Here is a 106,243-nt window from a genome sequence, read left to right as displayed (position 1 = left end):
CCGGCCGATGGCGAGACGCCACGCATGCCAGAGGGCTTCCGGGTCGAACTCGACAAGGATGGCTGGCGGCACTGAGGGCACAAGACGCTGAGTCGCCATTCCGGGCTTCCACGACTATCTTCAAGGCCGTCGGCAAGCGTGGAGTTTTGAGTATGCCCGGAGCTTGACGCCTTCGATCGTGCCCGGCGACGGCTTGGCTTCGTTACTCCATGGCCCGATGGTGCGTGCCGGGTCGCTTCGGTGATCAAGAGCCGATTGAGCTGGCCGAGCGCCTTCGGGGCGTCTCTTCGCTAGCGGAACGGCGATGAATTTGCCGAGTTTTCCTGATTGGTCCATGTTTGTGATGCGTGGGCTAGAAGGTGACTTCTGCCCCGGCTCACCTGTCCTACAGGAGCCTTCTGGCGGCCACCTGAACAGCAGTGATTGCATGGAGCGCCGCGATGTCGAGGGCCATGGATTAATTGTCGCTGGCTACGTGAAGGTGCGGGATCGGTGCGCTCTGACGGAGTTGCTGGCTCATCGCCGTGAGATGCTCGCTCAATTGCAAGCCGTTTCGGGCGTCACCACAGAGAAAGCGGTAATAGCAATCCAAGAAGAAGTGGCGCTGATCGAAGCTGGCCTCGAAGAGCTTGCGCCCCCGCGCGGATCACTGCCGGATGACGAGTGGAATACACGTGGTGAGGGGGATTAGTCATTGTCGAACGGTCGGCAAGGCCGCCTGGTGGCGGCGAACGCTCTCGGCATCACCGTGCCGCCTTTGCTGCCGTGCATGAGGCCGGAGATAGCCCGTGGCTGATTTTCCCCCTTGGCCGCGCAGGGTCCGCTTCCTAGGCTGAGCGGAAAGCCATCAGGGAGACGCCGAGGGCAGCTTTTGACCCTTAGCACACTACGCCTTGGCAGGCGATGGACGAAGCCTGACGTATCGGCCTGCAGCTCAGTGTCCTGATCTTCCCGGCATCATCAAAGTCCAAGACGGCCTGCACGACGTTTTCCCCGCTGACGTACGAGATTGTTGCGCCCCCCTCCGAGGGCTGAAGATTGTCCAGCTCGGCAGCTTGGTGTTCCTGCAGATGGATAGCCCAGTAGCCACGCAGGTTTTGTCTCCCGGAGATCGCCAACTGGTCACAATCGCAGTAGACCACGGCATCTTCGGCGTACATTTCGAGTAGTGTTTCGATATCGCCGGCGCGGTAGGCATCAAGCCAGTCGACGGCGGCGGCCATCGGGTCAAAAGACATACAAGCACCTCCCGCGCCAGACACAGAGATTTGGCTAGGTACCCAGCTAAATCTCTTCGCCAATCGACTCGCGAAGTGTTTGATCTTCACTCGGCCAAGCCTATATGCCGAATGCCTTAGGGCGGATACTTATCCGCTGGTGATGGCCATTCGAATCTGAAAATGCGTGTTCGAGATCGGGGTCTAAAAGTACACTGTACGCCGGGAAACGGTGGCAAGAAGCTTGGACCGACTGCGATTCAAAACCAACCAAGGATCAATGACGACTACGACCCCATTGACGCGAGAAGCATATCTTAAACGTTGCAAGGAAAACGCGTTCGCGCTTCTGAGCGTTGGCCGAATACGAGAGGCGGTTTCTTCGATGATGGTGGACATGCGCGAGAGCCCGAGCGGCGGACTACCTCGTGAAATCCACGCATTCGGCATCGCCGCCGCGGCGGCTGGCGATACAAGGGCCGTGCGAGCATAAGCTTTATTTGATAGCCGTTCGGCGTCCCGCTCTATGTCCGTCTTGGCCCCAAGCAGCAGTATGGTCAGCTATTCCGTCGTTGTAGGGCGTAACGACGCGCCGATCCGCGGTAGCGTTTGTAAGTCATGCCTAGGGTCGAGTCATAGGTGCAACCCGATAATAAACCGGATGGCAAAGAAGGAGCCTGCGGCGACTATAGCGGTCGCACTAATCGCGACAGCGATTCTCCAAGTCTCGTCCAATTCAGCCTCCCCGTGGTTGGCCCCAGCATCCGGCCGGGGGGCATGATGATGCTGGGGCCTCCGGACAGGCTCGTGCCTCGTGGGACCGAGACCGTAGCCGCGAACACAAGCAAATCTCGGGTCCTGGGTTCCTTGGATTCTCCATATTCCTTGAAGTGTGTCCAAATCGACCCACGCCGAGTGGCGAAGAGAAAGCTTGGGGCTGTGACCAAGGCCGCCAGCGTGCACATCAGTTGGCGCTCAAGGTTCCTAGCACTAGCGCCGCAGCAAGCCCGAGGCTGTGGTCCGCCCCTCCTCTCCGACGGACAGCACCCGCGACGCGCTCGCGCAAAGCAGCAGAAACAGCGCGCGCTCCGCCTTGTACCTGGCGGCAGCGCGGCTGCACTCCGTGCCGGACATCACGACGTCGCCTCCAGCTGCGCAGACGGCCCACTTCCATCGGCCGCGCCCGCGTCGCTTCAACACGACATCGAAGCCCGCGTAGTTCTCTTCGCCGGTTCGAGTGTTCATGCCGCGATCCGTCCCGGCAAGCCGCCCTGGAGCTGGTCCAGAAGCCGCTGCTCGCGTTCGATCCGGCTCAGGTAGAGTTCGCGCTCCTTCTCAGTCTTCGCACTCGCAAGCAGCAGCCGATAGTGGGCGATGACCTTTTCGCTGCCGCGGATCAGCAGGTCCCTGACGTCGGTCATGACGCCGCCCCCGCGCTCGCAGGCGAGCACTGCCTCTGGAGCTGGGTGAATGCGATGGGGAAGGTTTCGGTCGTCAACGCCTCCAGCGCCGAACTCTCCTCGGAGAGGCGCCGTTCAATGAACTGGCGCTCGAGATCTGAGAGTCGAGTCTTCAGAAGTCTCCGATAGCGGTGGATGTTGTTGCGGTGCGCGCGAATGCGGGCAAAATCTTCATCGATCATCATCGCCACTCCTGACGGTCTCTAAGGTCCTTTTTGCGGTTCGAAAAACGGGAAATCGAACTCCCGCCGAAAAAATATTCGGCGCGAAATCGCTGTCAAGATTGTAGTGGTGCAGTGCGTCAAACTTGAGCGGTGGCGTGTTAACCAATCCGCGAGCTCAAAAAATTTCGGCGTCCCCCTTGAATCGCCCTTGGGTTTTTCTAAGTGATTTTTCACCGCGAGAGCGGTGTGCCGGGCGCCGTCATGGGCCCGGCGCGGGCGCCGGCCGGGTACCAGACCCGCTCTGACCCTGCCTTGCGCTCCTTGTATCCAACTTGCTCTTTGGAGGACTTGGACATGAGGACCACCTTCGACTTCGCGCCCCTGTGGCGCTCCACCATCGGCTTCGACCACTTGGCCGACCTTGTCGACAGCACGCTGCGCCAGCCGAGCGAAGACCACTATCCCCCGTACAACATCGAGCGCACCAGCGACGACCACTACCGGATCTCGCTGGCCGTCGCCGGGTTTGGCGCCGACGACATCGCCGTGACTGCCGAACAGAACGCGCTGACCATCGAGGGCAGGAAGCCCGAGAAGGCGGCCGGCGAGTACCTGTACCAGGGTATCGCTGCGCGACCGTTCCGGCGCGTGTTCAACCTAGCCGATTACGTCCAGGTGAAGGATGCCTACTTCCGCGACGGACTACTGATCATCGATCTCGTCCGCGAGGTGCCGGAAGCCATGAAGCCGCGCCGGATCCAGATCGGAAGTGGCGCCTCTCCTGCCTCACACATCGAACAGAAGGCGGCCTGAGGCCGGCCAAGGTTCAACGGCGGAGCGCGGCGCGCGCAAGCCCGGCCGCGCTCCCTGGCTCATGCAACGAGGGAGAAAAACCATGGCAGTTCGTGATCTCATTCCCTGGTCCAGAAACCAGGAGGTCGCACCGGCGCGCGGCACCCGCGATCCGTTCATGACGCTTCACCGCGAAATGAACCGGCTCTTCGACGACGTCTTCCGCGGCTTCGGGGGCGAAGGCCTCTCGCCGCTCATGGAGGGGCAATTCAGTTGGCCCAAGATCGAGCTCAGCGAGACCGACAAGGGGCTGACGATCTCTGCCGAGCTCCCGGGCATGACGGAGAAGGACGTCCAGATCGAAATCGCGAACGGGATGCTGACCATCCGCGGCGAGAAGAAGGGCGGGCGCAAGGAGGAAGGCAGATACTTCACCGAGCGTTACTACGGCTCGTTCGAGCGGCAGATAGTCCTCGAGGACGTCGAGGAAGACAAGGCCGAGGCCTTGTTCAAGGACGGCGTCCTGACGATCTCGATACCAAAGTCCGAGCATCCGCGCGCGGGCGTCAAGCGCATCGCGATCAAGTCGCAGTAAAGACCCGGGCGGCGGTCGACGCCGCCCGAACTCACCGAAGACCCTCCGAGGAAGGAGCGTAAAGGGAGGCATCGATGACAAAAGCTGGCACGAACGCAGGCAATCTCAATCCCCTCTTCCATCCGGCGGCGCACTATGCGTCTCCGGAAGATGTCCTGAACGATTCGGAGCTCTCCGCGCCGGAGAAGCGGATCATCCTGTCGTCCTGGGCGTCCGATATGTTCGCCGTCGAGTCCTTTCCCGCCTTGCGCGAGGTACCCGGCATGAGCCACGCCATCCGGCTCGCCGACATTCTCGCCGCGCTGCGGCGGCTCGACGGCGAAGACGACGACCCGCCGCCTGGCGGGTTGCCGATGCGGCGGCGGCCTTGGACCGCCGCATTACGGAGGTCGGCATGATATTCACGCAGGCCGTCATGACGATGGTTCTGATCGGACACGCTTCGGCGATATGGGCCGTTCCGTTCGTCGCAGTATACCAATAGGCACGCATTATCCTGAGCCCGACCGTTTTCCTCTGACAACCCTCAAGGTGGCGCCCTCCCAAACTAGCGGATTCCAGATCTATGAGCGGCGATCTGATCTAAACTGCAGTAGCTTAGGCAATGATCGAGACGTCGACGGCCGCTCCCGCGCATTCGACAGACAAAGATCTTTCTTTCGGTGACCCTGAAGTTGCCGCTCGATGTCGATTGCTTGATCTGCATTACGTGCTCGCTTGAGCAAGGCGTTACGTTCGTCGCCCGGAGGCTTTCCGTCCGCGCGCTCACGCATATCCTGGGCAAATTGCTCAAGCCGCGTCTCGAGAGACTCTGTCTGCTTGAATCGCCTGCGCTTCAATCCCATCGCACGCTCCTTCTGACGAATTGCTTGTACGTCAGCGTGCAGATGATCGCAGAAACATAAGTTTATTTCCGGCTTAGACCTTTGAATGAGCTAGCGCGGAGCAGTCCTTCGGAAGTTATGTCGCGATACTCGATTTCGGCAACAAACTTCGGCTCGACCCAAGTCGCCTTGTGCTTCTTGAGTTGCTTACTCAATCTACTCTTGGGGCTAACTACACTATCGAGTGCATCCCTGATCTTGCGCGAGGTGGTCCGGCCCCATCCCGTGCCGACCTTGCCCATATAAACTAGCTCCCCGCCTTCCTGTTTGCCGAGGTAGAGAGCGGCAACACCTGACGGGTCTTTGATAAAACCGACAACGGGGAATTTGCCCTTCTGGACAACCTTGATCTTCTGCCACGCTTCAACCCGCTCCGATCGGTAAGGAGCATCCACTCGTTTGGAGATGATGCTCTCGTACTTCAGCCTGCTGGCTGCCTCGAACAGCGCCTGCCCGTCACCTTCATGGTGTTCGCTGTAGAGGGTAGGCTCCTTGATGTTATTGCTCTCGATTAGCTCCTTGAGCAGCTCCTTACGGGCAAGCTGGGAAAGCTTCCGAAGGTCTTGGCCATCAAGCCACAAGAGATCGAAGGCGAAGTAAACTAAGCGATCCTGATTCCCTCTCGCGAGGTCGGCCTGCAGCTCGGAGAAATTGGGTCGCTCCTCATGGACGACGACGACCTCACCGTCAACGATCGCCTGACCTCGGACGTCGAAGGCGCCGGCGATGACGGAGAATTTGTGGACCCAGTTGTGGCCGTTTCGCGTGTAGGCGCGACGATCATCTCCGTCGATGCGAAGCTGAATGCGGTAGCCGTCGTATTTGACTTCGTGAATCCACTGAGCCCCCGAGGGCACCTTCATCTTGAGGGTCGCGAGCTGGGGCGCAATAAACCCCGGCATCTGAGGAGCCGCCGGCTTTTGTGCCGGTGTCTTGGTACGCTTTGCCACTCACGCAACTCACAAAAAGCCCGCCGTCGGATTTGGGCCAACAGCGGGCAGTCTACCTACCTCAATCAATGAGTCACGAACGCAAAATCGCGGCCGGAGTTCCAGCGCGTTCTCGGATACAACCGCAATCGCGTTTTCCGGTTGTATTTCCAAGGTCAACGAGAACGCCAGCCGAACGGCAAGAGAACGCGATGTGAGAAAGTGTCTCGAATTCTTGGATGTTCACGCAAGGCGACCTAGATGCGGTAATGGGCCCTGATCCGAGCAAGTGGTCATCATGGTGGCTGTCCCCCGATAGATGGTGAAACGGGGTCACGACGCGAGTCGGCCCCAAGCATCTGGAGACGGAGGACAGCCGTGGAGAATTATGCCGGAATTGACGTGTCGTTGGAACTGTCGAGCGTCCGCGTTGTGGATGCCCAGGGTAAAATCTTGAGGGAGGCGAAGGTCGCGAGCGAACCCGACGCTTTAGCTGAGTATTTTGAGGCGCTTGGCTTTGCAGTGAAGCGGATCGAGTTGGAGGCCGGACCGCTGTCGCAATGGTTGCATGCGGGGCTGAGAAAAGCAGGATTCGAAACCGTTCTGCTGGAAACGCGGCATGTGAAGGCCGCATTATCGGCGATGACGGTGAAGACTGATCGCAAGGATGCGCGCGGGATCGCCCAGTTGATCCGGATGGGATGGTTTCGGCCGGTACACGCAAAGTCGGTCGATGCGCAGGAGATCCGGGCCCTCCTGATCGCACGCAAACAGCTTCTCGGGCGGCTCATCGATGTAGAATTAAGTATCCGAGGAATTTTGCGCGGCTTCGGGCTGAAGGTTGGCCCGGTGACGCGGAGGAATTTCGAAGCGCGGATCCGAGAGTTGGTTGCGGGTCAGGCGACGTTGGAGCGCGTTGACAGTGCGATGCTTTCGGCAAGATCGGCCTTGAAGGCAGAGTATGGAAAGCTGCACAAGGCTGTGCTGGCAATTGTGCGTGACGACGTAGTCTGCCGCCGGCTTATGACAGTGCCAGGCGTTGGTCCCTTGGTGGCCATTACTTACAAATCGGCGATTGATGACCCTCATCGCATCGCGAAATCAAAGGCAGCAGGTGCGCTGTTCGGGCTTACGCCAAAGAAATACCAATCGGGAGAAAAGGACGTCACAGGCGGGATCACGTTGGCCGGCGACGAGACGGTGCGCACGGTGTTGTATGAAGCCGCCAACGTTTTGCTATCGCGCATCACGCGGTTCTCAAAACTGAAGCGCTGGGGAATGGACATCGCCAAGCGGCGTGGCTCGAAGCGCGCAAAAGTCGCCCTGGCACGCAAGCTCGCAGTGATCCTGCATCGGATCTGGGTCGACGGCACAACTTATCGATGGACTGACGTCGGCTCGATCGCAGCATAGAAGACGTGGAGGAGATCAAGAACGCAACCGGGATAATCTGAATCCCGGTGCCCGAAGTCCCGTCGCCGGGACGGTGGATCCGGTGAAGCCGTTACACGGCCAGTGGTCGTCATCTGACGAACCACGCGCATCTAGATAGGCTCACCGCTCCCTCTGACAGCATGATGTGGCGGCCAGGCGTTGACCACGGACAGAAGCATGAGCTCGGCGGCGTGACGTTCACTCGGGAGGCTTGACATCATCGGGCCCATTACAGAAGGCCGTCTACTCCTAATTCCAGACGAGTCTGTTCCCCTTCTAGAAACAGACATCACGACGTCGAGGACCGACGACCGCTAAGGGCCACTTGCGGACTCATGCATCGCAGCAAATGGCTTCGTCATTCGATAACTTCGTCGGCGCGAGCAACCAGTTTCGCCGGGATATCGAGGCGAAGGGCCTTCGCCGTCCTAAGATTGACGATCAGTTCGAATTTCACCTGTTGTAGAACGGGGACATCTCCGGGCTTAGCTCCTTTAAGTATCTTGTCAATCATGTTGGCCAACTGCCGCCCAGTTTCTCCAAGATCAACCGAATAGGCCAAGAGTCCACCGGCATCCGTGAACTCCCTAAACGGGTATATGGCGGCGATCCGGTGTTCGGCGGCAAGTCCCACTATCTGTGCACGATTGGAAATGTGCTCAGCTTCAGTGGATACGACGATTGCATCGACCTGCTCTTGCGCCATCGATCCGAATACGTCCCGATATGCTGCCGGGCCTATAGGACTTGCCAGCAATGCGCCTTCAAGCGAAATCCTCAACTGTTTGGCGGCCTCGCGGACGGCTGGCCCTTCCACCCTGTCCCAACTTCGCCGTGACGCAAGGAAGCGGGCGTTGGTTAGTCGTGGTCGAGCCTCGCTAAGAACTTCGAGACGCTTTCCCCAGATTTGTAGTCCTGCATCCACGCTAACGCCAGTGATGTTTCCTCCCGGTCGGGCGATGCTAGGCACAAGCCCGACGAAAACCGGATCGGCCGAAGTGGTAACGATTGGGATTGTTGCCGTTGCTGCTTTGAATGGCTCAGTTAGCTGACCTCCGATGGAAAGTATAACGTCGGGCTGGGTTTTGACGACATCACGAGCTAACTCAGCGTAGTGATCAGATACTCCTTGGCCAGAATACCGCTCCACCAGGAGGTTCCGGCCTTCGACATATCCTAGCGCCGCGAGTTGCTCGAAAATACCTCTGAAAAAGCGCCGACCGGCTAGGGTCATGTTTCCAACGTTTTCGGTTGGATGAACCATCGCAACGCGCTTCAATTTTGTTCGCTGCTGCGCGTGCACACCGAGAGCCCACATTGCAGTGGTGGCGAGCCCTGCAACAAAGCCGCGCCTTCGCATACGCCCCTCACGCTGTCAGGACATACTTTTCGCACCGCACCTTAGCACACCGTATCGAGACAGGGGCATGTCCCAGTTGGGTCAAAAGCAGTAAAGTTCAACCGAGCAGATGCTTTCCGCCTGGCCATCAACAGCTGACATCGCCTTTATGAGTACACCCCCTGACACCCATCTGATTCTCTCGATTGCGGCCTGTGAAGATGCTATGAACGCCGCCCAGTGTTGCGAAATGAGCTCGTTCCATGCGCCGACTAATAACGCGCCGGGCTTGGCTGACTAGCGGCCTCGCATTTCTCTCGGCGACCATCGCGACCGCTGAAGAAAGGCGCCGCTGGCGCGTGGGATACCTCGATTCCGGGAGAGCCACCGTTGGCGCGAGTACTTTGAGAGGCGCGCTTCGCAGGAGCTCAAGGACTCGTTGAAGCGGCGCGGCTATCGCTGGAACGACGGCAGCGACGGCAGGCCGAAGTCCTGGTTCAAAGATGTCGAAGAGACCGCTCTCGAGGACGAGATCGCGTTCCTGCGGACCCAGATCTACATGCAGGACGTCGAGCCCGGCGTGCAGAGGCTGACCGCCTTCACCCGGTTCTCCGGCCGAATTTGAGCGGTCTTGCCGGCCTAGCGACCAAGGCGCTTCTCGACGCGCTTGCGGGAATTTCCGACCTTCTTGACGGCCTTTTTCACGGCCGACGCCGAGCGGCCGGTCTTCTTCGCTTCGTACCGGACTTCGTAGTCCTGTCCCTTGGCAACCCGGGCCCGGTCCTGTTTGCGTCCACGCGCGGTTTTCTTCTTCGCTGCCGCCATCGGCTCCTCCATTTGGAAAACTGTGGCGATGCAACGCCGCAAGGAATCGCCGGTTCCGGAAACGAATCCGGCCCGTCCGGATTGAGTCCGCCAGTTGTTGCGTTGGAGTTCGTGCGTGGCGTTTCAGCGGCGTAAACCGGCGGCGATCGGCTTCAAGGCGCCGTTTCCCGGCTTCGTAGGACCGGCTCTGGCGTCCTCGATCGTGCGAGTGCCGTCCGGCGCGAGATGGATTCACGAGATCAAGTTCGATGGCTATCGTGTCCAGGTCCATTTGGCCAACGAAGCCGTCAAAGTCTTCACCCGTCGCGGCCACGACTGGACCAACCGCTTCAAGAAGGTCGCCGACGACGCCTGGCACATCAAGGCCGGCTCGGCGATCGTGGACGGCGAGGTCGTGGTCCCGGCCGCCGACGGCACGACGGACTTCTCGGTCCTGCAGAACGAGTTGAAGGGCAAGTCCACCAGCATCGTCCTGGTCGCCTTCGACCTGCTGTACCTGAACGGGCGCGACTTGCGGAAGCTTCCGCTAATCCAACGAAAGGCAGAACTCAAGAAGATCATCGCCGGCACCGAGATCCAGTTCAGTGAAAGCTTCGAGATCGAGGCGCCGACATGTTCGCCCATGCCTGCAAGATCGGCCTGGAGGGCGTGGTCTCCAAGGTCCGCGACAGCGTATACCCAGCGGGCGGGGCAATAACTGGTGAAGAAGACCTGCGCGCAGCGCGAGACGCTGGCGATCGCCGGCTTCGCACTCGACGAGGGGAAATGGGACGGGATCTATCTCGGTCGACGGAAGGGCGACGATCTGGTCTATGCCGGCAAGGTCGATCACGGCTTCGACAAGGTCTCCGCCGCCGAGCTTCAGAAGCGACTAAAACCGCTGATCCGGAAGACTCAGCCCTACGCAAAGCGGATTGCGCACAAGGGCATCTGGGTCGAACCGAAGTTGCTTGCGGAGATCGAGTATCGCGCCAAGTCGGCTGAGGGCAAGGTACGACATCCCTTCTTCAAAGGGATTCGCGAAGACCTTTGATTTCGAGCCAGGACACGCTGCAGTGCCGGGAAGAACGGTCGATCTTTGACCGCCGGCCCTACAGCCGCGAGCATCCATTCGGATAGCATCGTGGGCAAGGCAACCTGGAGTTGCAGGTCGAGTTTCGTCGTGACGAAGAGTTCGTCGCGGGCGATTCCGCTGGCGCGCAGCCCTTCGCCGACGCCGCGCTCGTTGGCGTAGGCCTGGGCCGTGTCGATATGGCGGTAGCCGATCGCTATCGCCTGCTGAACGAGGCCGGCGACATCGCCGTCATCGATCATCCAAGTGCCGCATACCACTTTGGGAATTCGCACGCCGTTGCCAAGGGTGAAAGTTTCCTGAGCAATCATTGGTTCTCTCTCAACGTTGGGGATCTGCGCCCGTCGGCGTCAGGCAGCGCATGTTCGCCGAAAGTACCGAATGGAAGATTCCGTGGCTGCCAGGGGTCCTTCCCAACATCGTTGCCATCGCAGCGGCGCACGCGGAACGAACCCTCTTTACCCGCTTCATCCCGGCCAAGACGCCCGGCGAGGCCAGCGGCATGTGGCGCCGCTACTACGAACGCTGGAGTTCGATGAAGCTGGAGCGGCTCGGCCCGGAGATGATCGATCTCGTCCCGGATCTCGCCCGCTTCGTGTCGCCCGCGCGCACCTTCGAAAAAGCAAGTCTACTCGCCGTGGACAGGGACAGACCTGCACACGCAACTTCGCTGCGCCGGTGTCGACACTCTCATCATCTCGGGCGGCGAGACCGATGTCTGCGTGCTCGCGACCGTGCTGGGCGCGATGGACTGGGGCTTCCGGGTCGTTCTCGCGACCGATGTGCTCTGCAGCTCCGCCGACGAGACGCACGATTCCCTGATGAACGTCTACACGAACAGGTTCGGCCAGCAGGTGGAGTGCGTCACGACCGAAACCCTTCTCGCCGCCTGGCCAGGCTCGGCACGGCGATGGTCATGAGTTCCTATCTCGTCCAGATCCTGCTGCCCAAGGAGACCGGCGAGGGCGAACCGGTCTCGCAGGAATGGTTCGAGCAATTCCTTTATGAGCTGACCGAGAAGTTCGGCGGCGCCACCAGCTTCGTCCGGGCACCGGGTCAGGGCCTGTGGCGCAGCGGCGGCGAAACCGAACGGGACACCGTCGCCGTCGTCGAAGTCATGTCGGAACAACTCCAGCGGGACTACTGGCGCTCGCTGCGGGCACGACTCGAGAAGGAGCTTGTCCAGGAGGAGATCGTCATCCGGGCGCAGGAAATCACCCCGTTGTGACGGCGCAAGGAACGGTCGCCGGCGCCGGTCGTTGCAGTCCAAACCCAACCCGGAGGAAGCCATGGGATTCTTCACAAAAGACATCAAGACGCTGAACGACCTCTTCGTGCACACGCTGCAGGACATCTACTACGCCGAGCAGCAGATCGCGAAGAACCTGCCGGATATGATCGAGAAGGCGACCGACCAGACGCTAAAGAACGGCTTCGAGACGCATCTCTCGGAGACCAAGGACCAGATCACGCGGCTCGAGAAGGTGTTCCAGATGCACGGCGTCGAGGCGAAGGGCGTCGACTGCCCGGCGATCGACGGCATCCTGAAGGAGGCCAGCGATGTCGCCGGCGACGTCGACGACAAGCAAGTCCTAGACGCCGCTCTCATTGCCGCGGCGCAAGCCGTGGAGCACTACGAAATCACGCGCTACGGCACGTTGATCGCCTGGGCGAAGAAGCTCGGCCGGGACGACTGCGCTTCCGTCCTGCAGCAGAACCTCGACGAGGAGAAGGCGACGGACCAGAAGCTCAACAAGCTCGCTCTGAGCGACGTGAACCAGAAGGCGGCCTGATAGGCTCTCGACCTCGCCCCCTTACCTCTTGGATCGAACGGCCTCGCGCATCCGCGGGGCCGTTTTTGCTCCGGCGGAGAGGCGCAAATTATCCCAAGTCTATCGCGGAACTGCCTCAAGTTTGGGCTGTTTCGAGATTCACAACATTGTCCGTTTCTTAGGTGTTTCCGGTGCGTATTCTCGTCGTCGAAGACGATCCCCTCATCCGCGAGTTCGTCGTCGAAGTTCTCCGAGAAGAAGGCTTCGACGTGATCCACGCCGCCGACGGCGAGCAGGCTCTCGCATGGTGCGGCCGCCAACCCGCCGACGTGCTTGTCACGGACGTCAAGCTGCCGGGCGGAATCGACGGCTGGGAGATAGCAGAGCGCTGCCGCGAGCAGCATCCCGATCTTCCCGTGATATATGCGACGGGCTTTTCCCCGGTCGCCCCGCGCCCCGTGCCGGGTAGCTTGATGCTGCAGAAACCCTATCACCCGGAGCGGATCGTCGAGGCCATCCGGGAGGTGACGAACGGCCGGGCGTCGCCGCCGGTCTAGCTCCTGCCGTTGCTTCGATTGGTGAAGCGTGCATTGCCCAGCCCGGTGCCGATGGTCAAAACGCCCCAACGCTTCACTTCCTGCATGAACGGCATCTCGGAAAGGCCCTGAACCACACCGTCGTTGTGCATGACGATGGCGGCATCGTGCGCGCCGATCTGCGGGATCGCGTCGACGAGACTGGCGGGCAGGTTGAACTTGCTGCTCTCCCAATTGCCCGGCAGGTTCTGCGCACCCTTCTCGATTGAGCCGTCGCTCTTGATGACGCCCGGACACGCAATCCCGATGAAGGGCGCCAGCTTCAATCCTTCCTTGTCAGCCTTCGCGATGAGGTCCTTGAGCATTTTGACCAGGCGCTTCACGGCCTGTTCGCGGCTCGGCTCATCGTCGGCATGGCGCCACAGTTCGGACTTCCAGACGCACGCCTTCGCGAGGTCGGGCGATTTCTTGCGGCGGGTCTCGACCACCCCGCAGCGGATGTTGGTGCCGCCTATGTCGACGGCGAGGATGGAGTCGTGGCTTTCGAAGATCCAGGAAGGCGCGAGGTGAAGGGCACCGATCAGACCCGCGTCGTCGGGGTGGTTGCGGATCGGGAGCATTTCGATCTTGAAGTCTTCGGCCTTCAGAATGATCTCGGTGCGGGCGATGGCCAGTTCGCCAAGCCGGCTGTCGCGGAAGCCGCCGCCTACCACAATGCGCTCCGTCTTCTCCCAAGCCTTGGACTTGAGGAAGCAGCGTGTGACGTGGGCCAACTCCTGGGCGAACTCCTCGATCGCGCTGTGAACGACCGCCGAAGCCTCCGTATCGTCGCCGACAAGGATCCCATCGAGCACTTTCTTGCTGATGTTTTCCGACGGCTCCTTCCCGAACGGATCCTCGCCTGACTTGCGCAGAGGCTTGCGCCATTTCTCGAGGATGTCCCGGAAGGCGCCCTTGCTGGCGCGGTCTCCGATGAATCCTTCGTCGTCCTTCAGCTCGATGTTGAAACTGTCGATTTCCACGGACGGAAGGCGCGAAGCGCCATGGGCCGCTATTCCCGTGGTCGTGACGACTTCGTCGGACAATTCCACCCCTCCGCAACTCACCTACGGGTCGTCAACCTCAGGCGCGCAGCGCGGTTCCTAGCTCGGCTTCGCCGGATGCAGCATGCGCGGATGCCGGTCGTGCAGCAAGCGAGCGAGCTCCTCGCGGTCGCCTACCCGGCCTTTCACCGCCGTCTCGAACAGCGCTTCCTGTATCTCGCGCGGCATGTCACCCCACACGTCTAGGGCGGCCCGCCCCAGCAGCGCGGCGAATATCTCCGTCTTATCGTTCATCCGCTCTCTCTGTAGTTGGAAACGGGAACCGCCGAACGCCGTCGGCGTTCCTCTGCCATCATTGCGAAAGGAGAAATCGGTCATGGGCTTCTTCACAAAGGACATCAAAACCATGGATGACCTGCTCATCCACGGCCTTGAAGACATCTACTACGCCGAGCAACAGATACTGAAGGCACTGCCAAAGATGATCGACAAGGCCACCAACCGAGACCTCGTCACCGGCCTAAAGAACCATTTCGAGGAAACGAACAAACAGGTTGAGCGGCTCGAGAAGGCGTTCGCGAAGCTCGGCAAGGATCCGAGCGGCACCAAGTGCCCCGCCATCGACGGCATCATCAAGGAGGCCGACGAGACGGCCGGCGAGATCGAGGACAAGGCCGTTCTGGACGCGGCCATCGTCGCGAACGCGCAGGCCGTCGAGCACTATGAAATGTGCCGCTACGGGACGCTGATCGCCTGGGCTGAAGAGCTGGGCCACGACGAGATCGTGCGCTTCCTGACCACCAATCTGAACGAGGAAAAGGCGGCCAACACCAAGCTCAACACGGTCGCTCTGCGCAAGGGCGTCAACGCGAAGGCCTCGACCGCGGCCTGACGGCAAGTGGAGCATCAGAAGGGCCGGCTTCGCGGCATGGTGGGCCGGCCCTTCTCGCGAACGGCCGTCCGTCGGCTCGATCTCGTCTTGCGTCGCCCATACCAGGCCGCGACCGAGACCGCCAACCAGGCCAGCGACGCGCCGACGAACGCGCCGGCGATACTCCGTTCGACAAGGAGCCAGAACACGACTGCGAAAGCGAACATGCCCGCGGACCCCAGCGCGGCGCCGGCGGAGTCGAGCGCGGCCGCCATCTGACCCCGTCGCTCCCCGGAAAAGCCCGCCTCGCGCTTGCGGCGGATTTCGTGCTTTTCGATCAAGGTGGCGCTGGCGCAGAAGATTGCGGGCAGCGCGAGGAAGAGACCGCCGATCGAAGCGCCGTATCGGCCGCTGATGAGGCCCGTGAAAACCGTCGCAGCGCCGCCGAGCGCGAAACGGATGACGTACTCATACCAGCGCCCCTCCCGCAGCGAGGATGGCAAGACGCGAATGGGCGACATCATGCCTGACCTCCGGCGACGGCCCACAGGCCGAACGCCGCGGCGAGCCAGACCACGATCGACATCAGGGTCGCGGGCAGAGCCCTCACCCGCGCCCGAACGAGAAGCCGGCAGACGAAGAGGCTGTAGACGGCAAGCGCGGCGGCGCCGGCCATCATCGATCCCGTCTGGACGGCGGCGTAGTCGGCGCCGTGCTGGTGGATCGCCATGCCTAGCGTGGCGAGCGCGACGGAAGGTGCGGCCCCGAACAAGCCGGCGAAGCTCTTCGGCCTCAGGAGGTCGCCGAGCATCGCGAAGGCCGATACCACCGCGCCGCCCACCAGAAAGCGGATCACGTATTCGCTCATTTCGGCTTCTTCCAAAGCTTCGCGAGCGGCCCGGCGGCACCGTAAACCGGGTCCTTGCGCGGGACCGCCACCTTCGGAATCGTCTTGAGCGCTCGCGGACGATCCTCGACCGCCGTGCATTCGTCGTAGGTGCCGGTTGCCGGATAGGCTCCCACGACGAGGAAGTCGTCGTCCGCCGACAGGCACTGGTGACCGGTCCCGGCGGGCAGAACCGCGACGTCGCCGGCCTTCAGCGTGTACGTTCGTCCCTTGTTGCCGCCGAAGCGGACCCGCCCCTTGCCTCGCGCGATGCCGAGCACCTCGTGGATCCGGGAGTGATAGTGCACGTAGTCGTAGATGCCGTCGCGCCAGCTACCGCCCCATCCGTTGGCTTCGAACAGGTCTTCCATCACCGCGGCGGGATCGTGTTTCCCGGCGAGGTCGATCGCCTTGCGATAGATGATCAACGGCCATCGGGGGTGATTGGGGACCAGACCGTCGTCCTTGAAGCGAACGGTCGCAGGCTTCCGCTCCCGCACAAGATCCGGCGCTCCTTTCTTACCGGGGCGCCGTAGGCCAGTTGCGCGCTCCGCATACTCCTTCAGGTCCTCAATTATCGGCATTGCGGTTCTCCATCGATCCGTCGGCGGCATATCCGGTCCACAGGCGAAGGATTCACTCCAGCAAGGCGCCGAGCGCGAACCCCGCTACGACGTCGCTCGCCCAGTGCGCCAGAACGGCTACGCGCGTGAGCGAGAGACCGATCGCGAGCGCGCGGATCGCCCGGCGTGGACCAGGCGGCAGCGGTCCGACAGCGGACGCCAGCGCACCCATGTGCAGCGCATGCCCGGAAGGAAAGGCATCCTCGCGCTTCCCGGAGAACGAGATGCCGTGGACGTGCCCGAGCACGGTCCTGCGATCGGGGCGGGTCTGGTCGAACAGAGACTTCATGCCGTGGGGCAGAAGCGAGGCGGCAACGGCGACCAGCAAAGCGTGATTGCCCACCCGGCGCAGCGCCTCGCCCTGCGTTCGGGTCGCGAGCCAGCCTGCCGCTGCGAGAGGCCACGAGAATCTTCTCGTCGGCTCCCCACGTAAGCCCACGCGCGACGATCTCTGCTCGATGATCGGTGTTGCGAGCGACCGTCCGCGCGATCCGCACATCTGCTTTCGTGGCCTGACAGTGACAAGAGCCATTGCTTCGTCCGGTAGGATAAGTCGAGTCCATTTAACGCCGGAGACAGTTCCCGGTTCGCTTCGGCGCGGAGGAACCATGCATTCAAGCCCTTGTTGAAAAAGCGAATTGGAGGTCCGATGAAGAAAAGGATGGCGCGGAAATCCTTGCTGACCTTGGCCGCGATCGTGGCCCTAGTTGCGGCCGCTGGGCTATTCCTGATGAGAGGCCGCGATTCCGGGGCGGTACATGCGGATTTCGGCGTCACGACGGACAGCGCCGCGGCGGCGGCCGGCGCCAGGGTCCAGCCGACCGATCCTCCTCTCAAGGTCGAACCCAAGTAGTCCAAGCCCTTGTCCTCGTTCGCTCCCTAAATCGGCGGGATCGCCGCGCTCCTCGCCTCGCTCTCCTACCTGCCGCAGGTCCGGAAGGCCTGGCCCCGCGGGTCCACCGGCGACCTCTCGCTCGGCATGCTGTCGGCGCTCACGCTGGGTCTCGGGCTATGGGTCATCTATGGCGCTATCCAGGGCGACTGGGTGATCGTGCTGGCCAACGTCGCCGGCGCTACGCTTGCCGGCATCGTCCTCGGCTGCAAGATTCGCGATCTGATGGAGGCCGCATAGCCTCTATGGCGACCCGATAATCCGCCGACTCAGTCACATTGGACACGGCACAGGTCTCTTAGGTCAGATTCGCCTTTGTCGGGAGGCCGCATGCGGCGGACCTCGTCGGCGAAAACGGGCCGCCCAGCGGGAGGGCGGGTCGGGGCCTTCCCTTTGTCGCCCTTGTCGTCGGCACGACTTTTGCCACCCTTGCGCCCACGGCAAGCCCGCTCCTGCTGCTGTCCGATCGAAAGGGCGTATGTGGGCTCCGCGGCCGCATCAGACGGCCGGGCGCCCTGCGAAGCTGACCGCGTCTCGGGACGCAGGAACCGGCCTATGCCTTCGGCGTCCGGAGGCATTCATGAAGGAAGCTCGAAAAGCGGTCGGCTGGAATCTCGCCGCGACCCTCGGACTGCTGGCCGTGGCCTTCGTGTGGGATCGGATCGCGCCGATCGAGACGACGGCCCGGCCCAGCGAAGACGAAGCGTTTCCCGCGAAAGAGGCGGCCGACCGGCATGCCACGCCCGCCGACCTGGCGACCGAGGGCGGCGATCGCGGACGGCATGCGACCTCGCCGTCGGAAATTCCCGCCAGAGGATGGAAGGACATCCTTTGGCGGATCTACGGCAACATCGGCGAGCACCGCATTCTCGCGCTCGCCGCCGGCATCACCTACTACAGCCTTCTGGCGATCTTTCCGGCCATCGCGGCGCTGGTCGCGATCTACGGGTTCTTTTCCGACCCCGGCAGCATCGCGAAGCATCTCGACGACGTCTCGGGTTTCATTCCCGGCGGGGCCGTGGATGTGGCGCGCGATCAATTGACCCGCGTCGCGGCCAAGGGCGACCGGACCCTCGGCTTCACCTTCGTTATTGGTCTCGCCATTTCGCTCTGGAGCGCCAACGCCGCCATGAAGTCTCTGTTCGACACCTTGAACATCGTCTATGGGGAGGAGGAGAAGCGCGGTTTCGTGAAGCTGAATGCGATCTCGCTCGGCTTCACCGTCGGCGGAATTGTATTCGTGTTGGCCTCTTTGGGCGCCGTCGTCATCATCCCCCTGGTGCTACAGTACGTCGGGCTGTCGAGTGCGGCGGACCTCCTTGTCCGGATCGGTCGCTGGCCCGCCCTCTTCGTCGCCCTGGCCTTCGCGCTGTCCTGCATCTACCGGTTCGGACCGAGCCGCGAGGCGCCCCGGTGGACCTGGATCACCTGGGGCAGCGCCGCCGCCACGGTCCTGTGGCTTGCAGCTTCCGCGCTGTTTTCCTTCTACGCGGCCAACTTCGGCACCTTCAACGCCACCTACGGGTCCTTGGGCGCGGTGATAGGCTTCATGACGTGGCTCTGGATCTCGGCCATCGTGATCCTGCTCGGCGCCGAGCTCAACGCGGAGATGGAGCACCAGACCGCGGGCGACACCACCACCGGACGACCGAAGCCGCTTGGAGCCCGCGGCGCCAAGATGGCCGACCCGGTCGGCGTAGCGCGGGAGGCTGCCTGAAGGCCGCACAGGTGCCGAAAGCTCCAGGAGCCGCGTTTCCGCCGACGTGGACTACAGGGCCGCAGACCGCTCGGCTCCTAGGTTGCGGGCCTGTTCTCAGAATCGCCGGGCAAACCAAATCCCTGAGACGAAGGCTCCGAGCAGCGACCCCAGCGGTGCCTCCATCGTCACCGAAGACGCTGAGCCAATTCCTCCGCCGACTTCTGGAGGTCCGCGTGTTCTCCTCTCTCTTTTTTGCCCCGGGACGGACTGTGGGCTTCGGTCCCGAGCCTGGAGGCTTCGGTCATCGCCGCGATTTCCGTCGCATGCAACTCTACTCGGTTTGCGTCATAGCAAGCGTCGCCGGCGCTCTTCAGTTCCTCGGAGAGATGCGACAGAAGGTCGTCAGTCGCCGCCGACGTTCAAGACAGGAACCAAGCCCCAATCGCTCCGTTGGAAATGGCCTTTTTGGATGGCCCGATGTCAAAGAACGATGATCTTCGCTACTCGCCCAGCGAAAACGCGGTCCATACCGCGATCGACTTGAAGATCATCATCACTGGCGCCGTCAGCGCGGACACGACGATCTCTGCGATAACTCCGGCCGAGGTTCGCAATGCCCCGCCGAATTGGCGTCGCTCCGAGACTCGTATCCACACGAGGAGCAGGCGACGCGAGTGGGTCGGCTGCGATCGAGTCGAGGACACCGCGTGATCACTCACGCAAGACCTCAGCGCGGCGACACAGCCGCCGGAGAAGGGGAGATCGCCTACTTGCCGCTGAGAGACAGGCTCATGTGGGTGACGACGTCGTCCCAAGCGTGCTCTTCTTCGGCGGGATAGTTGATCAGCACGCAATGAACCAGCCACTCCGAGAAATTGCACCGGTCGTACCAAACCTTGTCGCCCTTGTAGCTGGAAACCGCGAAGAAGCGCGGTGTCACCCGCTTGTACTGGATGCGGGAAGGCGGGTGCTTCTTCGCGAGAAAGGCGGCGGGTGAATCGTTCGCGAGGTTGGGCGCGGCCTGGATCGTGAGATCGGCGCGGCCGTCTGCGGTGCGGAATCGTTGCCCATACCCGTCGGGTCGGCCGGCTTCTTCCGTGAAGATCGAGGAAGGGAAATCCACCGAGGTGCCGGTCTGCGGAATGGTGTACCTCGTCCATCTCGCCGAGACCGTCGATGTCGAGGCAGCGAGTGCCAAGGCAAGAGCCACCATCATTGCTTTCATCGCATGTCCCTCCGGATCTCGTTCCACTGAACCGGCGGAGCCCGGTCCGTGACCCTTCCTTCAACGCCGACTTGACCTCACGTACCGGCCAGCTTTCGCCGTCCGCTATCACGCGGACCTTTGTGTCTCGGCCGACCAGCACGTGAGAACTCAGATCATCGTCAGTTGGCATGACGACGATTTCCGTCTCGGGCTTCCAGTTCAGCGTCAGATCGAGATCGCCAGGGAAGATCTGCCAGCGCGAGCCACTCTCAAGCTCGACGATGTGGCTCTCGGAATGCGATCTGATCTTCATCGCGCGTGGCCGCGCTACTTCTGTCCCGATGGAGCTTGGGCGTTCGAATTGTTCGGGTTCTGCTTGTTCGCTTCGTGATGTCCGACCGCGCATCCCGCCGCAGCGCCCAGCTTGCCATGGCCCGCCATGTGGCCGGCGACGCCGCCGACGATGGCGCCCTTGATGCATCCTTTGGCTTGCGCCGGCGACGCCAGGGCGAGTACGGACAGGCAAGTGATGGTCAAGATCGTTTTCATGATCGTTCTCCGAGTTGAGACACTTCGGAGAATCAAGTCGCACGGAGGATCGCCGTTCCGTTCGGGCAGCCGATGGTCGCGGAATGCCCGGTTCGCCGGACCGGAACTTCCCATTCATCCGCCGACCGCACGTGGCGCGCCTGCTCACCCTGGTCCGCCGTGCCAGATCGCTCTCGATAGCCGGCCGCTCTTTCTTGATGCGCCCGCCTCGCTCGATCGAAGGCCTCCTCCGCCTTTGCGATCGCCAGCCAGAGGTGCGCTCGACGCAAGGCGCGCGATGGAACGGCCAAAACCTTCGGCCGTTCGCAGACTGATGTGAGTCTTAGGTTTCGAGGAGCCGCCGGTGCAAATACTCGTCGTGGAGGACGACCCCCTTCATCGGCGAGCTCGTGGTGGAGGCCTGCGCGAGGAGGGCTACGAAGTGGTCCATGCGGCCAATGGCGAGGAAGCGCTGGCATGGTGCGGGAGATGAGTCGCCGACGTGCTCGTCACCGACATCAGGCTGCCCGGGCGCGTCGACGGCTGGCAGATCGCCGAGCGCTGCCGCGAGCAGGATCCCGAGCTCGCCTTGATATACGCGACCGGCTTCTCGCCCGTCGTGCCGCGCCCTGTATCGGGCAGTCTGCTCAAGCCCTATGATCCGGCGGAAATCGTGAAGACCGTGAAGACAATTAGCAGGCGAGCTTCGCCGAATTGACAGCAGATGCTCGCTTTCGTCACGGGTGGCTTGGCGCACGCTGATCGTGCTCATTTCGCCGGCGGACGCAACGGCCCTCCGCCTATTTGCGGGCCGTCGGGTCGTGCAGCGGCTCGTCGTCGCAATTAGTGCAGACGTACCGCAGTCGCCCCGCCAGAAGCTTCGTCGCGCAAAGCCTTCATCAGGCTGCCGCACGCCGGCACGCCTTTCGGACCGGATAGAGCACTGCCATCTGATTTCCCCCGCGCTGGCAAGTCTACGTCCGTCCCCGTTGCGATCTCAAGTCGGCAGCGGAAAGTTGCATGATCACAAGCGTTGCTTGACTCCGCGACCGTAGGGTACTCAACTTCCGGCAGTGACGTTGTGGGGGTGAGCCATGGAGCAGGAGTTCTACCTAGGTCTCGCGCAGCGGGTCCGGGTCATAGCCGAGAGGGCCGATCCGTTCACCCGCCGTCGGTTGCTGGATCTCGCCAAGCGCTACGATGCGAAAGGCCGGCCGGCCTCGCGATCCGGGGCGACCGAGCGGCCGTTGCCGACCCCGCGCACCACGCCGCCGGCTTCCATCTTCTCCGGACCTGGCGAGGCCTGACGCCCGGCAACGACAGCCATCCTTTGGAACGAATGACGTCTGCAGTCGCCGAACTTCGAATGGCCTTCTTAAATATCCGAGCGCGTTGGGAAGTTCATTAAGCGCTCAACGGATGCTCCATGAAGAAGCGCAACATTTCCCTCGTCGCATCCGGTCCGCGCGGGTCGGTGTAGGAGCCCGCAGGGCTGCCGCCCGACCAGGCATGCCCGGCACCGTGGACACTCCAGTGCTCGGAGATGTCTCGTCCCTGCGCAGTCGTCAGGATCGTTCGCGTATACGAATGCCCGTCCGGCACTCGCCCGCGAACCACCTTGGCTTTCCGGCTCTCAGCTTCGCCGAGGCCATCGACAACCCGGTCGCCGTTGTCGGGATGCACGGTGGTGTCGCGGTCGCCATGAAACACGATGGTCGGCACCGCAGAGCAAGCCTTCACGGTAGCTACGGGCGCACCGCCCTGCCGCATCGCGGTCAACGCAGAGGAAAGATCGCTGGCCGCCCCGCACGCCAGGCCCGAATGGACGCCGACCGCAGCGTATAGATCCGGATAGGTCGCCCCCATGATGGCGGCCGCGGCCCCGCCGGCTGAAAGGCCCGCAACGTAAACTCGCTTTGGATCGATGCCGTGATCGCGCATTATCTGGCGGGTGATGCCCGCGATCAGCGAAGGTTCGCCGTCGCCCCGCTGCTGGTCTCCGGCCCGAAACCAGTTCCAGCATTTCGCCTGGTTGGCTCCGTGCGGCTGCTCCGGATAGACCACGAAGCAGTTCTGCTCTTCCGCCAAAAAGTTCATCCGGGTGCCCGCCGCGAAGTCGTCGGGCGACTGAGTGCAGCCGTGAAGCATGACGATCAGAGGACGTGGCGGCGCGGGCGCGCGGCTCGGGATGAACAGCTTGTAGGTCCGGCTTCCCGCAGCGTTGCCGAAGGTACCTTCGATGAAGCTTGCACCATCGGGCACGATGTCCGACGTGGACGGCGGAGCGCGCCTGCTCAGGCCGCGCAGTCCGAGCCCCGCAAAGTCTTTCACGCCCGTGAGCGGCGCGGGACGTCTGTGTCCGGGGATGGACGCATGCTCCGTGGGCCGTCCGCCTTTCCTCTCCTCGACGACGTGGGCCTTCACGTCGAGGGTCGGCGGCTCGAGCCTCGCAGGCCCGACTCGGACTGCGCGGCCCATCGTTCCCGAGGACGCGCCTTCTCCGCGGAGCATGCGTTGCAGGAGCGCGGCCGCCTTGACCAATCGACCCGCCCGCGTGAGGCGAGTGGCCTCATTAACTATGCTCTGATCCAACATCGCATCACCTCGTTCTGTCGGCGAGAGCGGCCTTGACCGCGGGAGTGGCATGCAGGGCTCCAAGCACCGAGACGGAAGCAATGGTGGCGCGGGCTAAATCAGGCGTGACGTCATGGTCGATGGTCGCCAGGCCGAGAACGTTGATGTGCAGCATCTCGCCAGCTCGCTGGGCCGCTTCGAGATCCTGGCGCGTGTAGTTTCGCAGCCCTAGGTCCAGACTCTTCCGGGCCGTGGACTGCTTGACGACGTCCCCATGCCGTTCGAGCTGGTTGCGGATGGCCGTCCGGATGAAGTCGGTCCTGTTGGAATAGAACCCCTCCTGCACCATCAGATCGACATGACCGAGATCGACGTAACCGATGTTGATCGTGATCTTCTCGGTGTCCGGGGGCTTCGGCCGGAGTTCGCGGACATTGTCAGCCATGAGTGAGTTCCAATTTAATGTACCATCCCTTTGGATGTTTTACGGATGGTATATGGAGGTGCGATGGAGTTATTCAAGAGGCAAAGCCATCAGCAGGCCGGCGCCTCATCCTTGTCAGCCTGGTCTCGATCCGAAGGCTGTTCAGCTTCGCGGTCCGGTGCCGAAACCTGGTGCCACGCATTAGGACCAACTTGAACCGGCCCGCAATCAGCATCTGCAGGATCAGCGACAGAGCGTCCCAAGGGATCCCGATGTTGCCCTGGATGCCGACCGGACCAACAGTGAGCGAACCGAGCGCGATGCAACGCCCGCAAGGATTCGTCGGTTCCGGAAACGAATCCCGCCATAACGGCTTTGAGTCCAGCGGTTGTAGCATTGGAGTTCGTTGCGTGGCGTTTGAGCGACGTAAACCGGCCGCGGTTGGCGTGAAGGCGCCGTTCCCAGGCTTCGTAGAACCGGCCTTGGCATTATCGATCGAAAAGGTGCCGTCCGGAGCGCGATGGATTCACGAAATCAAATTCGACGGCTACCGCGTCCAAGTCCATCTGGCGAACGAAGCCGTGAAGGTCTTCACCCGCCGTGGTCACGACTGGACTAACCGCTTCAAGAAGGTCGCCGACGCGGCTTGGCACATCAAGGCGGGGTCGGCGATCGTGGACGGCGAAGTCGTAGTTCCCGCCGCGGACGGCACGACGGGAACGAACTGAAAGGCAGGTCGACCAGCATCGTACTGGTCACCTTCGACCTGCTGTACCTGAACGGCCGCGACCTCCGGAAGCTGCCACTCTTGCAGCGCAAGACCGAACTCAAGAAGATCATCAACGGCACCGAGATCCAGTTCAGCGAAAGCTTTGAGATTGAAGGCCGCGAGGTGTTCGAGCACGCCTGCAAGATCGGATTGGAGGGCGTTGTCCCGGAAGACACAGCCGTACGCGAAGCGGATCGCCCACAAGGGCATCTGGTGGAGCCGAAGCTGCTCGCCGAGGTCGAATATCGGGCCAAGTCGGCCGAAGGGAAGGTCCGCCACCCGTTCTTCAAGGGATTGCGGGAAGACATGCAGTAGCATCCTTCGCGCTTTCGCTGCGGCGAATCCTCATGGATAGCCCTTCGCCGTGCGAATGGCCCCGCCGAACCGGCCAAGCCTCGGCGTCCTCGGGCAAGCGTGTATCGAAGCTCCGGACAGTAATCCGAGAATGATCGATCATCTACTTGAGCGCGAACGAAGAAACCATACAGGTGCGATGAGGACTTCGAGGTGCGCCGGTCCCTTGCAACGAGGACGCGCGGCCTTCGATCAGGCGCGCCCCGATTCCACCAATCGTACTGGCCGAAGACGTGCTCGCTCTATCATGTTATCGATAGCGCCCCGCTTCACGGATACAGCTTCCAAACGGGCCACGTCGCTTTACGGGTTTTCGACGCACGGGCGACACGCCGTGAACTAGATAGCCCGACGGCTTCTGCCTGCGACCAGCCCGTAAACGAACAGTACGATAATCGCACCGACAACGGCGCCGACTAGCCCCGCTCCTTCGCCGGGCCGATACCAGCCGAGCGCCTGACCGAGATAGGTGGCCACGAACGCTCCTACGATTCCGAGGATCGTGGTCAGAATGAAACCAGTCGGCTCGTTATCGCCGGGCATGATGAATTTCGCGATGACCCCTGCGATGAAACCAATGATGATCGTCCAGATGATGCCCATGTTTTCCTCCAAGTGCGCGTTGCGTTAGCCAGCCGACGAAGAAGGAAGCCGTCCGTCGGGCGTGTATTTGTCCACGGCTGTCGGCAGCTCGCGGGACAAGCGGTCAAGTATCTCCTGCTGCGACAGTCCGGTCTGCTGTTCTAGCTTCTGCAGGACATCCGGACCGATCGCCTGCTTAAGTTCAGTCGGCGTGACCTCCCGGTTCGGCCCGTGATCGACCCAGGACTGCGCGGCGTCACCCTGACCGTTCTGTTTGAAGTGCTCGAGAAGTTCGCCGATCCCGCCGTTGAGCAGCGAACCCACGCCACCGCCGCCGCCGAGGCCGCCCAAGTTGCCGAGCATGCCGCTTAGCGAGTCCTTGTTGCCTGCCGCCGGCTGCCCGGAGGTCGCGTTGCGAAACATCTCCGTCAGCTTGTCTCGATTCTGGTACCCGGCGATAGCGAGCATGCCCAAGAGGGCAGTCATCGATGGCATTCCGCGGCTCATTTTCCGCTCCTGTATTCGATTGTTGTCGCGTGTAAAAAAGCGACCCGCCTTGGAGGCGGGTCGCCGACTGGCCTTACCGTACGCCTGCACCGTAGAGTTGGCGCTCGCGGCGGACCTCGTCCGCCCCGTAAGGTTGCGCCGCCGGATCGTAGCTCTTCCAACCCGACTTCTGCCAAGCCGCGGTGCGGTTGCGCAGATTGACGGCGGATTGGTCGAGGATCGCTTCGTACCGCGCACGATCGCCGTCGGGAACGCGGGCCGAAACCATCGTGCCGCCGCGCCTTACGCCCTCGGCATAGAGAGGTGCTTCCTCCTCGGAAACGCCCGCTTGCGTCAGCGCACCGACGACTCCGCCCGTTGCGCCGCCCGCGACCGCGCCCAGCGCCGTCGAGGCGAGCCATCCCGCCGCAACCACCGGGCCCAGGCCCGGTATCGCCAGTAGCCCGAGGCCCGCGAGCAGACCGGCAGCGCCGCCGAGACCCGCGCCGACGCCGGCACCCGTGGCGGCGCCTTCGGCACGGTCGTCGACACCATCGCGGTCGCGGTCAACCTTCTTGTCGCTGCTGTACCAGTTGTCGGAATTGTTCGCGACGATACTCAAGTCCGAATGCGGCAGACCCGCTGCTTCGAGGTTCGTCACCGCGCGCTGCGCGTCGGAGTAGTTGTCGTATAGACGTGAAATCGTAACGGTCATTTTGAGTCCTTCTGTGTTAGCTGCTGCGCTCGGTTACTTCGCCGCGTTGACGTTGCCCTGGAAGTCAAGGCTGACGTTGGTCGATGCGCCGCCCTTGCTGGCCTTGCCGCGCCACACGCCGTTGTCGTCCTTCTTCAGGCCCGTGACATCGGTGTAACCCGCCTGCTCGATCTTCGATTTGGCCTGGCCCTCGGTGAAGCTGTTGGCCCCCGAAACCGGTTTGTCGGAATTGTTCTGGCCGGAACTGTTGACCGCGTTGTTGTTTGGGCGGTCGGTCGCCTGCGGATTTTGCGCGAACGACGGACCCGTCAGAAGCGAAGCGGCCGTCAGCAGCAGAAGAAGTTTCTTGTTCATGTCGTCCTCCAGTATTGGCCGGGCACAACATGTGCTGCGCCCAGAGGTTCCAAGTTTTCACGGTTCGGATTGACGCAGCACTCAGGCCGGGACGCCGGCGTCGCGAAGCCGTCGCCGCGCCGACGTCGGAGATGAGACCCATGGCTGCTGATCGAACCATGCGGGGTAGCCGGCGTTTACTGACATCATGTCAGACGCATTCGACTACTTCCGCGCCTACGCAGTCCGGGCTCTTTGCAAGGCGCGAGCGATGCCGAAGGGCCGGATGAAGCACCTGCAGCTTGTGGTCGGCCGGATCTATAACCTCCTCAAGAAGGAGGCGGCTTACGGCCCGAACACGCAGCATCTCGAGGATTTTCGCGCGGCCCGGAAGCTGGAGAGCTCTCTCGATCGCGACCGCCCCGGCGGTCGCCTCTCTCCGGTGGCGCCGCAAAGCTCGGACCGGGAGGCTGGCTGAATGCCTTCGCTCGACGCGCGCGGTGTGGCAAGTCTCCTGCGAGAGTACGCGCAGCGCACCGCCTTGCGAGGCGGCAATCCCTACCGGGCGAAAGCTTATTCGAGAGCGGCCGACAGCCTGGCGGCCCTTGCCGTTCCCCTGGGCGTCCTCGTCGCCGAAGACCGGCTTACGGAGATTCCGGGGGTCGCCGACGCGATAGCCGACATCATCACCAAACTTCATAAGACGGGCAGTCATCCCAGCCTCGAAAAGCTGCGGAAGGAGATCCCCGAGGGCGTGCTCGAGATGCTCGCCGTGCCCGGCCTTCGTCCGGAGAAGGTGCTGCGCCTATACAAGGATCTCGGCATCGGCTCGCTCTCGGAGTTGGAGGCCGCCGCCAAGGACGATCGCATCAAGAAGGCGAAAGGACTCGGCGCCGCGCTGCAGACCAAGATCCTGCAGAACCTCGCAATCGCGAAAAGCGGAGAAGGGCGCCTCCACCTGAATCGTGCCGCCGCCCTGCTCGCGCATGCGAAGGACTCGATCCGCAAGGCTCGCCCGGAACTCAAGCGCGTAACGGTCGCCGGCGATTTCCGCCGAGGCTGCGAGCTCGTCGGTGATCTCGCCATCGTTGCGGAAGCTCCTGGGGCCGCCAAGGCACCGAATCCATCACCCGCCGACGGACTGCAGATTCGGCTGTCCGACCGCAAACATTTCGGCGCTACGCTTCTCTTCGCCACCGGCTCCGCTGCTCACATCGAGCAGCTCCAAGCCTTGGCCGTTGAGAAGGGCATGCAGTTGGAGTCCGACGGCGTGCACAAGGGCCGCACACTGGTCGCCGGCGAGGAGGCCGATATCTACCGCGCTCTCAGTCTGCCCTTCATCGATCCCGAGCTCCGGGAGGGGCGCGGCGAGGTCGAGCTGGCTCTGAAGGGCAAGTTGCCGAAGCTCGTCACCGACGAGGACCTGCGCGGAATCCTGCACTGCCACACCGATGCCTCCGATGGGACAGAGACCCTGGAGAGGATGGCGAAGGCGACGCGCCAGCGCGGGTACGAGTATTTCGGGGTCGCGGACCACTCAAAGTCTGCGCACTACGCCGGCGGTCTCTCCGTTGAGGCGATCGCGCAGCAGCATCGGGAAGCCGATCGACTGAACAAGCGCTTCGGCAAGGACTTCCGGATCCTCAAGGGTATCGAGTCCGACATCCTGGCGGACGGGTCACTCGACTATGACGACGACGTTCTGGAGAGCTTCGATTTTGTGGTCGCCAGCATCCATGGGCGCTTCAAGCTGGATCGCAAGGCGCAGACGCAGCGCCTGCTTCGGGCCGTTTCCAATCCTCACACCACCATCATCGGCCATATGACCGGGCGACAGCTCCAGCGGCGGCCGGGCTATGAGATCGACATCGAGAAGGTGCTTCGGGCCTGTGCGAAGCATGACGTCGCCGTCGAAATCAACGCACATCCCTGGCGGCTCGACCTGGACTGGCGCTGGCATCAGGCGGCGCTCGAGTTCGGTTGCACGATGAGCATTAATCCGGACGCGCACTCGATCCCTGAACTCGACCACATGCATTGGGGAGTCGTGATGGCCCGCAAGGGCGGCGTCCCTGCCGACCGGGTCCTGAACGCGATGACGCTGCCCGAGGTCACGCGCTACCTCCGCCAGAAGCGGCGTTCGCTCGCCCGCGCCGCCTGATGTCGCACGCGCACGACCTTTCGCTCCAGGGAAAGGCGGTGGCGGTTGCCGCTGATCGCGGGCACCACTTCAGCAAACCGATCCAGGACCGCATAGTCCTGATGGAAGGCCACGGCGTGGAAGGCGACGCCCACGCTGGCCCCTTCGTCCGGCACCGCTATCTTGCGGCCCGCCGACCCCGACTACCCAACCTCCGCCAGGTCCACCTGATCTCCTTCGAGCTCTTCGCATCCCTCTCCGAGGCTGGTTTCGAGGTCGGAGCCGGGGAGCTCGGCGAGAACATCACCACCGCGAGCCTGGACCTCGAGCGGATGCCGCTCGGGACGCTCATCGAGCTCGGCCCCACGGCCATCATCGAACTGACCGGCCTCCGGACGCCATGTGTCCTCATCGACCGCTTTCGGCCCGGCCTCAAACGACAGGTGCTCTCGTCGGCAGAAAGGGGCCCTCCATTCAAATGTGGGGTGCTGGGCGTGGTGCGGGTCAGCGGACCGGTGGCGGCCGGCGACACCGCGCGGGTTCGGCTCCCGTCCTCATTTCGCGCCTTGCCGGCTCTATAAAATGACCCGTGCATAGGCGACCCAACAGCCGAATCGAAACGCGTTCGGTGGGCCGGAGCGATACGGCCGCAAGCAGGTAGCTGCGGTACGCTTGGACTGGCGAGGCAATCGACAGTCGCGGACTACCAACCCCGCGGAGGTGTCTAACCGCGTTTCTCGCGCGAACACCTTCCTTGGGTGGGCAGACCTATCGTTCGTGCGCATTCCTCCAGTCATTGTGGAGGCCTCTGTTAGGAAGTCGCGACGACGGGTCTTCTGCTTGGATCTACCCTTTTTGTTTCTCTTCTGCGCTTTTTCCATCCGAGCTTTTAGAGCGTTCTTCGAACCGATCAGCGCCCTTGGCTAGATCGTGCCCCATCTTGCTCTCGTTTTTCGTTTCTTCCTTGGAAGCGGCTTCGCGCAAGCCCTCAGCGGCCCGATCCCCCGCTTTTGATGATTTTCGTTCTTCACCCATTTGCGGCTCCTTCCCTAAAGGCATTCCCAGGAAACTTCCCAGCCATCCCAGCTTGAACGTGGCAACGTTCCAATAAGTTCGCGTCGCCAATCAATCGCGAGCATGCCTAAAGCGATCATCCATGGCATTCCGCGGCTCATGTTCAACTCCAAACTCCGACGGGCAGTAGCGCGTGAGAAGGCCCACCGGCCCGTCCCTCACAACTGCTTGGCCTTTTCCTTAGCAGCGTGAGCGGCATCAGTTCCCGCCTGCTTCATGCGATCGACCGCTTCGGCTCCGATGTCACTCGCTTCGGCTGCGATCGTATCAGCAGCTTCGCGTAGCGCTTTCGATACAGCGGTACCGCGGCTGCTCAGGTCGTCCTTCACCTGGTCGCTGACCCCGCCGATATAGTTGTCTTCGATCTGGGTCGTTCTAAACGCGCCTGCGAGTGCAGCGCCGACCGCCAAACCGATGGCGCCTATTATCAGCGGCTGGCGCTCCATCAGTTCGCCGAGCGAAGACTGCGCTTTGGTCAACGTATCTCCAGCCGGCAGAGGATTGCCCATCTTAGCAAACTGTTCACGGGCGTAAGCGACGCCCTCGTCAAACCGGTCGCGGACCTTGTCTACTGCTTCAGACACCGAGGCGGTTGCCGTTTGCACGGCATCGCTTGAATCCCCGGCCACGCTGCCCGCTTCATGATCCATCTCAGGTGCGGTCGGCGGCGCCGCGGTCCGCTGCAATCCCGAGGCTGCAGCCTTCAAATTGCTGGCACCGCTATCGACTACACCAGACGCGACGTTGGCGGCGCCCTTCAGTTTGTCATCGCCGACAAGCAGCCAAAGTGCTCCGCCCCCGATTAGCGCGGCGGAAAGCGGGTTCTCTTTGGCCGCAGCGAGTAGACTATCAAAAAAACCGGTTTGCGCACTGCTCATCGCACCATTCCCTTCACAGTATCTTTGTCCTTTTCAAGCTGCCGGATTGTTTCCCGCGGGGTGAGGGTTCGTGCGTCCAACCGCTTGATGCCCACGGCAAACAAAGTGCCAGAAATGGCGGCGGCGGCGATCGCCGATGTGAGGTAAGCCAATGCTGACGACCACCCTGCGCTGATCAACGCTGATGACAGCGCGAACAGCGCCATCACGATGGCGGGGATGACGAGAACCGCGCCGCCGACCAGAAGTCCCAACGCTCCGCCGAGCTTTTGTACCTTTTCGGCAAGTTCGGCTTTCGCCAGATCGACCTCATTCTGGAAAAGCTTCGCGACCTGAGCCATAGCGTCGCCGACAAGGCCCGAGATATTGTGAAGATCGCTTTTCCCAGTTTCGATATCGTGCTTGATGCTCATGATGCGCTTCCGCCACCCGGGGTCGGTCGCTGATCTGTGGATCCCATGGAGGTCTGCCCACCGACGCCCTCGCTTGAGTAATCCGTCCGAACCCCGAACCCTCCAGGTTCCCCGCCGGTTTGCGTACTAGCCCGCTGCGAGGTCGAGGAGCCGCCCGAAGCCTTCAGGAAGCGCACGGCGGCGAACCCAGCCAAAACGGATAGGCCGAGAAATGCCGCTGGTTGCCGCTTCGCAAAATCGGTCGCACCGTCGACGAGGTCGCGAAAGCTGCCATCGCGAACCTTCGCGGCCGCTTCTTCCACATAGTCGGCAGCCGATTTTATACCGCGTGCTGCGAATGGCACGTCGGTTTCGAATGCGCCGGCAGCCTGGCGGAAGTTACCCGCCAAGCGCTCGATGAAATCGGCACCGGTCTGTTGCTGCTCCCGTGCCCGTTCCTGAATCTGGTCGACGGTGCCGCTCGCGACATTCTTGGCTGCATCGGCGGCTTCGCCGAACTTGTCCCGAGCCATGTCCGCCGATGCCTGCAGGGCCTCTCCGGCGCGCTGCTTCATCTCGCCCCCTGCATCGCCGATCTGGTCCTTCAGACCGGTGGAGGAGCTGCTCTTGCCTTTGTTGAAGTCGGTCGGCTTGACCACATCTGAATCGCTCATGCTGTGTCTCTCATGTGCTCGATTTTGGGGGAGGGCTGAATGCTGCGTCAACAACCTCGGCGGCCGCTTCCTTGAGGTTGTCGGCCAAATTACGGGTCATTCGGCTCGCGTGCCGCCCAAGGTCGGCGTCACTCACGCTTCTTGTCGCGGCATCGGCCGCAGACATCGTCGCATCCTTGGCTGCCTCGAAACCCGATTGAGCGGCCTCGCCGGCAGCGCGCTTCAGGCTGTCGCTCGCGGGCCCTGCCGCCCTGTCTTCGAGCTTCGTCTCCGGAAGGGCCGCCGCGATGATTGCCCCGATGGCGATACCGAGTCCTCCGATCAGCGCGGCGTTGTCACCGATGATCTGACGCGACTGTTCGGGAACGGCGGAGGCCGAATCCTTGATCGAGTCCATGCCATCCGTGATCTTGTCACCGATCGTCCCTGCGGCCTCCGTTGCTCGGACCTTGAGGTCTTGGGCCGCTGCCTTGGCGGAATCTATCGCTTCGTTGACCGCGCCAGCGGCGCGTCCTTGCGACTCGGAGATTTTCGCCTGGGCCCCACTTCTCGCTTCCTGAACTCTGTCGACAGTCTGGTCGATGACCCGACCGGCACCATCCATGACGGGCGATACCGCTCCAGCAGCCCGGTCGCGCACGGTCTTGGAGGTAAGAGCGAGGCCTGCAGCAATCATGAGAAGCGGCAGAGGAACCCCTTTCGCCAGTCGCAGCAGCGGCACAGCTATCGCGGTACCGGCAGCGACCGCGCGCATCGGGTTATCCATCGCCTGCTGTTTGAGCCCCTCGACCCAGCCTTGGGCTTTGTCGCTCACGTAGCCCGACATTTCCGATTTAACGTGTTGAGGCGAGACCATGTGACGCAGATCTCGCGTTGTGTCCGATATCCCCTGCTTGAGACGTTCGACCGTGGCCGCCAATTCCGCCCGGTTACGCTCGGACTCCTGTCGTAGCTCCTCCACCGATCGCGTCATCTCATCCTCTTGTCTTCTTGGATTGTGCTTCGAGGACGAACTCCCCCTCTATTGGATGGTTCCTAGTAGCCTTGAAGCACCTTCCGCCGCATCGCCGCGCGCCGACGCGCCCGTGCGTTCTCCCGTCGACTGGTGCAGGACCGACTGCGGGGCGGTCTCGACGGCCGGCTCGTTCGAGATCTGCTCGTCAGAGGATCCCAAGCCTCAGCGGTCGCTTTCTCGAAGGAGAAGCCGCGGGTGGGTATCCCCTTGAGTTTGCCGTTGGAGCGTGTCCCAATACTCCCGACCCGACGGAGAATCTTCTTGTGCGGCTCGATTAAAATGTCCGTTAGAGGCCTGGCGCTGGCGATCCTTCTGGCGGGTCTTCTCGAAGGCTCCCACGCATTCGCGCAGGAGGACAAGAAGACCGATGACGACAAGCCCGCCGATCCCGACACCGGCGAGAGCACCGTCGAGGAGAAGACGCTCGGGCTTCTGCCAAACCCACTCCAAAAGTACGGGATCAAGTTCGCCGCGACCTACATCGGTGAGACGCTGGGGAATGTCTCCGGCGGACTAAAGCAGGGAGCGATCTACGAAGGCCGGCTGAATCTCGCGGTCGACGTCGACCTGCAGAAGCTTGCCGGCATCGACAAGCTCACCTTCCACGCCAACATGTTCCAGATCCACGGCGACGGACTGTCGCGCAATTATCTCGGCAATTTCTTCGTCGTCAGCGGCATCGAAGCGTTGCCCTCGACTCGCCTCTACGAGGCCTACTTTGAAAAGCAGTGGGGCGACAAGAAGGTCTCTCTGAAGTTCGGACAGCTCGCCGCCGACAGCGAGTTCTTCAATACGAAATACACCGACGTCTTCACGAACGCGTCGATGGGCTGGCCGGCGATCACGTCGCTCGACCTGCCCAGCGGCGGTCCGTCGCCGCCATTGGCCGCGATGGGCAGCCGGCTGCTAGTCAACATCACCGATCAGCTCACGGTCCTTGGAGGCATCTTCGACGGCAACCAGGCAGGCCCGGGCCCAGGCGACCCGCAAGAACGTAACCGATATGGCGTCAACTTCCGGATCAACGATCCCCCTCTGCTGCTAGGGCAGATCCAGTACGCCTGGAACAACAAGAAAGGCGATCCCAATCTGACCGGCCAGGTCAAGTTCGGCGGATGGCGTCACTTCGGGCAATTCTCCGATCTTCAACTCGCAAGCAACGGCGTCTCGCTTTCGGCGCCGACCAGCAGCGGCACTCCACTCATGTTAGGGGGCGACATCGGCGGCTGGGCGGTCTTCGAGCAGCAGCTTTATCGCGTGCCCAAAAGCGATGACCGCGGAATCGGCATTTTCGCTCGCGTCTCCGGCGCTCCGGCCGACCGCAACCTGATCGATCTCTACGCCGACACCGGGCTCGAATTTATCGGCCTAAGCGACAAACGGCCGGACGACAAGATCGGGATCGCGGCCGGCTACGCGCACGTCTCGAAGCGAGCCCAGGCGCTTTACTTTGACTATCGCGCACTCGCCGGTCCGGCGTGGCCGGTGCGCAGCTTCGAAGGACTCCTCACGGCGGTATATCAGTATCAGCTGCGGGACGGCTGGACCCTCCAGCCCAATTTCCAATACATCATCCGGCCGGGCGGCGGAGCGACGGACCCGACGGGCCCGATGCCGGGTCGAGCGCTGAAGAACGCAGCAATCTTTGGCCTGCGCACGACGTTGAAATTCTAGGGAGCTTGAGTTGCGTGCGCTGGATACGCAAGGTGAAGGGCTCATCTCGCGTCGTCCTAAGCGACGGCTCATTCCAAATCCGCCGAGATTGATGGCGATGGCGATGGCGAAAGCGACGCGCCAGCGTGGTTTCGAGTATTCGGGGTCGCGGACCTTCCGAGTCCGCGCATATGCGGCCTGCCTGTCAGCCGGCGGATCGGCTGTCCAGGTGGCGAGGGGATTGACGAGATGAAAACCGAGTTTCAAGCCCAACCATGTCCCTCCGGACAGTCAGGCGAAAGCCCGCCCTGCGACGCGAGCCGCTTGAGAAGACTATCGGAAGCGGCCCGACAAGCGCTCGGAACATCGAGCCTGGAACGCACGTTCCTCCCGAATGGAAGCCTTTCTGCACCGCCTCTTCACGGCCAGGTCGGACTTTCCGATCTGGGTGCGCTACACCTTGACGCTCGGCCTGGTCGGCATCGCGTTCTTCGCCCGGGTGATGCTGGACGATCACCTGCGCTCCTACCCCGTTCTGCTCTTCATCCCGGCCATCTTCCTGTCTTCCGTCCTCTTCGACCGAGGCAGTGGTATCGTGGCCACCGCGGCAGGGGCCGCGCTTGCTGCCGCCTACTTCATCCCGGGACCCCCATCATCCGCTGCGATCCCGCTCGTCTTGTTCGTCTTGACCGGCATCTGCATCGCAGCCGTCACCGAGCTCCTGCGGCACACTCTGCAGAAGCTTGTCGAAGCCAAACGATATTCGGAAGTTCTGCTGCAGGAGCTCGCGCATAGAACGCGGAACGACCTCGCCACCATAGTCTCCGTCCTTAGGCTTCAGGCCCGCTCGGCGACCGACCCTGCGGTCCAGGCGGCGATTGCCTCAGCGGTGAGCCGGGTGGACGTGGTCGCCAAGGTCCACGACCGTTTGCGCGATACTGCAGACAGCAACCGCATCGACCTCGCAGCGTACATCGAAGCACTATGCGGAAGCCTCGCCGATTTTCATCGTGGCGTACGCACGATCTCGATCGGTGTACAGTGCGAGAACATCGAGGTGAGGAGCTCGCAGGCGGCGTCGATCGGGCTGATCGTAAACGAACTGGTGACGAACTGCTTCAAGTACGCCTTCCCCGAGGGTCGCCGCGGCGCGGTGCAGGTGGACGTGCGCGCCAAGGACAACCGCATCCTCGTGACCGTAGAGGACAACGGCGTCGGCTGTCCGGTCGAAGTTAAGAGCGGGCTCGGCACGCGCTTGATCAGCCTGCTGGCGTCCCAGATGAAGGGGGTCGTGACGAGAAGGCCTCTTTCGGAAGGCTGCGAGGTGCAGGTTTCACTCGCGCGTGACGCATGAGCGCCGCAGGACGATGCTCGCCCACTCAAGATCACCTTCGGCAAGATGCGGCAGATGGGCTTGCTTGGCGTCCTTGTCTACACTGCGGTTAACAAGTCGCGTTCGATGCCGATCATTGGCCGGACCAGATGCGACTATCCGACCCTTAGCCTCGATATGTGGGTCAGGGTTGCGGTTGTCGCGGCGCCGATGTCTGGCCCGACTTCGAGCGAGGTGACCCGCGCTTTGTGATCATGGGTCATCGAGCGCGACAGACGCCGTGAGAGGCCACATCTGAGGCCGTCTTACTTTGGCTTTTCGGCTTTGATGTGCAAGACGTAGAGCGTATTTTGAAATTCGTCCGTGACTTCCATCCTCCATCCCTGGTCCGGCGTTAGCTTCCCGTCGAGGCCTTGGAGTATCTTGCCAGCCGTCACTGTGGCCTCATGCCAAGCGGCGTGCTTGTCCGGCAATTCCTCGCCTTCAAGGTCAGGTTCGTAGCGTTTGTGGGTCACGTGGAAGAAATAGCGCGGCATACGCCAGCAATGCTGACAAGTGAGTGCACGTTCCATAATAGGCGACGGCTCAAGATCAACCCGGACCATTACTCTTTGTCCTCAGTCCAAGAGCGCTCGCCACACCGGCACTCGAACATGCGCACGGTCAGGCCGCGTACTGGGTCCATTATCGTATGGGCCAGTCGGGGCTGCGCGCCGCATTTGCAGCGCTCCTCTTCCCGCATCTTCGGTCCAGAGAATTTGTCGCCACTGAAAAAATTCACGGGAATCACCCTGCCAAAGGCGACTCAATAAGTACCAAAGTGGACAATTGTTCCCTAGCCCGATCTGAGCCTACTGCTCGGGAGGGCTAGGCTCCGGCAAGCCGAGCATCTTGGCTCGCTTCGCGGCCATCATACGATAAGCCTTCGCTTGGCTCTCCATCGCCGCTTTCAACTTAGGGTCCGATTCTTCGGCCGCCATCCGTTCGAACTGGAGGGCGTGTTCGAGATACTCGCCGAGCAGCTTCACATCCCACCCCTTCACAGCCAGCATTGATTAGTGGAGATTCATTCGTGCGGCCGTTGGCCGGGTGAGCGAAGCCAATCACTCAGATGCACGCCGGTCTGCGCAATCCTGGCTCGTTTCAGCAGGGCCTCGCGCTCGGCTCCAGCGGGTAACTGGCTGGCCTGTTCTTTTAGCTTTGTCGCCTGTTCTGCCATTCGTTCTTCGAGGGAGCGGGTTTGTATGACCCTACGACGATGCTGCGTCATGGTGCCTTCCCAAGAAATGATTTCAAACGACTCCAAAACGGAGATGGCCGGTGTCGGTTCCGTGAATGAAACTAGGCCTTTAGTAAAATCGGGAAGCTTAACGCACGTGCCCCCGGGTAGGTTCAGGAGCTTACGGCGGCTCCTATCCGGTCGTTCGGCCACCGGCATCGGCTCTACCGGCACTGGTGAAGGAAGTCCGCATGCAACGGGGCCGCGCTATGGAAGGCGCGACCTTTGCTTTTTCGACATCACGCGCCAGCATTCCGTCACCACCATCCGCCGGCAAATGGGTCGGCCCGCTCGAAGGCAAGACGCCGGTCGGGCGCTCTTTTCTGGAGTTTTGCCGAGCGCTTCGGATGCGGGCGAGCCGCTGCGGCCGCGCGCACAGGTGTCTCTTTCTTTACCTCAATGGCAGGTGCGGCAGGCACTGCGGCTATGGCTTCGCGCACCTGGTGCTGCGGTACCACAGGGGCCGGATCGGCCTGCGCGATGATCGGCACATCGGTGCGAGGACGCGTGTCGAAGACGATCTTCTCCGGTAGGCTTCTCGCGGAGGCGATTCGGATGATGGTCCTGTCCGGCTCGGACGGGCGCGCCTGCTCAACCGGCGCCGGCAGATACCGGTCCGCAGTGAAAAGCAGCGCCAGCAGCAGTCCGTCCACGAAGACGAAATAACGAATGATCGGCATGAACGGCCGCTCGCAATAGAGAAATCAGGTATCGGCGGGGGGCGGATTGGAGTGGCGGGTCGCTTCGTTCAGCAACCCGCCACTGGAGGGATTAGTCGATCTCCTGGACTACCGTGCGGGTCGACGGATCGACCAGCATCACGCGCTCGCCCGAGTAGACATAGCGGTACTTGGTGAGCGATGGACCCCAGTCGGCGGGCACCGCCTCGAGCTCGACTTCGCGCGGCACTGGCTGGCCGACGACGATCTTCTCGCGGGTCTCCACTGGACGGACCTTGTGCTCGGTGACGTAGGTGCGGATCTTCGTGCGGTATTCGGGCTCGATCTGTACGGCGGCGGCATGTCCCGTGCCGGTGGTGGTGACGACGGTAGACTGCGCCATCGCGCCCGTCGAGATCAGCGCACAGCCGCGCACGTCAGCATCAGCTTCTTCATGAAAATCTCCTGGCCGCAGGATGCGGCATGCGGGAAACCCGCGAATGATGGCAAGGTTCCGGATTCGCGTCAGGAAATTGCCTATTTTTCCCGAGCGAGGTGCGACTGAAATCGGCGGCGCGCGCACCGTGCGGACCCTTAGGATGGCCGGAGCGTTTACGGTTCCGTGGCTTGAAACAAGCGGAGGATCGGACGTGACGATGAAGGCGGGTGCGAGCAAAAAGCCGATCGAGAATGAAGATCAGGACAGCTTTTTGCAACGGCTGGGACCGGGCCTCATCACGGGCGCTTCCGACGACGATCCCTCCGGCATCGGCACCTACAGCCAGGCGGGCGCCCAGCTCGGATTCGGCATCGGCTGGACGATGCTGATCACCTATCCTTTGATGGCTGCGATTCAGGAGATCTCGGGACGCATAGGTCGGGTAACGGGCCACGGCATCGCCGGAAATGTCTGCCGCAATTTTCCCGCTCCTGTTATCTGGTCCATGATCGTGCTGCTGTTCGTCGCCAATACCATCAACGTCGCGGCCGACCTTGGGGCGATGGGAGATGCGCTCAAGCTTCTGATCGGCGGCCCGGGAACGCTTTATGTCGCAATCTTCGGTGCCGTCTCCGTGATCGCGCAAATCTTTTTCAACTATGAGCGCTACGTCTCCATCCTGAAGCGGCTGACGCTAGTACTACTCGCCTACGTGATCGCGCTTTTTCTCGCAAAGGTGCCGTGGGGCGACGCTCTGAAAGGACTGCTCGTTCCGAAGATCGAATGGAGCGGACCTTTTCTGACGACCTTGGTCGCGATCCTCGGGACGACGATCTCGCCCTATCTGTTCGTCTGGCAGTCCTCTCAGGAAGCGGAGGAGCAGCGGATTGATCCCGAGAAGAAACCGCTCAAGCAGGAGCCGCAGAAGGAGGAAGAGGAAATCAAGCGAATCCGGATCGATACGCTCGTCGGCATGGCGGTCTCGAACGTCATAGCCGTTGCGATCATCATGACAACCGCCGCGACGTTGCACGCATCGGGAAAAACCGACATCGAATCGTCCGCCCAGGCCGCGGAAGCATTGAGGCCCGTCGCGGGTGCGCTGGCCGAGCTGATCTTCGCCCTCGGCATCATCGGAACTGGCCTGCTTGCGATCCCAGTCCTGGCCGGCTCGACCGCCTACGCGATCGGAGAGGGACGCAAATGGCCTGTCGGATTGTCGCGCAAGCCGAAGGAGGCCGCAGCGTTCTACAGCGTGCTCGCACTATCGGTCGCGCTCGGTGTCGGGCTCAACTTCACGGCACTAGATCCGATCAAGGCGCTCTATTGGAGCGCGGTCATCAACGGTGTGCTCGCTGCGCCGATCATGACCGTCATGATGCTGCTGGTGCGGCGGAAATCGGTCATGGGCGATTTGGTAGTTTCGGGACCTGTCTATTGGCTTGGATGGATCGCGACCATCGCAATGTTTTTGTGCATCGTCGGTATGGCTTTTACTATATGGAGCTAATCGGCTCACCGATCGAAACTCCGGCTGGAGCGAAACAGTTTCTTAGATCTGGCCCGCCGCTGATGGGGGCCCGATTGGCGACGACGTGCTCAAAACACAGCGGCATAAGAGGCCGACGATCCCTCTCCCGCCGAGGACACTATGTTGGTTGCCAGGTTAGGTGAACTGGGCGATGCCCGTCTCCGCCATGGCGGCTTCGTCATGCCTCAGGAGTAGGCCGGAAAATCCACTCGCGCCACATCGCCAATAGCGCGGCCATGATGACTGGGCCCACAAAGAGGCCAATAAGGCCGAATGCGGCCAAGCCGCCGAAAATTCCGACGAACGCGAGCAGGAATGGGAGCCTTGCTGAGCCGCTCACCAGCGTCGGCCAGATGAAATGGTCGCCGGCAAACATGACGATTGAGCCCCACAAGAAAACCGCCGCCGCAGCGATCCCGCTTCCACCCTCCGATGTCGTGACGATGGCTGCGACGGTGAATGCCACCCAGGCGCCGAACGGGATCATCGCAAAGGCCGTCGTAAAAATGACGAAGATCAGCGCGTTGGGCACCCCCGCGACGAAATAGCCGATGCCGATCGCCAATCCTTCGCCAAGCGCTACCAGTACCGTACCGTTCACGGTCGCACGGGTCGCATCAATCATCTTCTCGACCAGACCTTCTCCCGCATCGCCGAAGAGCCTATCGCAAGTCTCGAGGAAGCGGCTCGCAACTGAGCGACCGCCGCGAAGTAAAGCGAACAAAGCAAGCAACGAGAAAAACAAGAGGAACAGCCGGTGTATCAGCTGACCGCCCAACGTTCGAAAGAGCTCGGATACGTTGTCCGCATTCACCGACTTCAGCCATTCCGCGGCTGCCTGCGGATCCGAAAGATTAGCCCGCCACCATTGCTCCATGCTCTCGGCGGCGATCGGCAGGCGGGCGATCCAGTCGGGCACCCCGATGCCGCTCTCGCGTGCTCTCTTCAGCCAATCGGCAAGCAAGTTGCTTTGTTGCGCGACCTCGTACACGGCAAGTGCAATCGGCGTCACCAGGATCAGCGCGACGAGGACGGTGAAGAGGAACGCTGCCAAGCCGGACGGACCACCCGAGACGCGTGTGGCGAATGCCAGATAAAGAGGCCACAGGGCGACTGCCATAATTGCGGCCCATATGAGGGCAGGCATGAAGCTCGCGGCAGTCCAAAGTCCAAGGACGACCAACAATAGTGCCAGGACAATTCTAGCCTTCATGCGGGCCCCCGCCCCCAGAGGGAGCGGCTTTTGTTCGGCCGGCGAGGCTGCCGAATGAAGTCTCTTCGGTCCCCCCTTGGCTGTGGCGGCCATGCGACCTTCGGGCCTTTCCCGGCTGCGCCGCTACGGCCTTGCGGTAGCTGACGTTTGGTCCGCTGACGGACCAGACTGCGGGACCACACGCTTGGAGATACGGACCACATGCACTTTGCCTGTCGTGGTCCCTCGTCTCTGGATCCGTCTATTACGCCAGGTGGCTACCTCATTCTCCAAGCGCAATATTTCGTCCTTGAGTTCGCCGCCGCGTTCGTTGACCGAGCGCATCTAGTCTTTCCTCCTCAGGCCCTGCACGCTTAAAACGAGACAAGGCGACGTATGTTCCGTTACCAGGAACAACCGGGAGGATGTCCTCGTTCTTCCCGGAGGAGCATTGCATGAGCTTAAGAAAGTCGATCGAAGGACTCGGCCCCTACCCGTCGCTCTTCTTGCTGGCTCTACCGGCGGCTACCGTAGAGCCTCTGAAGCTCGCCGCGGTAGCCGTGGCAGGAGAGGGCCATTGGATCACCGGGACGGCGATGATCGTGGGGTGCTACGCGGTCAGCATTCTGGTCGTGGAGCGGCTTTTCGTCATCGTGAAGCCTAAGCTTCTCACGATCCCCTGGCTCGCGAAGCTCTGGAAAAGTTTCGCTTCTGTTCGGACGCGCATGATCGGCACATTCCGAGGGAGCCGAACGGACGTCGCTTAATCAAGTTGCGAGGGCGGCCGTCGGCTCGGAGCGAGCATCTGCCTCGGCTGCGAGCCTTCTTCGCATCCGCCGGTGATGGGATGACGGATCAACCGGGAGGAGACTCAAACGAGTGTCGAGGAAGCCTAATGCGTCGTAGGCAGCACTTCGCGATTATTCGAGAAACACCCTTCTCATCGAAATGAGAACGGCGATTAACTAGCGAGGCAAGCAGCTATACAGACGTCTACCATCAGTAGCAGCTGCTCTCTGTCCTCTCGCTTCAACGCTACCTCGACAATTCCTTGCGGACTGCTGCAGCAGAATTGCCGACCTTTTCAACAAGGTGTTGTAGTCTGCTTCTGGTTATGCCGAGCTCATGGGTCCAGTACTTGACTGCGTAATCGTCGTTCATTTCGATCTTGTTGCGGTCGGGCTGAACGCGCTTGGTGAAGGTCATCTAGTCGTCCCTCGCTTCCATGGGAAACGGCTCGTGCATCCTGCGGCCGAGAAACGTGTCCGGCTTCAGCAATTTGAGCACTTCGATTGATCTGGCCAGCAACTCGCGCAGGCGGGCGTTCTGCTCGGATCTCCGCAGCTAAATCGTGCGCGCACACGAGATTAGGATTGTCGGCCATGATGGCACCCCTTGCTTTGCAGGCGGGAGTGCGCTCGGTCTCTCAGCCACCGACGCCTTCGGGACAGAGCCTCGGCGGTGGGAACTAACAACTCCGGCTGGCGGAATGGGCTCCTCAATTGGCCGACGAAGACGATCCCCATCGACGAGCTGGAGCGATCCAGCGTTGGTAGCCTTGCGAACCACTACATCTCAGCCACTACCCCTCATCTGTGTGGCGGGGGCGAGTCTGACTTAGAGGGTGACCGATGACGTGCCGGCTCCGATCCGAAAGCGCGGCTTGAGCGAGATCAACGGAGAGGGCCGCTTTAATCGTCCCAGGTGAGCTTCTGACAATCGACACACTTGTAAATGCGCACCGGCTTGTCCGTGCGGGCATTGAGAAAGTTTTCCACCCGGTTCAACCGGCCCATACAGCGTGGGCAGGTGTCGAATTGCTCTTGGCGCGCCTGGAAGGCGGGGAATTAATGCGAAGCATGCTGACACCCGTTAGCGGCTCAAGGGGCTAACTAAAGATAAGCTGCTTCGCGTCGTTTCTCATTAAACTAGACGTCTCGGGAAAGAATATCCTCGTGGACATCCATTCATCCAGTTCTTTTTAGGAACGGCTTGCAGAATGCGCGTGCAACGATTGGGTTCGACGCCTGCGAAGCGGGCCGCCTAAAGGCTCATCGAAACAATGGCTACTAAGCCCGCTGCAGCTAAGCCCCACGCCAGCGCATGCAACATCCATGGTCGCATGGTCGATCGCATTGTCGCCTCCCGTCAGCCATGGAGGATGCGGACCGATTGCGTGCGCTATTTGAGATAGATCAAAGGCTGAAGATGAGCGCCGTTGGGCTGCCAGCGTGATGAAAACGCCGGCGCCGATGGCAAGTACATGCACAAGGATTTCTTGGCCATGTCCCAAGCTTTAACTTAAGTTAGATCAGGCTGGCTGCTGTTTGTGCCAAAGCTTCGATAGGGAAAACCCTGCGATGGTGGGAGCCTTCGCTATGAGGAGCCGCCGGACCCGCCAGCGGATGGGCCCCCGTCCGAGCGGGAGAGCATTTGGTACGCCCGTTCTGCCTTCTCTTTCGTCAGGTTGGCTGCCCAGTCAGTTCCAATCAGCGCGGTCCCTTGCGCTCTCGATCGTAGGCCATCCAACCAGTGCCTCCCATCCGAATAATATCCTAGCTCTTTGGACAGCCTGAAATTGCGCTCGCGCTGACGCAAGACAGAGGCCCGGCCCACCAAGGGTGAGGGCGGCGTTGCAGATTTACCTGCTCGTTGGCTGGCGCGAGCGGGCCGCGGGTGCTGCTCCTAAGCCGCAATCTAGGAACTTGTGAGAACGCCCTTGGCGATCAGCCTGCGAAGAATAGCCTTACAGTTCTCAAGGTGGGCATTGGTCGAATATACTGCAAAATCAAACCACAGTGGCCAACGAGGCGGCTTCAACTCCTAGGTTTGGCATTCCGAAAGGCCAGAACAGCTCAGCGGTTGATTGGCTTCTCTTCCAGTGAGCAGCCGTCTACGGAGCCGAGGATCAGATCACCGCGTTCGTGCCTGTCCCGATCTCCCGCTCCGCCTCAAGCCAGAATTCAAGATCGCGCCCCGTGGGGTGCCCGGCCTGCTCCCACAGCTCATAAGCGCGGTCACTGATTTGATGATGCCAATAGCGACGAAACAGGTTGATCCTTAGTTCCCGCACCCAATCTACATCGTGGAGGTAGGCGGCTGCCCGAGTAGACAGATCTCTTTGGTGCTCTAACTTCCTCAGTTGTTTCACTCCAGCTCCCTCCGATCGCCTTCCGGCGCCGTAACGTGTTTCGGGCCGCACGACGCCTGGTCATGGCCGCACGGCGAATTCACTTCTGCACACAACAAGCTCCCCCTGAATGCGTGTTGGACTGCCGGGAAATACGGCAGTTTCCCATCTTATCATTCCACACGCAAGAGACGCGATGGGCTAGTTGAGAACGTGGATTGATCCTAGCTCCACTCGTTTTCAGGCACTGAGCCGGGCGATGGCTTGAGTTCTTCGAGGCCGGCTTCGATCAACGCTAATTCTTCCTGGATCGCCTTGACGGCGTTTTCCGGATTGACGCCTGAAACGCCTTGCAACTGCGAGCACCTTCAGGCGATGAGTCAGCAAATCCATCAGGGCGCGTCGGTTTCGCACCTTCACATAGCCAGCGACAATCAGTTCCATTGCCCTCGACACCTTCGCTGCCCCTACAGCCGCTTCTGTTCCGGCACTCGTTGCGGACCTTGCATAGTCTGCTTCAATCGTGGCCGGACAATCGCCGCCAGTCCGGCTTCGGTGGTGCGATATTCGATACCGCCTTTGGAAGACCGTTGCTCCATCCATCCGTTTCGGACAAGGTCACGTTTGGTCTGTCGAACCTGGGACCAACCCATGGTCGCGTAGTCGATCGAGGATCTGCCGGTCGTGCTGATTGAAGATCGGTTGTTGTCTTGCGCGCCGTCGGAGGCCGCAAGATCTCTCGAGCGAGTGTTCTGCTTCCCTGGACGTACAACATCGCAAAGCAAGGTTGAAAATGTATTTACCGTCGGGAAACCGTTTGAAACCCCTCCTACTGCATGGCTATTGACCCTGGATCTGAGGCGGCTATTGACGCTTAGCAGACTCCGCCTTGGCAGGAGCCGGACGAGGCCTGACGTGTCGGCCTGCAGCTCAGTGTCCTGATTTTCCCGGCATCATTAAAGTCCAAGACCGCCTGCACTACGTTTTCCCGGCTGACGTACGAGATGATTGCGCCACCGTGCGAGAGCTGAAGATTGTCCAGCTCAGCAGCTGGGTGTTTCTGCAGATGGATAGCCCAGTAGCCACGCAGGTTTTCTCTGCCGGTAATAATCAATTCGTGGCAATCGCAGTAGACAGCGGCATCTTCTGCGTACATTTCGAGTAGCGTTTCTATGTCGCCGGAACGGTAGGCATCGAGCCAGTCGACGGCGGCGGCCATCGGGCCAAAAGACATGCAAGCACCTCCCTGGCAAATAGAGATTTGGCCGGGATACCCAGCTGAGTCTCTTCGCCGATCGATCGCGATTTTTTTGATCTTCACTCGGCCAAGCCCATATGCCGGATAACATAGGGCGGACACTTGGGCTCACGATGGGTCGCAAACCCAAGAGCTAGCGGCTTGCCTCCGCACCCGTCAGGCGAAATCAATCTGCCATGAGCATCAAGTCGCGCGAATACCTGTTCGGGACCACGGCCCGCGTTCTGGCCGAACGCGCCGCAGGCCTAGAATGCCCGGATGCTCGGTTTTCGTGGCCCTGCCTAGCCATCCCCGACGCTCGGTGATGCCCTCAACGCCGGCTATCGCTATCTTGAGGTGAAGTGCCTCGGCTGCGACACCCACCAGAGCGTCGCGCTGGACGTCGTCAGGCGCGCCAAGCCCACCCCATCCACGAGCTGGAGCGCTACATGCGCTGCCGGCAGTGCTCTCAGCGTCAAGGGCGGCCCTTCAAACGCAGTCACGTCCTCGCCTTGCGGAAGAAGATTTCGGCCGCCAATCCTCCGTCTGTCTGGTGGGCTGGGGAGCGCTGAGAGATTTCGGCTCACGTCCCGCGACAAGCTCAACGGCTTCCCACCTCGTTCCATGGATTGGAACCAAACTTAACCCAAGTTAGTTGTCCGACATGGCCGACCCCTTCGATGCCCACGAAAAGCTGTTCGCCCGTGCTGCAGCAGCTATCGCCGAGGCTGAACAGCTTCGCGCGAAAAATATGGCCTGGCAGACCGAAATCAGAGACGGTATTCGTTGAATGGGGGCGCGAACCAGCTTTCATCCGAAAAGCCTCGCGCTGCTTTTCCCTCTCGACTTCCCTGTTCCGGAGCAAACCTATCGACCATGGCCGATCGAGGACGACGAGATTCCATCTGAACCACCCGCATGGTTGCCATGACCTTGGCGGCGTTGGTTCTGGCCCGCATCAGATACTGCTGGGCAAGCGCTCTCGCGCCAAGCTCTCACGAATTGCCCTTTCAGCACGGCGAAGTAAGTCGTCTTGCATGAGGGCGGAATGCCGGCGCAACCGCTTCGTTCCCAGCGAGATCATCGCCGGAGATGACCTCTAGTCGTCCTCGCTTCCATTGCAGACGGCTCTTGCGTTCTGCGGCCGAGAAACGTTTCCGGCTTCAGCAATTTGAGCACTTCGATTGATCTGGCCAGCAACTCGCGCAGGCGGGCGTTCTGCTCGGTGATCTCCGCAGCTAAATCGTGCGCGCGCACGAGATTAGGATTGTCGGCCATGATGGCGCCCCTTGCTTTGCAGGCGGGAGCGCGCTCGGTCTCTCAGCCACCGACGCCTACGGGACAGAGCCTCGGCCGGTGATTAGGTGAAAACGACCAAAGACCGCGTGATTTCCAGAATGAATTTTTGATGCGGACAGGAGGTCAAAAGTGCAATGCGAGTAGGAAACGGATGGCAAAAAAGGCGCCACCGGCGACGATGGCCGTCGCACGGATCGCGAAAACGGCTCTCGAAGTCTTGTCCAAACGACGCCTCGCATAGCCCTAGGGGACGGCCCCCCGGGCCGGGGGGCATGATGATGCTGGGGCCTCCCGACAGGCTCTAGCCTCATGGGTCAGAAGCCGTCACCGCGAGACAAGCACGTTTCCGACCTGCTGTTCCTTCGCTTGCTTACTATTCCCGGATGTGTGCCCCAATTCCCCCGGTCTGCTGACGAAAGGCCGCAGGCGCCGCTCTGGAACGACCCCTGCGGCCGGCGCCGCGACGTTCCGCACGATCGGCGCGGCACGTCATACTACTAGCATAAGGGGCCGCCGAGGCGCGCTGTTAATAGCTCGCCGCCATCAAAACGGCGGCCCCAGCAGGGGGTCGGCTGCTGGGGCCGTTTGGGGTCCCGCTCCGACTTCAGGGGGGCTTTAGGGGTGCCGGAGCAAGGAGATAATTGGCATCTTTGCCATTTGTTCCCGACTCGTAAACTGCGCCGAAATATTATCTCGCGCCCATGCGCACGGCGTACGAGCTCTGCCTGGGTACCGCAGCCAAGCAAGTGCCTTCAGGGCCGGACTGGATTCACGAAAGGCGCGAGGGCTACCGGATGCTGGTCGTTCGGGAGGACACCCGCGTGCGGCTGCTCTCGCGAAATGGCGCCGGCCCAAGCGCTACCCCTGGATTGCTGAGGCAGCGTTGAAGAACCGGCAGAAGCGGTTTGTGATCGATGGTGAGGCCATCATCCTCGGCGTGGACGGCATCAGCGACTTCAACGCGGTTCACAGCCGGCAGCACGATTACGAGGTTCAGCTTTATGCCTTCGATATCCTCGCGATGGGCGGAGAGGATTTGCGGCCCCTCCCGCTCCATCGGCGCAAGGCAAATCTTCAGCAGCTACTGGCGCGCCGGCCGGATGGGATCAGCCGGGCACCCTTCGAGCGCGGCGAGATCGGCCGCGATCTATTCCGGGCTGCCTATCGCATGGGACTAGAAGACCTGGTTTCCAAGCAGCGCGACAAACCGTGTTGTCGTGGTCGGCAGAAGCACTGGATAAAAATCAAAAACCGAAGCCATCCGGCGATGAATCGCGAACTATAATCGGAGGAAAGTCTCTATGACTTGGTACGTGAAAGTACGGAGTGCCGATAAGACCGTAGCTTCAATCCTTAAGGATGTCTGGAACCCAGCGGTCGCTGACGTCGCTGAGTTTCGCAAAACTGGCCGTGAAGCGTGGATCGAAGATACGAATGGGCGCGTCATTGACGAGACCGCGGGCAAGGTAAAATCCTAAGACGTACGCACCAGCGTTTCCGGCGGCCTCACGTAAATTGCGGACGATGTTCGAACAGCCAGCCGCGACCGGTGAGATTCCCCGTTATCGATCCAGTCAGTTCGCGCGTGCCAAGGTACTACCACTCGGTCGAAGCGCTCGGAGGGCCCCAGTTCCACTTGCTTGGCACATAGGGAGCTGCATCATCGGCGGCGTGCTCCGCATCAGGCACCTTCGAGGGACGCGCCACGCGAGCCTGGTTTGAAGCGACCTTGTTTTGGTCGGTGCGCCCCGCAGAGGTCTGAGCGACATCATTTGGCATGCTGGACTCCCAAAAACGAATGGGCTTTTTAGCAGACGTCTGTCACTGACAGCTGTGACTGAATGGCCACATTCACTGCGATTTAGGAGTAGTTCGGAGCCCCCCGACAGCTTTTATTTTCAGTTGCCGTCCGCAGAACCTCTCGCATCAAGGAAGTGCAAACTCGTTTGACCCCAACTTGGTGCAGAAGCCCCATTTTGTGCCCACGCGTTTGGTTTCTTTGAGTGATTAGTGCGACCCGCGACCGTAATTCAACCGCGCGAACTGACTTAGTGGACATGCTGCGCGGCGTAGACAGCGATTGCGGCCGCCTGGTTTTCAGTCGAATAGCGCTGGTGTTCGGTCGATATCCACACGCTAGCCATCCTATCACGGCCGAACAGACGAGGGAAAACAGACCGCCCCACAGCCAAGAGCGCCCCGCGCGGCACTGATGGATCTTAGATACAGGAACGCCCAAAGCAGGGTTCCGTAGTTTCGCCTGAAATCGCCATTGAGCTTAGCGATCTTGGACAGATCGCAAGAGGTTTCGACTTCGTCAGCCATCACGCTGGCCTCCAGTAATTAGAGCCAGCATCCTATGAACCACTGTTTTGCCCGACGGAGCAAGCAAAATTCGGTAAATCAAAATATTTTGGGTGGCCCTTTTTCGATGTTGACCTATGGGCTGCGCTCTTAGATCGTGCACGGCACCCAACGTGTGGTTGTTGCATTGCATGATGCACACTTCTGACGTGCTTGAGTTCGGCCATGTCCAGGTTTGGAATGCTCGTCGAGCTGATCGGATACGGAGTGGCGCGTATCGTCCTGCCATTCCTGTCGTTGGGGCGGGTTTATGTCGAGGCGTTCAGCGCAACCCCGGAGCCATTGCGGTGGCCCGACTATCGCCGCGATGCGACAGGCCGGATCGAATTGCGACAAGCCGCGGCCGCATGGATCGGGTTCGGGATGTGCCTCTTGATGCTGCTCGCGATCATCGCCATGTTTCACGGCACGTTGTTCTGGGCACGGCTTGAATATCGGCAAATGGTAGCATAGCAGCTCGACCAAGAGCCGGTCTCTGAGCGGGCTGAATCCATGACCGGTACTCCAGGTACTCGAAGGAAAACGCGGCTACGAACGGCCCGTTCCTTTGCTCAGTCCTTTGAACGAGCTAAGCGCAACCCAAGAGGACGCGATGGCATCCGCTCCAGCAAACGAGTATCCGGCAAGCGCATGAGAACCGCGCCCGCAGACAGCGGGAGTCTCCGCTCACTCGCTTGCAATAGGTTGTTGAAATTTTTTTTATGACTTGTTTTCGCGTGAAGTGACTTTATCTCCGCGCCATGGATCTCAGTGACACCCAGGACTACGCGATTCAGGCAAAGCTAGCCGGAGTAATAGGCGCCACTGTATTCGATCGCGTGTTCGCTGGCGTCAGATTTGCTGAAGTGGATGGACCGCTTTTGTACGTCCATGCGAAGGACGAAAGCATCGCCGCGGAGATCGAAGATGACTTCGCCTTGGTGATTGCGGATTTGGCTACGGAGATCTTGAAACAGGTGATTGAGGTCGTCGTCGTGCTGCCCAAAGTATTTCAGTAACGGCTCTCACACCTAGTTCCGAGGGCTAGATTGACGAAGGTAGTCAAACCATAGGTGCTCCCCGACCACCCGCGTTGAGCGTAGAGGCTCCCGACCTCTGTTCAACGGCTCCACGTTTTGGGCTGCATCAACCGGGCGCGGCTTTCAAGCAGCCTTTTGGGGTTGACCAGTTTTTCCCGATACCTCAAGCTATTTATGGGCAGGGTTTCGAGGAAGCGTAATGCCGAAAACCCTTTTGGACTTCCGAGCGCAGAATCTTCGTTTACTTGAGCGGCTGTGCCCCGATGATCCTCGCTACATTCAATCCTGGATAAAGCAGTTCGACGAGCAGAACGGCATTAAACCCAAAGCGCCTCCAAAGCGAGGTGCTGCTCCACGTTCGAAAAACGTATCCCTCGCCCGGACCAACTAGGCTGCCGAGGCCTAGGCCCCTAGACTTCGATGCAAGCTCGCGATCGATGATCATTTGGACGCGACGCTCAGCTAACAAGGCGAGACGGGCATTTGTCTGTTGCTTCGCGTCTCGCCGCCCGTTTCGAATCTCCAATTCCAAGAGTGGGATCCAGAACGGATGAGCGAATAAGGTACCCCGCGATAAACTCCGGCCAGCTTTCGTTGTCTCAGGTGAGAAAGCGCGTTCGCGCGAATGGACTTTGGGCCCGCACAATAATCGTTGCAGGCCAGCAAACTGAGCCAGCCTTACCTTCCACCTGCGATCACACGAAAGCGAGGAGCTGACTGTTTGTCAGGCGGGACGCGAACCGGTGTGAGCTTTGTATCGGTCCGCTGAACGCGTTTGCAGTTCGGGCAAAGAAAGAGGTGGGCGATTAACGGATCGGGGGTGTCTGGCACCAACTCCGAGCGAAACCATCTCATGGTAATTCGGCAATTCGGACAGTCTTGGGCTTCGAGATGCCCCAACGCTTTCTTCAGCCGATCCATGGTCGCCCGCTCTGATCGGGAAATAGTAGCAGGGACATTGGATCGTGGAGTACCAAACGATACGCAACGGCAAATTAGGCACGGAAAAAGCAGCTACCACGTAGCCGCAGGCTCGCTTTCGCACAGCTTCCTAATATTTCCTAACCAATTCACATAGAGCAATGCGATCCGGAAAGCCGGGGTGGATAATCGTCGGACCGGGGTTGGTTGAATAGTTCACGTAGATCGTTTCACCCGGTTCATTTGACCGCGCGCGGGCCGCAGCGATTGACCTTGCTGCGGCCTTCGTCGTCCCGCGCGAGAGCGGGAGACGGATAGGTCTCGCGCCACCCTTTCGCGCATGCCTCCAGATCTAAGCTATTCTATCACCTTATCAGCCATCGCCAGCACGGTTTCAGGAATCGTCAGGCCGAGAGCCTTTGCGGTTCGCAGATTAACGGCGAAAACGAATTTGGTCGGCTGCTGGACGGGCATTTCGGCAGGGGTGCCGCCCTTCAAGATGCGATCCACATAATGGGCCGCCATGACGAACAGCGGTAGGATGTCCGGTCCATAACTCATCAGGCCGCCGAGCTCGGTGTAGCTGTTGACCTGGAAGACGGTGGGAATGCCGTGCTCGAGGGCGACGGCCGGAAGCGCTGGCCTGACCGGGTCAGCAAGGACATACGCGACGTCGACGTTCCCAGCCTTCATCTCCGCAAACGCCTTCTTCAGGTCCTCAGGGTTGGGCGCGACAAACCGTCCGGCTGACATCCCGATTCTGGCTGCGGCCTTGCTTGCGACTTCGAAGAGCTGCGGGTGCGTCGGGTTATTTGAAATCAAGACAGCGAGGTTCTTCGCACCCGTGAATACGAGTCGAATGATATCAAGCGTCTTGGCTGTGGTATCGCCAAACATGTTGGCGACGCCTGTGATGTTGCCGCCCGGACGTGCGAAACTCCTGATGAACCCGGAGCTAATCGGATCGGTCGATGGGGACATGACGATGGGAATCGATGATGTGGCCATCTGGGCTACCGCTATCGCGGGAGTGGCCTCCGCAACGATCACATCGGGCTTCAGCGAAAGAAGCTGTTGCATAAGTTCGGGGAGCTCTGAATAACGACCATTAGCGTCCCGAACATCGAAAACGAGATTTCTGCCCTCTTGGTATCCGAGTTGGCGAAGGGTCTCTTTCATGACTGGAACGGTGACCGACGCTCGCCCGGATGCAAGGTATGCTACGCGCCAGACGCGCGTTTTTTGAGCGCAGGCTTTCCGCATGCAAAGGCTCAGGCAGCCAACAAGCACCAGTCGACGTGAGATTGTGCAATCCATGACGATCACTGCCGTTGATTGCTGCCGCGGACAAATAGCATGGCGCGTGGACTTCGTCAGCTTACGACCATCTGTGGTTTCGACCAACTCCGCGTAGGAGGGGGGCGTCGCGCGGGCCGCATGCTCGGCTTCCAAGCACCCGGCCTCGCCTTAGGCCGGCCAATGAGAGACCCTAGCTGAGGCGACCTACTCCTCCGTTAGCTTTTTTTCGATGTAGGCGTTCACTGCCTCCGCAAAGTTGTGCAGCGCGCCTAGTACGGCCTCGGACTGGGCTAGTACGTCCAGCTGGATCGGCGGAAGGCCACTCTTGCGAGCCGCGGCAGGGGTCGCTTCCAAGTAGTCGTTAATGGCTCGCTCAGCCAACGGGATGCATTTCGCGTCGCCCTTGGCGATCAGCTTCCGGAGGATGGTTTTGCAGTTCTCGAGGTGAGGCATGCCCGAAATATGCCTAAGAGACAGTCATTCATCCAGTTCTTTTGGGAACGGCTCGTAGGTTCTGCGACCTAGGAAGGTATCCGGCGAGGGGAGGCTAAGCGCCTCAACGGCTCGAGGCCACGACGTCGCGCATTCTGGCGTTCTGTGTGGCGATCCGCACGGCCAGGTCCTGCAGGCGAGCGACGTTGGGGTGTTCGGCCATAGCTGGCACTCCCTTCGCTGTGAAGGCGGGAGCACAATAAGGTTTCTAAGCCACCGACGCCTACGGACAGATCCGATGGAGGAGTTCGAGCGAAGAACCCGCCGACCTGACAGCCGGCGGGCGGGTACACGCTACCAGTTCGAAAGGTCGCTCCCTTCTCGCGCTGCCTTCCAAGATTGGCGTCCCTGGCAAACAAGATTGGCTTCCCTGGCAAAAGCGTTTAGCGGACAACCTGCCAGCGATGTTGAACGTTCCTAGCACTATGGCCGCGGCAAGCCCCAGCCTATGGTCCGCCCTCCGACGGACCCCACCCGCGACGCGCTTGCGCAGAGCAGGAGAAACAGCGCGCGCTCCGCCTTGTACCTAGCGGCAGCGCGGCTGCACTCCGAGCCGGACATCACGACCTCGCCTCCAGCTGCGCAGACGGCCCACTTCCATCGGCCGCGCCCGCGTCGCTTCAACACGACATCGAAGCCCGCGTAGTTCTCTTCGCCGGTTCGAGTGTTCATGCCGCGATCCGTCCCGGCAAGCCGCCGTAGAGCTGGTCCAGAAGCCGCTGCTCGCGTTCGATCCGGCTCGGGTAAAGTTCTCGCTCCTTCTCGGTCGTGGCGTGGGCGAGCAGCAGCCGATAGTGAGCTATGACCTTCTCGCTGCCGCGGATCAGCATGTCCCGCACGGCAATCATGGCGCAGCCCCCGTTGTCGCGGGCAAGACCGCTGTCGCGGGCATGGTGAGCGCGATGGGAAACGTCTGACTAGTCAACGCCTCCAGGGCCGAGCTCTCCTCGGAGAGACGCCTTTCGATGAACTGGCGCTCGAGGGCCGAGAGCCGCGTCTTTAGAAGTCTTCGATAGCGGTGGACGTTGTTGCGGTGCGCACGGATGCGGGCAAGTTCTTCATCGAGCATCTTCGTCACTCCTCACCGTCTCCTAGGCCGCTGCACGCTCGACCGACCGCAAGCGCATCGGATTGCCCCCGGGAGGATGCCGGGGGCCTTCGTCAAGCGCGCAAAGCGCCTCCAAAATCTCGTCGATCGTGACCGGCGCCTTCAGCCCCTCGGGGGCCCGCAGTGACGGGCACGATGCGATCGCAGAAGCGTCCGATGCCCTCGAAGCCAGGATGGCACGTTTCTCGGACGGGCTGAGAGAAGGATGAGAGACCACGTCCCGGGGATGCTCGAAAACCGTACCGGGATGGATGATGGCGTTGAGATCGACAACGTTGTCGTGAAAAGCGGTCGTCGGCCGCATGGCTTCCTCCATTTCCAAGACGAGTTGAGGGGAGAGCCGCGCGGAAGGCCCGCGCGGCTTTGGTCGCTGATCAGCAGGATGGCCTCAGGCCGCCTTGGATTCGATCTGCGCCACGTTACTCGGCACGGCGCCGTTGATCGCAATGCGACGCGGCTTCATCGCCTCGGGGATCTCCCGCTGCAGATCGATGACCAGCAGGCCATTCTCGAAGCTGGCGCCCTTGACCTCGACGTGGTCGGCCAGCGTGAACTGGCGCTTGAAGTGGCGAGCGGAGATGCCGCGATGCAGGAAGGTCTTGCCCTCCTTCTCGCTCTTGTGGCCTTCGAGCGTCAGGACGTTCTGCTCGACCGTCAGGACGACTTCGTCCGGGCTGAAACCGGCGAGCGCCACCGAGATCAGGAAGCGGTTCTCGTCGAGACGCTCGATGTTGTAGGGGGGATAGGTTTCCTCGCCCGCGCGCTGGGCGGCTTCGGCGAGATCGAAAAGACGGTCGAAGCCGATGGCCGACCGGAACAGGGGCGAAAAATCAACAGTGCGCATAGCCAGATCCTCCTGGGAGCAAAATGGTTACGAGCGGCACCGGACACGACCGGTGCCCGTCTCAATGGCGGGACCCGAACGGCATCCCGATCGTCGTACGACGACGCCGAAAAAATTTGGAAGCCAGAGAAAAGTTTCAAGACCCACAAACGATTTTTTTTTGCACGAGGAAGCGCGATGGTTAAAACTGCTATTCCCGACCTTCCTGAGCGCCGCCCGCAGCCTGGCCGCGTGCTGCCGCTCGACGGCGTCGAGGGGCACCTGCGCTTTCGCCATCGCCTTCTCGCGTCACTCCCGCTCCGAACGTCTTGAGCTTCCGCGGCAAGCCTCCGAAACTAGCGCCGGCACGCGACCCAGAGGCCGACCAGGAACGCCGCGAACAGCGATCGCGCTTATCGCACCGGTCGCTGCGAACACTGGAGCTCGCGGCGTTCGGCCGCGTCCTCGAGAGCTTCGACAGTATGAGACGCTACGCCCCCCTGAGCGGACGCATGTAGGGAACGGCTCCCGCGCACAAAAAGGCGCCCGCAGACAGAAATAATCTCGCATCGACCGCATTGCATGTTTTTCCCGAATGGTTAGTTCAATGCGTTCCGGTCAAGCCAAGACACCCTCACATCAAAAATCACGACCGGCACTCGGCGAGGGTCTGGTCCAGGTGCTTTTCCTCGTCTCAGTCACGGCCGCGATGACCGCATGGCTTTACTTTCTCTTTTGCGTGCTGACTTCGGTCGCGGCTTGGCTCTTGGCGTGAGCCTCATGAGCGCGGATGCCAGCCATTCGCGCCCTCAGGATTGGCTCGAACGACGACCGCTTTCAAGCTCCATCTCGCGCGTACTAGGATTTAGGCGCGCTTCACCTGGGCTCGAGCATCGGCATGAGTGGGCCACTCAAAATTAGCAAATATCAGCTTTTGAGTTCCGAAAAATTACTGTCAGTAATTGCCCTGAAGTGTTTGACGACAGTGCCTGTGCTTTGCTGATGCACGTCCAAACGGACACCAATTGCTGTCCAGCGAACAAGGATGCTTGCCATGCCGCGTTACTTTTTCGACCTGCTGGAAGACGATGTCGTCGCTGTGGATGAAGAAGGCTTGGAGCTTTCCAGTTTTCGAGCTGTGCAGGCCGAAGCTGCCAAGTCGCTCGCCGACATGGCTCGCGACGCACTCCACAGCTTCCCGCCCGCGATCGGTCGGCAAGACATGGCTATTGAGGTCCGCGATGAATTGGGACCCCTGATGCAGGTCAAGCTCACGTTCGAGGTCGAGGCCCTGAGGTCAAACTAGAGCAACGGCAAAGACCGACCCACCAGCTGTCGGCCGGGGGAGAGACTTTGACCGAAAAAACTAGGAACTTCGAATTGGCCGCGCGATTGTCTGAGCCATGCCGAGGTTCTTCTTCGATATTCATGATACCCGCGAAATTACCATGGATGACGACGGCATTGACCTTACTGGCACCGATGCCGTGCGGCGACTCGCGATGGAAGCTCTCGCACAAGCAATCCTGGATGGCGCAAACGAATGTTCAACAGGTACAACAAAGGTGGTCGTACGGGACACCATCGTCGTGTCGTGCTGCGGGCCAGCGCTGCAGTAGCTCTCGAAGAGAGCTAGTGTAGACGGAGCCCCGTGCTAGATCGCAGTCTCGGTCACAGCGCCTTCCTCACAACGGGAGCAGGGAGGAGCCAAGCTAAATCGCTTCTCTTTTGGGCGTTCCTAGTGTTCTTGACGAAGTCCGCTCGATGTCGATTCCTTGATCTGCATTACGTGCTCGCTTGAGCAAGGCGTTACGTTCGTCTCCCGCCGGCTTTCCGTCTGCGCGCTTACGCATATCCTGGGCAAATTGCTCAAGCCGCGCCTCGAGAGAATCTATCTGCTTGAACCGCCCGCGCTTCAGTCCCATCGCATGTTCCTTTTGCTGACGAATTGATTGTACATCGGCGTGTAGACAGCCGCAGGAACATAAGTCCTCGCTTCGCTCCTCGCAACTGGTGCTAGACATCGCGCATGTCCAAAGCCACCCCACGCAACGCACGCGCTCGCGGTCGGCGTTGCCTTCGCCGTTCACACCGACGACTACGATCCGGCCCCGAGAGCACGGACTGCAGCACTCGGCGCGCATTGAAGACGCTGAAGCCGGTGGTGGAAGCCGGTCCGGTCATTGTCCTGTCCGGCCAGGAAATTCTCTATGAAGAAGTTCGCCGCTGCCGGCGGTGGTAAGTCGGCGCAGATGATGAAGCCGCCTGAGGCGGAACGCGTTGCGGGCTTCAAGATCGGCGGGATCAGCCCTTTCGGGCAAGGAAGACTCGTGCGCACCGTGGCTGAGCAGGGCGCACTTGGGCAGGAGCAGGTCTATATCAATGGCGGTCAACGTGGCTTAGCAGGTTCGGCTCAAACCCGCCGACGTGCGCGACGTTCTGAAGGCAGTCGTGGCCAGCGTCGTCGCCTGAGCAGGACGGGGTCATTGGTGAGACAATTGCGCCGCACAAAAATGTCAGGCCTCGCGTAGCTTTATTTTATTCGCCCGCTCGCGTCCATTGAGCCCTGCACAGCCGCATCAAACTATGGTAGAATGCTATATCCGCTGAAAAAAACCGCGGGGAAAACAGGGAGGACGACATGCGGGCGACTGCGTTAAGAGTCCTTGGCTCGCTGGCCGTAGGACTTTTTTTTATGTCGGCAATCGCGACGGCCGCTGAACCGCCAAAGGAGATGAAGCTCTACGTCTTCTCTTCGGGAGCGCTCAATCTCGACAAGTCGATCATTCAGAACGGCAGTAGCGGCAAGGTCCAAATTCCTGTCGGCTTCTTCCTGATCCGACACCCCAAGGGCGATGTGCTGTTCGATTGCGGCAACAACGACCGCATTATCAAGGACCCCGACTATTGGGGGCCGTTCGTGAAGGCGCTTGATCCGGGTCGTTCGCCCGACATCGCCATCGACGCTCAGCTTTCCAAGATCAACGTCACGCCATCTGACATCAAATATGTCATCCTCGGTCATTTCCACGTCGATCACGCCGGCAACATCGGCAAGTTCCTGGATTCGACCTTCGTGTACCAGCGCGACGAGATGAGGAACGCGTTCTGGCCTGCGCCGGGCTACGCGACCTTCTTCATCTCTGACGATTTCGCCATGCTGCGCAACAGCGTCGGCGGGGGGATGCCATCCAAGTACAAGACCATCGAGCTCGACGGCGATCTCGACCTGTTCGGAGACAATAGCGTCTTCATCCACCGCACCGTGTCGCACACGCCCGGAAGCCAGATCCTGGTGGTGCGCCTGCCGAAAACTGGCACGGTAGTGCTGACCAGCGACGCTGTTTATCTTCAGGAGAACCTGGACAAGAACATCCTGCCGAGCATCGGCAGCGTCTATGATCCTGTCGGCATGCTCGATGCCTACGCCTGGGTGAAGCGGGTTCGCGACACCGAGGGCGCCGACATCATCTATGCCCACGACCCCGATACTTTCAAGGCGCACAAGCACTCGCCCGAATTCTACGAGTGAGTGGTAGTAGCCTGGGGACATCCCGCAGGAGTCGTCATCCCGGGCCTTCGCGCCCGGGATTTTGCTCGCTAGTCTTGCGCGGTGCCGGCCAGAGGGGGTCTAAACGTTCCATGCTTCCGGCTGACTCTCCGGTCGTTCTCGCCGAGCGCGTCACAAAATGGTACGGGCCGCGACGCGCCGTCGCCGACGTGTCCTTTGCGATCGCGCCGGGGGAGATTGTCGGCCTGCTCGGGCCGAACGGGTCCGGCAAGAGCACGATCTTCCGCATGCTCACGGGCTACCTGGTTCAAACCTCGGGACGTATCGAGATCGCCGGCCACGACGTGGTCGAGGATTCCCTCGGCGTGCGTCGCGCCATCAGCTATGTGCCGGAAGATGCACCGCTCTACGACCACATGCGGGTCGACGAATTCCTGCATTTCATGGCCGGTATCAAGGGGTTGCACGGGCCGAAGGCGAGGGCCGCGATCGACGAGGCGGCGGATCGGCTGGACCTTGCGCGCGTCATGAGGCTCACGACTGGCAAACTGTCCCGTGGCTTTCGCCAGCGTGTCTCGATCGCGCAGGCTCTCCTGGGCGATCCAAAAGTTCTGGTGCTGGACGAGCCGACCAGCGGGCTCGATCCGCACCAGGTGATCGGCGTGCGCGACCTGATCCAGTCGCTGGCCGGACGCCACACCGTGTTGCTGGCCTCGCACATCCTGCCCGAGATCGAGAAAATTGCCTCGCGCGTGATGATCCTGCTCGACGGCGTGCTCTTGACGTCCGATGCGCTGAAAGATGCCACACAGGATCAAACGTTGCGCCTGTCGGTAGACGCGTCGGAAGAGGCCGTCCACGGCGCGGCGAAGGTCGTCGCCGGCGTGCGCGAGGTTGTCGCGGATCCCGAGGGTGCCGGACGCTTCCTCGTCAGGGCGCAGCGGCGTCCGTCGCTCGCAGCCGAGCTGGTCTCCGCACTGGTCGCCGCGCAAATCCCGGTGCGCGAGCTGACCGAGCTGCGGCCCGATCTCGAGCGGGTGTTTCTCAATCTCACCCGGCGACCGGAGGCGGCCGCATGAGAAGCTTCGCGGTGCTGCTCGGGAAGGAAGCGACGGCGCTGTTCTCCTCACCGATCGCCTACGTGCTGATGACGGTGTTCCTGCTGATCATGGGCTACAGCTTCACGCTCACCCTGTTCCTTAGCCACCAGCCCAGCATGGTGCACATCTTCTTCCAGATGTTCGTGCTGTTCATGCTGACCGTACCGCTGATCACCATGCGACTGTTCGCGGAAGAGCGGAAGCTCAAGACGCTGGAGGTTCTCCTGACCGCCCCGCTCTCCGAAGTCGCGATAGTGCTGGCGAAGTTCTTGGCGGCGATGAGCCTGATCGTGGTCATGCTCGTGCTGTCGGGGGCCTACGCGGCCGCGCTCGCCTGGTTCGGCGATCCTGATTTCGGGCCGATCTACAGCGGCTATTTCGGGTTGCTGCTGTTCGGATCGGCACTGGTCGGCACAGGCCTGTTGGCCTCGGCGCTGACGGCCAACCAGGTGATCGCCGCGCTGATCTCGCTCAGCGTGTTCCTCCTGCTCTGGATCATCGACAATTTCGGCTGGCTGCTGCCGAGCCCCGCGGACACGCTGGTGGTGAACCTGTCGCTCTCGGTCCATTTCCGCCCCTTCGCCGTCGGCTCGATCTATCTGTCCGACGTGGGCTTCTTCCTCAGCGTCACCCTGCTGACGCTGCTGTTGACAGCCCGCGCACTGGCACGGCGGTGAGAGGCGCAGGCGATGAGCGGATCTGTTAGATCGAATGTCGCTCTCCTCGTCCTGGCGGTTGGCGCCATCCTCTGCGGCGCGCTCGGATTCGCGGGGCTCGGCGAGACTGCATCGAACATCCTCTTGTTCGTCGCCTGCGCTTTCGCGCTGTTCGCACTCTTCATGCTGGCAATCCGACTCCCTTTGCGCGGCGGCGGCTCGCGCTGGTCGGCCTGGATCGGGAACGCGTCGATCGTTGTCGCGGCGATCGCGGCGGTCTTCGGCGCCAACACGGCGCTCTATCGCCACGACGTGCATTTTGACGTCAGCCGGGAAGGTCGCAATACGCCGCCGCGACAGCTCACTGACGTGATTTCGCAACTGCGCACACCGCTCGCGCTGACCTATTTCTACAATGCGAGCGATGCCAACGCGATTGCGGTCCGCGACCTCGTTCAGACCGCGTCGCGGAATCATCCGCTGCTCGCCTTCCGCGCGATTGATCTCGACAAGGAGCCCGGCCTTGCCCGCGACCTCGGTGTGCGCGCCTACAACACCGCCGTGCTGCAGGCCGACGATCGCAAGATCCTGGCCGAAAACGTCATCGATCCCGCCCGCATCGGCTATGCGGCGTTGCGCGTGCTGCGCAAGCACGTGGAGACTGTGTGCTTCGTCACCGGCCACGGCGAGACGTTCCGCCCGCTGCCTTCGCATTTTCATTTCAGCCATGTCGAGACTTTGAAGGGGCACGAGGCGCCGGGCGCCGGCGACGTGCTGGAAACGGCGCCCGAGCAACTCGACCGGCTCTTGCTTGCCCTCGACCAGATCGGCTTCGAGATGCGCGAGCTCGTCACGGCGACGGCGTCCAGAATTCCAACTGACTGCTCGGTGGTCGCCGACATCGGCCCGCGCACAGCCTTTGCCGCTGAAGAGGCGGCGCTGCTCGGCGATTATGTAAGAGGTGGAGGCAGGCTTCTGCTCCTGATCGATCCGCTGTCCCAGCTCGATGGCGATTTCGAGCGATTGCTGCTCAAGCCCGTCGGACTATCGAGCGAGGCCATGATCGTCATCGATCCCCTCAATCATTTCCGTACCGATGCGGACAAGGTCGCCGTGCCCTATTATCCGCCGCACCCGATCACGAAGCGTCTGGCGCTGACCGTGTTTCCGCAGGCGCGGCCGATCGCGGTGGCGCAGCCGCCGTCCGGGGTCAGCTTGATCGTGCTTGCTGCGAGCAGCCAGGATAGCTATTTGCGCTCGCCCAAGTCTGCTCCCGCCGCGACGGAGAGAGACGCGACGAACACGCGGCGGAGCGCACAGCCGCTGGCGGTCGCGCTGGAAGGCAGCTGGCCGGAGGCCTCGCCGGGCAAGCGCTTCCGTCTCGTCGTGGCCGGCACCAGCAAGTTCGCAAGCAACGAATATTTTCCCTACGTCTCCAATGGCGAGCTGTCGCTTGCCATGCTGCGCTGGCTTGCCGAGGATGATGCCACGCCGAGCGTCGCACCGCAGACCTTCAAGCTGCCGGAGATCGTGTTGACCAGCACCCAGATGCGCGACACTTTCATCGTGCTGGAGGTGCTGCTGCCGCTGAGCACGGCTCTGTTCGGTGTTGCGATGTGGTGGAGGCGACGGTGACGGACGGGGCGGCTGAGCGCGGGATGACCCGATGGCTGATGCCGCTCCTCGCTGTGTGCCTGCTGGCGCTGCTGGGTGTCCTGATCGTTAGCGGGCGATGGCCGGAGCTGCGCAGCAAGGTCGCATTTGCGCCGAAGGGCCTCGTGACCATCGCGCCCGCCGACGCGCGGCGGGTGGAGATTCGTTCGGGTCGCGGGAGCGTTGTCCTGCTTCGCAAAGCCGGCGAGTGGATGATCGAGGGGATGGATGGCGCCGTGCCGGCCGAGCTCGGATCGCATCTCGAAACGGCGCTGCGGCTAGTCGCCGTCAGCGAGCCCGCGCGCGAAATTCCGGCCGCCGAGCTCGCTGTGGAAAAATTCGCTGCATTTGGGCTCGACCCGCCCGCAACCGTGGCCGTGATCGAGACGGCCGATGGTTCGACGATCTCCGTGAATTTGGGCGCGCTCAATCCGGCGAGCACCTCTCATTATGTCCGCATCGCCGGGCGTCCCGCTGTGTACCTGATGCCGCGTCATTTCGGCGAGGAGTGGTGGGTTACGTTCGATATGGCGCGCCGCCTGCGCGGCCCGACTGGGCCGGATGCCGCAAGCCGTGGCAAGAGCTTGTTGCTGCCCATCTCTGTGGCGCAGGTGTGGGCGTTCGAGATCGTCTTCGCGGGCAAGCTCACCCGCTTCGAGCGTGACATTGACGGTAACTGGTTCCGGCACCTCGGCCAGCACAACCACGCCGCCGGTAATGTTGTGCACGTCGCCGATCCCGAGCAGGCCCGCGTCATCGACGCGGCGCTACGCGCGTTCGATTCCGCCGCAGTCGAGACGCGCGTCGGACCGGCTGATCCGTCGCAAGTCGCCCGCTATGGGCTCAACCTGCCGACCCTCATCGTGCTGGTGTTCTCGCGCGATGCGGCCGCGCCGCTGGCAAGACTAGAGTTCGGCGTATCCGCCGATAGTCTCGACCGCTACGCACGGCTCGCGCCCAATGGCGCGGTGGTCACCGTCGCCGAGTTCGAGATGCGCCGCTTGACGGAGCTGCTCCGTGCCATCGGAGCGGGATCGTGAACTTAGCTCGCCTCCTGCTGCTCGGCTTTGTTCTGCTCAGCTTGGGCGCGCCGGTTCGCGCGCATCAGGTCAACCTTTCGACAGCGCGCGTGGCGCTGACCACCGATCGCACCGTGACCGTCGAGGTCGCGCTCAAGGGCAGCGACATGGACCGGCTCATCGGCACCAAGATCTACGACGCAAAGGAAGACGTGGTCGATCCCGGCGCGGTCGATGCGGCCGCTGGGTCGATCCTCGCCTACATGAAGGCACATCTCGCCGTATCGGGGACCGAAGGGACGGCCTGCGCCCCCGGGATTCCGGCCATCCTGGCCGATGGGGACGGTGTCATCTATCGCAACAGCTTTGCCTGCGAGGGCGTTGCCGGCGACATCGTCTATCGCTCAACCGTCCTGACCGAGAAGGATCCGACCGCGCGCCAGGTGGTTCTGGTCACGCAGGGCAAGTCCGAAGCGCAGGCGCTGCTCGATGCCGGCAATACCACCGTCACACTCTCGGCGCCGGCGCCGCCGCTAGGGTCGACAATGCAACGCTATCTCCTCACCGGTATCGAGCACATCTTTCTCGGCTACGATCACATCGCCTTTCTGATCGCGGTCGTGCTGTGGGCGCGCCGGCTCGTTCCGGTCATCAAGATCGTCACCGCCTTCACCGTCGCCCATTCGATCACGCTGTCGCTGGCGGCGCTCGACCTCGTCGTGATCCCGAGCCGCGTTGTGGAGCCAGCGATCGCGGCCTCGATTATGTTCGTTGCCGTTGAGAACTTCTTCTCGCGCGACATAGACAGGCGCTGGCGCGTGGCCTTCCTGTTCGGCCTAATCCATGGCTTCGGCTTCGCCGGAGCGCTTCATGAGGTCGGTCTGCCGACGGATGCGATCGTGCCGGCGCTTGCGGCCTTCAATATCGGTGTCGAAATCGGCCAAGTCGCGATCGTCGCGATCGTGCTCCCGGTGCTCGACCTGTTCGACCGGCTGATCACGACTGACCGCGCCAAGCCGATGAGAGCGACTGGGCTGGTCTATGCCGTATCCGCTGTGATCAGCCTGCTCAGCGGCTATTGGCTTTTCATGCGCATGGTCGAGGCCTGACGCGTCGCGGATTCATCATCCCGAGTATTCTTGATGCCCGGGCAGCGGCATAGCAAGCCCGGCCCGCATCCTTTCGTGCCGCGAGGCGAACCATTGCTGCAGCTGCATGACTTGCGGAGCGGTCGGAGCCGAGCGCTTGACAGTATTCCTCACTAGGAAGGGGGCGTCGCGCGGGCCGCACGCTCGGCTTCCAAGGCCCCCGGCCTTGCCTTAGGCCGGCGTTCCGTGCGTCAGCGACGGCCATCGAGGACGACGAGAATCTCGATCACTAACCGCCATGCGTGACGTTTGGGTCTTCTGCCTTGCGAACACCACTAGCTCTGAACGCCGATCGCTGACCGGATGCACAGATCCGACCTTGAGCGTCGGTTCGACTGTCAGCGTGCAGCCACCACGGCACCGACGTGCGACCCGACTTCGAGCGAGGTGACGAGCGGCTTGCATCGTGGGCCTCCGAAAGAGCCGCTAACAAGGCCGCCAACTGAGGCGCCCCCTCGTTATATCTTTGCGATGTCACCGAACCTTAGCACGGGTCGTGTTGACAAATCCGATACCGGGGAATTGCTTTCCCCCGGGCTGGAACGCCGCCGCCCGCGCTCAATTTTAAGCGGGCGGCGTATTTGTTTCGGGGAACGGTCCCGGGCATCTCCGGGGCTGGTCCGAGACGCACCGAGACCGCCCGACGACCGACTCAGCCGGGCGCCGGTTGACACCGTCGCGCGGGGCAGTCACGCCCACAGTATAAAATTGTACAGTGTGTCCAATAAATCGTTTCTACATGGAAATGAGGGCTTGCAAACCGACGGCGGCCATTTCTTTTGTTGGCGCGAATGAGAGATCCTAGCTGAGGCGACCTACTCCTCCGTTGGCTTTTTTTGAAGTAGGCGTTCACTGCCTCCGCAAAGTTGTGCAGCGCGCCTGGTACGGCCTCCGACTGGGCTAGTACGTCCAGTTGGATCAGCCGAAGGCCACTCTAGCCGCGGTAGGGGTCGCTTCCAAGTAGTCGTTATCGGCTCGCTCAGCCAACGGGATGCATTTCGCGTCGCCCTTGGCGATCAGGTTCCGGAGGATGGTTTTGCAGTTCTCAAGGTGAGCCATGCCCGAAATATGCCTCCGAGACAGTCATTCATCCAGTTGTTTTGAGGAACGGCTTGTAGGTTCTGCGACCTAGGAAGGTGGCCGGCGGGGGAGGCTAGGCTCCTTGATGCTATTGCTCTCGATCAGCTCCTTCAGTAGCTTCTTCCTGGCAAGCTGGGAAGTTTCCGGAGGTCTTGGCCATCAAGCCAAAGGAGATCGAAGACGAAGTCGACGAGCCGATCTTGGTCGCCTCGAGCGAGATCGGCCTGCAGTTCTGAGAAGTTCGTGCGGCCCTCATGAATGACGACGACCTCGCCGTCAACGATCGCCTGACCTTCGAGGTCGAAAGCACCGGCGATGACGGAGAATTTGTGGACCCAGTTGTGGCCGTTTCGCGTGTAGGCGCGACGATCATCTCCGTCGATGCGAAGCTGGATGCGTAGCCGTCCTATTTGACTTCGTGAATACACCGGGCGCCCGAAAGGCGCCTTCATCTTGAGGGTCGCGAGCTGGGGCGCAATGAACCCCGGTATCGGAGGAGCCTCCGGCTTTTGTGCCGGTGCCTTGGTACGCTTTGCCACTCACGCAACTCACAAAAAGTCCGCCGTTGGGTTTCGGCCAACCATGGGCAGTCTACTACCTCAATCAATGAGTCACGAACGCAAAATCGCCGCCGGAGTTCCAGCGTGTTCTCAGACACAACCGCAATCGCGTTTTCCGGTTGTATTTCCAAGGTCAACGAGAACGCCAGCCGAACGGCAAGCGAACGCGGTGCGATAAAGTGTCCCGAATTATTTGGCTGTTCACGCAAGGCGACCTTTGACGTATCTCAATTGCAGCACCCGTCTGTTCCACCTTTGCAAGCGGACGTCGCGCCGACGAAGACCAAGGCCCGCTAAGGGCCATTTCGCAATGACGTGCACTCGACGGCGGGCGCTGGCTAGCACAACATCGGCAAATCGGCGTGCGGTCGCCACAGCGATCTCCCGGAGCGGATTCGCCTGACCGCACCGCTATTGTCATCATTCGTTTTGGTGGCCGCCGCGAGCAAGTGTCGCCGCCTGCTGCAAGGCAATGCGACGGACGAGCGGATCGGCATGACGATGTACCAGCTGCCATTCAGAACCGTCATTGCGATAGACTTCGGTGACGCGTAACGACCAGTCCTGATTGGGTAAGCCGCCAACCTCGGCTTGTTGCCGCTCCACCATGACGAGAACGATGAACCTACCCGACGCGTAAGTCTGCGCGACTTCCAGGCTGGTTTCGCCGCTCCTGAAGAACCGAGCTAACTCCGCCAATCGCGGAGGGCTGGCATCGAAGCCGTGGCTGGCTTCGCCACCGAACGGCTGCATCAGCGTGAAGTCCGGCGCGAGACGGGCAAGACTGAACCAGCGATCCATGTCGCCGCGCATGAAGGCCGCGTTCTTCTCGGCGGCGCGTTTGATAAGTTGGGTCACCTCGTCGCCGGCAGCCGCCGGCCCAAGCGCAAGCTCGGCCACCGACAGCGGTACGGCAGCGACTGCCGTGATTGCCGCCCGCCGCGATAGTGTGCTTGGCGCCTCGCTATTTTGTTCAGGCATTTGCGCGTCTTCCTCTCAAGCTATTTAGCATGACCAACCTTGGAGCCTTGTCGTACCTGAAGCCAGTGATATGATTTCAACGATATGCTGAACCATATTTCTCTATCGAGAATTGATCTGAATCTGCTCGTGCTCTTCCAGACTGTCCTGGAGGAGGGTCATGTCGGGCGCGCAGCGGGCCGGCTGAACCTTACGCCATCCGCCGTGAGCCACTCGCTGGGACGGCTGCGACATCTTTTGAATGACCCGCTTTTCTTGCGGACGCCGAAGGGCGTCGTACCGACAGCGCGCGCGCTGGAACTTGGCGAGCCGGTGGCTGACATCCTGGCGCGCGTGGGACGCGTGATCGCGTCGGCTGTCCCCTTCGACGCGGCAACGAGCAGTCGCCGTTTCGTGGTTGGCGCACCGGACGCGATCATGGCGTCGCTGATGCTCCCATTACTGGAGCGCCTCAGCAGGAAGGCCCCCCGCGTCGACATCAGCCTCATCCACCTGATGCCCGTGCGGCACGTCGGCTCCGAGGAGCATCCCTGGCAGGCGAGCCTCCAGAAGCTGGAAAGGCGCGAGATCGACATCGCCATGCTGCCCCTGCGTATGGTGCCGGCCCGCTTCGAGGCGCGGAAGCTCTATGAGGAGGATTTCGTGGTCGCGATGCGCAAGGGCCACGTGTTCGCCCGCACACCGACACTCCCCGCATTCTGCAGCGCTCATCACCTCCTCGTATCGCTCGACGGCAGTCCACACGGCTTTGTCGATGAACTGTTGGCAAAGCGCGGGCTGCAACGCCGCATTGCCCTGACCGTGCCGACGTTCATGATGGCCCTTCCCCACCTTTCAAGCTCCGATCTGATCGCGGCGTTGCCGCGCCGGCTCGTGGAGCGACACGCACCCCGCTTCGCCCTGGCTGCCGTCGAACTTCCTCTCAAGCGCAAGTCCGATCTGATCCAGGCCGTCGCGACCAAGGCCGCAATAATGGATGCCGGCATTGGGTGGCTGATGCAACAAATTGGCGAAGGTGGCTGAGTCACACCTAAAATATCTCGCTGATATCTAAAAGACGCGTCTCTTCGCTCGATCTGCTACCGGATCTGCTCGGTCCACTCTTTGAGCTTCTTGCTCTCGGCAATCATGCGGGCAGCGCGTTCGAGAAGGTCATCTTGCATCGCTGCAACTTCAAGGCAGCAAAAAGCCCGCAGGAGGGGCGGGCCTGAGCTTCTGTCCTGATTACCGGTTGCCTGAGCCAATGGGTTGCTCCGGCGAGCCGGCCCCTGATCCTGTGGTGCCGATTGGCTTGCCGTTCGCTGTGTGGCCCACGCCAACCCCGGGCGCACCCACAGCGCCAGCGCCTGCGGCGCTGTCCGGCGCGGCAGTGTTGGTTCCTTGGGTCGCTGCCTTTTGCTCCGCAGCGACCGTGCCACCCGGCGAAGCCTGCTTGCCCGTCGGTGTGGGGGATTGCGGAGCTTGCGTCGAAGAAGAGCTCTGACCGTTGTTCTGGTTACCGTTTGAAGCCGCTGGTGGGGTGCCTTGCCCGATCGGATTAGAGAAAGGTGCGCTGCCCGGATTGATGGGCGTAGCTGTATTTCCTCCGGTCGTGCCAGCAGTTCCAGCGCTCGACGTTCCTGCTGCGCCCGAGCTTGCCCCGCTGCTTCCAGAAGCGCCGCCGGACGCTGCTCCGCCCCCACCGCCTCCGGCGCCACCTCCGCCTTGTGCCAACACCGGGGAGGTCCCGAGGATCAGAGCGAGGACAAAAATAAATGTGCGGTTCATGACCTTCTCCATGTGAAAAAGTCAACCGCTGGGGAGAAACGTTGGTTCCTAGCCGCCCGCTCCCTCAGGGACTGCTCGATCGCTCGCCCCAAGGGGCCGCTGGCGTCCCGCTCCAAACAGTGGGCATCTCAGTGCCCGCGTCGAACTGTTCGCTTGCTATCTGCTCGATCGTCGCTCGGTGCCTCTTAAACGTGCCGGCTAAGTCGTTTGGATCGGTACCGTCCGCGATCGCGCGATCGCGCAAAGCGGACCAGTCGACCCGGCAGGCGATGCGGTCGTCGCCGTCGAACATCGCGAACAGGATGGCTTCAGGTGCTGCCTGCTCGAACTCGCCGGAGGGGTCGGGTGAAAGGGGCAACTTGGAACTCGCGCTCACGATGTCATGCTGATTTCGATCGACGCCGAGACGGTCAGGACGCGAGCAATCTGCGTCCTCACGATGACCGACATCGGCCCCATCTCTGCGCGGATTTCGCTTTTGGTCCGAATGGCTTCAGCGAGGGCTCTCAGGGCAGCGCCGCGGGCGGCGGCCAGGTTTGGTAGATCCTCGCCGGCATCATCAATGGTGAGACCGAGGTCGTCGTGAAGATCGAAAAAGTAGCGCGGCATGCCCATCAAAACGCTGAAAGATGCCGCTCGTTCCTTCGCAGGACCTAACCCAGCGAGGCGCTGCCGAGATAGTAGTCGATCAACCAAAAAGTCCCGTAGAAGCTGACACCGAGCAGAAGCAGAAGGCCGATACCCATCAACAACTAGTCTCGTTTTGAGAAAAGAACGGCTTGTTGAGGAAGAACTCACAGTAGCCCGGCGCGGCCCTCGGCCTATTGATCGATCGCGACCTGGATGGCGAGGACGTGGTCGTGACATCAGCCCTCCTTTTACGGGCCTTCGGACATGTCCGGTCGGGTTTCTCTCATTCCGAAAAAACTGCGGGTGATGGTCGAAGCCCTTGGGTGATTACGGGCGGTCTGTCACAAAACCTGCTGGTGGTCGACGACATCCGCATAAGGACTGATGCGGCAAGCCTCGCGTTCGGCGCCGCGATCGAGCTGGGCGAAATTACCAGCGTCGGAGGTAACTTCTATCTGAGAGCGGCGCTGCGAAAGATGGAGACGGTCACAATCAACATAGGTAGCGGCAGGCTAGAGGATCCGCCTCCCCTCGGCCCAATTTTCCACTACACCCGGTGGAGTGCAGGCGTCGTCAGAGACAAGCCGCTCATTGAGTTTCCATTTGCCAAAGGGCCATGAGATGACCGACAAGTTGACGGCTGAGCAATATGCGGCAAGCGCCCAGCAACTCGGTGAGATATCGATGAGGCAGTCAGTCGTCACTATGATGAGCAAAGACGCGAACTCGCCACCCAGGGGCGATGCACGCTCTTGCGGGATGCTGCCGGCAGATAATCATGGAACGGCCCGAGAACGGTCCTGACCTGGGTGCGATCCTGATCAGCGCGCAGTTCAGGGAAATCCTTGCCAACGCAGGCATGGTCATCATGCCTCCTTCACGCGATCCTGCAGTTCGGGAAACGTTGAACCCGCATCTTGTGCTTTAGCTTGACGGATTGTTTCCCATTCCGAGCGATCTGTCTAGACTAGCCGCAACTCTCGTGACATCCGATAAAACGCGCAAACAGGGGTCCTATTTGTCCCGATCACTGATATGTCGCGCCAGTCTCTGCTAGTGCAAGGACCGCAGTTGCGGATGGGTTATCATCGGCACAGCGGCAGGTTCGGAGGCGGCTTCTGCATATACAATGGTGACGCTTCAGCCTTCGTTCGAATGCAGCTGAATTCATGAGTAGCCTGCCAGTGGATCGGACGAAGCGATACTTCCTCCGGCGGCTCGCCGATGTCACCGTTCAGGCCTCAAGCCCCGAACCGCGTACCGCACCAGCCCCGCCGTCGAGTTCACCTGTAGCTTGCACATCGCGGCCGCGCGCCGTGAGTTCGTGGTGGCCCCCGCCGTCGGCGTCCGATCCGCAATCGAACTCGTTCACACAGCTCTGAGTGCACAAACGATTCGGCTGCAGCCAGCAGCAGCGTGTTCGCATCCGACTTCACTCGGAATGCGCGCGCGCTTGCCTCGAACACCTCGCGATCAAGCCCGAATTATCACGGTGAAGATCAGAATCTCTGTCTGCGAGGTGATCCCTGATCCGCCGGGCCGCCTCGACGCCCGTCATGCGTGGCATCGAGAAGTCAAGAATGGCGACGTGAGGCCAGCTCTCGATCGCAGCAGCGATCGCCTTGGCGCCATCATTGACCTCAGTGACCACCTCCCAATCCGCTCGTTGCCGTAGACACTGGCCGGGCATAACAACCGATGCGTTGGGCACTCAGATTAAGGCTATCTTCGACGAGGCATGTGCAGGAGCATAAGTGAGAGCTAAAAGAGCCTTGAGCCCGACGCCCAACGCCAAATTCAAGCCGAATACCCCTTCGACCGACAACGGTTGCAGCGAGATCGTGCGGTTGGATCCTCCTACGAGTACATTCGCGCCCATTCCTATGCCAAGGGACGCGTTCCCGCCGACGCCTACGAACGCTCCTCGCAATGTGCCAGGACCGATATGGCTCGTCGGCGCAAGGACGCTCCAAAATAGCCTTCCCCCTCCCGTGATGCCGACATCCACACCCAGGCGAGTAATCCTGCCCAGATAGCGATAGAGCTGTCCTGTATTTGAGCGGAAGACGCAATTCATCCGCTGTCGCGAGCTAATCAATAATCCAACTCTCGGCCCGGTCTCGCAAGTGAGTCCGCCCACTCGAACCGGTTGCCTTTGCGCATGCGCGGGTGCGGCGAGTAAAAACGTGCAAATCCCCACGGCAAGAAGGCCCTTTAGCATCGCCCCCTCCAATTCGTCGATCACGGCGGCTCTATAGTTGCCGCGCGGGCCTCTGCTGCACGGTGTCACAGCGGATCAGAGCAACAAATGTCGAGATATAGCGTCTGCTGGCTCATTCCATCCGGCAAAACCCTGAGTAAAGTCATGGGTGTTCACAGTTATTGATGCGCGCAACGGCGTGCTCGCAGCCAAGACCGCACTCGACGAGCTTGAGTACGATGAACGCGCCGAGCTGGTTGACGTAGACAACGTCTAACCAACGCAAGACATCTATGCTGCCCGATGTCGGCGGATTTCGAGCGATCATCGTTGTGACACCGACCGGCGTCGGCTGGGTTGACCCGGCAGCGATCGACCATGGCACAGATTTGGCACGCCAGCGGTATATAGCGAGCGTCGCGGGCAGACGATGCCCGAAACGACCGAGGAATGGTTCAAGCGCGCCACGCTCAGATCGCCGCGGGACAAGCCGCAATGAGCGATGACGACAAGGTCTCGCGCATGCCGATCAGGTTTAAGGCGCCGCCCGAGAGGGTGACGAGGCGCCGTTCCTCAAGGTGATCGATCGATAGGGCGACCCGAGGGGGGCGCGCCAGCAGAACTGGCCTCGCAGCTCATGGTCTACGTTCTCTTTCACTATGACCCCTGTTTTGGGATCAGCGGGGAAATCCATCTTTTGTCCGTTCTTGATGCCCCCACCTCTACACGCTCCGGAGTTCGGCGCAGGCGTCAAGTACGCCGTCGAGAAGGCCAGGTTCGAATTGCACGAGAGCGGAACCTACGCACGGTTGTTGCGGGGCGAAGGTGGTTACTGATGATGCGTTCGCTTGTGACGTACAGCGGGCTTTCCGCCTTTCCCGGCGTAGTAAGGATTGACCACGCATGACGCCGCGCGGCCTGATGCAGAGGCCTGACACTGGGCCATGTTGGTGTACGCGCACTCGAAGTAGTAATCCATGAAGCCGCCCGTAAAGACTTGGAGGCAAACCGGATAGGCGGGGTCGTAGGTTTGCGCATGCAGGGATGTGGCGGCGCAGAGTGCGCCGCTCACGAGAATTGCAAGGACTGGGACACGCATCAGAACACTCCTCCCTCAATCAGAGCGAGCAAGTTAATTGGACACCTGCTGCTCCGCTAGTAGGAACAACGGGCGGGTCGCGGCGGGAGATTGTCCCTTTGGGTCCGCTCGCGGGGCTGGCCTAGGAACGCCCGGACCAAAGCAGCGTTGGCCGGGCATGCGCTTCTATTTCGATTATCAAGACTTCGCCGGGACAATCCGCGACGACGACGGTGAGGAGCTTTCTGACCTCGCGGCCGCCCGTGATGCTGCGATGAGATACCTAGCCGAGGGAATACGGGACCACAGTCCCTGGGGACTGACTGACAAACTTTCCGTCGAGGTACGGTCGAAAGAGGCGCTGATCATGACAGTGTCCGCGACGATTGAAGTGGTCGCAGCACCGTCCGACGGTAAGAGCGGCACTCTCTCCTAAGTGAGAGCGTAGCGCTAAGAGGAGCTGCCATGGCCCATCATTTGCCTATCGCGCTGGCGGCAGTCATTCTGGCTGCGAGTACCATCGGAGCGGCCGCGCAGGATAATGCGGCGCCGGGGCCGAGCGATACTCAGCACAATGTATCGGGGGCGGCCCTACACCTGTCGCCCGAGCAGGAAAAGGCGGTGTGGCAACACGTTAACGCCTATCCAATTGATCCTCCGCGATCGCAATTGACGGTGCCTGTCGGCGAGGCTTTGCCTAACCACCTTCCTCTGATGCCGATACCCGATGAAGTGGCCGCAGAAGTTTCATCACTGAAGGGATACGACTACACGATCATGCACGACAGACTTTTGATCGTGAATAGGATGGACAAGACCGTGGTTTACGTGATCGATGGGACATTGCGACGCAATAACTAGCTCGGATTGCCTCTTGCGCAGAGTCGGTCTCCAATGTTCAACCCGGCTCGGGGCCGTCCTCCGGGAATGCATCGCGCGGAGCTTCCGCCGATCTCGACGCACCTGTCACGATCCCGCTTGGATTAAGGGTTGGGGAGCAAAGTATCATGCGTATCTCGCCCTCGATCGTGCCCGGTTCCGATCGGGACATCTATCCCGTGCTCGATGACTTCGGCGAATACCTGGGGCCAATCCTGGCGCGAGACGGATGCAGAGCACATTGACCGCGAGGCGCTCCTGCCCCCTCACCTCTGCGGCAAACGGATTTCAGTTAACGTTCCTCCAGCGAGGCTTCTTGTCGAAGACTTCACTTCCGCTCGCTTCTGTTGTAAATTCTCCCATCCCACACCACAACGGGAATTCCAGAGGGGAGAAAACGGGAATGCCGCTGTTCGAGGTCAGCATCTGCTTCTGCACTCCTGGCAAAACTTGGCACGAAGATACGTCGAGGGACATCACCGCCGTCATTGATGCGCGCAACGGCGTGCTCGCAGCCAAGACCGCACTGGACGAGCTTGAGTACGATGAACGCGCCGATCTGGTTCATTTCATTCATGTCGGGCATCCGAGGCTGCCTCCCGACCAGCGACGATGACGCCCTTCGGATTGCTAGTCTTGCGTCATCGGTGGCTTGTTCGCCGCAAACTGGCGAGCGCCGATAGTTGACGCGAGCGTCGGCCGCCGCCGCGCAGTCCCACCGCTCGTCCTTCGCTTGCACCTGCTTCTCGATCGGCTCGATCCGGGGACCTGATGGACGCCGCCTGTCCGCGTGCTCGCACTCTACGACCTCAAGGGCCCCCTCGCGCCAGCAACCAGCTCGGTGCCATCGTGATCGTTCGCCAAGCCGGAGTTCTGCTGAATCATTCCATAATTTCAGGCAAAGCGAGCAGGTGTAATAGGCGCAACTGTATTCTATCGCGTGTTCGCTAGGGTCGATCTTCTGGGCTTTTGGCCGGATCCTAGGAATTCAATCAAAGCTCCAGGCGCGAGTCCCCTACGGACAATGGGCGGACGTTTAATGATGCCGCCGCGCCCTTAGCTTGGATAAAGACGTACGTTCGAACCTCTCCTCTCTAATGGACGGCTACCGGGTAGGCGCCACCGGATCGGTCCCGGGAAGTTGTTGGCGACACTTAAAGTGCGCTCCTCGTCTGTCTCGAGAGCTATCTTTTGAGCGAGCATGACGTCGCCCTCTACCAAGCCGCCCAGCGGCACGAAACACCAGCCCGCGCCGAGCCGCCCGTCCTCGTCGATCTCGTTGACGTTCCCGGAGGTTCCCCGCCGGATGCGGTAACGCTTCCCGCTGTCGCATCCTACCACATCGAAGTATCCCTTGCTATCGAACTCCGCCCTTTGCGCGGGTGAAAGCCAACAACGCAGCAGCCGCAGCGCACGAGCTTGAATCGTTTTCTCGGCCTTAGCTGCTTGATAAAGCTTGCCAACCGCGAGGCCTCGAAAAGTCCACGGGCCGATGCGATCAACATTTCTTTTCACTTGGTCATCACCCGCCCACGAGCCGCGGGAAGAATAATGTCTCTTCGGCTGTCGGATCGAACGCCGTTATCCTAATTACCTCACCCGGGCCATTCCGCACTGCCGCAGTATATCCTTTCAGAGTAAATTGCAGAAAGCGCCTCTCCGCCTCTGCCAATGCTTCTGTATTGCAGTTGTCGAAGAAGTGCCTGCTATCGCCGCTGTGGTCCATCACGATTTGCATTGCCATGCTGAGGCTCCCGATTGTCATCAAAGAGGAATGTGGAAGCCAAGCCCTCGTTCCTAAATTCGCGACTGCGGCTGTGAGGCGTACCATGCTGCTACTCGACATCGCGTGCCTTTGACGATCATACGGCGATGTCTGCGCCGACACGTATGGACCCACACGCAACCGCTTGACCAAGAGCTGGCGTTATTCGCTGAAGGCTCTCTAGGGCTAGCGGCTTGCTTCTGCACCATTCCGGCGGAATCAATCGGCCAGGGACACGAAATCGCGCGAATACCTGTTCGGGGGACAACAGTCCGTGTTCTTCCGAACGCGCCCGCGACGCCCGCAAGAACACGGAAATCCTCGCCTGTCTGGGCTGGAATGCCCGCATGCTCGGGTTTCGAGCGCCCTGAAACAGGCAAAGGCCGCGGCGGGAGGCCCTCAGTCCTCTCGTCCTGACAGGGCACTGGCGCGCTCAGATGGCGAGGGCCAGGGCGGCAGCGGCGGCAGGCCAAGGACTTCGCGCACAGGACCGAAGGAACGTCTATGGGCGTCGCAGGCCCCCAGCTCAGCCAGGGCCGCGTAGTGCGCGCGCACCGGGTAGCCCTTGTGATCGGCGAAGCCGTACCCGGGGTGACGCCTGTCGAGCGTTCGCATCAGCGCGTCGCGCGAGACCTTGGCGAGAATGGAGGCTGCCGCGATGCTCGCGGATTTGGCGTCGCCCTTGATAATCGCCTGCTGCGGGATGTCTTTCAGCCGTTTCGCGTCGATCAGGAGATGCTGCGGCGTTACTCCCAGGCCCTCGACCGCCCGCCGCATCGCAAGAATGCCGGCCCAGTAGATGTTGATGGTGTCGATCTCCTCGACCTCGACGAACGCGACAGACCAGGAGACCGCCTTTTCCTTGATTTCGATCGCCAATTCTTCGCGCGCGTTTGCATCGAGCTTTTTTGAATCATCGATACCGGTGATGCGCGTGCCGGGCTTCAATATGACCGCGGCGGCCGCGACCGGTCCCGCCAGCGGGCTCATCCCGGCTTCATCGACGCCAGCGATGGCTTCCTGCCCTTCGTTCCAGAGAAGAGTTTCGAAGCGCAGCATCTTCCGAAGCCGCTGTCCTTCGGACCGGTTTTCGAAGCGCCGCTTTTCGATGGCGGCAAGGATCGAGCGCACTCCCGCCCGCATGTCGGCGCGCAGGATTTCTTCGAGGCTCGCCTCAAGCGGCCTGCCCTCGATAACATAGCGCTGGCGAAGTTCTTCGAGAGAATAGCGGGTCACGGCGACCTCGATAGCAGAGAGGTGGACGTGTCGCCAGGCTTTATGGCGAATGTCTGAACACCGGGTTCCGCTTGTCCGCATCGCCCCAGACTGACGATCTACCGAGGTCTCTTTGCAAAACGATCGCTATCCGTCGCCTCCGGCTTCCCCTTCTCGCGCGCCCTCAGATCCCTCGCGATCTCATCGACCGACGTCTCGCGGGCGAGTTCGTCCGGCGCGCAATCGTCGTCATCGTCGCAGTCGAGGCGCTTCGCGATGCGCTGCAATATGCGGAGCGATCTCGTCGCCTCGCGTTCCGCAAGCAGATTGATCTGGAGTTCGAGATGGTCGCGGCGCTCAAGGCTGCGGTCGATGGTGCCCTGCCGGATCAGCACGCATGAGGTCAGGACGACGGCTTCGAGCGCTAGGATCAATGCAAGAAGCGGAAACGGGTATTCGTCGATGGCGCGATGCGGGAGCCAGACGTTGAACGCCATCCAGGCGGCGACAATCGCGAATTGCAGCACGATGAACCGGGTCGTGCCGACAAACCAGCCGATCCAGTGGAATAGCCGGTGGTAAGCGGCGAGGTCCTGCTCTTCCTCTTTTTCGAGGCGCAGTATGGCGTCGATATTTTCGGCTGGGCTTGCGCTCCTGTCTGCCCCGGCCGGCTTCATCACCCGGCGACCCGGTCTGCCGCGCGCCGCGCCGCTTTGCCTGTTTTGTCGACGGCCGCCTCACCGACTTTTTCCGCGGCCGCTCTCGCCTCGCATTTCGAGCGGATGTCTTCCAGCTCGTCATCCGTCAGGTGTTCGATGCCGACGAGAGAATTCCTGGCCTCGCTGACGCGGATCAGCTCATCAAGCTTGACCTGGATCGCGGCGCTGTCCCGGTTCTGAGAATTCTGAATGAGAAAGACCATCAGGAACGTGACGATGGTCGTCCCCGTATTGATAACGAGCTGCCAGGTATCCGAGAAGCCAAAGATCGGGCCGCTGACGCCCCAGACAATCACAATCCCTGCGGCGAGGATGAAGGTCGACGCCCTCCCGGCCGCAAGCGATGTCTTGTTGGCGAGATCGCCGAAGAACTTCGATACGCCCGAAGGCTCGCCTTTGTCCTTGCCGGTCATATCGCCCTCATCAGCCGCCTGCTCAACCGGCGCCGCGCTACAGAGTTCCAATCCGAAGGAACCTTAGCCTCATTTGCTCATTGCCCCGGCAGATGGCGAAAATCGCGCCATCCCATTCGAGGGGATAAAATGATCGACAAAGTCGTAGTGGCGCCCACCGGCTCACGGGCATCGTTTCTGTCAGGCGTTTCCTGGCCTTCAATTGTCGCGGGCGCCGTCGTCGCCTGCGCGATGACGCTCCTCCTGGTCGCATTCGGGACAGGGCTCGGCCTGAGTGTCGTCTCGCCCTGGGCGGGGTCCGGCATCTCGGCAACGACCTTCAAGATCACGACCGGGCTATATCTGATCGTTATCGCCATGATTTCCTCGTCGCTCGGGGGCTATATCGCGGGCCGGCTGCGGTCGGGCTGGGACGGCGTCGAGCCTGACGAAGTCTACTTTCGGGATACGGCCCACGGGTTTGTCGCCTGGGCGCTTGCGTCCGTCCTTGGCGCTGCGCTTTTGGCCACCCCGGCGACGAGCCTTGTCAGCGGTGCGGTGACCGGCGCAAGCCAGGGCGCAGCGTCTAGCGCCGCCCAGTCCGCGGGTTCGATGGACGGCTACGTCGATACGCTCTTGCGCAGCGACCCCGCGGCGCAGGGCCAGAACGCGAACCCCGCCGACACGCGCAGCGAGGTGACGCGCCTGTTCACCCGGAGCTTCCGCAACGGCGGCGATCTCAAGGGTCCGGATCGTGAGTACGCGGCAAAGGTCGTCGCGGCGCGGACCGGCCTCAGCCAGGCGGACGCGGAGAAGCGGGTGAATGATGTGGTCACTCAAATAAAGGCGGATGCGGACGCTGCGCGCAAGGCCACGGCTGCCCTCGCATTCTGGATTACGGCTTCGCTACTTCTCGGCGCCTTCTGCGCAAGTCTCGCCGCCACAGAAGGCGGCGGCCTTCGCGACGGCACCTGGAAACTTCGTCGCTAACTGAAAGGAAAAGACCATGCCGATTCTCTTGTGGCTGCTCGGAATCCCGATTCCGCTGATTATTCTCATCCTCCTGTTGAGGTGAGACACAGGCTCTGCGGCGGCTTGCCGGAGGGTAGGATGCTTCCCGGTTTGCAGGCTTGCAAACTTGCAGGTTTGGCATGCGAGTTGCCGCCGGTTTGTTGCGACCTCGATTTCAGCGCCGCCGGGATTTCGGCGGCGCTGAGCGGCTTTGAGCGCTCAGCGCGGCCTCGGGTCGTGCGAAAGGGCCTGAAGAAGTTTCGTCACTTTGTGACGAGAAACTGATCTCCGCCTTCAGGTTAAGTGGACCTTTCGGCTTCTGAGCGGCCTGCAGCATCGCAAGGTGCCTCTCCCGCTCCCATTTTGCCTTGTAGTATTGATGAGACCTGAACAATTTCTCCGCGGGCGATAGTTTATCCATCCCCGGATCGGATACTTTCGGGGCGGCGGGCTCAGGCTTCCATGGCTTACGCCACTCATCCTTCAGGAGTACCTTCCTGCGCATGAGCAAGAAATCAAACACAGACGTCATCGGGGGCTTGCTTATCGCTAGCCCGCTCTGCCTGACGAAATATCTCCCTGATGTGTTCGACCTGATCGTCACTGAGGTCAGATTTAATCAGAAGCTCCACAAATTCCATCACGCTAAACTTCATATGTCAATTTTATCATAGTGTCGCCAACTTCCGCAAAAAGCGGCGTTCGCCGCGGATACGGCCGGTTTCCGGGTCTTGCGCGCGTCATTGCAGGGTATCCTGCGGCCGAGCTGCAAAGCCGGCCGCAGAACGCCCTAGCGCGGCCGGAGCTCCGGCCGCGCGATGGCAAGGCGGATGTTATGCAGATTGTAATGAGCGATCCTTAGTTCGTGCGAGCCTTCCGCAAGATGCGGCAGGCTCGCCGTGATTTCGCGCAGCAGCACCTGCAGATCGATCTTCGTGGCGCGCAGCAATTCGCTTTGTGAAATAACTCTCATGATTTCCTCCGTTGTTTCCGGCCACGGACATCGCGGCCTTCTTGCGACGCGGAGGAACGCCGCAGGCGGCCGGCTGCATCTGCTTCAGACCGCAACGTCAGTGGAGGAGCGGGATGGGCGTTAAGACCCGCGCTTGCAGCCGCCAGGCCGCCGAGGTGCTTAAGTCGGCAAGATCAAAAGGACGCGGATGTTTTCGTGGACGGCGGAGAAAAGAGTGAGGGTGGTTTCACGCGAATTGATTCATAGCGCCACGCGCTGCAGGGAAGCTGCGGCCGAAATCGCGGCTTGAAAACATGAACTGAGATTGGTCGTTTCAAGCTCCGGCTTACCGGAGCGCACCGGCGTGACGCCACGCGCGGTGCTATTTCGTGTGGCCGGTGCCGGGATCTTTCGGGGTGTTCTTATCAACCTGCGGCGTCATCTTTCCGGGGGACGGCTTCCCGGGCACGCCGCGCGGGCCGAGCTTCCCACGCTGCATATCTTCTTCCGAAAAGCCGGGCTCGCGGCCGTTGACCGGTTTACCCGGCATTTCCTGCCCCTACTCCATCCTTGCCTTTTCCTTCAGGTCGCGGATGCGCGTTTCCGCTTCTTCTTTTGACTGGACGACTTCGGACCAGTCGCTGACGCGGGCTTCCTTGCTCAGTCGCTTCAGCTCTTCGAGCTGTTCCGCGGTCGGCTTTTCCATGCATTCCTCCTCATGAGGCGAGTTGCAGATCGCGGTGGCGGTAGGCGTCGATGGCGCGATTGGCCAGCATGAGCGCCCTCCGTTCACCCTTCATCACCATCTCATCCACGGCTTTCTGGAGAAAGCGGCTTGCCTCCGCCGCATCGGCAATCTCGCCGGAGCGCTCAAGGTAATCCCAGGCGATCTGAATGGATCGCTCGATCAGCCATGGAAGAGGTTCGCTCATGGCTGAAAAAACCCGGCGGGACCGCCGGAGTTCCTAAGGGTCAAAGCGTCCTGCTGCGCAGTAAGGTGTTCAGCGCGTCCTGCTCCCCAGGACCGGGCCATACTCGCGCCGCGGCCGGCGCTCCCCGAACCCCTCACGGGTTTCGGCCGAAGGTGACTGTCCCTCGCGCGACGTTATCGCCCGGCGCAGAAAGAGAACCGAGAGGGGTTGTCTCGATCTTTACATCGTACCAGCCGTCCACCGCGCCGCGTCCGTTGCTCAGAGCTTCTTTCGTTTCCGGTCTCCGCAGCTCTGCTGCAGACCCTCCCGAAACGAAGAGAAGCCTTGGGACCCGGCTTGGTCCGGCTGCATAGGCGCAGAGCAAGATATGCGCGAGCTATGACAAATCGAATTTTGTTGCGCACGTCGCAAAAGTTCGTCCAATCTGAAAATAAAAGGCTTTAATGTTATGAAAAATATCTTTTCCCGCAGACGCAAACGCTTCGACCCTAATCTTTCGAATGACGAAGGCCAATCCTTTCTACATCGGTACGCCGCGCACCTAAATCTAACGGGCATCGAAGTATTCATCGCCTGCGGCGCCGACATAAACAAGCAGGACAACATCGGAATGACTCCCCTGCACTATGCCGCTTTTAATGGACAGTTGCCGGCGCTGCGCGCCCTCTTCAACGCAGGCGCGAACCCTTCTCTCAGGACAATCGACGGCAGGTCTGTCGCCGACATCGCCCGGGCGGGTAACCACGAGCTTGTCGCGAGATACGCGCGCAAGCATTTTCCCGGCTAGTCCAGGCCCGGGGGTTTCGCTGCTCCACGTTCGCGGGCAGCCCAGTGCAATGTTTTTGACTAAAGGAGATTCCGATGAACAGCAGAGAACAATACCAGGCATTCGCTGCCCTAGAGTATAGGCAGCGGCAGGACGCGGCGAATAAAACAACCCTCAGATTGGCGGCGATCTTCGGCGCCGCTTCGCTCCTCGCCCTCGCCTCCGTACCGTATTGGCCTAAGCTCGCCGATGCCCCACTGGCGTCGACCCCGTCGCAAACTCCCACCGGCGCCGCGGCAGCGCCGAAGGTCTTTCCTTTTATTTTAACGACCCGGTGAGCTGGCGTTAGCGCATGCTGTCGCGACCGGGCAGCTCGCGACGTATCAAGCTGCAAATCATTGCCTATCCGCGCCGACACCTTTCAAGCAAAAAAGGGGAGCCAATCGAAATCTGAAAAGGGGGTGTCTTGCTCTCTGCATGATATCAGCCGTCCGCAGCGCCGCGTCCGTTGCTCAGAGCTTCTTTCGTTTCCGGTCTCCGCAGCTCTGCTGCAGACCCTCCCGAAACGAAGAGAAGCTTGGGACTCGCCTTGGTCCGGCTGATCCATGGAATTCGGTGCAATCACGCATCCAACAACATGGAGAAAAAACACCATGCAACTTCAACATATCGATTTATCCCAGCTCAAGATCTCGCCTGTGAACGTGCGCAAGCACGGCGCGCAGGAGGATTTAGGCGAACTGATCGCAAGCATCAGGAGCCTCGGGGTCATCCAGCCGCTTCTTGTGCGTCCTAACTGTGAAGGCTACGAGGTCATCGCAGGCCAGAGGCGACTCCTCGCCTACCAGGCCCTGCAGGCGGAAGCGGAAGGTGCCGTGCAGGTGCCCTGCGCCATCCTTGAGACAGGCGATGATGCGATCGCGCTCGAGGCTTCCCTTGCCGAAAACGTCGCACGCCTGCCGATGGACGAGCTCGACCAGTACGAGGCCTTCGCCGCGCTGACCGTGCAGGGACGAAGCGTCGCCGAAATCGCGAACCAGTTCGGCGTAACTGAGCTTCTCGTGAAACGCCGCCTCGGCGATCATCCGCGCTGATCCCGCAAATCCGGGACGCCTACCGGGCAGGAAAGATCGAGGCGGAGACGATGCAGCAGCTGACGCTCGCGACCGCGAAACAGCAGAAGACGTGGTTCAGGCTGTTCAAAAACCCGGAGGAGCATGCCCCGACGGGGAGACGCCTGAAAGCGTGGCTGTTCGGCGCTGAAATCCCGGCGAGCTCCGCGATATTCCCGCCAGAGCTATACACCGGCAATATCGTCTCGGACCTTTTTGGCGAAGAGCGGTATTTCGACGACGCGGAGAAATTCTGGAAGCTGCAGACCGAAGCGATCATTCACCGCCAGGCCGCCTATCTTGAAGAGGGCTGGAGCGACGTCGTCATCATGGAAATCGGCGCGCATTTTTATGAGTACGACAAGGTGAAACGCGGCCGGGCAAAAGGCGGCAAGGTCTATATCTCCTGCGCGTCCAACGGCGAAATCGGCTTTCATGAAGGCTGGCTCGACGCGAAGGAGGCCGCGAAGCGCGACAAGGCGAAAGCGCAACAGGCGAAAGCAGGCGCACAGCCGGAAGACGAGCCTGCCCCCGCGAAGCCTGAGCTGACCAGCAACGCAATACGTTATATCGACCTGCACCTGCAGAACGCGGTGCGCATCGAGCTTCTCAAGGCGCCGCAGATCGCCCTGAGGCTCCTGGTGTCGAGCGTCATCACCAGGGAAGCGTGGCAGGTTAAGCCTGAAAGGCAGGACGGCCACCATCCGGCGGTCTTAGCCTCCATCGAAGCAAGCCCGGCCAAAGCTGCCTTCACAACCGTCCAGAACGAACTCCGGAGCCTTCTCGGGCTGCAGGACGAGGGCTACCTGTCAGCGGAGTGTGGCGCGGACCTTCCGAAGCTGTTCGCAAAACTGCTCACGCTGCCGGACGAGGACATCCTCAAACTCCTGACCTGCCTGATGGCGGAAACACTGCCGGCAGGCAGCGCTGCCGTGGATATTCTCGGCCATCTGCTCAAGGTCGACATGCAGACATGGTGGGCACCGGAAGAGGCCTTCTTCGACCTTCTGCGGACAAGCCGGCGATCAACGCCATGCTTGCCGAGGTCGGGGGTAAACAGTGCGCCCGGATCCGGGTCGCTGAAACGGCCAAACAGCAGAAGGAGGCGATCCGCCACTGCCTCGCAGGGACGGGAGGCCACAACAAATCGGAAGCCTGGCTGCCGCGCTACTTCCACTTCCCCATGCAGTCTTACACGAAGCGCAAAGGCCTCCGCGCCGTGGATGACTGGAACGCCATGAAGAAGCTGTTCAGCTAGATCCCTGTGAGCGAGCCGGGCGGTGCCTGAGGTGCCGCCCGGATTTTTCAGGCCGTGACGTTAAGAAAAAAGCCCGCCTTCGGCGGGCTTTTTCACCAAGGAGATTTTTATCAGATCGGCGCGAGCCGGTAATAGTCATCGACAGCGCGCGTGCGGGTCTGGTCTCCCCAATTCCAGTCATTGTCGCTTCCGTATTTAGGGGCGCCCTCCAGCTGCTGCTGGGTTATGCCGGTGCGGTAGCCGCCGAGATTCGTGTCGTACTTCAGCGAATGCCAGGGAAGCGGATAATGGTCGTCGCCCATTCCAAGGAAGCCGCCGGAGCTTAAAACCGCGTACGAGACCTTGCCGGATTGTTTGTCGATCATCAGGCGCTCGATCGACCCGATCTTCGTGTCGTCCGGTCCATACACGGCGGTGCCTTCAACCTTGTCGCTCCCGATCAGAGTGCCCGTCTCCCGTTCTTCTGTAGCCATGAGGTCCTCCATCACTAGCGCACCCTCGCTCAACCGCGCGTTCAGAAGAACGTTCCGCCCCCACCACTTCTGGTCGTTTCGCCGCAGGGCGTTCATAGCGAACAGGACGCTTCCCTAATTCAGGCGTCTCTAAACTGTCATTGGTTTCAACGTCCCGCAGCCTCAGCGGGATAGTGGCTTCATTCCACGGCGAGCATTTTTGCAACCTTATGTAGAGTTATGTAAACTGAGAGTTGGGGGAATAGTGAAGGATACAAGGTGTGCGCGGGCAGACCGCGCACACCTTGAGGGGGATCGCCGCCCTCGTGTGACCCCCGCTCGGTCGTCCGGCACTACCGCCTGCCTTGCGGCAGCGGATGACAGGACGACGCGGGACTTTCGATCCCGCAGCCTGCGACCATGGCGAGAGGCGGCCATGGATGCGCCCCGGATGGCGCGCGAGCCGAGAACGGTCTCGCCCTTCGACATCCGGCAAAGGGCATTCGGTGCCCCTTGTACCCACGACCAGGGCTCACGGCCGCCCTGGACCAGCCTGCGGCGCGCGGTGCCTGTATGCACGCCGCCGACGAGGGGCTTTCGCGCCCCTCGCGACCACGACCGGGCCTGGTGCCCGGGAGGAGCCACAGCCAGGGGAGGCGCGATGGCGGAGAGCGGCAGCGAGACGCGGCAGCGAAGCGAGCGGTACACGGTCCGCTTCACCCCGCTTGAGGACGCCCTTGTATGTGCAAAGGCTAATGCAGCGGGCGTTCCCGTCTCTACCTTTCTTCGTAACACAGCCCTCTCCTTTCCCATCCCGCGCGTAGCCAGGCGCCCGACCTCGAACCACGAGGACGTGGCGCTGCTGCTCGGAAAAATCGGCCAGCTCGCAACGGCGTTCAGGAGCGCTGCAGGGCTTGCGGATGCGGAAGCGGTCGAGACGGCGCTGGCCGACCTCTCCGAACTCCGGCTCCTTTGTCTAACCGCCCTGGGGCGCCAGCCATGACGCGGCAGGCGCATTCCATGGCTGTATCGCGCGGCACTCATATGCGCGGGCGGTCGCCGTGATTATCTCGGGGCTGCAGACCGGTAAAGCGCACGAGTGGCGATCAGCGTCGCGAACTCTGCCGGCGCACGGCTGGCTTTTTCTCCCGCTCAAGGACGACGTCTTTTGCGTTTTTGTCAGCGCGCAGGCCGAGATAAACAGGATGGCGCATCTCACCCGAGCTGGTCCACTCCGTGAACTTTACCTCGGCGACGAGCCGAGGCCTCACCCAGGTCGTCACCGCTTCATCCTTGACCTTTTCCGCGAAGGGAGACTTAGAGGTCTTCAGCTTCACCAGCTTTTTGTGCAGATCTTCGAGCGTCTCATGGCTGAAGCCCGTGCCGACATGCCCGATGTAGCGCCAGCCGTTTCCCTCGCGAAGGGCCAGGGTCAGCGCGCCGAAGAAAGGCCGCGTGCGGCGGGGCGCGGTGAAGCCAGCGATGACGACTTCCTGGCGTCGGGAGGTCTTGATCTTGAGCCAGGCATCCGTTCGCGCGCCGGACAAGTATTCGCTGTCGGCGTGCTTTGCCATGATGCCTTCGAGGCCTTTGCGTTCGGCCTCTGCGAAAAACTTCGTGCCGGACGCCGCGCGGTGGCGGCTGAACGCAATCAGCTTATGTTTTGGCAGGATGGCTTTAAGCCTCTTCTTGCGCTCCAGGAGGGTTAGCCCACGAAGGTCTTCACCGTCCTGAAACATGATGTCGAATGCGACGTATTGCAGCTTCGCTTCGTGGCGCAGCGCGTTCTGCAGAAGCTGGAAGTGCGAAACGCCGTCTTTTCCGATCGCGACCAGCTCGCCGTCTATAACGGCATCCCCTTTTACCGCTTCGAGCGCCTGCGCGACCTCGACATAGCTGTGGCTGATGATTATGCCGTTGCGGCTGTATAAAGTGACGCTCCCGTTTTCGATTTTGGCGACCATGCGAAAACCATCGTACTTGTCTTCGAACACCCAGCCCTTGTCATCGAAGGGCGCGTCGGTCAGCGTCGCGAGCATCGGCTGCAGCTTTTTTGGCAGGGTGGAGACGCGGACCACTACGAAACCCTTCCTTCGAGCAGGTTACGAAACGTAATTGAATAGCGGAGGCTTTCGACGGCCGGGATGCTGTGCTGCCATTCGGTCCGCGAAGGACCGCGCAGGAGATAAATGGAGCGCGGCTCGGCGGACAGATTATGCTGCTCGAACCCGATATCCTTTCTTCTGCGAAGCCGGAAAAGGCAGGCGGACAGAAGAGAGATGCCTACGACATCGCCAAAGACAGAACGGTCCTTGTGCCATCCGATTCCGGCCCCGCTTGCATACTCGGTGACAAGAACCTGCTGAAAGCTGCCGGGAGCGCTTCCGGCGAACGCTTCCGCGCGGCCGCGAAGACCGGTCAGAAACTCCGGCATGTCGTCCGCCTTCGTCAGCCCGCCGCCGTTGAAATCGTAGCGCCAGCCGAACGAGACCGTCCTGCGCTTACCAGTGAAGCCGCGGAATTCAAACTCCCTGAACGGGAGGGCTTTGATATCGATCAGAAGCCGCTCTTCTTCCTCAGCCGTCAGAAAGTCGCGCTGATACTTCATGCCTTCAGGGAGACCTGCGTCCCCAAAAAGATCCAATGTGCCGCTACTTTCGCGCACGCGCCTTTTTCCGTGACCTGGTCTTTGCCGGCTTGCGGTCGCCGCGGTCGCCCTCACCCGCTTTCGCGGCTTTTTTGGCTTTGGTGCGTCTGTCCTGCGAAAGCGAGCGACCAACGTCATCGCTCTCTTTGATCCGGCCCCCTCGCGTCGCGCCTGATGTAACGCTTGTCGCCTTTGGGCTCGATCAGTTCGCGTTTTGCGGCGGCCCGCCATTTCGTGATGCGTTTCATTTCCTTCCTCAGTCTGTGTTCCCACCCAACTTTCCGCGAGGCCGCGCGGTTCCGTTTTTTGAGAGGGCGCGCCGCCTGCTGCGCAGCCGGTCAGGCTCTAGCGCGTGCCGCGCCCGGGCCTTCGTCCCGGCCATCCGGTGACGATCCTTCGCGCGAAGGCCGGGACTTGCGCCCCCTTCGGCCGTCAAGGGCTAGCTCGCTCGCGCTCGTGCGCAGCGCACCCTTGACCGCCGATCCCCGCTCATTGCCGCAGGGCTAGCCGGGTTGCAGGCCGCAACCCGCTTTAAGGACAGGAACCAGCATCCGCGCCGCTCCGTTGGAGCTGGCGTTTGAGGATCAGGCCATGGCAAAGAACGACGACCTTCGCTGGGGAAGTCCGGGAGAGAACGCGGTTCATATCTGCGTCGATATGCAGAGGATGTTCGCCGAGACCACGGAATGGAAGATGCCGTGGCTGCCGCGCGTGTTGCCGAATATCGTGCTGATCGCAGAGGCGCATCAGGACCGGACCATCTTTACCCGCTTTATCCCGGCGAAAAAGCCCGGCCAGGGCGCCGGCATGTGGCGGCATTACTATGAGCGCTGGGAAGCGATGACCATCGACCGGCTCGGCGCGGAGATGATCGACCTCGTCCCGGACCTCGCGCGCTTCGTTCCGCCAGCGCGCATTTTCGACAAGCACGTCTACTCTCCCTGGACAGGTAGCGACCTGCACCTGCAGCTGCAAAGCGCCGGAGTCGATACCGTTATCATCACCGGCGGCGAAACCGATGTCTGCGTGCTCGCAACCGTGCTCGGCGCGATCGACTGGGGCTTCCGGGTCATCCTGGTGACCGACGCGGTTTGCGGTTCGGCGGACGAGACTCATGATTCCATGATGAATGTGTACCTGAACCGTTTCGGGCGGCAGGTCGAATGCGTCACGACCGAAACGCTTCTGAACAGCTGGCCCGGCAGTGCGCGGGCGAGGCTTGTGTCGTGAACACCTCCTATCTGATCCAGATTCTCCTGCCGAAGGCGAAAGGCAACGGCGAGCCGGTTTCGCAGCAATGGTTTGAAGAGTTTCTGGAAGAGCTGAGCGGAAAATTCGGCGGCGCGACGAGCTTTGTCCGGGCGCCCGGCCAGGGCCTGTGGCGCAGCGGCGAGGAAACACAGCGAGACACCATCGCCGTTATCGAGGTCATGGCGGCAAAACTCGCGCCCGAGTTCTGGCGGAGCCTGCGCGAGCGCCTTGAGCGTGAGCTTTCACAGGAAGAGATCGTCATCCGCGCACAGGAAATTATCGTCCTGTGAACGTGCAGGAACGTTAGCGCCGCTGAATTTTTGTCGCGCTTACCGAAAAAGACTCACCGAGGGCATCAAAACACTGAATGGTCGACGAAGGAAAAACATGGATCTTGAAATACTGAGGGCGGCGGCGGCGGCCATTACGATCATCGCGGCCGCCATGGTCGCAGCGAACATAAACGCACGCGTCACAGTATGGGGCTTCGCTATCTTTATAGCGGCTTCAATCGCCTGGATTGCGGATGGCGTGCTGGAGGCGAAGACCTCGCTTGTCGTCCAGAACGCGGTCCTGCTGTTGATCGACGTCCTCGGCGTATGGCGCTGGCTGCCGCGCGCCGGCAAGGAAGCCAGCGCCGCCTAAGGCTGAGGTGCAGTCCGTCAGGCCTGTTTCCTGTCAGCGATAGACCGGCCCGCGAGCGCGGCCTCTCCCGCAGCCGTCAGGGCGCCGATGGAGGTCTTGCCCTGTTTCGCGCAGCGCACGAGGCTCTCAGCGATAAAGGCCCTAAGCTCGTGGTCCTCGCGGTCGGGCCTGCCTTCACAGATCCGGTCAAGGGCAGCTTCCATGTTCGCGAGCGTACGGCGATCAAAGCTTTCAAGGATCATGGGACTCTCCTTGCGTCGTGTGACGGCCGTCAACAACGGTGGCCGTCGGTGATGGTTTCAATAATGGAACAGATACCGTTCCCCTGGCGGAACAAAAATAAGGGCGATCCATTGGACCGTAATGCCGCGCAAACTCAAGGTCTATCAGACCTCGCAGGGATTTTTTGATCTCGCCCTCGCAGCGCCCTCGATGAAGGCTGCGCTCGAAGCATGGGGCGCGGCCAGCAACCTTTTCCACCAGGGTTTCGCGAAGGAAGCGGAGGACGAGAAGATCATCGCCGCCGCGATGGCAAAGCCGGGCGTCGTACTGCAAAGACCTGTCGGATCAAGCTCCGCCTTCAGGGAGCACGCGGAATTGCCTTCCGCCGCGTCCCTCGACGCGCAGCCCCGCGGGACAAGGGATACGCCCGCCAGGAAGGCGCCCCCAAAGACGCGCGACGAAAAAGTCGAGCGCAAGGCCGCGGCCAGATACGAGAAGGAAGAACGCGAGCGGAAGGCGCGGCGCGTCAAGGAAGAAGCAGAGGCTGCCAGGGTCCGGGAAAGACGAAACAAGGCGATCGAGAAGGCGCAGGCGGCCCTTCTTGAGGCCGAAGCCGGTCACGAGGAAAAAGCTGACGCCATAGTGAAGGATCTTGAGGCCGTGCAGCGCCGCGCCGAGGCGGAGGACGAACGCTGGCGCGAACTCAAGGCGCGCCTTGAGGGCAACCTGCGTAAAGCGAAGGAGTGACCTTGTGCCTTCCGCGTCTCCCATCAAACAACTGACGCTGGAGGAAAGACGCGAACGGCGCCGGCTTCGCCGTGAAAAGCAGCGCGAGAATAACGTCCTGCGCGCGGCGAAGATGCACCGCGTCAGGCTCAAGATGGAAAGCGAGGGACGACCCTCCCCGCCTGAATTGGAGAAAACGCTCTTCGTCGGCTGTTCGGGCTGGCGTTACTGGAAATGGCGGGATTCCTTTTACGCGTCGGTGCCGCAGCCGAACTGGTTCTCGCACTACACGGCAGCGTTCGACACCGTCGAGATCAACGCGTCATTTTATTCATGGCCGACCGTCGCGAATGTGCAGGCCTGGCGCCGCCAGCCGGGCGGCGAGGGCGTCGTCTACACCGTAAAGGTCTGCGAACTCATCACCCATGTCAAAAAGTTCAAGGGCACGAAGACGCTGATCCGGGATTATGGCGTCGTCGCGGATATTCTGGGCGAGCAGATGGGCTGCTTCCTGTTCCAGCTACCGCCGAGCTACCGATACACGAAGGCCCGCCTTGCTGCGATCGTGAGCCAGCTCGATCCCGCGCGCCGCAACGTGGTCGAGTTCAGACACAAGAGCTGGTGGAATGAGGAAGTCTATCGCGCTTTCCGCGATGCCGGGATCATCTTCTGCTCCTGCAGCGGCCCGCGCCTACCCGACGAGCTCGTCCGGACGGCGGACGAGGTCTACGTCCGCCTCCACGGGCCGGAGCGCTGGTACCGCCATAATTACTCGGACGACGAGCTTCGGAAATGGGCGGAAAAGATCAGGGAAAGCGGCGCGAAGCGGACCTGGGTTTATTTCAACAACGACAACGACGCCCATGCGCCGGCTAACGCGAAAACGCTGCATCGCATGCTGTCGCCTCTTCGGCCGAAACGGCGGATCGCCCGCCCCGCATAGGAACCCGGCCGGGAGCGAATGCTTGGATTAGCCATGGTTTCAAGCCGGCAACAACCGGGGTGGAGTACAAATGCTTTTTTGGTTTTCAGCGATGACACTTATGGCCGACGCGCTGGAGGTCATGGAGATGCGGTTCCGGCAGATGGCCGCAGACAACGGCACCTCTCATGAGATGTTTCTCATGGTGACGGAGAAGTTCGACGCGGCCTCGGAAGCGGGCTCGATTTTCATCCGGGGCGGCGATTGCGGTCAGGTGCTCGATCATTACAGGAAGATTGTCGCGGCGAACGCCGAGCGGCTGTCGGCGGGACGATAGGAACGCCAAACAATGCCCGCGATTCCGCGAAGTTCCACAAATGGAAAGGCCGCCGCACTCAGGACGTCCGACGCACGGCAGGTTTGCTAAGGGAAGCTATTTCCGGCCCGCTACGTCACGGCTTGCTTTGTTGCTTTTCTTCCGCGGTTTTTCCATCGGAGCTTTTCGAACGTTCCTCAAAGCGATCGGCGCCTTTCGCCAAATCGTGTCCCGTCCTGCTCTCGGTCTTCGCTTCGTCCTTGGCAGCCGCCTCGCGCAAGCCTTTACCGGCTTGTTCGCCCGCCTCTGATGATTTGGTTTTGTCGTCCATTGTTGCCTCCTTGGCCAAAACGACGCTTGTCCGGAGATGCTTCGTCCCACCCCGTCAGCCGCAGCGATCCAATCAGATCGCCGAGGCCTTGTTCCTGGCCGCGAGGTCTAACCGGGAATTCCCGTCATCATGCCCGGCGCGCAACTAACCGCGCAGCGCTCTGCGGATGTGCGGATAACGAAACCCAAGCGGATGCAGTGCGAAGTCCTGCGCAGTAGTTGGATAACCATTTCGGGATAAGCTGTACGCGCAAAGGCGCCTGCGCATCGAAAGCCTGCCTGACAATTGTTCGAGGTCGTTTGCCTTTGGCGAGGCTGCTGGCGCCTCTTGGTCGGAGCCGTCTGACTCCCTGTTTTGTCGGGGCGCAAGTCCCCTCTATGGCGGTTCGATTACACAGTATTTTTTCACATAGCCAATCATACCGCGATTTATTGATATATTTCAACAAGATATAGATAGACCGAAAGGACTTAAGTCGTTCGCAGGCAAGAGCCTTCGCAATGCGAAATAACGCGTCTCTGGCTTTCGATCAGAAACGCAACCGCGCCGCCAACAACGGGTTCATACGGCATGGAAAGTCCTCACACAGCTCAGACGGAAGTTTGGAGCGACCGGATCGGCCGGCCGCTCCACCCGGACTAGCTGGTTGCAGGTGGGGTCCCGTCGCGCTGGGTCGGCAACAGGTCGAACCTCAGCCGGGGCGCATCCAGAACCGGCGAAAGCAGCGTATCCACCTTCATCGTGGAAGGCGCCTGCGGCCAGGTCAGCCAGGGCATCGTGTCCAGGTACGGAATCGGCGGCAAGGCAATTTGTTCGAAGCCGCTTTTTGCTGCCCGCGGCGGCGACGTTGCTTCCGACCCTCGCGCCGCAAACGGCGCCAGCGCAACGACACTACCGAGCGTCACTGCGAGGAGATTGATTAGGGTTTTGTGGGTGCCCTCCGCCCGAGCGGAGAATGTGAATTGATCCTTGATCATCTCATGCTCCTATCGTCGAAAACTGATCCAGATGTCCTTTCTGTATGTGAGAGGTGGGCCCAGCCGGTCGGCCGGGCCCGATACGCGTTAGAAGTCCATGGCGGGAGCCGGCGCGGCTTCCGTTTTCTTCGGCTTGTCCGCCACCAGTGCTTCCGTGGTGATGAGCAGCGACGCGACCGAGGCCGCATCCTGCAGGGCGGTGCGCACGACCTTCGCGGGATCGATCACGCCGGCCTTCACCATGTCCTGGTATTCGCCGGTCGCGGCATTGAAGCCCCAGTTGTAGCTCTGGTGCTCCAGAAGCTTGCCTACCACCACCGACCCGTCCTCACCGGCATTTTGCACGATCTGGCGTGCAGGCACCTGGACCGCGCGGCGTACGATATCGACGCCGGCCTTCTGGTCGGAATTGGCGATCTTGATGCCCTCGAGGGCCTTTAGCGAGCGCAATAGCGCAACGCCGCCGCCCGGCAGGATGCCTTCCTCGACCGCCGCCCGCGTCGCGTGCAACGCGTCGTCGACGCGATCCTTGCGCTCTTTGACCTCCACCTCGGTGGCGCCGCCGACGCGGATTACCGCGACGCCGCCGGCAAGCTTCGCCAGCCGTTCCTGCAGCTTCTCGCGGTCATAGTCGGAGGTCGTCTCATCGATCTGCGCCCTGATCTGCTGGCTGCGCGCCTCGATGTCCTTTTTGGCACCCGCGCCGTCGACGATCGTGGTATTCTCCTTGTCGATCACCACTTTCTTGGCGCGCCCGAGCATCTTCACCGTGACGTTTTCGAGCTTGATGCCGAGGTCTTCGGAGATCACGGTGCCGCCAGTGAGGATCGCGATGTCCTCCAGCATGGCCTTGCGCCGGTCGCCAAAGCCGGGCGCCTTGACGGCGGCAACCTTCAGCCCGCCGCGCAGGCGGTTCACGACCAGGGTGGCGAGCGCTTCGCCTTCGACTTCCTCGGCGATGATCAGAAGCGGCTTGCCGGATTGCACGACCTGCTCAAGCAGCGGCAGCATGGTTTGCAGGCCCGAAAGCTTCTTCTCGTGGATCAGCACGTAGGGATCCTCGAGCTCGACCCGCATCTTTTCCGCGTTGGTGACGAAGTAGGGCGAGACGTAGCCGCGGTCGAACTGCATGCCTTCGACCACTTCGAGCTCGGTGTTCAAGCTCTTGGCTTCTTCGACCGTAATGACCCCCTCGTTGCCGACCTTCTGCATGGCCTCGGCGAGGAAGCGGCCGATCTCGGTGTCTCCATTGGCCGAGATGGTGCCGACCTGGGCGATCTCGTCGTTGGAGGTGACCTTTTTGGCGCGGGTCTTGAGGTCAGTGACGATTGCATCCACCGCCAGATCGATCCCGCGCTTCAAGTCCATCGGGTTCATGCCAGCCGCAACGGCCTTGGCGCCTTCTTTGACGATCGCCTGCGCCAGCACGGTCGCGGTGGTGGTGCCGTCGCCCGCCAGATCGTTGGTCTTGGAGGCGACTTCGCGCACCATCTGCGCGCCCATGTTCTCGAACTTGTCCTCGAGCTCGATCTCCTTGGCGACGGTGACGCCGTCCTTGGTGATGCGGGGCGCGCCGAAAGATTTTTCGATCACGACATTACGCCCCTTCGGACCGAGCGTGACTTTCACCGCGTTCGCCAGCGTGTCCACACCGCGGAGCATGCGGTCGCGGGCTTCGGTCGAAAACTTTACGTCCTTGGCAGCCATTTTGAATATCTCCTTTCTCTTCGATGACTGTCAGCTCACGCTGCGTTCTTGAGCGCTTCGGCCTTTTCGACCACGCCCAGAAGGTCGCTCTCCTTCATGATCAGCAGTTCCTTGCCGTCGATCTTGACCTCGGTGCCCGACCACTTCGCAAACAGCACGCGGTCGCCGGCCCTGACGTCGAGCGGCACGAGTTGGCCCTGCTCGTTGCGGCCTCCTGGGCCGACGGCGATGATCTCGCCCTGCTGCGGCTTCTCCTTGGCAGTGTCGGGAATGATGATGCCGCCAGACGTTTTCTCTTCGGCATCAATGCGGCGCACGAGCACGCGATCGTGCAATGGACGGAAATGCATGCACATCCTCCTCAATCAGGTTCAGCGATGTTCAAAATCCGGGTCCGGAAACGGCCCCCGGGCGGAAAACGAACTGGGAGTCGAATCGGCCCGGTTCAAGACCGCTCGAGTGAAAATTTTTTTGCCCGTAACGGCGCCCTTGCATTCGGACCAAAGCTTCTGGGACCAACCAAGGGCTTGCCGTCAACGATTGGTAAACCGTGCACGCGTTGCGCTAAGTTCTTGCCGCGCCGCTGATTTCGATAATCCGCATTTCGTGCGCCGGCGCCACAATTTTTTCGGCCCCCTCTTGAAACCGAAAACGGTTTTGCTAATTTTCCGACGCCACAGAAAATGTGGGATTCGGACGCCTCATGGGTCCGGATCAATGAGACGGGCACCGGTCGTGTCCGGTGCCGCTCGTAACCATCTTGCTCTTTTGGAGGATTTGGCTATGCGCACTTACGATTTTTCGCCCCTTTGGCGTTCGACCATTGGCTTCGACCGCCTTTTTGACCTCGCAGAGACGGCGCAGCGCGCCGGCGAGGATAACTACCCACCGTACAACATCGAACGCCTTTCCGAAGACCGCTATCAGATTTCGCTGGCGGTGGCGGGCTTCGCGCCAAGCGATATCGCAATCACGGCTGAGCAGAACGTGGTCACCATTGAGGGCAACAAGCCGGATCATGCTGAGCGGAATTTCATCCATCGCGGCATCTCTACCCGCAATTTCAAGCGAAAGTTCAGTCTGGCGGATTACGTCCAGGTCAAGAGCGCATCCTTCGAGAACGGGCTGCTCAAGGTCGACCTGGTCCGGGAGATTCCGGAAGCCATGAAGCCGCGCCGGATCGCGATCAACGGCGCGCCGGCGGACAATATCCAGAAACTAGGGACCAAGGCAGCGGCGTAAGCAAGCTATCTGATCGGCGCCGCGCGCGTTCGCGCGGCTGCCTCTATTTGTTTACGAACAGGAGGATCCAATGCGGCTGACGACCGCGGACGATAACACGCCTCTCCCGACAAGCGACGGCCGACGTTACTTTCGTCGGACCAACCACGGCAACGCTACATGACGCGGGAGAGAAGCAGTCATGACTGGCCACCACATCGAACGGCTTCGCGCGCACCGAAACAATATTCGTCGTTATCGCAGGCTCCTCGAAACGTCTCTCACGGATCTTGAACGGGGCTATATCGAGCGACGATTGCTTGACGAACAAGCTTCCGTGAAAGCTCTCCTGCGCGAGGCCTACCCGGATTGCCTGTCACTCCGGACGACGAAACCCGAGGCAGATCGGCGCACAACGCCATTGGAGCTGACCGAGTTCCTGCATCCGGCTGGCGCTTTTGAGCATCCCCTGGATGTACTCGATGATCCCGATCTCACCGCGTACGAGAAGCGGGCCATCTTGTCCTCCTGGCTCGCGGATCACTGCCTCGGCGAAGATCGCTCCCACCTGAACCCGCGCCACAACGATACGAGCGCCCGGCTCGAAGATATCGTCGATGCGCTGTGTGATCTCTCCTCGCAAACGGAGACCGAGAACCTCGATCATGAATGCGAGCTGGGTCGAAAGGCAAGGCGGACAGGACCCCAGTTCCCTTCACAGCGTCGGCATCATGACGACCTCAGGAGGACAAATCGATGCTGATCGATCTCGCTGATGTTGCCGCACCGGTCGGATCAGTCGGATGCCTTTTGAGCATGGCGGTTATTGCAAGAGTGCTTTCGAGAGCAACACTTCGCTGATCGCCGCCCATGCCGACCTTACCTTATGAGAGCAACTGCGAGGGCCACATGTATAACACCTATTCTCGGCCACTGCCTTCAATTGCAACCGGACTGACTCACTATCTCGCTCAGATCAAGAAATTTCCGATCCTGACCCAGGAAGAGGAGACCCAATTCGCGAGACGCTGGCGCCAACTAGGCGATCGCGAAGCGGCCTATCGCCTCGTCACAAGCCATCTGCGCCTCGTTGCAAAAGTTGCCATGCGATACCGCGGTTACGGATTGCCCATCGCCGATATTGTTTCTGAAGGCAATATTGGATTGATGCAGGCCGTGCGACGCTTCGATCCGGAGCGAGGGGTTCGTCTTTCAACGTTCGCATTGTGGTGGATCAGGGCGACGATTCAGGAATACGTACTTCGATCCTGGTCGATGGTGAAGGTTTCAACAAACAACGCACAAAAGAAACTCTTCTTCAAACTGCGGCAAGCTAAGCGTGCGATCTCAGCTGTCGAGGACGGAGATCTGCGTCCTGAGCAGGTGCAGGCAATTGCTGCGCGCCTCGAGGTGCCGGAACGAGAGGTCGTAGATATGGACCGGCGCTTGCGCGGCGACGTATCCCTGAATTCCCGCACCCACGACGATCCGGACGCCGACGAAGCGATAGAAGGGCTTGTAGACCCCTCGCCTTCACAAGACGATAAGTTGGCCGATGAACACGAATTGGCCCAACGCCGACAAGCGTTGCGAGCCGCCATCCAGACGCTGGGTCCGCGCGAGCGACACATCTTCACTGCGCGCCAGTTGACCGATACGCCTCCAACGCTGGAGGAACTCGCGGCAGAATATGGAGTATCCCGCGAGAGGATCCGCCAAATAGAGCAGCGAGCATTCGAGAAAATACGACTGACAATGCACGCGGTCGGCGGCTTCTAGAAATCCGCGCCGGAGACAACGGAATAGAGGCCCGGCGCATTTTCGATGAGGGCGAAAAAGCGGGACAGCTAAGCCTTCGCGAGCTGGAGTATGCCGAGCCCCCTTAGAGTTTAGCGCGATTTCCGACAGTCTTCCGAACGCCCAGGATCCCGGTTGCGCATTGGCTATGACCAACAATCGGACACTTGAAACCCTCTTGGGTTCAATTCGCAAGCCTTTTGTGTTGAGCTCCCCTGCCGCGCCTGCAGATCTCAATAAACTGGGCGATCAATCTATTCTGCAATCCTACGAGAGTATTCGACAGCAAGTGGACGCGGACAGACTTATTGGATCGACGTACCGTCTATTGGGCGATGCTGCCAAAGAGCGAGCGGCGACGAGATTGTCAAACGAAGCTTACCCATCAATCCCATCATCTAGCCGTAGTCGAGGGAGCGGGATTTACGATTGCCCACCGTCGGTTGGATTCGCCTCCGTTCCGAAGCGACAGCGGCCTCAGTTCAGCATCCTTCGCAGAGCCGGGGCTGCTTGCTTCGTAAGAGGGACCATGCCCTCGGTATCACCCCGCAGCCGCTCAGATTGGCAAATTGTCTGTAGTACCGGGAGGGAGTTCGCCGGGGTCGGCTGACCCCGGCCTAGTTCCTCTTGGGCTTTATGCCACAACAATTCACCCTGCCCTTCCGGTTCGCCCGCTTCCTTCCAGAGCTGATAAGCTTTCGCCCGTATCTCTTCCTCGGTAGGTTTAGTCATGGTCTGGCTTCTCGAATAGCTCATAAGAAAAAAGGGCCCCGCGTTGGCAGGGCCCTTGCTGTTCACCACTTCTGGCGCCCGTACCAGTCGTCTACTTCCTTCTTTGCCTGGTCCTTGGCGTAGCCGTAACGCTGTTGCAGGCGACCTTCCAACTGGTCTTGTTTGCCTGCGATGACGTCAAGATCATCGTCAGTGAGCTTGCCCCATTGCTCTTTGACCTTGCCCTTCATTTCCTTCCAGTTGCCCTCAACACGATTCCAATCCATTAGCTACCTCCCTCGTGTGTATTGGCTAGCAACTAAATGGCGCTTTGTTCGTTCCCGGCACCACTATGTGGTCAGCAACAAAGCCAGGGCGCGGTGATCGCGGCCGCGCCTTGAGGAGGTAGGGATGTCGACGACGGCTCTGCTTTAAGTTGCAATGGCCTGCTACCCGACGGCCAGGCGCGACGGCCCCAGGCGCCGGCCGGAGGAGCGGACGGGACACCGGCGCCGCGAGCGCAACTCGAACAAATCTAGCGCACCAACCGCTCAGCAGTACGAGCGCTGCCGTCGTTCCTAAGACAAACGATAAGGCTTCAGATCGAATGTGCACTTTGGTACTCAGGAACAGCGCTGTAGCGCGAGGTGATTCGATGCTGGAAATGCTATTGGTCATGACGGGCGTCGGTACCGCGACGATGGCGCTTATAGTCGCGGGGTTAGAGTGGCAAGCGCTCCGCGGCTATTGGCGTTCACGCGGCAAACACTCCGAAAGAAATTGAAGGCCGCCGACTGGACTGCCTTAGCCAGAGCAGAGTTGCGGCGATAGTAACGATGGCGAGGTAATTTCGCGCCGTCCTTTCGTAACGCGTAGCGACGCGCCTGAACCACTTCAGTTTCGAGAAGCAGCATTCGATCAGATGACGCGTGCGGAGAAGCCTACGCCTCAGTGCCCATGGCCGGGAGGTCCGTTGCCCCTGGTTTGTGGCCATTACCTCCAGCGTTCCCGTTACCTCCGCCATTGCCACCCCCGGCCTGGCCCGGAGGCCATTTCCGGCAGGGCCATGTCCGGGCGGACCCTTACCACCCGGCCCGTTGCCGCCGGCTGCATTCGCTGCGCCGCTGCCACACTTCTTACTGAGATCGCCGCCGGGCCCCTTTCCTGAATTGACAGGCGCATCGGCCACAGGGATGACCGCCGGACCGACCACCGACGACGGAGGCGCCGTGCTACCGCTGTTCGCGGAGCCGGACGCACCTGCAATGCTTCCGCCGTTGCCGGAATTGCTCGGGCTCGTCGAGGTCGAGGCAACCGCACTGGATCCACCTTGCCCACCGCTCCACACAGACGTGTTGTCATGGGCTGACGCTGCCCCACGAGCACCGGCGATCCCCGGGGTCGTGCCATGCGCAAGACCATTCGTCACTTTGTGGAAGTTGAGTTTGACCTCCCCGATTGCAGTCGTGATGCGCAAGCCACCCGTCTTCTGCCCGCTTGGCAAATGGGTCGCCTCAGCGGAAGTTGGCTTGATCGGTCCTGCCGCGACGCTGCGGTTGGCGCCTCCATTGATTAGGGCGCGTGGCGGCGCCATCAACCCACCCTTCGGAACCATCACCGGCTGAACACTCGGCGCACGCGGCTTACCTTGTTCGATTGGATTGAAGTTACCCGATCCGCTCAAAACCAGTCCAGGCTTGCCGTTGGGGGAGATAGTGGCTGCTTGGCCCGGCATCACCTGTGCAATCTGGCCGGTCTTGAAGTCGGAAACTTCGACCTGCCCGCGCTTCACGTCCACACTGGTGGATTTGTCGCCAAAGTGACGATGAATTGGGTGCCTCACGACTGCGGCGAGATAAGGCGTCTCGACTTCGAAGTGCTTGACGTTCTTCTTCTCGACATCAAGCAGGATTGAACCAGCCTGTTGAAGGATCGTCGTAGCGAGCCCGCCTTCTTCTTTTCAGGAATGCCAATCACCGAGTTCGGCGAGATCAGGATGCTTTCTTCGCCGCGCGCCGTGAAGCGGAAGCATCGCAGAGGCCGCGTGACCCACCTTCGCGGCAACCGCGCCGAGGCTTTTGCGAAGTGCACCAACGTTCTAAAACAATATAGTTTGGGCTTGGTGCGCGCTTAGCAACCTAGCGTACAAAGCCGCGTTGTCCAAAGCACTGCCGGGTGACAACCGGACGCAATGGGGACGCATCGGTACGCGCTGACAACTAACCCATTCTCGGCAGTGCACCCTCATGAATGACGCCATGCCACGGTTCTATTTTCACTTCGTGGGCGATACGCCTGCTCATGATGTTCTCGGCCAGGAGTTCGCCGACGAGGCCGAGGCACGAGCGCGCGGCCGAGCGCTGGCGAACCACCTCGCGACCGAACAGCCTCATCTCGTTCGTGATGGCAATTCTGTTGTGGTCGTATCTGAGGACGGCCGGGAAATTGAAAAGCTGCCACTGGTTTAGCCCTTGGAACCAAGAAGCTGATTCGTGCCTTAGACAATTTTGGAGTAACCCATGGCAGTCAACAAACCGACCGGCGATAATGCCCGTAAGGGCGCGGTGAAGAAGCGCACGCAATTGAAGAACGCGCTTACTAAGACCTCGACCAAGCGCAACAAGACCACTGGTGCGTTCATGGCCGTGAAGAAGACTGCCAAGAAATTCAAGGGCGTTCGTAGGGAGAAGTGATGGGCCGGTTCTTCGTCGGCATTATCATCCTTAGCAGCACGCTTATTTTGGCGGTCTATCTTCTCGTCTAAAGCGTATCTGGCGTGCGTCGAGGGGAGCTTTCGTCCTCGTTGATAAGTTCCTGCTCGGCCAGGCGCCAGAACTCCTCGTCCCGCCCTTCCGGCTTGCCAGCCTTCTCCCACAGCTCGTAAGCGCGCGCGGCGATACTTTCATCGACCTTTCGGTTCATGTCTGCCTCTCAGTGCAATCGTTTAGAGGCCCCTTCGACCTCTTCAATGATGGCCTCAGCGTCAGGTGTGTCTTCGCCGTTGGCTCGGTTGCATTCGCAGGGCATTCCAACGCCACACTGGCATCCGCCCTCATGTTCGGTCCATGCTTTGCCGGGATGGTTTTCGCAGACCCAACCCGAGCCTTGGCAAATCGTGCGTTTCACATCGGTCATGAGGTCCAAGCCCCCATCGTGCGCGACGTTCCAAAAAAAGCCCCCGGCTAACGAGGGCTGAGGTTGTCCAGAGAGGAGCACGGCTCCCCCGAGGATTTAGGCGCGGAGGTGCCGCTCCAAATCTATTGCCTGATCCGCATTTGATGCTTTTTCCAGCAACGTGTTTCTCTCCTCGCTGTCCGGTGCCTTATCGGCCCGACGGCGCATGTCCGTCGCAAACTGCTGAAGTCTGGCTTCCAGGGATTCCGTTTGCTTAAAGCGCCTGCGCTTTTTTGATCATTGCTCACTCCTAGTCTGGTGGCTGCAGTCCGCTAGACCGCAGCCAGTCGGTCATGTGAGAACCGGTCTCGCATTGACGTGCCTTTCGAAGAACGTGATCGCGCTCCAACCCTTGGGGCAACGTCTCGGCTCTCTTGCGAAGCTGCACTGATTCTTCGCCGAGACGTTCTTCGAAAGTCTTGTCTGATCTAATACGACGGCGCTTGAGCACTGGCGTAACCTCCTCGCTTTAGTAGGGCGGGAGCGCGACTGGCGTTCTCATCACCGATGTTTGCCACGGGCCTCGCGGTGACGGTGTCAGGGTACGATTCTGAGGGTTAGCCCGCTACAACATTGGTTAAGGCTTAGAAAGCCCTTTTAAGGCGCTTCCTCGCAACAATCCTTCGGACGTGATGTCCCGGTGTTCTATTTCCGCAGTGAAAACGGGCTCACCCCAAGTTGCTTTGGGCTTTTTGAGTTGCTTACTCAATTTGCGCTTTGGACTATTTACGCTTGGCCGCAACGGCGCCGGCAGGTGGAGCATGACGGCGTCCGTCGCGACATCTATGAAAAAGGAAGCCGACTTTGAAGCGGCGGTGTCCGCCGCTTCTCTGGCTATGCGGGCGCTCCGAACGGCTGACGTTATTTCGTCGATCCGAAACGCGTCGAAACCTGTGGCCCCGGGGCTGCTGATCCTCGGGGGCTTGGGCAAGTGGCAGGGCGGGAGAAGGACGCCCTGTCAATAAAATCAAACGAACTTTCCCATCCGCGTTCCTCGTCAGGGCGATCAATTCGCTCTGTGCACTTTGGGACAGTTGGTCCTCGCCTTCGCCGTATACCTGTAGCACCCAGCTAGGAACCGCGCTCAGGTTGCAATGTTGAAGCAGGCCTTTTCTTACATTCCAGGGAGATCATAATGCCTGAGAAAGACCTCAGCAGCCTGTTCGTCGACACGCTACATCTATTACGCAGAGAAGCAGATCTACAAATCGCTGCCAAAGATGGGGAACGCAGCATCATCTGATCAGTTGAAGGCAGCTTTCGAAAGACATCATGACGAGACGGAAACGCAGATCGAACGGCTCGAGCAGATCTTCGAGCTGCCTGGTAAGCCGGCGCGCGGCAAGAAGTGCGACGTCATCGGAGGGCATCCTCGATGAAGGCAAAGAACTCATGGAGGAATACGAGAATACGCCGGCCCTCGATGCTGGACTGCTGGCGGCCGCGCAAGCCGTGGAGCATTACGAGATTTCGCGTTATGGCACGCTGAGGATCTGGGTCGGCAAGCTCGGGCACAGGGATGCCGTCAAGCTTCTCGATGCGACGCTTGCGGAACAGAAGAAGAGTGACGACGCGCTAGCGAAGCTGGCGATCTCAGCCATCAATGCCGAGGCTGCGTGAGGTCGTTATGAAACAGATCATGCTTGCAGTGTTGCTGACGACAGCCCTCACCGCCTCTTGCTTCGCCCAGTCAGTGGTTGAAAACACGGAGTCAACTCGGCTCTTGGTATCGCGCCCAAGACAGAGGACTTCGTCAAGGAAGCGGCGATGAGCGATATGCTGGAGATCGAGGCGGCCAAGATCGCACTGCAGAAGGGCAACCCGGACGAAAAGAAATTCGCTGATCAGATGATTACCGATCACACCAAGACCAGCAGCGACCTTAAGGAGATGGTGCCAACCGAGTCCAAAGTCCCGACCGGCAGCCGTTGTTCTCTAATCGTTGTACGGAGTGTGCTGGATCGCATTCGGATGCGGCCTTGACCGGCACTCTGTGGCGACCTTCCTCACGTGGGAAATGACCTTGCTCATTCAAAGAGCTGAGCGCCGTGATACCCAAGCGCATCACGCCAAGCTGATGAATTGCTAAAGGTCCACGGAGACGAAGAATTCACTCATGACCCTCGACAACGTGACGCCGAGGAGGTCGAGGAAAAGCGCGCCGAGATCCAGAAAGGGCACAGCTAGGAACCTTCTAGCTTTCGCATGCCCGTTCTCCTCAGTTGGTCGAACGAACAATGCAGCCATGCCTGCCGTGTCCCTAAGCGCTGCTAGGAACAAACGACAGCATCCGCCCGTTCGAAGACCACCTCCTCCTCACACCGATGAGTCCCTCATGTATCACCACGTCAAGAAACTGATGTTTACCGTCCGCGTCGATGAGCCAGATCCGCGCTTCGGCAACATGCTCCTCGAGCAGTTCGGCGGCGCAAATGGCGAACTCGCCGCTGCCATGCAGTATTCGATCCAGGGTCTGAACTGCGAAGATCCAGACCGCAAGGATCTGCTGATGGATATCGGCACGGAAGAGCTGAGCCACCTCGAGGTGGTCGGCACGCTCGCCCGCATGCATCTCAAGCCATCGAAATTCGATCGCCAGGCAGCAGAGGCCGATCCTCTCATTGCAATCGCCGGCGGCGGCGGAGTGAACCTGTTCAACTCACAAGGCAACGCGTGGACTGCCGACTATCTCAAGATCACAGGAGAGCTCGACGTCGATCTGCGCAGCAACATCGCCGCCGAGGCGAGAGCAAAGATCGTCTACGAGAGACTGATCAACTTCACTGACGATGCCGGCACCAAGGATGCGCTCCAGTTTCTGATGACACGCGAGATCACGCACATGAAGGCTTTCTCGCTGGCGCTCGAGAGCTTGGCAAAGCCTGCATTCAGCATCGGCCGAATTGCGCCGACACCCGGTCTGGTCGATCAGTTCTTCAACGATTCGACCGGAACGGGCGACCATGGCGAGATCGACACACGAGGTCCCTGGAACGAAGGCGGCGACTGGGTTTTCACGGAATCGCCGGCCATCCAGGCCGGCGGAGATCCCAGCCCGACGGCGGCGATCGTCACGGAGAGTTCGCCGCCCGCCGATGAGGCCGGGCTTGGCGATCTTCTTATCGACGAACTCCGTGACATCCTTCATGCCGAGAAGCAGCTGACGAAGGCGTTGCCGAAGATGGCACAAGCCGCACGTTTCGATCAGTTGCGTGAGCTATTCGAAGTTCATCTGGCCGAGACTGAAGCCCAGATCGAGCGCATCAATGAGTGCTTCCAGATGCTCGGCCAGTCCGCGCGAGCGAAGCCCTGCAAGGGCATGATGGGCCTTGTCGAGGAAGGCCAGGAGATCATGTCCGAAGGGGAGGAGAAAGAAGACGCGGCGGCCGACCTTGCATTGATCGGAGCGGCGCAGCGGGTCGAGCACTACGAGATCGCCGGCTATACCACTGCGCGCAACCTCGCTCAGCAGCTCCGCCACAGCGCCGTCGTCAGCCTGCTGTCGAAGTCCCTGGCCGAGGAGGAGAATGCAGACCAGTTGCTGAACCAGGTCGCCCGTTCGCTGATGTCGGTCGCGAAAATGCCGGCAGCGCTCGAACAGACGGAATAGTTCGGCCGCCCCTTACAAGCGTGGGCCAGGGTGCGAAAGCGCTTTCGGTCTACTGCACCATTGCTCGGCAAGCTCGGCCCCGCGCGATCCGCACGCGGGGGCCGGCTCAATCTCAGTATCCCGGCGGCGTTGCGCCTGCTCCTGCTTTTGTTGTTTCTCGTATCTCGCCCCTGCTTTTTCGTAGCGACCTCGGTCATCGCAGATCACGGCCGCGATCTTTTGGCGCGTCTGTGACCGGGCCTCTTTCCGGCGTCGTCCGCTGCCGACTGGGACGGAATATCGGCCTGCTCTGAAACGCCCCCATTCGAGCCGGCCGGCCGTTTGAGAACGATGCCAGGCTTCGCCATGGTCGCGGCGACGACGCTGGCTCATTGGTCTAAGCACCAATGCCCTGAAACAATTGCTTCCGGCGCCTTCCCCAGCGCCGCCTTCATCGAAGGCGCCGCAATGGCGAGATCATAGAAACCGAGCGATGCTGAAAGGTCTTGAGCTTGCGCGCCATGTGCGCCATGTCAATTCATAGCGCCGATTGCTTCAGGCCGCTATCCCTGGCGGCGCCGGCCGACGAGCACTCCGAGTATGAACGCCATGAGGAGCGACGAAAGCGGCGCGGCTATGGTGATCGGGCGCAATTCGTCGGACAGGCGCGCTGCGGCCGATTGCAGCTCGAATGAAGGACCTCCCTGGCCGCGTGCGTTGCGTGGTTAGGCTTCTGCCCCGGCTGGCTTATTCTCGAGGCCGGATGCTTCGGTCATTCCTGAGGCTTCTGCCATGTCCATCGATCTGTGCTCCTAGGTTGTGCGTCGGGCTGCAAACAACGAACAAGCTCCATTGAACCGACGGGGTGGAACGCCGGCACCCCTGCGCCATTGTTCGCAGACACGGTGTCGCATGGGAAAGCTCCTCATCAGCATTGTCGCAGCCTCGCGATCATTCTCGCATTGGCGGTTTACGTCATCATGCTATGACGGCGCACGAGCCCGGAAGGATCATCCGCCCGCGCCATGCAAAGGCGGCCCAGTTAGATGAACGGTTTGCCTCCGGTAACTGCCAAGGTTGCACCGGAGGTGTAACTGGAAAGGGGATCCGCGAGCATAACGTAAGCGGTCGCAAGCTCGGCCGGCTGGCCAGCGCGCTGCATCGGCACTTGCTTGCCAAAATTCTTGACGGACTCCTCGGGCATTGTCGACGGAATGAGCGGGGTCCAAATCGGGCCGGGTGCCACCGCGTTGACGCGAATGCCCTTGCCGGCGAGCATTTGCGCCAGGCCGCCCGTAAAATTCTGGATCGCTCCCTTGGTCGTGGCATAGGCGAGCAAGCTCGGGTTCGGCATGTCGGAATTCACCGAGGCCGTATTTACGATCGCAGCTCCAGGCCGCATGTGCGGGACTGCGGCCTTGGTCAGGTAGAACATCGCATGGATGTTCACAGCGAAGGTTCGTTGCCACTCCTGGTCGCTGATCTCGGCGATGTCCTTGAACGTCGCCTGATGAGCCGCGTTGTTGACCAAGATGTCGATTCCACCGAGTTCATCGACGGCGCGTTGCACGACGGCACGGCAATGATCGGGATGACTGATATCGCCGGGAATCAGAACGACCTCTCGCCCTTCCCGCTCCACCAGTGCCTTGACCTCGGCAGCATCCTCATCCTCGTTCAAGTAGGCGATGACGATGTCCGCCCCTTCCCGGGCGTATGCAATCGCAACTGCGCGGCCAATTCCACTATCTCCTCCGGTGATGATCGCCTTCTTGCCAGCAAGGCGCCCCGAGCCCTTGTAGCTCTCCTCTCCATGATCCGGCCGGGGATTCATCGCGGCCGTCGCCCCCGGCATCGGCTGCTGCTGGCTGGGGAACGGCGGCTTGGGATGCTCGGTCATGGAACGGCTCCGGAGATATGCTCCGTTAACGGAGCCCTGCCGGAAGTGTTCCTAGCTGATCCGTCGCGTCACAGGTCCGTTCAAATCGTGGACGACAGGCTGCAGCGGCGCGCCATCGAGATCTAGCGTCGCGAGCGTGACTGAAGCCCTGAACCGCCGCGGGCCTGCGCTGCCGGGGTTGAGATAAAGCACGCCGTCAATGACCCTCACACTGGCTTTGTGCGAATGGGCATAGATCACCACGTCGGCATCGTCGGGGCCGGTTTGTCCTCTAGCCCCGTCAGATCATGTAGTATGTAGAAGCAGCGCCCTCCT

Annotated in this window: 137 protein-coding genes and 6 pseudogenes (1 of these 143 cut by a window edge); 66 read left to right on the top strand and 77 right to left on the bottom strand. The window is 60.9% G+C overall.

What is annotated here, in order from left to right; translation table 11 throughout:
- The first annotated feature begins 427 nt into the window (after positions 1-427).
- Entirely contained in the window at positions 428-691 is a 264-nt protein-coding gene (locus WN72_RS05575; RefSeq protein ID WP_092221018.1) for a hypothetical protein, read from the top strand.
- A 187-nt stretch (positions 692-878) separates the two neighbouring features.
- Here WN72_RS05575 and WN72_RS05570 read toward each other — a convergent pair whose 3' ends face one another.
- The 4 genes from WN72_RS05570 to WN72_RS05555 form a co-directional block, all read right to left on the bottom strand.
- Positions 879-1,238 carry a nuclear transport factor 2 family protein gene (locus WN72_RS05570; RefSeq protein WP_092221021.1) on the bottom strand — a complete coding sequence of 120 codons (360 nt, stop codon included), beginning with the start codon at positions 1,236-1,238 and terminating at the stop codon, positions 879-881.
- A 969-nt stretch (positions 1,239-2,207) separates the two neighbouring features.
- A complete protein-coding gene (locus tag WN72_RS05565; protein WP_194482989.1) occupies positions 2,208-2,462 on the bottom strand; it encodes a hypothetical protein in 255 nt (84 codons plus the stop codon).
- Complete coding sequence (locus WN72_RS05560; RefSeq protein ID WP_194482988.1) at positions 2,459-2,638, bottom strand: hypothetical protein; 180 nt, start codon at positions 2,636-2,638, stop codon at positions 2,459-2,461. The genes WN72_RS05565 and WN72_RS05560 overlap by 4 nt, the downstream gene beginning before the upstream one ends.
- Positions 2,635-2,862: a hypothetical protein gene (locus WN72_RS05555; protein WP_430644628.1), complete on the bottom strand. Its 228-nt coding sequence runs from the start codon at positions 2,860-2,862 to the stop codon at positions 2,635-2,637. The genes WN72_RS05560 and WN72_RS05555 overlap by 4 nt, the downstream gene beginning before the upstream one ends.
- A 333-nt stretch (positions 2,863-3,195) precedes the next feature.
- On the opposite strand from WN72_RS05555, the gene WN72_RS05550 reads away from it, so the two are divergent.
- The 3 genes from WN72_RS05550 (at position 3,196) to WN72_RS05540 (ending at position 4,626) form a co-directional block, all read left to right on the top strand.
- Entirely contained in the window at positions 3,196-3,654 is a 459-nt protein-coding gene (locus WN72_RS05550; protein WP_194482987.1) for an Hsp20 family protein, read from the top strand.
- Positions 3,655-3,736: 82 nt separating this feature from the next.
- Complete coding sequence (locus tag WN72_RS05545; protein WP_194482986.1) at positions 3,737-4,228, top strand: Hsp20/alpha crystallin family protein; 492 nt, start codon at positions 3,737-3,739, stop codon at positions 4,226-4,228.
- A gap of 74 nt (positions 4,229-4,302) precedes the next feature.
- Positions 4,303-4,626: a hypothetical protein gene (locus tag WN72_RS05540; protein WP_092215077.1), complete on the top strand. Its 324-nt coding sequence runs from the start codon at positions 4,303-4,305 to the stop codon at positions 4,624-4,626.
- A 509-nt stretch (positions 4,627-5,135) separates the two neighbouring features.
- Here WN72_RS05540 and ligD (WN72_RS05535) read toward each other — a convergent pair.
- Positions 5,136-6,062 (bottom strand): non-homologous end-joining DNA ligase, encoded by a 927-nt coding sequence (gene ligD / locus WN72_RS05535; RefSeq protein ID WP_194482985.1) that lies wholly within the window; start codon positions 6,060-6,062, stop codon positions 5,136-5,138.
- Positions 6,063-6,419: 357 nt separating this feature from the next.
- On the opposite strand from ligD (WN72_RS05535), the gene WN72_RS05530 reads away from it, so the two are divergent.
- Positions 6,420-7,454 (top strand): IS110 family RNA-guided transposase, encoded by a 1,035-nt coding sequence (locus tag WN72_RS05530; protein ID WP_194482984.1) that lies wholly within the window; start codon positions 6,420-6,422, stop codon positions 7,452-7,454.
- A 379-nt stretch (positions 7,455-7,833) separates the two neighbouring features.
- Here WN72_RS05530 and WN72_RS05525 read toward each other — a convergent pair whose 3' ends face one another.
- Positions 7,834-8,754, bottom strand: a complete 921-nt coding sequence (locus tag WN72_RS05525) for an ABC transporter substrate-binding protein (protein WP_167381174.1) — start codon at positions 8,752-8,754, stop codon at positions 7,834-7,836.
- A 484-nt stretch (positions 8,755-9,238) separates the two neighbouring features.
- On the opposite strand from WN72_RS05525, the pseudogene WN72_RS05520 reads away from it, so the two are divergent.
- Positions 9,239-9,439 (top strand): annotated as a pseudogene (locus WN72_RS05520) (3'-5' exonuclease); the annotation flags it as partial.
- A gap of 14 nt (positions 9,440-9,453) precedes the next feature.
- Here WN72_RS05520 and WN72_RS05515 read toward each other — a convergent pair.
- The gene (locus WN72_RS05515; protein WP_028133503.1) at positions 9,454-9,639 is read right to left on the bottom strand and encodes a DUF3606 domain-containing protein; all 186 of its coding nucleotides are present in this window, start codon (positions 9,637-9,639) and stop codon (positions 9,454-9,456) included.
- Positions 9,640-9,754: 115 nt separating this feature from the next.
- Between WN72_RS05515 and WN72_RS47710 the strand changes: the two genes are divergently transcribed.
- Both WN72_RS47710 and WN72_RS47705 read left to right on the top strand, forming a co-directional pair.
- Complete coding sequence (locus WN72_RS47710) at positions 9,755-10,336, top strand: ATP-dependent DNA ligase (RefSeq protein WP_244553998.1); 582 nt, start codon at positions 9,755-9,757, stop codon at positions 10,334-10,336.
- Between the two features lie 3 nt (positions 10,337-10,339).
- Complete coding sequence (locus tag WN72_RS47705) at positions 10,340-10,672, top strand: ATP dependent DNA ligase (protein ID WP_244553999.1); 333 nt, start codon at positions 10,340-10,342, stop codon at positions 10,670-10,672.
- 170 nt (positions 10,673-10,842) lie between these two features.
- On the opposite strand, the pseudogene WN72_RS46625 reads toward WN72_RS47705, so the two are convergent.
- A pseudogene (locus WN72_RS46625) lies at positions 10,843-10,953 on the bottom strand (aldo/keto reductase); the annotation flags it as partial.
- A 119-nt stretch (positions 10,954-11,072) separates the two neighbouring features.
- Here WN72_RS46625 and WN72_RS47700 point away from each other — a divergent pair.
- From WN72_RS47700 to WN72_RS05485, 3 genes are all read left to right on the top strand, one after another.
- Positions 11,073-11,939, top strand: coding sequence for a hypothetical protein (locus WN72_RS47700; protein WP_430640410.1), 867 nt, complete (start codon positions 11,073-11,075; stop codon positions 11,937-11,939).
- A 61-nt stretch (positions 11,940-12,000) separates the two neighbouring features.
- Positions 12,001-12,504 carry a YciE/YciF ferroxidase family protein gene (locus WN72_RS05490; RefSeq protein WP_092220319.1) on the top strand — a complete coding sequence of 168 codons (504 nt, stop codon included), beginning with the start codon at positions 12,001-12,003 and terminating at the stop codon, positions 12,502-12,504.
- A 170-nt stretch (positions 12,505-12,674) separates the two neighbouring features.
- A complete protein-coding gene (locus WN72_RS05485; RefSeq protein ID WP_092220392.1) occupies positions 12,675-13,040 on the top strand; it encodes a response regulator transcription factor in 366 nt (121 codons plus the stop codon).
- On the opposite strand, the gene WN72_RS05480 is transcribed toward WN72_RS05485, so the two are convergent.
- Together WN72_RS05480 and WN72_RS05475 are read right to left on the bottom strand one after the other, a co-directional pair.
- A complete protein-coding gene (locus tag WN72_RS05480) occupies positions 13,037-14,104 on the bottom strand; it encodes an ROK family protein (RefSeq protein ID WP_092220394.1) in 1,068 nt (355 codons plus the stop codon). The two genes, WN72_RS05485 and WN72_RS05480, sit on opposite strands and share 4 nt — an antisense overlap.
- Positions 14,105-14,161: 57 nt before the next feature.
- Positions 14,162-14,356, bottom strand: coding sequence for a hypothetical protein (locus WN72_RS05475; protein WP_092220396.1), 195 nt, complete (start codon positions 14,354-14,356; stop codon positions 14,162-14,164).
- A gap of 82 nt (positions 14,357-14,438) precedes the next feature.
- Here WN72_RS05475 and WN72_RS05470 point away from each other — a divergent pair, with 82 nt between their 5' ends.
- Positions 14,439-14,954 (top strand): YciE/YciF ferroxidase family protein, encoded by a 516-nt coding sequence (locus WN72_RS05470; protein ID WP_092220321.1) that lies wholly within the window; start codon positions 14,439-14,441, stop codon positions 14,952-14,954.
- Between the two features lie 14 nt (positions 14,955-14,968).
- Here WN72_RS05470 and WN72_RS05465 read toward each other — a convergent pair whose 3' ends face one another.
- The 4 genes from WN72_RS05465 to WN72_RS47585 form a co-directional block, all read right to left on the bottom strand.
- Complete coding sequence (locus tag WN72_RS05465) at positions 14,969-15,454, bottom strand: hypothetical protein (RefSeq protein WP_092220398.1); 486 nt, start codon at positions 15,452-15,454, stop codon at positions 14,969-14,971.
- Entirely contained in the window at positions 15,454-15,801 is a 348-nt protein-coding gene (locus WN72_RS05460; RefSeq protein ID WP_092220323.1) for a DUF3147 family protein, read from the bottom strand. Before WN72_RS05460 ends, WN72_RS05465 begins: the two co-directional genes overlap by 1 nt.
- On the bottom strand, positions 15,798-16,247 hold the full coding sequence (locus WN72_RS05455; protein ID WP_430640411.1) for a cupin domain-containing protein: 450 nt from the start codon (positions 16,245-16,247) through the stop codon (positions 15,798-15,800). Before WN72_RS05455 ends, WN72_RS05460 begins: the two co-directional genes overlap by 4 nt.
- A 208-nt stretch (positions 16,248-16,455) precedes the next feature.
- Entirely contained in the window at positions 16,456-16,785 is a 330-nt protein-coding gene (locus tag WN72_RS47585; RefSeq protein ID WP_347337503.1) for a phosphatase PAP2 family protein, read from the bottom strand.
- A 306-nt stretch (positions 16,786-17,091) separates the two neighbouring features.
- On the opposite strand from WN72_RS47585, the gene WN72_RS05445 reads away from it, so the two are divergent.
- The 3 genes from WN72_RS05445 (at position 17,092) to WN72_RS05435 (ending at position 19,051) form a co-directional block, all read left to right on the top strand.
- Positions 17,092-17,295 carry a hypothetical protein gene (locus WN72_RS05445; protein ID WP_092220327.1) on the top strand — a complete coding sequence of 68 codons (204 nt, stop codon included), beginning with the start codon at positions 17,092-17,094 and terminating at the stop codon, positions 17,293-17,295.
- A 30-nt stretch (positions 17,296-17,325) separates the two neighbouring features.
- Positions 17,326-17,574 carry a SemiSWEET family sugar transporter gene (locus WN72_RS05440; RefSeq protein ID WP_092220329.1) on the top strand — a complete coding sequence of 83 codons (249 nt, stop codon included), beginning with the start codon at positions 17,326-17,328 and terminating at the stop codon, positions 17,572-17,574.
- Positions 17,575-17,812: 238 nt separating this feature from the next.
- Positions 17,813-19,051 (top strand): YihY/virulence factor BrkB family protein, encoded by a 1,239-nt coding sequence (locus tag WN72_RS05435; protein WP_245003226.1) that lies wholly within the window; start codon positions 17,813-17,815, stop codon positions 19,049-19,051.
- A gap of 748 nt (positions 19,052-19,799) precedes the next feature.
- Here WN72_RS05435 and WN72_RS05430 read toward each other — a convergent pair.
- Entirely contained in the window at positions 19,800-20,258 is a 459-nt protein-coding gene (locus WN72_RS05430) for a hypothetical protein (RefSeq protein ID WP_092220338.1), read from the bottom strand.
- A gap of 309 nt (positions 20,259-20,567) precedes the next feature.
- Entirely contained in the window at positions 20,568-20,789 is a 222-nt protein-coding gene (locus tag WN72_RS05425; protein WP_080133286.1) for a hypothetical protein, read from the bottom strand.
- Positions 20,790-21,270: 481 nt separating this feature from the next.
- Between WN72_RS05425 and WN72_RS46615 the strand changes: the two genes are divergently transcribed.
- Both WN72_RS46615 and WN72_RS05415 read left to right on the top strand, forming a co-directional pair.
- Positions 21,271-21,486, top strand: coding sequence for a hypothetical protein (locus WN72_RS46615; protein ID WP_244554001.1), 216 nt, complete (start codon positions 21,271-21,273; stop codon positions 21,484-21,486).
- A 376-nt stretch (positions 21,487-21,862) separates the two neighbouring features.
- Positions 21,863-22,075: a hypothetical protein gene (locus WN72_RS05415; RefSeq protein WP_080133287.1), complete on the top strand. Its 213-nt coding sequence runs from the start codon at positions 21,863-21,865 to the stop codon at positions 22,073-22,075.
- Positions 22,076-22,172: 97 nt separating this feature from the next.
- On the opposite strand, the gene WN72_RS05410 is transcribed toward WN72_RS05415, so the two are convergent.
- Both WN72_RS05410 and WN72_RS05405 read right to left on the bottom strand, forming a co-directional pair.
- Complete coding sequence (locus tag WN72_RS05410) at positions 22,173-23,363, bottom strand: extracellular catalytic domain type 1 short-chain-length polyhydroxyalkanoate depolymerase (RefSeq protein WP_092220342.1); 1,191 nt, start codon at positions 23,361-23,363, stop codon at positions 22,173-22,175.
- A 4-nt stretch (positions 23,364-23,367) separates the two neighbouring features.
- Positions 23,368-23,787, bottom strand: a complete 420-nt coding sequence (locus WN72_RS05405; RefSeq protein WP_092220344.1) for a CopG family transcriptional regulator — start codon at positions 23,785-23,787, stop codon at positions 23,368-23,370.
- Positions 23,788-24,176: 389 nt separating this feature from the next.
- Between WN72_RS05405 and WN72_RS05400 the strand changes: the two are divergent.
- Positions 24,177-24,850 (top strand): annotated as a pseudogene (locus WN72_RS05400) (ATP-dependent DNA ligase).
- Positions 24,851-25,228: 378 nt separating this feature from the next.
- On the opposite strand, the gene WN72_RS05395 reads toward WN72_RS05400, so the two are convergent.
- The 4 genes from WN72_RS05395 to WN72_RS05380 all read right to left on the bottom strand — a co-directional run bounded on the left by WN72_RS05395 (position 25,229) and on the right by WN72_RS05380 (position 27,026).
- A complete protein-coding gene (locus tag WN72_RS05395; RefSeq protein ID WP_075968316.1) occupies positions 25,229-25,492 on the bottom strand; it encodes a GlsB/YeaQ/YmgE family stress response membrane protein in 264 nt (87 codons plus the stop codon).
- Positions 25,493-25,516: 24 nt separating this feature from the next.
- Positions 25,517-25,978: a YidB family protein gene (locus tag WN72_RS05390; RefSeq protein WP_092220346.1), complete on the bottom strand. Its 462-nt coding sequence runs from the start codon at positions 25,976-25,978 to the stop codon at positions 25,517-25,519.
- Between the two features lie 73 nt (positions 25,979-26,051).
- Positions 26,052-26,672 (bottom strand): hypothetical protein, encoded by a 621-nt coding sequence (locus WN72_RS05385; RefSeq protein WP_092220347.1) that lies wholly within the window; start codon positions 26,670-26,672, stop codon positions 26,052-26,054.
- A 33-nt stretch (positions 26,673-26,705) separates the two neighbouring features.
- Positions 26,706-27,026, bottom strand: coding sequence for a PepSY domain-containing protein (locus WN72_RS05380; RefSeq protein WP_092220348.1), 321 nt, complete (start codon positions 27,024-27,026; stop codon positions 26,706-26,708).
- 250 nt (positions 27,027-27,276) lie between these two features.
- Here WN72_RS05380 and WN72_RS05375 point away from each other — a divergent pair, with 250 nt between their 5' ends.
- Genes WN72_RS05375 through WN72_RS05365 form a run of 3 tightly spaced genes read left to right on the top strand, consistent with a single transcriptional unit; the run spans position 27,277 to position 29,726 of the window.
- Positions 27,277-27,483, top strand: a complete 207-nt coding sequence (locus WN72_RS05375; protein ID WP_092220400.1) for a hypothetical protein — start codon at positions 27,277-27,279, stop codon at positions 27,481-27,483.
- Entirely contained in the window at positions 27,484-29,166 is a 1,683-nt protein-coding gene (locus tag WN72_RS05370) for a DNA polymerase/3'-5' exonuclease PolX (RefSeq protein WP_092220349.1), read from the top strand.
- Complete coding sequence (locus WN72_RS05365; RefSeq protein ID WP_092220353.1) at positions 29,166-29,726, top strand: MOSC domain-containing protein; 561 nt, start codon at positions 29,166-29,168, stop codon at positions 29,724-29,726. Before WN72_RS05370 ends, WN72_RS05365 begins: the two co-directional genes overlap by 1 nt.
- Positions 29,727-29,991: 265 nt before the next feature.
- Here the strand turns inward: WN72_RS05365 and WN72_RS05360 are convergent, their stop codons facing one another.
- The 5 genes from WN72_RS05360 to WN72_RS05340 all read right to left on the bottom strand — a co-directional run bounded on the left by WN72_RS05360 (position 29,992) and on the right by WN72_RS05340 (position 33,136).
- Entirely contained in the window at positions 29,992-30,180 is a 189-nt protein-coding gene (locus tag WN72_RS05360; RefSeq protein ID WP_092220402.1) for a hypothetical protein, read from the bottom strand.
- 197 nt (positions 30,181-30,377) lie between these two features.
- A complete protein-coding gene (locus WN72_RS05355; protein WP_092220355.1) occupies positions 30,378-31,097 on the bottom strand; it encodes a hypothetical protein in 720 nt (239 codons plus the stop codon).
- The gene (locus tag WN72_RS05350) at positions 31,094-31,510 is read right to left on the bottom strand and encodes a phage holin family protein (RefSeq protein WP_092220357.1); all 417 of its coding nucleotides are present in this window, start codon (positions 31,508-31,510) and stop codon (positions 31,094-31,096) included. The genes WN72_RS05355 and WN72_RS05350 overlap by 4 nt, the downstream gene beginning before the upstream one ends.
- Positions 31,507-32,163, bottom strand: coding sequence for a hypothetical protein (locus WN72_RS05345; protein ID WP_092220359.1), 657 nt, complete (start codon positions 32,161-32,163; stop codon positions 31,507-31,509). Before WN72_RS05345 ends, WN72_RS05350 begins: the two co-directional genes overlap by 4 nt.
- A 10-nt stretch (positions 32,164-32,173) precedes the next feature.
- Positions 32,174-33,136, bottom strand: coding sequence for a hypothetical protein (locus tag WN72_RS05340; protein WP_092220361.1), 963 nt, complete (start codon positions 33,134-33,136; stop codon positions 32,174-32,176).
- A 321-nt stretch (positions 33,137-33,457) separates the two neighbouring features.
- On the opposite strand from WN72_RS05340, the gene WN72_RS05335 reads away from it, so the two are divergent.
- Positions 33,458-34,852 carry a carbohydrate porin gene (locus WN72_RS05335; protein WP_092220363.1) on the top strand — a complete coding sequence of 465 codons (1,395 nt, stop codon included), beginning with the start codon at positions 33,458-33,460 and terminating at the stop codon, positions 34,850-34,852.
- Positions 34,853-35,225: 373 nt separating this feature from the next.
- Complete coding sequence (locus tag WN72_RS05330; RefSeq protein WP_092220365.1) at positions 35,226-36,185, top strand: sensor histidine kinase; 960 nt, start codon at positions 35,226-35,228, stop codon at positions 36,183-36,185.
- Positions 36,186-36,469: 284 nt separating this feature from the next.
- Here WN72_RS05330 and WN72_RS05325 read toward each other — a convergent pair whose 3' ends face one another.
- The 5 genes from WN72_RS05325 to WN72_RS05305 form a co-directional block, all read right to left on the bottom strand.
- The gene (locus tag WN72_RS05325) at positions 36,470-36,769 is read right to left on the bottom strand and encodes a DUF6894 family protein (RefSeq protein WP_244554002.1); all 300 of its coding nucleotides are present in this window, start codon (positions 36,767-36,769) and stop codon (positions 36,470-36,472) included.
- A 246-nt stretch (positions 36,770-37,015) separates the two neighbouring features.
- Positions 37,016-37,192: a hypothetical protein gene (locus tag WN72_RS05320; RefSeq protein ID WP_167381175.1), complete on the bottom strand. Its 177-nt coding sequence runs from the start codon at positions 37,190-37,192 to the stop codon at positions 37,016-37,018.
- Between the two features lie 38 nt (positions 37,193-37,230).
- The gene (locus WN72_RS05315; RefSeq protein WP_092220404.1) at positions 37,231-37,434 is read right to left on the bottom strand and encodes a hypothetical protein; all 204 of its coding nucleotides are present in this window, start codon (positions 37,432-37,434) and stop codon (positions 37,231-37,233) included.
- 266 nt (positions 37,435-37,700) lie between these two features.
- Complete coding sequence (locus tag WN72_RS05310; RefSeq protein ID WP_092220371.1) at positions 37,701-38,123, bottom strand: hypothetical protein; 423 nt, start codon at positions 38,121-38,123, stop codon at positions 37,701-37,703.
- A 91-nt stretch (positions 38,124-38,214) separates the two neighbouring features.
- Entirely contained in the window at positions 38,215-38,505 is a 291-nt protein-coding gene (locus WN72_RS05305) for a DUF1236 domain-containing protein (RefSeq protein WP_244554003.1), read from the bottom strand.
- 253 nt (positions 38,506-38,758) lie between these two features.
- On the opposite strand from WN72_RS05305, the gene WN72_RS05300 reads away from it, so the two are divergent.
- On the top strand, positions 38,759-40,051 hold the full coding sequence (locus WN72_RS05300) for an Nramp family divalent metal transporter (protein WP_092220374.1): 1,293 nt from the start codon (positions 38,759-38,761) through the stop codon (positions 40,049-40,051).
- 199 nt (positions 40,052-40,250) lie between these two features.
- Here WN72_RS05300 and WN72_RS05295 read toward each other — a convergent pair whose 3' ends face one another.
- A complete protein-coding gene (locus WN72_RS05295; protein WP_092220376.1) occupies positions 40,251-41,378 on the bottom strand; it encodes an AI-2E family transporter in 1,128 nt (375 codons plus the stop codon).
- A 311-nt stretch (positions 41,379-41,689) separates the two neighbouring features.
- Between WN72_RS05295 and WN72_RS05290 the strand changes: the two genes are divergently transcribed.
- Positions 41,690-42,031 carry a hypothetical protein gene (locus WN72_RS05290; protein ID WP_244554004.1) on the top strand — a complete coding sequence of 114 codons (342 nt, stop codon included), beginning with the start codon at positions 41,690-41,692 and terminating at the stop codon, positions 42,029-42,031.
- 268 nt (positions 42,032-42,299) lie between these two features.
- Here WN72_RS05290 and WN72_RS05285 read toward each other — a convergent pair whose 3' ends face one another.
- From WN72_RS05285 to WN72_RS05270, 4 genes are all read right to left on the bottom strand, one after another.
- Positions 42,300-42,470, bottom strand: a complete 171-nt coding sequence (locus WN72_RS05285) for a DUF3606 domain-containing protein (RefSeq protein ID WP_092220380.1) — start codon at positions 42,468-42,470, stop codon at positions 42,300-42,302.
- Between the two features lie 1,702 nt (positions 42,471-44,172).
- Positions 44,173-44,415: a DUF2934 domain-containing protein gene (locus WN72_RS05280; RefSeq protein WP_092220382.1), complete on the bottom strand. Its 243-nt coding sequence runs from the start codon at positions 44,413-44,415 to the stop codon at positions 44,173-44,175.
- Between the two features lie 203 nt (positions 44,416-44,618).
- Positions 44,619-44,750 (bottom strand): hypothetical protein, encoded by a 132-nt coding sequence (locus WN72_RS47455; RefSeq protein WP_283807170.1) that lies wholly within the window; start codon positions 44,748-44,750, stop codon positions 44,619-44,621.
- Between the two features lie 518 nt (positions 44,751-45,268).
- On the bottom strand, positions 45,269-45,628 hold the full coding sequence (locus WN72_RS05270) for a nuclear transport factor 2 family protein (RefSeq protein WP_092220384.1): 360 nt from the start codon (positions 45,626-45,628) through the stop codon (positions 45,269-45,271).
- Between the two features lie 200 nt (positions 45,629-45,828).
- Here WN72_RS05270 and WN72_RS46610 point away from each other — a divergent pair.
- A pseudogene (locus WN72_RS46610) lies at positions 45,829-46,203 on the top strand (hypothetical protein).
- Positions 46,204-46,295: 92 nt separating this feature from the next.
- On the top strand, positions 46,296-46,421 hold the full coding sequence (locus WN72_RS47450; protein WP_283807171.1) for a hypothetical protein: 126 nt from the start codon (positions 46,296-46,298) through the stop codon (positions 46,419-46,421).
- Between the two features lie 290 nt (positions 46,422-46,711).
- On the opposite strand, the gene WN72_RS05265 is transcribed toward WN72_RS47450, so the two are convergent.
- Positions 46,712-46,909 (bottom strand): hypothetical protein, encoded by a 198-nt coding sequence (locus WN72_RS05265; RefSeq protein ID WP_092220386.1) that lies wholly within the window; start codon positions 46,907-46,909, stop codon positions 46,712-46,714.
- A 904-nt stretch (positions 46,910-47,813) separates the two neighbouring features.
- On the opposite strand from WN72_RS05265, the gene WN72_RS05260 reads away from it, so the two are divergent.
- The 3 genes from WN72_RS05260 to WN72_RS05250 all read left to right on the top strand — a co-directional run bounded on the left by WN72_RS05260 (position 47,814) and on the right by WN72_RS05250 (position 50,292).
- Positions 47,814-48,215 carry an ATP-dependent DNA ligase gene (locus WN72_RS05260; protein WP_347337504.1) on the top strand — a complete coding sequence of 134 codons (402 nt, stop codon included), beginning with the start codon at positions 47,814-47,816 and terminating at the stop codon, positions 48,213-48,215.
- Positions 48,216-49,474: 1,259 nt separating this feature from the next.
- Entirely contained in the window at positions 49,475-49,747 is a 273-nt protein-coding gene (locus WN72_RS05255) for a hypothetical protein (RefSeq protein ID WP_143130845.1), read from the top strand.
- Between the two features lie 287 nt (positions 49,748-50,034).
- On the top strand, positions 50,035-50,292 hold the full coding sequence (locus WN72_RS05250) for a hypothetical protein (RefSeq protein WP_092219638.1): 258 nt from the start codon (positions 50,035-50,037) through the stop codon (positions 50,290-50,292).
- 1,299 nt (positions 50,293-51,591) lie between these two features.
- Here WN72_RS05250 and WN72_RS05245 read toward each other — a convergent pair.
- The 6 genes from WN72_RS05245 to WN72_RS05220 all read right to left on the bottom strand — a co-directional run bounded on the left by WN72_RS05245 (position 51,592) and on the right by WN72_RS05220 (position 54,977).
- Positions 51,592-52,413: an ABC transporter substrate-binding protein gene (locus WN72_RS05245; protein WP_167381131.1), complete on the bottom strand. Its 822-nt coding sequence runs from the start codon at positions 52,411-52,413 to the stop codon at positions 51,592-51,594.
- A 324-nt stretch (positions 52,414-52,737) separates the two neighbouring features.
- On the bottom strand, positions 52,738-52,986 hold the full coding sequence (locus WN72_RS05240) for a hypothetical protein (protein ID WP_092219630.1): 249 nt from the start codon (positions 52,984-52,986) through the stop codon (positions 52,738-52,740).
- 707 nt (positions 52,987-53,693) lie between these two features.
- Positions 53,694-53,873: a hypothetical protein gene (locus WN72_RS05235; protein ID WP_092219629.1), complete on the bottom strand. Its 180-nt coding sequence runs from the start codon at positions 53,871-53,873 to the stop codon at positions 53,694-53,696.
- Positions 53,870-54,094 carry a hypothetical protein gene (locus tag WN72_RS05230; RefSeq protein WP_092219656.1) on the bottom strand — a complete coding sequence of 75 codons (225 nt, stop codon included), beginning with the start codon at positions 54,092-54,094 and terminating at the stop codon, positions 53,870-53,872. The genes WN72_RS05235 and WN72_RS05230 overlap by 4 nt, the downstream gene beginning before the upstream one ends.
- A 22-nt stretch (positions 54,095-54,116) precedes the next feature.
- Positions 54,117-54,437 (bottom strand): hypothetical protein, encoded by a 321-nt coding sequence (locus WN72_RS05225; protein WP_092219654.1) that lies wholly within the window; start codon positions 54,435-54,437, stop codon positions 54,117-54,119.
- Between the two features lie 84 nt (positions 54,438-54,521).
- Positions 54,522-54,977 carry an Hsp20 family protein gene (locus tag WN72_RS05220; RefSeq protein ID WP_092219627.1) on the bottom strand — a complete coding sequence of 152 codons (456 nt, stop codon included), beginning with the start codon at positions 54,975-54,977 and terminating at the stop codon, positions 54,522-54,524.
- 1,033 nt (positions 54,978-56,010) lie between these two features.
- On the opposite strand from WN72_RS05220, the gene WN72_RS05215 reads away from it, so the two are divergent.
- On the top strand, positions 56,011-56,262 hold the full coding sequence (locus WN72_RS05215; protein WP_027561276.1) for a DUF6894 family protein: 252 nt from the start codon (positions 56,011-56,013) through the stop codon (positions 56,260-56,262).
- Positions 56,263-56,359: 97 nt separating this feature from the next.
- The gene (locus WN72_RS05210; protein ID WP_092219626.1) at positions 56,360-56,575 is read left to right on the top strand and encodes a DUF6894 family protein; all 216 of its coding nucleotides are present in this window, start codon (positions 56,360-56,362) and stop codon (positions 56,573-56,575) included.
- A gap of 93 nt (positions 56,576-56,668) precedes the next feature.
- Here WN72_RS05210 and WN72_RS05205 read toward each other — a convergent pair whose 3' ends face one another.
- Complete coding sequence (locus WN72_RS05205) at positions 56,669-56,881, bottom strand: hypothetical protein (RefSeq protein ID WP_143130816.1); 213 nt, start codon at positions 56,879-56,881, stop codon at positions 56,669-56,671.
- Between the two features lie 285 nt (positions 56,882-57,166).
- Here WN72_RS05205 and WN72_RS05200 point away from each other — a divergent pair, with 285 nt between their 5' ends.
- From WN72_RS05200 to WN72_RS05170, 7 genes are all read left to right on the top strand, one after another.
- Complete coding sequence (locus WN72_RS05200) at positions 57,167-57,487, top strand: YbaK/EbsC family protein (RefSeq protein WP_430640405.1); 321 nt, start codon at positions 57,167-57,169, stop codon at positions 57,485-57,487.
- Positions 57,488-57,651: 164 nt separating this feature from the next.
- A complete protein-coding gene (locus tag WN72_RS05195) occupies positions 57,652-58,488 on the top strand; it encodes an N-acyl homoserine lactonase family protein (protein ID WP_167381130.1) in 837 nt (278 codons plus the stop codon).
- Between the two features lie 110 nt (positions 58,489-58,598).
- The gene (locus tag WN72_RS05190; RefSeq protein ID WP_092219622.1) at positions 58,599-59,546 is read left to right on the top strand and encodes an ABC transporter ATP-binding protein; all 948 of its coding nucleotides are present in this window, start codon (positions 58,599-58,601) and stop codon (positions 59,544-59,546) included.
- Positions 59,543-60,244 carry an ABC transporter permease gene (locus tag WN72_RS05185; RefSeq protein ID WP_092219619.1) on the top strand — a complete coding sequence of 234 codons (702 nt, stop codon included), beginning with the start codon at positions 59,543-59,545 and terminating at the stop codon, positions 60,242-60,244. The genes WN72_RS05190 and WN72_RS05185 overlap by 4 nt, the downstream gene beginning before the upstream one ends.
- Before the next feature lie 12 nt (positions 60,245-60,256).
- Positions 60,257-61,858, top strand: a complete 1,602-nt coding sequence (locus tag WN72_RS05180; RefSeq protein ID WP_092219615.1) for a Gldg family protein — start codon at positions 60,257-60,259, stop codon at positions 61,856-61,858.
- Positions 61,840-62,916, top strand: a complete 1,077-nt coding sequence (locus WN72_RS05175) for a DUF4340 domain-containing protein (RefSeq protein WP_143130815.1) — start codon at positions 61,840-61,842, stop codon at positions 62,914-62,916. The genes WN72_RS05180 and WN72_RS05175 overlap by 19 nt, the downstream gene beginning before the upstream one ends.
- Positions 62,913-64,004: a HupE/UreJ family protein gene (locus WN72_RS05170; RefSeq protein WP_092219609.1), complete on the top strand. Its 1,092-nt coding sequence runs from the start codon at positions 62,913-62,915 to the stop codon at positions 64,002-64,004. Before WN72_RS05175 ends, WN72_RS05170 begins: the two co-directional genes overlap by 4 nt.
- A 1,229-nt stretch (positions 64,005-65,233) precedes the next feature.
- Here the strand turns inward: WN72_RS05170 and WN72_RS05165 are convergent.
- Positions 65,234-65,575, bottom strand: coding sequence for an ATP-dependent DNA ligase (locus WN72_RS05165; RefSeq protein WP_244553965.1), 342 nt, complete (start codon positions 65,573-65,575; stop codon positions 65,234-65,236).
- A gap of 528 nt (positions 65,576-66,103) precedes the next feature.
- Complete coding sequence (locus WN72_RS05160; protein ID WP_092219606.1) at positions 66,104-66,664, bottom strand: nuclear transport factor 2 family protein; 561 nt, start codon at positions 66,662-66,664, stop codon at positions 66,104-66,106.
- A gap of 84 nt (positions 66,665-66,748) precedes the next feature.
- Between WN72_RS05160 and WN72_RS05155 the strand changes: the two genes are divergently transcribed.
- Positions 66,749-67,687, top strand: a complete 939-nt coding sequence (locus WN72_RS05155; protein ID WP_092219604.1) for a LysR family transcriptional regulator — start codon at positions 66,749-66,751, stop codon at positions 67,685-67,687.
- A gap of 56 nt (positions 67,688-67,743) precedes the next feature.
- Here WN72_RS05155 and WN72_RS05150 read toward each other — a convergent pair whose 3' ends face one another.
- The 3 genes from WN72_RS05150 to WN72_RS05140 form a co-directional block, all read right to left on the bottom strand.
- Positions 67,744-67,908, bottom strand: coding sequence for a hypothetical protein (locus tag WN72_RS05150; protein ID WP_167381129.1), 165 nt, complete (start codon positions 67,906-67,908; stop codon positions 67,744-67,746).
- 587 nt (positions 67,909-68,495) lie between these two features.
- Positions 68,496-68,807, bottom strand: a complete 312-nt coding sequence (locus WN72_RS05145) for a DUF1488 family protein (protein WP_092219602.1) — start codon at positions 68,805-68,807, stop codon at positions 68,496-68,498.
- Positions 68,804-69,046, bottom strand: coding sequence for a DUF6894 family protein (locus WN72_RS05140; RefSeq protein ID WP_092219600.1), 243 nt, complete (start codon positions 69,044-69,046; stop codon positions 68,804-68,806). The genes WN72_RS05145 and WN72_RS05140 overlap by 4 nt, the downstream gene beginning before the upstream one ends.
- 209 nt (positions 69,047-69,255) lie before the next feature.
- On the opposite strand from WN72_RS05140, the gene WN72_RS05135 reads away from it, so the two are divergent.
- Both WN72_RS05135 and WN72_RS05130 read left to right on the top strand, forming a co-directional pair.
- The gene (locus WN72_RS05135; protein ID WP_143130814.1) at positions 69,256-69,681 is read left to right on the top strand and encodes a hypothetical protein; all 426 of its coding nucleotides are present in this window, start codon (positions 69,256-69,258) and stop codon (positions 69,679-69,681) included.
- Between the two features lie 158 nt (positions 69,682-69,839).
- Positions 69,840-69,989: a hypothetical protein gene (locus WN72_RS05130; RefSeq protein ID WP_167381128.1), complete on the top strand. Its 150-nt coding sequence runs from the start codon at positions 69,840-69,842 to the stop codon at positions 69,987-69,989.
- Positions 69,990-70,493: 504 nt separating this feature from the next.
- Here WN72_RS05130 and WN72_RS46605 read toward each other — a convergent pair.
- From WN72_RS46605 to WN72_RS05115, 3 genes are all read right to left on the bottom strand, one after another.
- A complete protein-coding gene (locus WN72_RS46605; protein ID WP_244553964.1) occupies positions 70,494-70,751 on the bottom strand; it encodes a response regulator transcription factor in 258 nt (85 codons plus the stop codon).
- Positions 70,752-70,772: 21 nt separating this feature from the next.
- Positions 70,773-71,306 (bottom strand): DUF992 domain-containing protein, encoded by a 534-nt coding sequence (locus tag WN72_RS05120; RefSeq protein ID WP_244553963.1) that lies wholly within the window; start codon positions 71,304-71,306, stop codon positions 70,773-70,775.
- Between the two features lie 784 nt (positions 71,307-72,090).
- The gene (locus WN72_RS05115; protein ID WP_084334552.1) at positions 72,091-72,360 is read right to left on the bottom strand and encodes a DUF3551 domain-containing protein; all 270 of its coding nucleotides are present in this window, start codon (positions 72,358-72,360) and stop codon (positions 72,091-72,093) included.
- Positions 72,361-72,517: 157 nt separating this feature from the next.
- Here WN72_RS05115 and WN72_RS05110 point away from each other — a divergent pair, with 157 nt between their 5' ends.
- From WN72_RS05110 to WN72_RS05100, 3 genes are all read left to right on the top strand, one after another.
- Entirely contained in the window at positions 72,518-72,775 is a 258-nt protein-coding gene (locus WN72_RS05110; protein ID WP_092219594.1) for a DUF6894 family protein, read from the top strand.
- A 29-nt stretch (positions 72,776-72,804) separates the two neighbouring features.
- On the top strand, positions 72,805-73,200 hold the full coding sequence (locus WN72_RS05105) for a DUF1236 domain-containing protein (protein WP_092219592.1): 396 nt from the start codon (positions 72,805-72,807) through the stop codon (positions 73,198-73,200).
- A gap of 421 nt (positions 73,201-73,621) precedes the next feature.
- On the top strand, positions 73,622-73,834 hold the full coding sequence (locus WN72_RS05100) for a hypothetical protein (RefSeq protein ID WP_092219590.1): 213 nt from the start codon (positions 73,622-73,624) through the stop codon (positions 73,832-73,834).
- 440 nt (positions 73,835-74,274) lie between these two features.
- Here WN72_RS05100 and WN72_RS05095 read toward each other — a convergent pair whose 3' ends face one another.
- From WN72_RS05095 to WN72_RS05075, 5 genes are all read right to left on the bottom strand, one after another.
- The gene (locus tag WN72_RS05095; protein WP_092219588.1) at positions 74,275-74,733 is read right to left on the bottom strand and encodes a hypothetical protein; all 459 of its coding nucleotides are present in this window, start codon (positions 74,731-74,733) and stop codon (positions 74,275-74,277) included.
- A gap of 7 nt (positions 74,734-74,740) precedes the next feature.
- On the bottom strand, positions 74,741-74,962 hold the full coding sequence (locus WN72_RS05090; RefSeq protein WP_092219650.1) for a hypothetical protein: 222 nt from the start codon (positions 74,960-74,962) through the stop codon (positions 74,741-74,743).
- A gap of 420 nt (positions 74,963-75,382) precedes the next feature.
- A complete protein-coding gene (gene rnhB, locus WN72_RS05085; RefSeq protein WP_194482983.1) occupies positions 75,383-76,219 on the bottom strand; it encodes a ribonuclease HII in 837 nt (278 codons plus the stop codon).
- 98 nt (positions 76,220-76,317) lie between these two features.
- Complete coding sequence (locus tag WN72_RS05080) at positions 76,318-76,875, bottom strand: DUF1003 domain-containing protein (protein WP_092219584.1); 558 nt, start codon at positions 76,873-76,875, stop codon at positions 76,318-76,320.
- The gene (locus WN72_RS05075) at positions 76,875-77,330 is read right to left on the bottom strand and encodes a low affinity iron permease family protein (protein ID WP_092219582.1); all 456 of its coding nucleotides are present in this window, start codon (positions 77,328-77,330) and stop codon (positions 76,875-76,877) included. The genes WN72_RS05080 and WN72_RS05075 overlap by 1 nt, the downstream gene beginning before the upstream one ends.
- Positions 77,331-77,459: 129 nt before the next feature.
- Between WN72_RS05075 and WN72_RS05070 the strand changes: the two genes are divergently transcribed.
- Positions 77,460-78,299: a hypothetical protein gene (locus tag WN72_RS05070; RefSeq protein WP_092219580.1), complete on the top strand. Its 840-nt coding sequence runs from the start codon at positions 77,460-77,462 to the stop codon at positions 78,297-78,299.
- Positions 78,300-79,110: 811 nt separating this feature from the next.
- Here WN72_RS05070 and WN72_RS05065 read toward each other — a convergent pair.
- The 4 genes from WN72_RS05065 to WN72_RS05050 form a co-directional block, all read right to left on the bottom strand.
- Positions 79,111-79,293 carry a hypothetical protein gene (locus WN72_RS05065; RefSeq protein WP_092219578.1) on the bottom strand — a complete coding sequence of 61 codons (183 nt, stop codon included), beginning with the start codon at positions 79,291-79,293 and terminating at the stop codon, positions 79,111-79,113.
- A gap of 361 nt (positions 79,294-79,654) precedes the next feature.
- Entirely contained in the window at positions 79,655-79,822 is a 168-nt protein-coding gene (locus WN72_RS05060; RefSeq protein ID WP_167381127.1) for a hypothetical protein, read from the bottom strand.
- A 9-nt stretch (positions 79,823-79,831) separates the two neighbouring features.
- A complete protein-coding gene (locus WN72_RS05055) occupies positions 79,832-79,978 on the bottom strand; it encodes a hypothetical protein (RefSeq protein ID WP_167381126.1) in 147 nt (48 codons plus the stop codon).
- Between the two features lie 10 nt (positions 79,979-79,988).
- A complete protein-coding gene (locus tag WN72_RS05050; protein WP_092219576.1) occupies positions 79,989-80,204 on the bottom strand; it encodes a hypothetical protein in 216 nt (71 codons plus the stop codon).
- A gap of 448 nt (positions 80,205-80,652) precedes the next feature.
- Between WN72_RS05050 and WN72_RS05045 the strand changes: the two genes are divergently transcribed.
- The 4 genes from WN72_RS05045 (at position 80,653) to WN72_RS05030 (ending at position 83,323) form a co-directional block, all read left to right on the top strand.
- Positions 80,653-80,991 carry an ankyrin repeat domain-containing protein gene (locus tag WN72_RS05045; RefSeq protein WP_092219574.1) on the top strand — a complete coding sequence of 113 codons (339 nt, stop codon included), beginning with the start codon at positions 80,653-80,655 and terminating at the stop codon, positions 80,989-80,991.
- A 74-nt stretch (positions 80,992-81,065) separates the two neighbouring features.
- Positions 81,066-81,308: a hypothetical protein gene (locus WN72_RS05040; RefSeq protein WP_092219572.1), complete on the top strand. Its 243-nt coding sequence runs from the start codon at positions 81,066-81,068 to the stop codon at positions 81,306-81,308.
- Between the two features lie 315 nt (positions 81,309-81,623).
- Positions 81,624-82,064, top strand: coding sequence for a ParB/RepB/Spo0J family partition protein (locus WN72_RS05035; protein WP_194482982.1), 441 nt, complete (start codon positions 81,624-81,626; stop codon positions 82,062-82,064).
- 50 nt (positions 82,065-82,114) lie between these two features.
- Entirely contained in the window at positions 82,115-83,323 is a 1,209-nt protein-coding gene (locus WN72_RS05030; protein WP_092219569.1) for a hypothetical protein, read from the top strand.
- 127 nt (positions 83,324-83,450) lie between these two features.
- On the opposite strand, the gene WN72_RS05025 is transcribed toward WN72_RS05030, so the two are convergent.
- Positions 83,451-83,813 carry a PRC-barrel domain-containing protein gene (locus WN72_RS05025; RefSeq protein WP_092219648.1) on the bottom strand — a complete coding sequence of 121 codons (363 nt, stop codon included), beginning with the start codon at positions 83,811-83,813 and terminating at the stop codon, positions 83,451-83,453.
- A 640-nt stretch (positions 83,814-84,453) separates the two neighbouring features.
- Between WN72_RS05025 and WN72_RS05020 the strand changes: the two genes are divergently transcribed.
- Positions 84,454-84,795, top strand: coding sequence for a plasmid mobilization protein (locus WN72_RS05020; RefSeq protein ID WP_143130813.1), 342 nt, complete (start codon positions 84,454-84,456; stop codon positions 84,793-84,795).
- A gap of 103 nt (positions 84,796-84,898) precedes the next feature.
- Here the strand turns inward: WN72_RS05020 and ligD (WN72_RS05015) are convergent, their stop codons facing one another.
- The gene (gene ligD, locus WN72_RS05015; protein WP_092219565.1) at positions 84,899-85,870 is read right to left on the bottom strand and encodes a non-homologous end-joining DNA ligase; all 972 of its coding nucleotides are present in this window, start codon (positions 85,868-85,870) and stop codon (positions 84,899-84,901) included.
- Positions 85,870-86,457 (bottom strand): alpha-ketoglutarate-dependent dioxygenase AlkB, encoded by a 588-nt coding sequence (locus WN72_RS05010; RefSeq protein ID WP_244553962.1) that lies wholly within the window; start codon positions 86,455-86,457, stop codon positions 85,870-85,872. Before WN72_RS05010 ends, ligD (WN72_RS05015) begins: the two co-directional genes overlap by 1 nt.
- Positions 86,458-87,030: 573 nt before the next feature.
- Between WN72_RS05010 and WN72_RS05005 the strand changes: the two genes are divergently transcribed.
- The 3 genes from WN72_RS05005 (at position 87,031) to WN72_RS04995 (ending at position 88,335) form a co-directional block, all read left to right on the top strand.
- Positions 87,031-87,669 carry a cysteine hydrolase family protein gene (locus WN72_RS05005; protein ID WP_092219647.1) on the top strand — a complete coding sequence of 213 codons (639 nt, stop codon included), beginning with the start codon at positions 87,031-87,033 and terminating at the stop codon, positions 87,667-87,669.
- A complete protein-coding gene (locus WN72_RS05000; RefSeq protein WP_092219561.1) occupies positions 87,666-87,980 on the top strand; it encodes a hypothetical protein in 315 nt (104 codons plus the stop codon). The genes WN72_RS05005 and WN72_RS05000 overlap by 4 nt, the downstream gene beginning before the upstream one ends.
- A 97-nt stretch (positions 87,981-88,077) precedes the next feature.
- Entirely contained in the window at positions 88,078-88,335 is a 258-nt protein-coding gene (locus WN72_RS04995; RefSeq protein WP_092219558.1) for a hypothetical protein, read from the top strand.
- A 17-nt stretch (positions 88,336-88,352) separates the two neighbouring features.
- On the opposite strand, the gene WN72_RS04990 is transcribed toward WN72_RS04995, so the two are convergent.
- Positions 88,353-88,577: a hypothetical protein gene (locus WN72_RS04990; RefSeq protein ID WP_092219645.1), complete on the bottom strand. Its 225-nt coding sequence runs from the start codon at positions 88,575-88,577 to the stop codon at positions 88,353-88,355.
- Positions 88,578-88,698: 121 nt separating this feature from the next.
- Between WN72_RS04990 and WN72_RS04985 the strand changes: the two genes are divergently transcribed.
- The 3 genes from WN72_RS04985 (at position 88,699) to WN72_RS04975 (ending at position 90,542) form a co-directional block, all read left to right on the top strand.
- Entirely contained in the window at positions 88,699-89,304 is a 606-nt protein-coding gene (locus WN72_RS04985) for a cell envelope biogenesis protein TolA (RefSeq protein WP_092219556.1), read from the top strand.
- Positions 89,273-90,226 carry a DUF72 domain-containing protein gene (locus tag WN72_RS04980; protein WP_244553961.1) on the top strand — a complete coding sequence of 318 codons (954 nt, stop codon included), beginning with the start codon at positions 89,273-89,275 and terminating at the stop codon, positions 90,224-90,226. The genes WN72_RS04985 and WN72_RS04980 overlap by 32 nt, the downstream gene beginning before the upstream one ends.
- Before the next feature lie 100 nt (positions 90,227-90,326).
- Positions 90,327-90,542 (top strand): hypothetical protein, encoded by a 216-nt coding sequence (locus tag WN72_RS04975; protein ID WP_092219554.1) that lies wholly within the window; start codon positions 90,327-90,329, stop codon positions 90,540-90,542.
- A gap of 115 nt (positions 90,543-90,657) precedes the next feature.
- Here WN72_RS04975 and WN72_RS04970 read toward each other — a convergent pair whose 3' ends face one another.
- From WN72_RS04970 to groES, 4 genes are all read right to left on the bottom strand, one after another.
- Positions 90,658-90,852, bottom strand: a complete 195-nt coding sequence (locus WN72_RS04970) for a hypothetical protein (RefSeq protein ID WP_092219552.1) — start codon at positions 90,850-90,852, stop codon at positions 90,658-90,660.
- 638 nt (positions 90,853-91,490) lie between these two features.
- A complete protein-coding gene (locus WN72_RS04965) occupies positions 91,491-91,829 on the bottom strand; it encodes a hypothetical protein (protein WP_092219550.1) in 339 nt (112 codons plus the stop codon).
- An 87-nt stretch (positions 91,830-91,916) separates the two neighbouring features.
- A complete protein-coding gene (groL, locus tag WN72_RS04960) occupies positions 91,917-93,536 on the bottom strand; it encodes a chaperonin GroEL (protein WP_092219548.1) in 1,620 nt (539 codons plus the stop codon).
- 35 nt (positions 93,537-93,571) lie between these two features.
- Complete coding sequence (gene groES, locus WN72_RS04955) at positions 93,572-93,886, bottom strand: co-chaperone GroES (protein WP_143130812.1); 315 nt, start codon at positions 93,884-93,886, stop codon at positions 93,572-93,574.
- A gap of 433 nt (positions 93,887-94,319) precedes the next feature.
- Between groES and hspD the strand changes: the two genes are divergently transcribed.
- The 3 genes from hspD to rpoH all read left to right on the top strand — a co-directional run bounded on the left by hspD (position 94,320) and on the right by rpoH (position 96,536).
- The gene (gene hspD / locus WN72_RS04950; protein WP_092219544.1) at positions 94,320-94,778 is read left to right on the top strand and encodes a small heat shock protein HspD; all 459 of its coding nucleotides are present in this window, start codon (positions 94,320-94,322) and stop codon (positions 94,776-94,778) included.
- 181 nt (positions 94,779-94,959) lie between these two features.
- Positions 94,960-95,520, top strand: coding sequence for a hypothetical protein (locus WN72_RS04945; RefSeq protein ID WP_143130811.1), 561 nt, complete (start codon positions 94,960-94,962; stop codon positions 95,518-95,520).
- Between the two features lie 146 nt (positions 95,521-95,666).
- Positions 95,667-96,536 (top strand): RNA polymerase sigma factor RpoH, encoded by an 870-nt coding sequence (rpoH, locus tag WN72_RS04940; protein WP_092219643.1) that lies wholly within the window; start codon positions 95,667-95,669, stop codon positions 96,534-96,536.
- A gap of 495 nt (positions 96,537-97,031) precedes the next feature.
- Here rpoH and WN72_RS04935 read toward each other — a convergent pair whose 3' ends face one another.
- From WN72_RS04935 to WN72_RS04925, 3 genes and pseudogenes are all read right to left on the bottom strand, one after another.
- Positions 97,032-97,286, bottom strand: a complete 255-nt coding sequence (locus WN72_RS04935; RefSeq protein WP_244553960.1) for a DUF2934 domain-containing protein — start codon at positions 97,284-97,286, stop codon at positions 97,032-97,034.
- A 62-nt stretch (positions 97,287-97,348) separates the two neighbouring features.
- On the bottom strand, positions 97,349-97,552 hold the full coding sequence (locus WN72_RS04930) for a CsbD family protein (protein WP_035701108.1): 204 nt from the start codon (positions 97,550-97,552) through the stop codon (positions 97,349-97,351).
- A gap of 467 nt (positions 97,553-98,019) precedes the next feature.
- Positions 98,020-98,199 (bottom strand): annotated as a pseudogene (locus WN72_RS04925) (hypothetical protein); the annotation flags it as partial.
- 789 nt (positions 98,200-98,988) lie between these two features.
- Between WN72_RS04925 and WN72_RS04920 the strand changes: the two are divergent.
- From WN72_RS04920 to WN72_RS04910, 3 genes are all read left to right on the top strand, one after another.
- Complete coding sequence (locus WN72_RS04920) at positions 98,989-99,180, top strand: hypothetical protein (protein WP_167381120.1); 192 nt, start codon at positions 98,989-98,991, stop codon at positions 99,178-99,180.
- 331 nt (positions 99,181-99,511) lie between these two features.
- The gene (locus WN72_RS04915) at positions 99,512-99,733 is read left to right on the top strand and encodes a DUF6894 family protein (protein ID WP_143130809.1); all 222 of its coding nucleotides are present in this window, start codon (positions 99,512-99,514) and stop codon (positions 99,731-99,733) included.
- A 51-nt stretch (positions 99,734-99,784) separates the two neighbouring features.
- A complete protein-coding gene (locus WN72_RS04910) occupies positions 99,785-99,958 on the top strand; it encodes a hypothetical protein (RefSeq protein ID WP_167381124.1) in 174 nt (57 codons plus the stop codon).
- 67 nt (positions 99,959-100,025) lie between these two features.
- On the opposite strand, the gene WN72_RS04905 is transcribed toward WN72_RS04910, so the two are convergent.
- Positions 100,026-100,187 (bottom strand): DUF2934 domain-containing protein, encoded by a 162-nt coding sequence (locus WN72_RS04905; protein WP_092219540.1) that lies wholly within the window; start codon positions 100,185-100,187, stop codon positions 100,026-100,028.
- 1,387 nt (positions 100,188-101,574) lie between these two features.
- Here WN72_RS04905 and WN72_RS04900 point away from each other — a divergent pair.
- From WN72_RS04900 to WN72_RS04890, 3 genes and pseudogenes are all read left to right on the top strand, one after another.
- Positions 101,575-102,059, top strand: a pseudogene (locus WN72_RS04900) (YciE/YciF ferroxidase family protein).
- Positions 102,060-102,206: 147 nt separating this feature from the next.
- Positions 102,207-102,422 (top strand): DUF4142 domain-containing protein, encoded by a 216-nt coding sequence (locus WN72_RS46590; RefSeq protein ID WP_244553959.1) that lies wholly within the window; start codon positions 102,207-102,209, stop codon positions 102,420-102,422.
- A 352-nt stretch (positions 102,423-102,774) separates the two neighbouring features.
- Positions 102,775-104,049: a DUF892 family protein gene (locus WN72_RS04890; protein ID WP_092219532.1), complete on the top strand. Its 1,275-nt coding sequence runs from the start codon at positions 102,775-102,777 to the stop codon at positions 104,047-104,049.
- A 1,021-nt stretch (positions 104,050-105,070) separates the two neighbouring features.
- Here WN72_RS04890 and WN72_RS04885 read toward each other — a convergent pair.
- The 3 genes in view from WN72_RS04885 to WN72_RS47575 are tightly spaced (at most 51 nt apart) and all read right to left on the bottom strand, a layout consistent with a single transcriptional unit that may run on beyond the window.
- Positions 105,071-105,928, bottom strand: a complete 858-nt coding sequence (locus WN72_RS04885; RefSeq protein WP_092219530.1) for a glucose 1-dehydrogenase — start codon at positions 105,926-105,928, stop codon at positions 105,071-105,073.
- 51 nt (positions 105,929-105,979) lie between these two features.
- Positions 105,980-106,138, bottom strand: a complete 159-nt coding sequence (locus tag WN72_RS47580; protein ID WP_347337495.1) for a metallophosphoesterase family protein — start codon at positions 106,136-106,138, stop codon at positions 105,980-105,982.
- A gap of 26 nt (positions 106,139-106,164) precedes the next feature.
- A protein-coding gene (locus WN72_RS47575; protein ID WP_347337494.1) for a metallophosphoesterase family protein crosses the window boundary here: on the bottom strand, positions 106,165-106,243 show its 3' end. 167 nt of this gene lie beyond the right edge of the window; only the last 79 of its 246 coding nucleotides appear in the window; its start codon lies beyond the right edge, outside the window; its stop codon occupies positions 106,165-106,167.

Source organism: Bradyrhizobium arachidis (assembly GCF_015291705.1).
GTDB classification, from domain to species: domain Bacteria; phylum Pseudomonadota; class Alphaproteobacteria; order Rhizobiales; family Xanthobacteraceae; genus Bradyrhizobium; species Bradyrhizobium arachidis.
Note: the sequence above shows the minus strand (reverse complement) of the source record. Positions and strands in the feature narration are given on the sequence as shown.

Bases quoted from the DNA above. Each gene is read 5' to 3' on its own strand.
- WN72_RS05575 (WP_092221018.1), top strand. From the start codon at position 428: ATGGAGCGCCGCGATGTCGAGGGCCATGGATTAATTGTCGCTGGCTAC.
- WN72_RS05570 (WP_092221021.1), bottom strand. From the start codon at position 1,238: ATGTCTTTTGACCCGATGGCCGCCGCCGTCGACTGGCTTGATGCCTAC.
- WN72_RS05565 (WP_194482989.1), bottom strand. From the start codon at position 2,462: ATGAACACTCGAACCGGCGAAGAGAACTACGCGGGCTTCGATGTCGTG.
- WN72_RS05560 (WP_194482988.1), bottom strand. From the start codon at position 2,638: ATGACCGACGTCAGGGACCTGCTGATCCGCGGCAGCGAAAAGGTCATC.
- WN72_RS05555 (WP_430644628.1), bottom strand. From the start codon at position 2,862: ATGATGATCGATGAAGATTTTGCCCGCATTCGCGCGCACCGCAACAAC.
- WN72_RS05550 (WP_194482987.1), top strand. From the start codon at position 3,196: ATGAGGACCACCTTCGACTTCGCGCCCCTGTGGCGCTCCACCATCGGC.
- WN72_RS05545 (WP_194482986.1), top strand. From the start codon at position 3,737: ATGGCAGTTCGTGATCTCATTCCCTGGTCCAGAAACCAGGAGGTCGCA.
- WN72_RS05540 (WP_092215077.1), top strand. From the start codon at position 4,303: ATGACAAAAGCTGGCACGAACGCAGGCAATCTCAATCCCCTCTTCCAT.
- WN72_RS05515 (WP_028133503.1), bottom strand. From the start codon at position 9,639: ATGGCGGCAGCGAAGAAGAAAACCGCGCGTGGACGCAAACAGGACCGG.
- WN72_RS47700 (WP_430640410.1), top strand. From the start codon at position 11,073: ATGTTCGCCGAAAGTACCGAATGGAAGATTCCGTGGCTGCCAGGGGTC.
- WN72_RS05490 (WP_092220319.1), top strand. From the start codon at position 12,001: ATGGGATTCTTCACAAAAGACATCAAGACGCTGAACGACCTCTTCGTG.
- WN72_RS05475 (WP_092220396.1), bottom strand. From the start codon at position 14,356: ATGAACGATAAGACGGAGATATTCGCCGCGCTGCTGGGGCGGGCCGCC.
- WN72_RS05470 (WP_092220321.1), top strand. From the start codon at position 14,439: ATGGGCTTCTTCACAAAGGACATCAAAACCATGGATGACCTGCTCATC.
- WN72_RS05465 (WP_092220398.1), bottom strand. From the start codon at position 15,454: ATGTCGCCCATTCGCGTCTTGCCATCCTCGCTGCGGGAGGGGCGCTGG.
- WN72_RS05460 (WP_092220323.1), bottom strand. From the start codon at position 15,801: ATGAGCGAATACGTGATCCGCTTTCTGGTGGGCGGCGCGGTGGTATCG.
- WN72_RS05445 (WP_092220327.1), top strand. From the start codon at position 17,092: ATGAAGAAAAGGATGGCGCGGAAATCCTTGCTGACCTTGGCCGCGATC.
- WN72_RS05435 (WP_245003226.1), top strand. From the start codon at position 17,813: ATGTGGGCTCCGCGGCCGCATCAGACGGCCGGGCGCCCTGCGAAGCTG.
- WN72_RS05430 (WP_092220338.1), bottom strand. From the start codon at position 20,258: ATGAAAGCAATGATGGTGGCTCTTGCCTTGGCACTCGCTGCCTCGACA.
- WN72_RS05425 (WP_080133286.1), bottom strand. From the start codon at position 20,789: ATGAAAACGATCTTGACCATCACTTGCCTGTCCGTACTCGCCCTGGCG.
- WN72_RS05415 (WP_080133287.1), top strand. From the start codon at position 21,863: ATGGAGCAGGAGTTCTACCTAGGTCTCGCGCAGCGGGTCCGGGTCATA.
- WN72_RS05410 (WP_092220342.1), bottom strand. From the start codon at position 23,363: ATGTTGGATCAGAGCATAGTTAATGAGGCCACTCGCCTCACGCGGGCG.
- WN72_RS05405 (WP_092220344.1), bottom strand. From the start codon at position 23,787: ATGGCTGACAATGTCCGCGAACTCCGGCCGAAGCCCCCGGACACCGAG.
- WN72_RS05395 (WP_075968316.1), bottom strand. From the start codon at position 25,492: ATGGGCATCATCTGGACGATCATCATTGGTTTCATCGCAGGGGTCATC.
- WN72_RS05390 (WP_092220346.1), bottom strand. From the start codon at position 25,978: ATGAGCCGCGGAATGCCATCGATGACTGCCCTCTTGGGCATGCTCGCT.
- WN72_RS05385 (WP_092220347.1), bottom strand. From the start codon at position 26,672: ATGACCGTTACGATTTCACGTCTATACGACAACTACTCCGACGCGCAG.
- WN72_RS05380 (WP_092220348.1), bottom strand. From the start codon at position 27,026: ATGAACAAGAAACTTCTTCTGCTGCTGACGGCCGCTTCGCTTCTGACG.
- WN72_RS05375 (WP_092220400.1), top strand. From the start codon at position 27,277: ATGCCGAAGGGCCGGATGAAGCACCTGCAGCTTGTGGTCGGCCGGATC.
- WN72_RS05370 (WP_092220349.1), top strand. From the start codon at position 27,484: ATGCCTTCGCTCGACGCGCGCGGTGTGGCAAGTCTCCTGCGAGAGTAC.
- WN72_RS05365 (WP_092220353.1), top strand. From the start codon at position 29,166: ATGTCGCACGCGCACGACCTTTCGCTCCAGGGAAAGGCGGTGGCGGTT.
- WN72_RS05360 (WP_092220402.1), bottom strand. From the start codon at position 30,180: ATGGGTGAAGAACGAAAATCATCAAAAGCGGGGGATCGGGCCGCTGAG.
- WN72_RS05355 (WP_092220355.1), bottom strand. From the start codon at position 31,097: ATGAGCAGTGCGCAAACCGGTTTTTTTGATAGTCTACTCGCTGCGGCC.
- WN72_RS05350 (WP_092220357.1), bottom strand. From the start codon at position 31,510: ATGAGCATCAAGCACGATATCGAAACTGGGAAAAGCGATCTTCACAAT.
- WN72_RS05345 (WP_092220359.1), bottom strand. From the start codon at position 32,163: ATGAGCGATTCAGATGTGGTCAAGCCGACCGACTTCAACAAAGGCAAG.
- WN72_RS05340 (WP_092220361.1), bottom strand. From the start codon at position 33,136: ATGACGCGATCGGTGGAGGAGCTACGACAGGAGTCCGAGCGTAACCGG.
- WN72_RS05335 (WP_092220363.1), top strand. From the start codon at position 33,458: ATGTCCGTTAGAGGCCTGGCGCTGGCGATCCTTCTGGCGGGTCTTCTC.
- WN72_RS05330 (WP_092220365.1), top strand. From the start codon at position 35,226: ATGGAAGCCTTTCTGCACCGCCTCTTCACGGCCAGGTCGGACTTTCCG.
- WN72_RS05325 (WP_244554002.1), bottom strand. From the start codon at position 36,769: ATGGTCCGGGTTGATCTTGAGCCGTCGCCTATTATGGAACGTGCACTC.
- WN72_RS05315 (WP_092220404.1), bottom strand. From the start codon at position 37,434: ATGACGCAGCATCGTCGTAGGGTCATACAAACCCGCTCCCTCGAAGAA.
- WN72_RS05310 (WP_092220371.1), bottom strand. From the start codon at position 38,123: ATGCCGATCATTCGTTATTTCGTCTTCGTGGACGGACTGCTGCTGGCG.
- WN72_RS05305 (WP_244554003.1), bottom strand. From the start codon at position 38,505: ATGGCGCAGTCTACCGTCGTCACCACCACCGGCACGGGACATGCCGCC.
- WN72_RS05300 (WP_092220374.1), top strand. From the start codon at position 38,759: ATGAAGGCGGGTGCGAGCAAAAAGCCGATCGAGAATGAAGATCAGGAC.
- WN72_RS05295 (WP_092220376.1), bottom strand. From the start codon at position 41,378: ATGGCCGCCACAGCCAAGGGGGGACCGAAGAGACTTCATTCGGCAGCC.
- WN72_RS05290 (WP_244554004.1), top strand. From the start codon at position 41,690: ATGTCCTCGTTCTTCCCGGAGGAGCATTGCATGAGCTTAAGAAAGTCG.
- WN72_RS05285 (WP_092220380.1), bottom strand. From the start codon at position 42,470: ATGACCTTCACCAAGCGCGTTCAGCCCGACCGCAACAAGATCGAAATG.
- WN72_RS05270 (WP_092220384.1), bottom strand. From the start codon at position 45,628: ATGTCTTTTGGCCCGATGGCCGCCGCCGTCGACTGGCTCGATGCCTAC.
- WN72_RS47450 (WP_283807171.1), top strand. From the start codon at position 46,296: ATGGCCGACCCCTTCGATGCCCACGAAAAGCTGTTCGCCCGTGCTGCA.
- WN72_RS05265 (WP_092220386.1), bottom strand. From the start codon at position 46,909: ATGGCCGACAATCCTAATCTCGTGCGCGCGCACGATTTAGCTGCGGAG.
- WN72_RS05255 (WP_143130845.1), top strand. From the start codon at position 49,475: ATGCTCGTCGAGCTGATCGGATACGGAGTGGCGCGTATCGTCCTGCCA.
- WN72_RS05250 (WP_092219638.1), top strand. From the start codon at position 50,035: ATGGATCTCAGTGACACCCAGGACTACGCGATTCAGGCAAAGCTAGCC.
- WN72_RS05245 (WP_167381131.1), bottom strand. From the start codon at position 52,413: ATGAAAGAGACCCTTCGCCAACTCGGATACCAAGAGGGCAGAAATCTC.
- WN72_RS05240 (WP_092219630.1), bottom strand. From the start codon at position 52,986: ATGCCTCACCTCGAGAACTGCAAAACCATCCTCCGGAAGCTGATCGCC.
- WN72_RS05235 (WP_092219629.1), bottom strand. From the start codon at position 53,873: ATGATTGCCGTGCGGGACATGCTGATCCGCGGCAGCGAGAAGGTCATA.
- WN72_RS05230 (WP_092219656.1), bottom strand. From the start codon at position 54,094: ATGCTCGATGAAGAACTTGCCCGCATCCGTGCGCACCGCAACAACGTC.
- WN72_RS05225 (WP_092219654.1), bottom strand. From the start codon at position 54,437: ATGCGGCCGACGACCGCTTTTCACGACAACGTTGTCGATCTCAACGCC.
- WN72_RS05220 (WP_092219627.1), bottom strand. From the start codon at position 54,977: ATGCGCACTGTTGATTTTTCGCCCCTGTTCCGGTCGGCCATCGGCTTC.
- WN72_RS05215 (WP_027561276.1), top strand. From the start codon at position 56,011: ATGCCGCGTTACTTTTTCGACCTGCTGGAAGACGATGTCGTCGCTGTG.
- WN72_RS05210 (WP_092219626.1), top strand. From the start codon at position 56,360: ATGCCGAGGTTCTTCTTCGATATTCATGATACCCGCGAAATTACCATG.
- WN72_RS05205 (WP_143130816.1), bottom strand. From the start codon at position 56,881: ATGGGACTGAAGCGCGGGCGGTTCAAGCAGATAGATTCTCTCGAGGCG.
- WN72_RS05200 (WP_430640405.1), top strand. From the start codon at position 57,167: ATGAAGAAGTTCGCCGCTGCCGGCGGTGGTAAGTCGGCGCAGATGATG.
- WN72_RS05195 (WP_167381130.1), top strand. From the start codon at position 57,652: ATGTCGGCAATCGCGACGGCCGCTGAACCGCCAAAGGAGATGAAGCTC.
- WN72_RS05190 (WP_092219622.1), top strand. From the start codon at position 58,599: ATGCTTCCGGCTGACTCTCCGGTCGTTCTCGCCGAGCGCGTCACAAAA.
- WN72_RS05185 (WP_092219619.1), top strand. From the start codon at position 59,543: ATGAGAAGCTTCGCGGTGCTGCTCGGGAAGGAAGCGACGGCGCTGTTC.
- WN72_RS05180 (WP_092219615.1), top strand. From the start codon at position 60,257: ATGAGCGGATCTGTTAGATCGAATGTCGCTCTCCTCGTCCTGGCGGTT.
- WN72_RS05165 (WP_244553965.1), bottom strand. From the start codon at position 65,575: ATGAAGGCGCCTTTCGGGCGCCCGGTGTATTCACGAAGTCAAATAGGA.
- WN72_RS05160 (WP_092219606.1), bottom strand. From the start codon at position 66,664: ATGCCTGAACAAAATAGCGAGGCGCCAAGCACACTATCGCGGCGGGCG.
- WN72_RS05155 (WP_092219604.1), top strand. From the start codon at position 66,749: ATGCTGAACCATATTTCTCTATCGAGAATTGATCTGAATCTGCTCGTG.
- WN72_RS05140 (WP_092219600.1), bottom strand. From the start codon at position 69,046: ATGGGCATGCCGCGCTACTTTTTCGATCTTCACGACGACCTCGGTCTC.
- WN72_RS05130 (WP_167381128.1), top strand. From the start codon at position 69,840: ATGGAACGGCCCGAGAACGGTCCTGACCTGGGTGCGATCCTGATCAGC.
- WN72_RS46605 (WP_244553964.1), bottom strand. From the start codon at position 70,751: ATGCCCGGCCAGTGTCTACGGCAACGAGCGGATTGGGAGGTGGTCACT.
- WN72_RS05115 (WP_084334552.1), bottom strand. From the start codon at position 72,360: ATGCGTGTCCCAGTCCTTGCAATTCTCGTGAGCGGCGCACTCTGCGCC.
- WN72_RS05110 (WP_092219594.1), top strand. From the start codon at position 72,518: ATGCGCTTCTATTTCGATTATCAAGACTTCGCCGGGACAATCCGCGAC.
- WN72_RS05105 (WP_092219592.1), top strand. From the start codon at position 72,805: ATGGCCCATCATTTGCCTATCGCGCTGGCGGCAGTCATTCTGGCTGCG.
- WN72_RS05100 (WP_092219590.1), top strand. From the start codon at position 73,622: ATGCCGCTGTTCGAGGTCAGCATCTGCTTCTGCACTCCTGGCAAAACT.
- WN72_RS05090 (WP_092219650.1), bottom strand. From the start codon at position 74,962: ATGGCAATGCAAATCGTGATGGACCACAGCGGCGATAGCAGGCACTTC.
- WN72_RS05080 (WP_092219584.1), bottom strand. From the start codon at position 76,875: ATGAAGCCGGCCGGGGCAGACAGGAGCGCAAGCCCAGCCGAAAATATC.
- WN72_RS05075 (WP_092219582.1), bottom strand. From the start codon at position 77,330: ATGACCGGCAAGGACAAAGGCGAGCCTTCGGGCGTATCGAAGTTCTTC.
- WN72_RS05070 (WP_092219580.1), top strand. From the start codon at position 77,460: ATGATCGACAAAGTCGTAGTGGCGCCCACCGGCTCACGGGCATCGTTT.
- WN72_RS05065 (WP_092219578.1), bottom strand. From the start codon at position 79,293: ATGAGAGTTATTTCACAAAGCGAATTGCTGCGCGCCACGAAGATCGAT.
- WN72_RS05060 (WP_167381127.1), bottom strand. From the start codon at position 79,822: ATGCCGGGTAAACCGGTCAACGGCCGCGAGCCCGGCTTTTCGGAAGAA.
- WN72_RS05055 (WP_167381126.1), bottom strand. From the start codon at position 79,978: ATGGAAAAGCCGACCGCGGAACAGCTCGAAGAGCTGAAGCGACTGAGC.
- WN72_RS05050 (WP_092219576.1), bottom strand. From the start codon at position 80,204: ATGAGCGAACCTCTTCCATGGCTGATCGAGCGATCCATTCAGATCGCC.
- WN72_RS05045 (WP_092219574.1), top strand. From the start codon at position 80,653: ATGAAAAATATCTTTTCCCGCAGACGCAAACGCTTCGACCCTAATCTT.
- WN72_RS05040 (WP_092219572.1), top strand. From the start codon at position 81,066: ATGAACAGCAGAGAACAATACCAGGCATTCGCTGCCCTAGAGTATAGG.
- WN72_RS05035 (WP_194482982.1), top strand. From the start codon at position 81,624: ATGCAACTTCAACATATCGATTTATCCCAGCTCAAGATCTCGCCTGTG.
- WN72_RS05030 (WP_092219569.1), top strand. From the start codon at position 82,115: ATGCAGCAGCTGACGCTCGCGACCGCGAAACAGCAGAAGACGTGGTTC.
- WN72_RS05025 (WP_092219648.1), bottom strand. From the start codon at position 83,813: ATGGCTACAGAAGAACGGGAGACGGGCACTCTGATCGGGAGCGACAAG.
- WN72_RS05020 (WP_143130813.1), top strand. From the start codon at position 84,454: ATGGCGGAGAGCGGCAGCGAGACGCGGCAGCGAAGCGAGCGGTACACG.
- WN72_RS05005 (WP_092219647.1), top strand. From the start codon at position 87,031: ATGGCAAAGAACGACGACCTTCGCTGGGGAAGTCCGGGAGAGAACGCG.
- WN72_RS04995 (WP_092219558.1), top strand. From the start codon at position 88,078: ATGGATCTTGAAATACTGAGGGCGGCGGCGGCGGCCATTACGATCATC.
- WN72_RS04990 (WP_092219645.1), bottom strand. From the start codon at position 88,577: ATGATCCTTGAAAGCTTTGATCGCCGTACGCTCGCGAACATGGAAGCT.
- WN72_RS04985 (WP_092219556.1), top strand. From the start codon at position 88,699: ATGCCGCGCAAACTCAAGGTCTATCAGACCTCGCAGGGATTTTTTGAT.
- WN72_RS04975 (WP_092219554.1), top strand. From the start codon at position 90,327: ATGGCCGACGCGCTGGAGGTCATGGAGATGCGGTTCCGGCAGATGGCC.
- WN72_RS04970 (WP_092219552.1), bottom strand. From the start codon at position 90,852: ATGGACGACAAAACCAAATCATCAGAGGCGGGCGAACAAGCCGGTAAA.
- WN72_RS04965 (WP_092219550.1), bottom strand. From the start codon at position 91,829: ATGATCAAGGATCAATTCACATTCTCCGCTCGGGCGGAGGGCACCCAC.
- groL (WP_092219548.1), bottom strand. From the start codon at position 93,536: ATGGCTGCCAAGGACGTAAAGTTTTCGACCGAAGCCCGCGACCGCATG.
- groES (WP_143130812.1), bottom strand. From the start codon at position 93,886: ATGCATTTCCGTCCATTGCACGATCGCGTGCTCGTGCGCCGCATTGAT.
- hspD (WP_092219544.1), top strand. From the start codon at position 94,320: ATGCGCACTTACGATTTTTCGCCCCTTTGGCGTTCGACCATTGGCTTC.
- WN72_RS04945 (WP_143130811.1), top strand. From the start codon at position 94,960: ATGACTGGCCACCACATCGAACGGCTTCGCGCGCACCGAAACAATATT.
- rpoH (WP_092219643.1), top strand. From the start codon at position 95,667: ATGTATAACACCTATTCTCGGCCACTGCCTTCAATTGCAACCGGACTG.
- WN72_RS04935 (WP_244553960.1), bottom strand. From the start codon at position 97,286: ATGACTAAACCTACCGAGGAAGAGATACGGGCGAAAGCTTATCAGCTC.
- WN72_RS04930 (WP_035701108.1), bottom strand. From the start codon at position 97,552: ATGGATTGGAATCGTGTTGAGGGCAACTGGAAGGAAATGAAGGGCAAG.
- WN72_RS04915 (WP_143130809.1), top strand. From the start codon at position 99,512: ATGAATGACGCCATGCCACGGTTCTATTTTCACTTCGTGGGCGATACG.
- WN72_RS04910 (WP_167381124.1), top strand. From the start codon at position 99,785: ATGGCAGTCAACAAACCGACCGGCGATAATGCCCGTAAGGGCGCGGTG.
- WN72_RS04905 (WP_092219540.1), bottom strand. From the start codon at position 100,187: ATGAACCGAAAGGTCGATGAAAGTATCGCCGCGCGCGCTTACGAGCTG.
- WN72_RS46590 (WP_244553959.1), top strand. From the start codon at position 102,207: ATGAGCGATATGCTGGAGATCGAGGCGGCCAAGATCGCACTGCAGAAG.
- WN72_RS04890 (WP_092219532.1), top strand. From the start codon at position 102,775: ATGTATCACCACGTCAAGAAACTGATGTTTACCGTCCGCGTCGATGAG.
- WN72_RS04885 (WP_092219530.1), bottom strand. From the start codon at position 105,928: ATGACCGAGCATCCCAAGCCGCCGTTCCCCAGCCAGCAGCAGCCGATG.